At 40.7% G+C, this 115,343-nt stretch carries 107 protein-coding genes, 2 tRNA genes, 1 pseudogene and 1 riboswitch (2 of these 111 running past the window's edge); of the genes and pseudogenes, 59 read left to right on the forward strand and 51 right to left on the reverse strand.

The genetic code is table 11. The features are described 5' to 3' along the window. From DK207_RS00790 to DK207_RS00805, 4 genes are all read right to left on the reverse strand, one after another. Positions 1-711, reverse strand: partial view of an ABC1 kinase family protein gene (locus DK207_RS00790; RefSeq protein ID WP_109439558.1) — the start only. 909 nt of this gene lie to the left of the window's left edge; 711 of the gene's 1,620 nt are visible here — the first part of the coding sequence; its start codon is at positions 709-711; the stop codon falls past the left edge of the window. Between the two features lie 12 nt (positions 712-723). Further along, a complete protein-coding gene (locus DK207_RS00795; RefSeq protein WP_109439559.1) occupies positions 724-1,416 on the reverse strand; it encodes a ubiquinone biosynthesis accessory factor UbiJ in 693 nt (230 codons plus the stop codon). A gap of 10 nt (positions 1,417-1,426) precedes the next feature. Beyond that, the gene (ubiE, locus tag DK207_RS00800) at positions 1,427-2,371 is read right to left on the reverse strand and encodes a bifunctional demethylmenaquinone methyltransferase/2-methoxy-6-polyprenyl-1,4-benzoquinol methylase UbiE (protein ID WP_109439560.1); all 945 of its coding nucleotides are present in this window, start codon (positions 2,369-2,371) and stop codon (positions 1,427-1,429) included. A 191-nt stretch (positions 2,372-2,562) separates the two neighbouring features. Further along, complete coding sequence (locus DK207_RS00805; RefSeq protein ID WP_109439561.1) at positions 2,563-3,270, reverse strand: FFLEELY motif protein; 708 nt, start codon at positions 3,268-3,270, stop codon at positions 2,563-2,565. Positions 3,271-3,475: 205 nt separating this feature from the next. On the opposite strand from DK207_RS00805, the gene DK207_RS00810 reads away from it, so the two are divergent. After that, positions 3,476-4,894: a phosphate--AMP phosphotransferase gene (locus tag DK207_RS00810; protein WP_109439562.1), complete on the forward strand. Its 1,419-nt coding sequence runs from the start codon at positions 3,476-3,478 to the stop codon at positions 4,892-4,894. Positions 4,895-5,033: 139 nt separating this feature from the next. Here DK207_RS00810 and DK207_RS00815 read toward each other — a convergent pair whose 3' ends face one another. Next, positions 5,034-5,534: a hypothetical protein gene (locus DK207_RS00815; RefSeq protein WP_109439563.1), complete on the reverse strand. Its 501-nt coding sequence runs from the start codon at positions 5,532-5,534 to the stop codon at positions 5,034-5,036. 204 nt (positions 5,535-5,738) lie between these two features. On the opposite strand from DK207_RS00815, the gene DK207_RS00820 reads away from it, so the two are divergent. From DK207_RS00820 to recD, 3 genes are all read left to right on the forward strand, one after another. Continuing rightward, entirely contained in the window at positions 5,739-9,389 is a 3,651-nt protein-coding gene (locus DK207_RS00820; RefSeq protein WP_109439564.1) for an exodeoxyribonuclease V subunit gamma, read from the forward strand. Positions 9,390-9,392: 3 nt separating this feature from the next. Next, a complete protein-coding gene (locus DK207_RS00825) occupies positions 9,393-13,097 on the forward strand; it encodes a UvrD-helicase domain-containing protein (RefSeq protein ID WP_109439565.1) in 3,705 nt (1,234 codons plus the stop codon). Positions 13,098-13,238: 141 nt separating this feature from the next. Continuing rightward, positions 13,239-14,957 carry an exodeoxyribonuclease V subunit alpha gene (gene recD, locus DK207_RS00830; protein WP_416224655.1) on the forward strand — a complete coding sequence of 573 codons (1,719 nt, stop codon included), beginning with the start codon at positions 13,239-13,241 and terminating at the stop codon, positions 14,955-14,957. Between the two features lie 703 nt (positions 14,958-15,660). On the opposite strand, the gene DK207_RS00835 is transcribed toward recD, so the two are convergent. Beyond that, the gene (locus DK207_RS00835) at positions 15,661-16,959 is read right to left on the reverse strand and encodes a serine hydrolase domain-containing protein (protein WP_109439567.1); all 1,299 of its coding nucleotides are present in this window, start codon (positions 16,957-16,959) and stop codon (positions 15,661-15,663) included. Between the two features lie 239 nt (positions 16,960-17,198). Between DK207_RS00835 and rpsO the strand changes: the two genes are divergently transcribed. The 3 genes from rpsO to DK207_RS00850 all read left to right on the forward strand — a co-directional run bounded on the left by rpsO (position 17,199) and on the right by DK207_RS00850 (position 21,117). Further along, positions 17,199-17,468, forward strand: a complete 270-nt coding sequence (rpsO, locus tag DK207_RS00840) for a 30S ribosomal protein S15 (RefSeq protein ID WP_004637724.1) — start codon at positions 17,199-17,201, stop codon at positions 17,466-17,468. 253 nt (positions 17,469-17,721) lie between these two features. Next, complete coding sequence (pnp, locus tag DK207_RS00845; protein ID WP_171293606.1) at positions 17,722-19,809, forward strand: polyribonucleotide nucleotidyltransferase; 2,088 nt, start codon at positions 17,722-17,724, stop codon at positions 19,807-19,809. A gap of 84 nt (positions 19,810-19,893) precedes the next feature. Then, positions 19,894-21,117, forward strand: coding sequence for a magnesium transporter CorA family protein (locus DK207_RS00850; RefSeq protein ID WP_109439569.1), 1,224 nt, complete (start codon positions 19,894-19,896; stop codon positions 21,115-21,117). 29 nt (positions 21,118-21,146) lie between these two features. Here the strand turns inward: DK207_RS00850 and DK207_RS00855 are convergent, their stop codons facing one another. The 5 genes from DK207_RS00855 to DK207_RS00875 form a co-directional block, all read right to left on the reverse strand. Then, positions 21,147-21,473 (reverse strand): chaperone modulator CbpM, encoded by a 327-nt coding sequence (locus DK207_RS00855; RefSeq protein WP_109439570.1) that lies wholly within the window; start codon positions 21,471-21,473, stop codon positions 21,147-21,149. An 11-nt stretch (positions 21,474-21,484) separates the two neighbouring features. After that, positions 21,485-22,447 (reverse strand): DnaJ C-terminal domain-containing protein, encoded by a 963-nt coding sequence (locus tag DK207_RS00860; RefSeq protein ID WP_109439571.1) that lies wholly within the window; start codon positions 22,445-22,447, stop codon positions 21,485-21,487. 134 nt (positions 22,448-22,581) lie between these two features. Next, complete coding sequence (locus tag DK207_RS00865) at positions 22,582-23,454, reverse strand: Hsp33 family molecular chaperone HslO (RefSeq protein ID WP_109439572.1); 873 nt, start codon at positions 23,452-23,454, stop codon at positions 22,582-22,584. A 108-nt stretch (positions 23,455-23,562) separates the two neighbouring features. After that, positions 23,563-25,380, reverse strand: a complete 1,818-nt coding sequence (locus tag DK207_RS00870; protein WP_109439573.1) for a cation:proton antiporter — start codon at positions 25,378-25,380, stop codon at positions 23,563-23,565. A gap of 40 nt (positions 25,381-25,420) precedes the next feature. Further along, positions 25,421-27,646 (reverse strand): primosomal protein N', encoded by a 2,226-nt coding sequence (locus DK207_RS00875; RefSeq protein WP_109439574.1) that lies wholly within the window; start codon positions 27,644-27,646, stop codon positions 25,421-25,423. A gap of 148 nt (positions 27,647-27,794) precedes the next feature. Here DK207_RS00875 and gspF point away from each other — a divergent pair, with 148 nt between their 5' ends. From gspF to DK207_RS00890, 3 genes are all read left to right on the forward strand, one after another. After that, positions 27,795-29,000 (forward strand): type II secretion system inner membrane protein GspF, encoded by a 1,206-nt coding sequence (gene gspF / locus DK207_RS00880; protein ID WP_109439575.1) that lies wholly within the window; start codon positions 27,795-27,797, stop codon positions 28,998-29,000. Next, entirely contained in the window at positions 29,000-29,542 is a 543-nt protein-coding gene (gene gspG / locus DK207_RS00885; RefSeq protein WP_109439576.1) for a type II secretion system major pseudopilin GspG, read from the forward strand. Before gspF ends, gspG begins: the two co-directional genes overlap by 1 nt. 263 nt (positions 29,543-29,805) lie before the next feature. After that, positions 29,806-30,150 carry a hypothetical protein gene (locus tag DK207_RS00890; RefSeq protein ID WP_109439577.1) on the forward strand — a complete coding sequence of 115 codons (345 nt, stop codon included), beginning with the start codon at positions 29,806-29,808 and terminating at the stop codon, positions 30,148-30,150. 87 nt (positions 30,151-30,237) lie between these two features. Here DK207_RS00890 and lnt read toward each other — a convergent pair whose 3' ends face one another. Together lnt and DK207_RS00900 are read right to left on the reverse strand one after the other, a co-directional pair. Next, a complete protein-coding gene (lnt, locus tag DK207_RS00895) occupies positions 30,238-31,797 on the reverse strand; it encodes an apolipoprotein N-acyltransferase (protein WP_109439578.1) in 1,560 nt (519 codons plus the stop codon). Beyond that, entirely contained in the window at positions 31,794-32,633 is an 840-nt protein-coding gene (locus DK207_RS00900; protein WP_109439579.1) for an HlyC/CorC family transporter, read from the reverse strand. Before DK207_RS00900 ends, lnt begins: the two co-directional genes overlap by 4 nt. A gap of 175 nt (positions 32,634-32,808) precedes the next feature. On the opposite strand from DK207_RS00900, the gene tusA reads away from it, so the two are divergent. Next, positions 32,809-33,066 carry a sulfurtransferase TusA gene (gene tusA, locus DK207_RS00905; protein ID WP_100834091.1) on the forward strand — a complete coding sequence of 86 codons (258 nt, stop codon included), beginning with the start codon at positions 32,809-32,811 and terminating at the stop codon, positions 33,064-33,066. A gap of 122 nt (positions 33,067-33,188) precedes the next feature. Here tusA and DK207_RS00910 read toward each other — a convergent pair whose 3' ends face one another. After that, positions 33,189-34,901 (reverse strand): electron transfer flavoprotein-ubiquinone oxidoreductase, encoded by a 1,713-nt coding sequence (locus DK207_RS00910; protein WP_109439580.1) that lies wholly within the window; start codon positions 34,899-34,901, stop codon positions 33,189-33,191. Between the two features lie 187 nt (positions 34,902-35,088). Between DK207_RS00910 and DK207_RS00915 the strand changes: the two genes are divergently transcribed. From DK207_RS00915 to DK207_RS00935, 5 genes are all read left to right on the forward strand, one after another. After that, positions 35,089-35,700, forward strand: a complete 612-nt coding sequence (locus DK207_RS00915) for a DUF1285 domain-containing protein (RefSeq protein ID WP_109439581.1) — start codon at positions 35,089-35,091, stop codon at positions 35,698-35,700. Between the two features lie 41 nt (positions 35,701-35,741). Continuing rightward, complete coding sequence (gene murI / locus DK207_RS00920) at positions 35,742-36,623, forward strand: glutamate racemase (protein ID WP_109439582.1); 882 nt, start codon at positions 35,742-35,744, stop codon at positions 36,621-36,623. Positions 36,624-36,726: 103 nt separating this feature from the next. After that, the gene (locus tag DK207_RS00925) at positions 36,727-37,755 is read left to right on the forward strand and encodes a DUF4062 domain-containing protein (protein ID WP_109439583.1); all 1,029 of its coding nucleotides are present in this window, start codon (positions 36,727-36,729) and stop codon (positions 37,753-37,755) included. Between the two features lie 69 nt (positions 37,756-37,824). After that, positions 37,825-38,841 (forward strand): ferrochelatase, encoded by a 1,017-nt coding sequence (hemH, locus tag DK207_RS00930; RefSeq protein ID WP_109439584.1) that lies wholly within the window; start codon positions 37,825-37,827, stop codon positions 38,839-38,841. A gap of 23 nt (positions 38,842-38,864) precedes the next feature. Continuing rightward, positions 38,865-39,509 carry an MBL fold metallo-hydrolase gene (locus DK207_RS00935; RefSeq protein ID WP_109439585.1) on the forward strand — a complete coding sequence of 215 codons (645 nt, stop codon included), beginning with the start codon at positions 38,865-38,867 and terminating at the stop codon, positions 39,507-39,509. 51 nt (positions 39,510-39,560) lie between these two features. Here DK207_RS00935 and DK207_RS00940 read toward each other — a convergent pair whose 3' ends face one another. After that, positions 39,561-41,297 (reverse strand): hypothetical protein, encoded by a 1,737-nt coding sequence (locus DK207_RS00940; protein ID WP_109439586.1) that lies wholly within the window; start codon positions 41,295-41,297, stop codon positions 39,561-39,563. Positions 41,298-41,713: 416 nt separating this feature from the next. Between DK207_RS00940 and pqqA the strand changes: the two genes are divergently transcribed. From pqqA to DK207_RS00970, 6 genes are all read left to right on the forward strand, one after another. After that, positions 41,714-41,788 (forward strand): pyrroloquinoline quinone precursor peptide PqqA, encoded by a 75-nt coding sequence (gene pqqA, locus DK207_RS00945; protein WP_075316535.1) that lies wholly within the window; start codon positions 41,714-41,716, stop codon positions 41,786-41,788. Between the two features lie 74 nt (positions 41,789-41,862). Continuing rightward, positions 41,863-42,774 (forward strand): pyrroloquinoline quinone biosynthesis protein PqqB, encoded by a 912-nt coding sequence (gene pqqB, locus DK207_RS00950; protein WP_109439587.1) that lies wholly within the window; start codon positions 41,863-41,865, stop codon positions 42,772-42,774. An 8-nt stretch (positions 42,775-42,782) separates the two neighbouring features. Then, positions 42,783-43,541 carry a pyrroloquinoline-quinone synthase PqqC gene (gene pqqC / locus DK207_RS00955; RefSeq protein ID WP_109439588.1) on the forward strand — a complete coding sequence of 253 codons (759 nt, stop codon included), beginning with the start codon at positions 42,783-42,785 and terminating at the stop codon, positions 43,539-43,541. Continuing rightward, a complete protein-coding gene (gene pqqD / locus DK207_RS00960; protein ID WP_109439589.1) occupies positions 43,538-43,822 on the forward strand; it encodes a pyrroloquinoline quinone biosynthesis peptide chaperone PqqD in 285 nt (94 codons plus the stop codon). The genes pqqC and pqqD overlap by 4 nt, the downstream gene beginning before the upstream one ends. Further along, positions 43,819-44,973, forward strand: a complete 1,155-nt coding sequence (pqqE, locus tag DK207_RS00965) for a pyrroloquinoline quinone biosynthesis protein PqqE (RefSeq protein WP_109439590.1) — start codon at positions 43,819-43,821, stop codon at positions 44,971-44,973. The genes pqqD and pqqE overlap by 4 nt, the downstream gene beginning before the upstream one ends. Positions 44,974-44,989: 16 nt before the next feature. Beyond that, the gene (locus DK207_RS00970) at positions 44,990-46,039 is read left to right on the forward strand and encodes a dipeptidase (protein WP_109439591.1); all 1,050 of its coding nucleotides are present in this window, start codon (positions 44,990-44,992) and stop codon (positions 46,037-46,039) included. A gap of 14 nt (positions 46,040-46,053) precedes the next feature. Here DK207_RS00970 and DK207_RS00975 read toward each other — a convergent pair whose 3' ends face one another. Continuing rightward, positions 46,054-46,245: a DNA gyrase inhibitor YacG gene (locus DK207_RS00975; protein WP_109439592.1), complete on the reverse strand. Its 192-nt coding sequence runs from the start codon at positions 46,243-46,245 to the stop codon at positions 46,054-46,056. Between the two features lie 85 nt (positions 46,246-46,330). On the opposite strand from DK207_RS00975, the gene DK207_RS00980 reads away from it, so the two are divergent. The 5 genes from DK207_RS00980 to DK207_RS01000 all read left to right on the forward strand — a co-directional run bounded on the left by DK207_RS00980 (position 46,331) and on the right by DK207_RS01000 (position 50,066). Beyond that, on the forward strand, positions 46,331-46,981 hold the full coding sequence (locus DK207_RS00980) for an SAM-dependent methyltransferase (protein ID WP_171293600.1): 651 nt from the start codon (positions 46,331-46,333) through the stop codon (positions 46,979-46,981). Further along, positions 46,974-48,161 carry a TIGR03862 family flavoprotein gene (locus tag DK207_RS00985; RefSeq protein WP_109439594.1) on the forward strand — a complete coding sequence of 396 codons (1,188 nt, stop codon included), beginning with the start codon at positions 46,974-46,976 and terminating at the stop codon, positions 48,159-48,161. The genes DK207_RS00980 and DK207_RS00985 overlap by 8 nt, the downstream gene beginning before the upstream one ends. A gap of 78 nt (positions 48,162-48,239) precedes the next feature. Beyond that, the gene (locus tag DK207_RS00990) at positions 48,240-48,899 is read left to right on the forward strand and encodes a hypothetical protein (RefSeq protein WP_109439595.1); all 660 of its coding nucleotides are present in this window, start codon (positions 48,240-48,242) and stop codon (positions 48,897-48,899) included. Positions 48,900-49,029: 130 nt separating this feature from the next. Beyond that, a complete protein-coding gene (locus DK207_RS00995) occupies positions 49,030-49,443 on the forward strand; it encodes a GFA family protein (RefSeq protein WP_109439596.1) in 414 nt (137 codons plus the stop codon). Positions 49,444-49,457: 14 nt separating this feature from the next. Next, on the forward strand, positions 49,458-50,066 hold the full coding sequence (locus DK207_RS01000) for a flavin reductase family protein (protein WP_109439597.1): 609 nt from the start codon (positions 49,458-49,460) through the stop codon (positions 50,064-50,066). A 43-nt stretch (positions 50,067-50,109) separates the two neighbouring features. Here the strand turns inward: DK207_RS01000 and DK207_RS01005 are convergent, their stop codons facing one another. Next, positions 50,110-50,442, reverse strand: coding sequence for a HopJ type III effector protein (locus DK207_RS01005; RefSeq protein ID WP_109439598.1), 333 nt, complete (start codon positions 50,440-50,442; stop codon positions 50,110-50,112). Positions 50,443-50,560: 118 nt separating this feature from the next. Then, positions 50,561-50,627: riboswitch (Fluoride riboswitch) on the forward strand. Between the two features lie 133 nt (positions 50,628-50,760). Between DK207_RS01005 and crcB the strand changes: the two genes are divergently transcribed. Both crcB and DK207_RS01015 read left to right on the forward strand, forming a co-directional pair. Continuing rightward, entirely contained in the window at positions 50,761-51,141 is a 381-nt protein-coding gene (gene crcB, locus DK207_RS01010) for a fluoride efflux transporter CrcB (protein ID WP_005083724.1), read from the forward strand. Positions 51,142-51,159: 18 nt separating this feature from the next. Continuing rightward, positions 51,160-51,489 carry a DUF190 domain-containing protein gene (locus DK207_RS01015; protein ID WP_109439599.1) on the forward strand — a complete coding sequence of 110 codons (330 nt, stop codon included), beginning with the start codon at positions 51,160-51,162 and terminating at the stop codon, positions 51,487-51,489. A gap of 103 nt (positions 51,490-51,592) precedes the next feature. Here DK207_RS01015 and DK207_RS01020 read toward each other — a convergent pair whose 3' ends face one another. From DK207_RS01020 to DK207_RS01035, 4 genes are all read right to left on the reverse strand, one after another. After that, on the reverse strand, positions 51,593-51,847 hold the full coding sequence (locus tag DK207_RS01020) for a type B 50S ribosomal protein L31 (protein WP_109439600.1): 255 nt from the start codon (positions 51,845-51,847) through the stop codon (positions 51,593-51,595). Between the two features lie 91 nt (positions 51,848-51,938). Further along, positions 51,939-53,234 (reverse strand): ABC1 kinase family protein, encoded by a 1,296-nt coding sequence (locus DK207_RS01025; protein WP_109439601.1) that lies wholly within the window; start codon positions 53,232-53,234, stop codon positions 51,939-51,941. 136 nt (positions 53,235-53,370) lie between these two features. Beyond that, positions 53,371-54,720 carry an MATE family efflux transporter gene (locus tag DK207_RS01030; RefSeq protein ID WP_109439602.1) on the reverse strand — a complete coding sequence of 450 codons (1,350 nt, stop codon included), beginning with the start codon at positions 54,718-54,720 and terminating at the stop codon, positions 53,371-53,373. A 27-nt stretch (positions 54,721-54,747) separates the two neighbouring features. After that, on the reverse strand, positions 54,748-55,209 hold the full coding sequence (locus DK207_RS01035) for a DMT family transporter (RefSeq protein WP_109439603.1): 462 nt from the start codon (positions 55,207-55,209) through the stop codon (positions 54,748-54,750). A 119-nt stretch (positions 55,210-55,328) separates the two neighbouring features. Between DK207_RS01035 and hemW the strand changes: the two genes are divergently transcribed. Then, positions 55,329-56,483 (forward strand): radical SAM family heme chaperone HemW, encoded by a 1,155-nt coding sequence (hemW, locus tag DK207_RS01040; protein ID WP_109439604.1) that lies wholly within the window; start codon positions 55,329-55,331, stop codon positions 56,481-56,483. A gap of 116 nt (positions 56,484-56,599) precedes the next feature. Here the strand turns inward: hemW and DK207_RS01045 are convergent. From DK207_RS01045 to DK207_RS01060, 4 genes are all read right to left on the reverse strand, one after another. Continuing rightward, positions 56,600-56,675: transfer RNA gene (locus DK207_RS01045), tRNA-Lys, on the reverse strand. A gap of 122 nt (positions 56,676-56,797) precedes the next feature. Beyond that, a tRNA-Lys gene (locus tag DK207_RS01050) sits at positions 56,798-56,873 on the reverse strand. A gap of 232 nt (positions 56,874-57,105) precedes the next feature. Next, on the reverse strand, positions 57,106-58,947 hold the full coding sequence (locus tag DK207_RS01055) for a long-chain-acyl-CoA synthetase (RefSeq protein WP_109439605.1): 1,842 nt from the start codon (positions 58,945-58,947) through the stop codon (positions 57,106-57,108). Positions 58,948-59,136: 189 nt separating this feature from the next. After that, positions 59,137-62,508, reverse strand: coding sequence for an Rne/Rng family ribonuclease (locus DK207_RS01060; protein ID WP_162540192.1), 3,372 nt, complete (start codon positions 62,506-62,508; stop codon positions 59,137-59,139). A 427-nt stretch (positions 62,509-62,935) separates the two neighbouring features. On the opposite strand from DK207_RS01060, the gene DK207_RS01065 reads away from it, so the two are divergent. The 6 genes from DK207_RS01065 (at position 62,936) to DK207_RS01090 (ending at position 67,732) form a co-directional block, all read left to right on the forward strand. Next, positions 62,936-63,232 (forward strand): hypothetical protein, encoded by a 297-nt coding sequence (locus DK207_RS01065; RefSeq protein ID WP_109439607.1) that lies wholly within the window; start codon positions 62,936-62,938, stop codon positions 63,230-63,232. A gap of 62 nt (positions 63,233-63,294) precedes the next feature. Then, positions 63,295-64,227 carry an RluA family pseudouridine synthase gene (locus DK207_RS01070; RefSeq protein WP_109439608.1) on the forward strand — a complete coding sequence of 311 codons (933 nt, stop codon included), beginning with the start codon at positions 63,295-63,297 and terminating at the stop codon, positions 64,225-64,227. Positions 64,228-64,247: 20 nt separating this feature from the next. Then, entirely contained in the window at positions 64,248-64,922 is a 675-nt protein-coding gene (locus tag DK207_RS01075) for an HAD-IA family hydrolase (RefSeq protein ID WP_171293609.1), read from the forward strand. 75 nt (positions 64,923-64,997) lie between these two features. Next, positions 64,998-65,696, forward strand: a complete 699-nt coding sequence (locus DK207_RS01080; protein WP_109439610.1) for a helix-turn-helix transcriptional regulator — start codon at positions 64,998-65,000, stop codon at positions 65,694-65,696. 52 nt (positions 65,697-65,748) lie between these two features. Continuing rightward, positions 65,749-66,360, forward strand: coding sequence for a glutathione S-transferase family protein (locus tag DK207_RS01085; protein WP_109439611.1), 612 nt, complete (start codon positions 65,749-65,751; stop codon positions 66,358-66,360). Positions 66,361-66,679: 319 nt separating this feature from the next. Continuing rightward, the gene (locus DK207_RS01090) at positions 66,680-67,732 is read left to right on the forward strand and encodes an MBL fold metallo-hydrolase (RefSeq protein WP_109439612.1); all 1,053 of its coding nucleotides are present in this window, start codon (positions 66,680-66,682) and stop codon (positions 67,730-67,732) included. Between the two features lie 171 nt (positions 67,733-67,903). Here DK207_RS01090 and DK207_RS01095 read toward each other — a convergent pair whose 3' ends face one another. The 3 genes from DK207_RS01095 to DK207_RS01105 form a co-directional block, all read right to left on the reverse strand. Then, the gene (locus DK207_RS01095) at positions 67,904-69,424 is read right to left on the reverse strand and encodes a catalase (RefSeq protein ID WP_109439613.1); all 1,521 of its coding nucleotides are present in this window, start codon (positions 69,422-69,424) and stop codon (positions 67,904-67,906) included. Between the two features lie 612 nt (positions 69,425-70,036). Next, positions 70,037-72,331, reverse strand: coding sequence for a phosphoenolpyruvate--protein phosphotransferase (gene ptsP, locus DK207_RS01100; RefSeq protein ID WP_109439614.1), 2,295 nt, complete (start codon positions 72,329-72,331; stop codon positions 70,037-70,039). Between the two features lie 359 nt (positions 72,332-72,690). Beyond that, positions 72,691-73,167 carry an RNA pyrophosphohydrolase gene (locus tag DK207_RS01105; protein ID WP_109439615.1) on the reverse strand — a complete coding sequence of 159 codons (477 nt, stop codon included), beginning with the start codon at positions 73,165-73,167 and terminating at the stop codon, positions 72,691-72,693. Positions 73,168-73,351: 184 nt separating this feature from the next. On the opposite strand from DK207_RS01105, the gene DK207_RS01110 reads away from it, so the two are divergent. Next, positions 73,352-74,002, forward strand: coding sequence for an HAD family hydrolase (locus DK207_RS01110; RefSeq protein ID WP_109439616.1), 651 nt, complete (start codon positions 73,352-73,354; stop codon positions 74,000-74,002). On the opposite strand, the gene DK207_RS01115 is transcribed toward DK207_RS01110, so the two are convergent. Together DK207_RS01115 and DK207_RS01120 are read right to left on the reverse strand one after the other, a co-directional pair. Beyond that, complete coding sequence (locus DK207_RS01115; RefSeq protein ID WP_109439617.1) at positions 73,999-74,856, reverse strand: LysR family transcriptional regulator; 858 nt, start codon at positions 74,854-74,856, stop codon at positions 73,999-74,001. The genes DK207_RS01110 and DK207_RS01115 overlap by 4 nt on opposite strands. A gap of 122 nt (positions 74,857-74,978) precedes the next feature. Continuing rightward, positions 74,979-75,197 (reverse strand): DUF2061 domain-containing protein, encoded by a 219-nt coding sequence (locus tag DK207_RS01120; protein WP_109439618.1) that lies wholly within the window; start codon positions 75,195-75,197, stop codon positions 74,979-74,981. A 253-nt stretch (positions 75,198-75,450) separates the two neighbouring features. On the opposite strand from DK207_RS01120, the gene leuC reads away from it, so the two are divergent. From leuC to leuB, 4 genes are all read left to right on the forward strand, one after another. Beyond that, positions 75,451-76,869 (forward strand): 3-isopropylmalate dehydratase large subunit, encoded by a 1,419-nt coding sequence (leuC, locus tag DK207_RS01125; RefSeq protein WP_109439619.1) that lies wholly within the window; start codon positions 75,451-75,453, stop codon positions 76,867-76,869. An 11-nt stretch (positions 76,870-76,880) separates the two neighbouring features. Then, complete coding sequence (gene leuD, locus DK207_RS01130) at positions 76,881-77,531, forward strand: 3-isopropylmalate dehydratase small subunit (protein ID WP_109439620.1); 651 nt, start codon at positions 76,881-76,883, stop codon at positions 77,529-77,531. 114 nt (positions 77,532-77,645) lie between these two features. After that, a complete protein-coding gene (locus tag DK207_RS01135; protein ID WP_109439621.1) occupies positions 77,646-78,221 on the forward strand; it encodes a hypothetical protein in 576 nt (191 codons plus the stop codon). A gap of 43 nt (positions 78,222-78,264) precedes the next feature. Further along, positions 78,265-79,344 carry a 3-isopropylmalate dehydrogenase gene (gene leuB / locus DK207_RS01140; protein ID WP_109439622.1) on the forward strand — a complete coding sequence of 360 codons (1,080 nt, stop codon included), beginning with the start codon at positions 78,265-78,267 and terminating at the stop codon, positions 79,342-79,344. Between the two features lie 55 nt (positions 79,345-79,399). On the opposite strand, the gene DK207_RS01145 is transcribed toward leuB, so the two are convergent. Both DK207_RS01145 and infA read right to left on the reverse strand, forming a co-directional pair. Then, a complete protein-coding gene (locus DK207_RS01145; protein WP_109439623.1) occupies positions 79,400-79,807 on the reverse strand; it encodes a hypothetical protein in 408 nt (135 codons plus the stop codon). A gap of 201 nt (positions 79,808-80,008) precedes the next feature. Then, positions 80,009-80,230 carry a translation initiation factor IF-1 gene (infA, locus tag DK207_RS01150; protein ID WP_001284370.1) on the reverse strand — a complete coding sequence of 74 codons (222 nt, stop codon included), beginning with the start codon at positions 80,228-80,230 and terminating at the stop codon, positions 80,009-80,011. A 230-nt stretch (positions 80,231-80,460) separates the two neighbouring features. Here infA and DK207_RS01155 point away from each other — a divergent pair, with 230 nt between their 5' ends. Then, positions 80,461-81,468, forward strand: a complete 1,008-nt coding sequence (locus tag DK207_RS01155; protein WP_109439624.1) for an AraC family transcriptional regulator — start codon at positions 80,461-80,463, stop codon at positions 81,466-81,468. A gap of 37 nt (positions 81,469-81,505) precedes the next feature. Here DK207_RS01155 and truA read toward each other — a convergent pair whose 3' ends face one another. The 5 genes from truA to asd all read right to left on the reverse strand — a co-directional run bounded on the left by truA (position 81,506) and on the right by asd (position 87,342). After that, positions 81,506-82,303: a tRNA pseudouridine(38-40) synthase TruA gene (gene truA, locus DK207_RS01160; protein ID WP_109439625.1), complete on the reverse strand. Its 798-nt coding sequence runs from the start codon at positions 82,301-82,303 to the stop codon at positions 81,506-81,508. Between the two features lie 15 nt (positions 82,304-82,318). Next, on the reverse strand, positions 82,319-83,284 hold the full coding sequence (locus DK207_RS01165; RefSeq protein ID WP_109439626.1) for an asparaginase domain-containing protein: 966 nt from the start codon (positions 83,282-83,284) through the stop codon (positions 82,319-82,321). A 63-nt stretch (positions 83,285-83,347) separates the two neighbouring features. Beyond that, the gene (locus tag DK207_RS01170; RefSeq protein WP_109439627.1) at positions 83,348-84,556 is read right to left on the reverse strand and encodes a FimV/HubP family polar landmark protein; all 1,209 of its coding nucleotides are present in this window, start codon (positions 84,554-84,556) and stop codon (positions 83,348-83,350) included. A gap of 59 nt (positions 84,557-84,615) precedes the next feature. Further along, complete coding sequence (locus tag DK207_RS01175) at positions 84,616-86,040, reverse strand: FimV family protein (protein ID WP_109439628.1); 1,425 nt, start codon at positions 86,038-86,040, stop codon at positions 84,616-84,618. A gap of 183 nt (positions 86,041-86,223) precedes the next feature. Next, entirely contained in the window at positions 86,224-87,342 is a 1,119-nt protein-coding gene (gene asd / locus DK207_RS01180; protein ID WP_109439629.1) for an aspartate-semialdehyde dehydrogenase, read from the reverse strand. A 186-nt stretch (positions 87,343-87,528) separates the two neighbouring features. Between asd and DK207_RS01185 the strand changes: the two genes are divergently transcribed. After that, positions 87,529-88,674 (forward strand): endonuclease/exonuclease/phosphatase family protein, encoded by a 1,146-nt coding sequence (locus DK207_RS01185; RefSeq protein ID WP_109439674.1) that lies wholly within the window; start codon positions 87,529-87,531, stop codon positions 88,672-88,674. 238 nt (positions 88,675-88,912) lie between these two features. Here DK207_RS01185 and DK207_RS01190 read toward each other — a convergent pair whose 3' ends face one another. After that, entirely contained in the window at positions 88,913-89,848 is a 936-nt protein-coding gene (locus tag DK207_RS01190) for a lauroyl acyltransferase (RefSeq protein WP_109439630.1), read from the reverse strand. A gap of 208 nt (positions 89,849-90,056) precedes the next feature. Here DK207_RS01190 and DK207_RS01195 point away from each other — a divergent pair, with 208 nt between their 5' ends. After that, entirely contained in the window at positions 90,057-90,599 is a 543-nt protein-coding gene (locus DK207_RS01195; protein WP_109439631.1) for a DUF4334 domain-containing protein, read from the forward strand. Between the two features lie 130 nt (positions 90,600-90,729). Continuing rightward, entirely contained in the window at positions 90,730-91,251 is a 522-nt protein-coding gene (locus DK207_RS01200; RefSeq protein ID WP_109439632.1) for an O-acetyl-ADP-ribose deacetylase, read from the forward strand. Positions 91,252-91,317: 66 nt separating this feature from the next. On the opposite strand, the gene DK207_RS01205 is transcribed toward DK207_RS01200, so the two are convergent. Continuing rightward, complete coding sequence (locus DK207_RS01205) at positions 91,318-93,231, reverse strand: ATP-binding cassette domain-containing protein (RefSeq protein WP_109439633.1); 1,914 nt, start codon at positions 93,229-93,231, stop codon at positions 91,318-91,320. Between the two features lie 32 nt (positions 93,232-93,263). Here DK207_RS01205 and DK207_RS01210 point away from each other — a divergent pair, with 32 nt between their 5' ends. The 9 genes from DK207_RS01210 to DK207_RS01255 all read left to right on the forward strand — a co-directional run bounded on the left by DK207_RS01210 (position 93,264) and on the right by DK207_RS01255 (position 101,873). Beyond that, a complete protein-coding gene (locus DK207_RS01210; RefSeq protein ID WP_109439634.1) occupies positions 93,264-93,509 on the forward strand; it encodes a SlyX family protein in 246 nt (81 codons plus the stop codon). Between the two features lie 221 nt (positions 93,510-93,730). Continuing rightward, positions 93,731-94,180: a hypothetical protein gene (locus DK207_RS01215; RefSeq protein WP_109439635.1), complete on the forward strand. Its 450-nt coding sequence runs from the start codon at positions 93,731-93,733 to the stop codon at positions 94,178-94,180. Between the two features lie 33 nt (positions 94,181-94,213). Beyond that, entirely contained in the window at positions 94,214-96,853 is a 2,640-nt protein-coding gene (gene topA / locus DK207_RS01220) for a type I DNA topoisomerase (protein WP_109439636.1), read from the forward strand. An 88-nt stretch (positions 96,854-96,941) separates the two neighbouring features. Further along, positions 96,942-97,700, forward strand: coding sequence for a hypothetical protein (locus tag DK207_RS01225; protein ID WP_109439637.1), 759 nt, complete (start codon positions 96,942-96,944; stop codon positions 97,698-97,700). A 184-nt stretch (positions 97,701-97,884) separates the two neighbouring features. Next, a complete protein-coding gene (locus DK207_RS01235; protein ID WP_109439638.1) occupies positions 97,885-98,454 on the forward strand; it encodes an HdeD family acid-resistance protein in 570 nt (189 codons plus the stop codon). A gap of 116 nt (positions 98,455-98,570) precedes the next feature. Continuing rightward, positions 98,571-100,550, forward strand: a complete 1,980-nt coding sequence (locus DK207_RS01240; RefSeq protein ID WP_109439639.1) for an ATP-dependent helicase — start codon at positions 98,571-98,573, stop codon at positions 100,548-100,550. Between the two features lie 63 nt (positions 100,551-100,613). After that, on the forward strand, positions 100,614-100,859 hold the full coding sequence (locus DK207_RS01245; protein ID WP_109439675.1) for an RNA recognition motif domain-containing protein: 246 nt from the start codon (positions 100,614-100,616) through the stop codon (positions 100,857-100,859). A 118-nt stretch (positions 100,860-100,977) separates the two neighbouring features. After that, positions 100,978-101,481 (forward strand): DUF6586 family protein, encoded by a 504-nt coding sequence (locus DK207_RS01250; protein WP_109439640.1) that lies wholly within the window; start codon positions 100,978-100,980, stop codon positions 101,479-101,481. Positions 101,482-101,594: 113 nt separating this feature from the next. Beyond that, positions 101,595-101,873 (forward strand): hypothetical protein, encoded by a 279-nt coding sequence (locus DK207_RS01255; protein WP_109439676.1) that lies wholly within the window; start codon positions 101,595-101,597, stop codon positions 101,871-101,873. A 45-nt stretch (positions 101,874-101,918) separates the two neighbouring features. Here the strand turns inward: DK207_RS01255 and DK207_RS01260 are convergent, their stop codons facing one another. The 4 genes from DK207_RS01260 to DK207_RS01275 form a co-directional block, all read right to left on the reverse strand. Next, positions 101,919-103,634, reverse strand: a complete 1,716-nt coding sequence (locus DK207_RS01260) for a cation:proton antiporter (protein WP_109439641.1) — start codon at positions 103,632-103,634, stop codon at positions 101,919-101,921. Positions 103,635-103,880: 246 nt separating this feature from the next. Next, the gene (gene rpmG / locus DK207_RS01265; RefSeq protein ID WP_003654787.1) at positions 103,881-104,036 is read right to left on the reverse strand and encodes a 50S ribosomal protein L33; all 156 of its coding nucleotides are present in this window, start codon (positions 104,034-104,036) and stop codon (positions 103,881-103,883) included. A gap of 12 nt (positions 104,037-104,048) precedes the next feature. Further along, a complete protein-coding gene (gene rpmB / locus DK207_RS01270; protein WP_004649871.1) occupies positions 104,049-104,285 on the reverse strand; it encodes a 50S ribosomal protein L28 in 237 nt (78 codons plus the stop codon). 168 nt (positions 104,286-104,453) lie between these two features. Beyond that, positions 104,454-105,908: a coniferyl aldehyde dehydrogenase gene (locus tag DK207_RS01275; RefSeq protein ID WP_109439642.1), complete on the reverse strand. Its 1,455-nt coding sequence runs from the start codon at positions 105,906-105,908 to the stop codon at positions 104,454-104,456. Positions 105,909-106,030: 122 nt separating this feature from the next. Here DK207_RS01275 and DK207_RS01280 point away from each other — a divergent pair, with 122 nt between their 5' ends. The 5 genes from DK207_RS01280 (at position 106,031) to DK207_RS01300 (ending at position 109,748) form a co-directional block, all read left to right on the forward strand. Then, positions 106,031-106,735 carry a TetR/AcrR family transcriptional regulator gene (locus DK207_RS01280; RefSeq protein ID WP_109439643.1) on the forward strand — a complete coding sequence of 235 codons (705 nt, stop codon included), beginning with the start codon at positions 106,031-106,033 and terminating at the stop codon, positions 106,733-106,735. A gap of 83 nt (positions 106,736-106,818) precedes the next feature. Next, positions 106,819-107,685, forward strand: a complete 867-nt coding sequence (purU, locus tag DK207_RS01285) for a formyltetrahydrofolate deformylase (protein ID WP_109439644.1) — start codon at positions 106,819-106,821, stop codon at positions 107,683-107,685. A 235-nt stretch (positions 107,686-107,920) separates the two neighbouring features. Continuing rightward, positions 107,921-108,679: an energy transducer TonB gene (locus tag DK207_RS01290; protein WP_109439645.1), complete on the forward strand. Its 759-nt coding sequence runs from the start codon at positions 107,921-107,923 to the stop codon at positions 108,677-108,679. A 42-nt stretch (positions 108,680-108,721) separates the two neighbouring features. After that, positions 108,722-109,342, forward strand: coding sequence for a MotA/TolQ/ExbB proton channel family protein (locus tag DK207_RS01295; protein ID WP_109439646.1), 621 nt, complete (start codon positions 108,722-108,724; stop codon positions 109,340-109,342). 1 nt (position 109,343) lies between these two features. Then, complete coding sequence (locus DK207_RS01300) at positions 109,344-109,748, forward strand: ExbD/TolR family protein (protein WP_109439647.1); 405 nt, start codon at positions 109,344-109,346, stop codon at positions 109,746-109,748. 57 nt (positions 109,749-109,805) lie between these two features. Here the strand turns inward: DK207_RS01300 and msrA are convergent, their stop codons facing one another. The 8 genes and pseudogenes from msrA to DK207_RS01340 all read right to left on the reverse strand — a co-directional run. Continuing rightward, complete coding sequence (gene msrA / locus DK207_RS01305; RefSeq protein WP_109439648.1) at positions 109,806-110,330, reverse strand: peptide-methionine (S)-S-oxide reductase MsrA; 525 nt, start codon at positions 110,328-110,330, stop codon at positions 109,806-109,808. Between the two features lie 104 nt (positions 110,331-110,434). Beyond that, positions 110,435-110,629: pseudogene (locus DK207_RS01310) on the reverse strand (META domain-containing protein); the annotation flags it as partial. A 135-nt stretch (positions 110,630-110,764) separates the two neighbouring features. Beyond that, positions 110,765-111,820, reverse strand: a complete 1,056-nt coding sequence (locus DK207_RS01315) for a DUF4105 domain-containing protein (protein ID WP_109439650.1) — start codon at positions 111,818-111,820, stop codon at positions 110,765-110,767. A 20-nt stretch (positions 111,821-111,840) separates the two neighbouring features. Continuing rightward, positions 111,841-112,350, reverse strand: a complete 510-nt coding sequence (locus DK207_RS01320; RefSeq protein ID WP_109439651.1) for a dihydrofolate reductase — start codon at positions 112,348-112,350, stop codon at positions 111,841-111,843. Positions 112,351-112,370: 20 nt separating this feature from the next. Then, positions 112,371-113,213, reverse strand: coding sequence for a thymidylate synthase (gene thyA, locus DK207_RS01325; RefSeq protein WP_109439652.1), 843 nt, complete (start codon positions 113,211-113,213; stop codon positions 112,371-112,373). A gap of 207 nt (positions 113,214-113,420) precedes the next feature. Next, positions 113,421-113,996 (reverse strand): xanthine phosphoribosyltransferase, encoded by a 576-nt coding sequence (locus tag DK207_RS01330; RefSeq protein ID WP_109439653.1) that lies wholly within the window; start codon positions 113,994-113,996, stop codon positions 113,421-113,423. A 144-nt stretch (positions 113,997-114,140) separates the two neighbouring features. Then, a complete protein-coding gene (locus DK207_RS01335; RefSeq protein WP_109439654.1) occupies positions 114,141-114,857 on the reverse strand; it encodes a DUF3108 domain-containing protein in 717 nt (238 codons plus the stop codon). A 194-nt stretch (positions 114,858-115,051) separates the two neighbouring features. Further along, a protein-coding gene (locus DK207_RS01340; protein ID WP_109439655.1) for a hypothetical protein crosses the window boundary here: on the reverse strand, positions 115,052-115,343 show its final stretch. It continues 392 nt past the right edge of the window; the window shows 292 of its 684 coding nt (coding positions 393-684); the start codon falls outside the window, past its right edge; it ends in the stop codon at positions 115,052-115,054.

Genomic DNA, 115,343 nt, shown 5'->3' on the forward strand with positions numbered 1-115,343 from the left:
CACGTCTTTACTGTCCATATAGACTTCTGGCACATACATCATGCTGGAGCCAGTAAAGTAATGACGCATACGACGGGTATTGTCTGCTTCTAGGCTTAAATCAAGTTCATTCAGGATAATTTGGCGATAATCTTGAATGATTTCAGATAAGTGCAGCGCACGAGCAGCCTCTAAACGGTTTTCTAACCAGTCGCCCAGCCAAGCTAAGATTTCAAAATCTTGCAAAATTTGACTACGAATATCGGGACGAGTGACTTTGACAATCACTTCACGTCCATCATGTAAAGCCGCAGTATGAACTTGTGCAATCGATGCAGCAGCCAGAGGTTGCTCATCAAAACGTAAGAATAGCGTTGAAATATCGGCTTTTAACGAGTCTTGTATACGTTGTTTCGCCAATTGTGTGTCATAGGGTTTTACACGGTCTTGTAATAAAATCAATTGCGATAACACTTCAGGCGGAATCAAATCTCGGCGAGTCGAAAGCAATTGCCCAAGTTTAATGGCCAAAGGGCCCATATCCTCTAAGGCTTCTTTTAACTTGAGTGGATTTTTTTTCTCACGACTTGACCATGCAGCAGGATGCATTTTGATGACATTTAATGCATGACGTGCTTTAACTGGTAACTCTTCCGCAGGAAACAAGGTGTCAAGGCGGTAATGTGCTGCAATACGCCAGAGTTCGAGTAACCGTGTAATATGCGGAATCATATGGAATTTTACCTAGTCTTGTGTGGGATTAAACTGAGATTTTAATTGCTGGAATTTTGCTTCTAAGCGATCAATTTCTTGATTGAGCTGACGAGTTTCTCGATTCAGATCATCCATTTGCCAACGTGGGGCAAATAAACCACTATCTTCTTTAAGTGCATCTTCGACAAAGAACAAATGACTTTGCAACGAGCGTTTTATTTGCTGAGGTGCGAGTTGAATTTTCCCTAACTCATGGGCGAGTTGCGGGCCAATCCACGGAGATAAATGCGCAGCGAGATCAGGTTCAGCTTGTTGCATGATCCGTTGAATATCTTGCAATAAGTGATAATCACCTTCGAGCGGAATATTACCGATTTGATCCATATCACTCAGCAATAATTTAATTAACTCAACAACATTTTCAACATGGAGTGTTGCAGTTGCATCGGTGATTTTATTACTTTTTCCTGTACTTGCGGAGCTTGAACGCTCCTCAGGACGCTGTTCAAAAATAGAAGGGGTTTGACTTTGTCCTGTCACGGTCGGTTCGAGACGAACTTTATTTTCATCAAAAAACACATCAACTGAGAGTTGTGGACTATCGATCACCACTCTCAATAGTTGACCTTGTAGTTGATTGAGCTGAATGCGGGTAATCGCATCCAAATCAATCACATGATGAATGATACGTTCGACTGCACCGAGTGCTAAAATCGACCACATATCTTAAGCCTTACAATTTGAATCCACGGTGTACTGCAACAATACCACCTGTTAAATTATGGTAGTCACAGCTTTGGAAACCCGCATTTTCCATCATGCCTTTAAGCGTGCGTTGATCTGGGTGCATACGGATTGATTCTGCAAGGTATTTATAGCTTTCAGAATCATTTGCCACCAATTTACCCATGATCGGAAGTGCAGTGAATGAGTAAAGATCATATAGCTTCGAGAATGGTTCAAACACAGGCTTAGAAAATTCGAGAATCAATAAGCGGCCACCTGGCTTAAGTACGCGATACATCGCCTGTAAAGCAGCATCTTTGTCCGTTACGTTACGCAAGCCAAAACTGATGGTTACTAAATCAAAGCTATTATCTGCAAATGGTTCTAATGTTTCAGCATTGGCAAGGACGAAATCGACATTGGTACAGCCTGCATCGATCAGTCGATCACGACCGACATTTAACATAGATTCATTAATATCTGAAAGTACCACATGTCCTTGAGGACCTACTTCACGGCTAAAGACTTTAGCTAAGTCACCAGTACCACCCGCGATATCTAAAACTTGTTGACCGCGACGAACGCCCGACATGTTGATCGCAAAGCGTTTCCATAAACGGTGAATACCAAATGACATTAAGTCATTCATGATGTCGTATTTGCTCGCTACAGAATGGAATACTTCTGCAACTTTTTGTGCTTTTTCATCACTACTTACGGTTTGATAGCCGAAGTGTGTCGTTTCACCAACATTGCCGGTATTGGCACCACGCGGCAAGTTGTACTTTGGTACAGAACCGCCTGTTGGGGTGGATGCAAGGCCTTGTTGTAATGATTGTTGCTGACCTTGTGGTGTGCCTTGTGGCAGTGGCGAGCTTAGGAAGGGACTGACTTTGTCTGAACTTGGTTTTTGCTCAACTTCTGGGGTGGGCTGTTGATTTTCGTTAGACATTGTTTTCTCCTAAACTTTCGTTCTAGCGGCACGAATCAGCATGCATAATGACAGATTTTGTATTTTTTTACAGGCTTTGCTGCGTAATTGTTATGAATAATATACAGAAACTCATTTTCCCAAAAGTTTTTTTAAATTGAATTGGCGAGTAGTCAATCTCCCCCTACTTTGAGAGGGAGTGAAACCTTAGCTTAAGCTTGGAACGGGTGAGGATGTCCAGCATGAACTTTATCAATAATCTCACGTTCTTTTTCTGTGAAAGTTTTGATGAAGTTTGCTGCGGATTTCATAGGTTTCATTGCCGCAAAACCTTCTTGTATAAAGGCATACATACGTTCAAATTGGTATTTATTGGCGATCCCTTTACACATTTTAAACGCAGCATACATCATGGTCGAGCGCATATATTTGTCTAATGTTAGGCCTAGCTCATCCAGTAACTGTAATTGTTCATATCGAGCTTCACCTTGATCCAATTTGATTAAGGTCTGACGCATGATTTCATCTGTGAGCGGTGTGTCCAAAGGGTAATCTTGTAAGAGCTGAATCGCGACTTGTTCATCCAATTGTGTTGCGAGGACTGCAAGACTGACCGATTTGGTTCCTGTTTTGATTGCATTTTCAGGGAGCAGGCTTTCTGCTTTATGCGCATATTTCAAGAGACGTTCGATTTGCTGAGCCATGGCATCAAAATCAGGCCCGCCATATAACCGATTTAAAAAATACTGAGCCATCAGTTGATTCTCAGGCAGGGCAAAAAACGCTTGGTGTGTAGCCGCGATACGAGTCTTCATCCATGCTTGAACTTCATGCAGACGTTGTGCAATCGCTGGATCTTGGTGGTAATTTAAATTTTGATATTTTAATAAAAGATCATCAAATGCAGCGAGTTTTGACATATTTGAACTCTATGAAAATAAAACCATGAAATCATAGGCTGCATCATACCCAAGAACTATGACAGCACAAACCTTAAATGTTTAATAATGGGTCACTGTGGCTATACACTGACAATATCTACAGAAATTGTACATTTGTGTTTCTAAACACCAAAACAGTTATGACTATACTCGATGTTATTAAATCATGCACTTAGGGTGAACAATGAATGCGCAAACCCCTGTATTTGAATTGCGAGATGAAGATGAGCTGTCTTTAGATTTGATCGAAGCACAATATGCTTTAAGAGAGAGTCGGGACCAGAAAAATGCAAAAAGTGTTTTGGTCTTGGTCAGTGGGATTGAATTGGCGGGTAAAGGTGAAGCCGTTAAACAATTGCGAGAATGGCTCGATCCTCGATATTTGAAAGTAAAAGCGGATGTCCCTCTGCATCTATCAAGCGATCAGGCTTTCTGGCAGCCTTATACGCGATTTATTCCTGCAGAAGGGCAAATCGTGGTGATGTTTGGTACGTGGTATAGTGATCTACTTGCCACGGCGATGCAGGATCCGAAAGCATTCAAAGACAGTGTGTTTGATCAATATGTGCAGAAGATGCGTGATTTTGAAAATGACTTGCGACAAAATCATGTCCATGTGATCAAGGTATGGTTTGATCTATCGTGGAAAGCATTGCAAAAGCGTTTGGATCAAATCGATCCATCTGAACAGAATTGGCATAAATTGCATGGATTAGATTGGCGCAACAAAAAACAATACGACACCTTGCAAAGCTATAGCCAGAGATTTATAGAGGATTGGTCTGTTATCCATGGTGAAGATGAGCAACGACGTGATCAATGCTTTGCTCAATATATATTGCAAACCTTACAGGCCTTGCCAGAGCATCCAACCCATGTTGAGCAGACATGGCAACAAGCCGGTATTCCTTCTGAACTAGTAGCGCCAGATCAAAAAATAATTGAAAAAGAAAAATATAAGGATCAGTTAAATGAGCTCACTCGTAAAGTCGCTGAAGCGATGCGTTGCGCTGAGCGAAATGTCATCATTGCCTTTGAAGGCATGGATGCAGCGGGTAAAGGCGGTGCCATCAAACGCATTGTTAAAAAGCTTGATCCACGAGAATATGAAATTCATACCATTGCAGCACCAGAGCCTTATGAATTACGCCGCCCATACTTATGGCGTTTTTGGAATCGATTGAATGATAGTGGCAAAATTACCATTTTCGATCGAACTTGGTATGGACGTGTTTTGGTGGAACGTATCGAAGGCTTTGCTTCCACAGTGGAGTGGCAACGAGCCTATGATGAAATTAACCGATTTGAACAGAATCTGACAGATTGTCAGACGGTCATTGTCAAAATTTGGTTAGCCATTAGTAAGGATGAGCAAGAGCGTCGATTTAAAGAGCGAGAACAAACCTTACATAAACGCTTTAAAATTACTGAAGAAGACTGGCGTAATCGAGATAAATGGGATCAATATCTAGATGCAGCTGCGGATATGTTTGAGCGAACCAGTACTCCAAATGCGCCTTGGCATGTGATTGCAACGGATGATAAATACACCGCAAGAATTGAGGTTTTGAAAGCGATCCTAAAACAGCTGAACGCAGACTAAGCGTTCAGCTGTAAAAAATGAGGGCAATTTATTTATGAGAAATGAGCTCAGAATGTTGAACACCTCAATATAATTATCTCCCTATGAATATATTGCTTCACAGGGAGTAAATGAATATTTTTATAAGGTTCAAGCAGATTTAGTTCGAAGCGAGACTTTTCTGTTGAATTTTTTTCGCAAGGTTATAACAGTCTTGGATATGTAGTTCTGTGATTTTTTTCATCATAAAATAGCCCAAGCTTGCTGCAATGATTTGCCCACCTAGCGGAATAAACTTAGTTACTTGTTTGGTTGCGATCTTTGCAAAAAAACCATTAAAAGATTTTTTCATCGCCGTGCGTGCGACCAAGAAGCCTGAAAATTCAAAACCTCGTTTGCGAAGTTCATTCCAATGAATTTTTTTAGTTTCAGGGTCGTATACACTAATGTGCTCTGGGGAAAGACCAAAACTTGTATTAATTTCTGGAATAATGCGTGTGAGCATACTGAGATCAACGACCACATCAAAAAAAGGAATTGGAACAATCGCTGCCCCTGCCGAGTAATAAGCTGTTTTTTTGGTGCGTTCTAAGCAGTCTTTGCGAATTTGTTCCAAATTTAAATTTGGGTCAATAAAGTCAGGTGCTTTTTCAATTTTCATAAAGTAATACCTAAGTTTGTCCCTTGAATATTGGATTTTGAGATGTATATGACGAGTAAGCAATCCATTATTCAATCATATTTAAAATAAATTTTATATTTTCATGTTGTCTAACGTGACATAGTTCGACAAGCTTGTATAGTGATGATTATGTACGTTTTCGTGCAACAAATTGATATTTTTTTGATGAGGTTATATTAATACATGGGTATTCATGTTATTCAAAGCCAAAGCCTTGAAGTGCTGTTACAAGGCGTAATGACATCAATTGCCCAGTCCAACAGTTCGCCATTTCAAGTATTTAAAACGCAACATTTTATTGTACCGAGCCCCGCACAAGAACAATGGTTAACGCAAAAAATTGCTGAACAGCAAGGGATGGTTGCAAATTATCAGTTTCATCATCGTATTCGCGGATTTCAATGGTATGCCTATCAGCAGGTGCTTGAAAATAAAGATCAAGTCCGTAAAGCGAACATACCACGTCTGATTTTAAAATGGCGTATTCATCAAGCCTTACAGCCTTTTATCCGTGCTGAACAGATGAATGTTGAGCCTGAGCATCCGCTGTATTCAATTGTGCAGCGGATTTATGACAGTGCTGATCAACTGCAAGCGGGACGAGAAAAACAACTTAAAAAACAAAGTATGTTGTATTGGGTGGCAGAGCAAGTCTCCCAGCTTTTTAATAACTATATGATTTATAGAGGGTATTGCCAACGAGGCTGTGGTGCTACATGTACATGCCCGACCAATTGGCTGTCCACTTGGGGACAAAATAAAGCGCTCGATATCGAAAATTTAATTTCGAAAACTGATCAGCAAACCTCAGCATTTAGTTTGCAACAAACGCAACAATTAGAAGCATGGCAGCGTTGGTTGTGGCAAAACTATTTCCATGATGATTTTATGGAAATGCAAGGTATTGATGCAGCATTTTGGCAGGTTTTAGAGGATCAACAGACTCGAGCGCGAGCATTGAACGAGTTGCCTGAACAAGTGATCCTGTTTACTTTGTTGGATTTGCCACCAAGTCAATTACAGTTTTTACGTCGTTTGGGGCAATATCTAGATGTGGTGATTTTGCACTATAACCCTTCACAAGAGTATTGGGCTGATAGTGTTGACCCACTTTGGAAGCAGCGTTATGACTTGGGCGTAAAAGAGCGTTTTATTCGTAAGAATCCTCAAGCCACCGACGCTGAAATCTCAGCATTTTTTGAAAGTTTTAGTTTAGGTTTTAATGCCCTAAATCGTGAATCCAGACATCCGCTTTTGACACGTTTGGGTAAACAGGCGAGAGATCATTTCTCCTTGTTGTCACAACTGGCTACGGGAGAAGAAGGGAAATGGGTTGATGCTTTTATTGATCATTTTCCTGAAACCTTACTTGGAAAGATTCAATCTGATATTTTTTATTTAGCAGAGCCTAAAGCTGAGCAATATGAATTGGCTGCTGAAGATCGTTCGGTTCAAATTCATGTGTGTCATTCTAATTTAAGACAATTGGAAGTCTTGAAAGAGCAATTAATTCACTGGTTATCACAAACCGATGTAGGACCACGCCGTCCAAGTGATGTATTGATCCTTACGCCAAACTTGGCAGAATTAGAACCTTTGATCCGCAGTGTATTTCCTGCAGTTCCAAATGAGCATGAGGTATTTTTACCCGTCAAAATTGCAGGCGTGGCGCAACTGGATGCACTGAATGCTTGGCGTGCAGTATTGGGAAGGTTGCAACTGACGCAAGGTCGCTTCACACAAGATGATTTTGCTGACTGGCTCAATCTTGCTGCCACCCAACAACTTTATGGTTTAGATGTTTCACAGACTCAACGGATTTTAGATTTACTCAGCGATGCTGGCTTTAAACGGGGTTTGGATGAAGAACATCTCAAACAAAGTCTAAACCCAGAGGATCAAGATTATCGTTATAGCTTTAAGTTCGCTTTAGATCGTCTGGCTTTAGGTGTTGCCGTACCAGCACATGTGATGGTGCAACAAACCTTGAGTTATGCATTGGTACAGCCAAGCGATTTTGAACTAATCGGTATTTTGATCCAGATTTATCAGGATTTATGTATACGGAGAAATTGGTTAATTTCGCATGAACAAGGTCAAAATCTGCCCGTTGAGATATGGTTAAATCGTCTTAAAATGGAAGTGCAGGAGTTTGAGCAGGCGGATATTGTTGCTTTAAAATCAGTTCGTGAAATCATTCAAAAACAAGAGCGTATGCTGACTTTGGCAAGCTATTACGAGGATGCTGAGACGCAATTACGTAAAATTTCCTTGCCTTTGCCTTATATTCTTGAAGAAATTCAAAGGACTTTAGAAAGTCAATCTGCACAGGTGGAACCAACAGGACAAATCACGTTTAGCCAAATTGGACAGATCCGCCCGATTCCTTATCGCTTAATTGTGCTGTTAAATTTAGATACAGGTAAATTTCCAAATCGCGATAGCCATATTCCTTTTGATTTGATGGATGCGTTGCGTCAACAACTGGGTGATCGTTCTCGCTTAGAAGATGATCAAGGGGCGTTTCTAGATGCTGTGCTATTGGCGCAAGAGCAGTTATGGCTGTTCTATAATGGTTTCGATATTAATGATGGAGAGGTTCGAGAACCTTCCAGTGTTTTGCAAGGTTTTCGAGATCATTTGGCGTTGATTGTGAAAGACTCCCTCTCTAAATCTCTCCCAGAGGACGAGACTTACTTTAATTCTTTTGGGGAAGACTATGAAGAACTCCAGATTCCACCACAGCTCTACCCACTTTATCATCTGCATCGCTTGCAACCTTTCGATCCACTCGGCTTTTTAGCTGAGCAAAGTTATACACGCTATCAAGATCATTGGTTTAAAGTGGCATCACAAATTCAACAGGTCAAAGGTGAGCGGCAAGCCTGGGTCAATAGTCCTTATCCAATTGAGCAGAGCGAAATGGTGATCTTGGATAGCCAGCAATGGATTCAAGATGTTAGTTTCCCCGCAAGACTCTATTTAAAAACCTTGGGTGTGGAGAATCTAAGTGCCACAGCGTTGGTTGATCAAAGCGAACCTTTGTTATTGGATGGTTTAGGTAAATATGCAATTCGTCATTTTTTACAGCAACAGGATGGTCAAGCCATGCCTGCGGTTTTGCAAGATCAATTGCCTGTGGGGAAGGTGCAGCAAAGTGTTTGGCAACAAAGTTGTCTAGAGCAACAGCGTTTGTTGGAGCGGCTACAACAATATGCAGCAGCACCGACTGAAACAACTCAGCGAGTTTGGCGTGTTTCCAAACAACTTCAGATAAGTTGTACGATTCCAAAACAAAACACATCAGATTGGGTTAGCTTAGATGCATCGAGCGCGCGTGCTAAACGCTTCGCCAAAGTTTGGCTGGAATATTTACTGTGGTTGGCGATATTGAATCATGATTCAGCAGCCCCAAAGCGCCGAATCGTGGTGTTTAGCGATCAGACTGTGATTTGTGAAGGTTTAAATACTCAGCAAGCACAGCACTATTTACAGGTATGGTTACAACTCTGGCAAAGTGCTCAACAGCAACCAGTGGTGTTGCCAGCCGCTTTATTGCTTAAGCCTCTGGAAAAAGGTAAATACTATGATTGGATACAGCAGGATACCAAGCAAGTTCTAGTAGAGGATAGCCAAAAGCAGGTGTTGAAAGATTGGAATGATACCGGTGATTTTTCAGGTTTTGATATGACACAAAACGAAGCGTGTAAATTACATCGAGACTGGCAGTTTATTTTGCAAGAACAAGATGCGAGCGCGTTATTGCAATATGCTTGTGATCATTATTCTCATGCGCTATATCAACCCATTTTTGAATTTTTACGCGTGGAGTAAGGCATGAATTCAAAATTTCCTGTGTCTTATCAACCCATCTGTGATATTCAATTTGAAGGTCTACATCTGATTGAAGCATCGGCAGGAACAGGAAAAACTTATACCTTGTCGAGTTTGATGGTCCGTATTTTTTTAGAAAAATATTTACCTAATCAGGTGATTGCCACAACCTTTACCCGTGCTGCCGCTGCTGAGTTAAAATGCCGTATCCGTGCTCGATTGATTGAAGTTCAACAATATTTAGAACCTCAAAGAACGGTATTGGAAAGTGATATTTATACACTTGCCATGCAAGAATCGGATCCGTTGAAGCAACATTTACTCAAAACTTTTGCTCCACGTATTGCTTATGCCTGTGAACGCTTAAAATTGGTGATTGATCAATTAGATGAGTTATTCGTAGGCACACTCGATAGTTTTAGCCAAAAGTTATTGCGTGAGTTTGCGTTTGAAAGTGGCAAGATTGAACGTGCTCAAATCTCCGAAGATGCCAAAGCTTATACGCGTCAATTGATTCATGATGTGTTGCGAGAATGGATTCAATCACAACCACAGCATGTGATTGATGCACTTTACAGTATTGGAGCACTGAAAAGTGTAGATCATTTTGTCGGGATGGTTGAGAGCGCTCTAAATTTTAGCTCTGCACAATTTAAGTTACCTGACATGCCCGAAATTGAGCTGGCTCAACTACAACAGTGGCAGCAACAAGCACAGCAAATTGAACTCAGTTCTTTGGCTGAATATTTTAATTTAGATGGTGCATATTACTCTCATATTAATGGCTCTTCTTTTCGTAACAATGCCTTCAATAAATTGTTTTGTGAGTCTTTGCCACAACTCTTAAAAGCTTTGTTAGAAACTGAAAATGTGCAGGTTTTTGATGCTTATTTTGCTGGGGCGCGTGATGCTGCTTTTAAATTCCTAGACAAGCTCGATGGTCAGAAAATTTTTAAAAAATGCCCTGCTGAAGTGGCGGATGGTTTTTATCAGCATCCGACGATTCTACAACTTCAAAAACTTTGTCATGCTTTACAACAAACGCAACAACAATTCGAACAACTACAGGTGTATTTAAAAGCCTATTTGTGTATTGAAGTCAAAAAACGCTTACCACAACTTTTACAGCAAAGAGGCGAAACCACTTTTGCACAACAAATCAAAACCTTATCAGAAGCATTAAAAGGCGAACAAGGACAACGATTTGCGGTATTTGTACAAGCTCGCTATCCGCTGATTTTGGTAGATGAGTTTCAAGACACCAACCAAGATCAGGACGATATGCTGGCAACCATTTGGCGGCATCCACAACGTTACCAAAAAGGCTGCATGATCATGGTCGGTGACCGTAAGCAGGCGATTTATGGTTTCCGTGGTGGTGATATGTTGACTTTCTTAAATGCTCATCAAGACATTATGTCGAAGCACGGGCGTGAGTATAAGTTGATTCATAACCATCGCTCAGTGAAGGAGTTGGTTGAAGTTGTGGATGTACTGTTTCAACGACAAATAGATTTTGGTGAACAAGTACTTTATGACCCCATTCAAGCGGGTTCACGTCCGCATCCTGCATTGATTGAAAATGGGCAACTCAACCCTGCACCGTTACGCTGGTTACAACTGCAAGAAGGAAATGAACAAGCAATCCAAGTGGCTTGGAAAATTCAAAGCTTACTGAATCAGGCACATTTACAGCAATTATATTTGGAAGGAGAAAATCGCCACATTATATGTGAAGATGATATTGCGATTCTTTCACGCAGCCATCGTCAATTAGATGAAGTTCAGTATGCCATAGAGCGGTTAGGCATCCGTGTGAATCGCCCATCAAAGCGTAGCGTGTTTGATTCAAAGATTGCCCAAGATGTTGGGGCTTTACTCACTGCATTGTTGCATCCTTATGATGAAGCAAAGTTGAAGCGTGCTTTACTCAGCCGTTTATTTGGTTTTAATTTGTCACAGTTAATGGCACTTGAGCAAAGCGCGGAAGGTCTCAGTCACTATATTCAGCAGTTTGATGACATTCGAGAAATGTGGCGGACTCAAGGCTTTTTGGTGGCATGGCAACGTTGTTTAAATCAATTCGCCATTTGGCAGCAACTGGTCGCCACCCAAAGCAAAGATAATGAACGGGCGGTGGTTAATTTACGTCATCTCTCTGATATTTTGAGTCAACACAGCGAGCATGTACAAGGTATCCAAAATCTCTATCACTGGTATTTAAAACAACTCCATTCCCCAAGTGACCGAGAATGGGAGTTAGAGCATAAGCTATCTAGTGAAGCGGGTGTGCAGTTGATGACCATTCATCAATCCAAAGGGCTAGAATTTAAAATCGTGTTCTTATTGAGTGCCAATAAACCATTCACTGAAATGCAAAAAACTTTGAATTTCTCAACCACTGAAATTCAAGTGCCTGAGACGGGACAGACCCGAACTCAGCGTGTGGTGGCAATTGCGGATAAAAATTTTCTACAACAAACTGATTTGGATCAACATCAACAACGGGCTCAAGCTGAACAAAACCGTTTATGGTATGTGGCATTGACGCGTGCGAGTCATCGTGTTTACGCCGTATTTGAGCCGGAAAAGGGCGATAAAAATAAACTCTCTGGTTTGGCATTTTGGAAAAATCAAGGGGATGCTTTTCAGCATATCTATAGTCTCGAAGACAGCTTAGTACTCGAACGACCGCAAGCGCTCAAGGCTCAGCAAGTGCAACAACTGCGATTATTAGCAGCGCAACCCTTACCTGAGCAGCGGTTTTATGCGCGTGGCAAAACCAGTTTTAGTTATTTGGCGCAGCATCTTAAGCATAAAGCCAATCGCCTCGATCGTTTAGCAAATGCGGATCAAGGTTTCGAACAGGCTGAAGATGAGTTTGATCTTTTGACTATTGAAAGTATTGGGGTATCACACCCCATTGCTTGGATTAAGCAATACTTCCCAAAAGGAACCCTAGCAGGAAATTTCCTGCATGAGATTTTTGAGCAAATCGATTTCCAACGTCCAGAAACATGGATCGAGGATATTCGACGCCGTTTTAAAAACACTTATCAAAGTCTATGGTTGTTATTGTTAGAACAATATCAACAGCATTTTCCAGAGCAGGAGAATGCCGAGCAACAGCTATATCAATGGATTGCGGCATGGCTGGCAGAAGTATTACAAACCCCGCTCAATCAAGGCTTTCAATTACAGCAGTTGGCAGCGGGACAGTATTTATCAGAGTGTCCATTTTATTTAGCACTATCTGATCGTGTGTTAGCGATGCAACGCATACAACAGCTATTTGAAGAATATGACATTCAAATGCCTGAATTTATTGATGCAAAATCAGCACGTTATTTAAATGGTTCGATTGACTTAGTTTACTTTGATGGACAGCGCTACCATATTGCAGATTATAAAAGTAATTACCTTGGTGAAGATCAAGCAGATTATCAATCTGCACAGATCGCTGAAAGTATGTCTTTATCCAGTTATTGGCTTCAAGCTGCTTTATATTTGGTGGCGTTACATCGTTATTTAAGTGTTAAGTTACAAAATTATCGTATCGATCAGCACTTAGGCGGTGCGTCTTATTTGTACTTACGTGGTATGAATGGGCAAGCTGATCAAGGTTATTTCTATTGGAAACCTGAAGATGAATTTATCCTGCGTTTGGATGCCATATTGGGATACTGTACTGAGGATAAATTACAATGAGGTGTGTAGATAAAATGGGTAAATTTAAATTAAACAAAATCTTATCTTGTGGATAAGCATGTTTATAACCTTGTGGACAAGCGTGTGGGTAAGTTTGAGGATAACTCTGTGGAAAAACTAAACAATGATCAGTCAGAGCAAATGACTTGGTTGAATATGTGGAGTAATTATCTTACACAAGTTCCATTTTCTCAATCAGCTCAAACAGTTAGCGCTGCACAAGTGCTTCAGCAACTGATCGAAGCCAGTCTACAAGGCGATAGTTGTATAGATGTTGATTCACTTCAACTTGAAGCTTTGAGTGATTTAGCTATTTCAAGCGAAAACGCAATGACTCAAGTCGCCCCATGCGTCTACGATCAGCAGGGCTTGGCATTATACCGATATTGGCAGCTAGAACAACGCTTGGCACAGCAGATTTGTCGATTAAAACGACAAATGACACAAGCAATTGATGTTTCTGAATATCAAGCCTTACTAGATGATGAATTTCAACAAGCAGCGCTGAAAATGGTACTTGAACAGTGGTTGAGTATTATCACGGGTGGTCCGGGGACAGGTAAAACGTATACTTTGGCACGCATCATTGCTGCTTTGAACCAAATTATTCCTGATATTCGTATTGCTATGGCTGCACCAACGGGGAAGGCCGCGCAGCGAATGCAAGAGGCATTGCAAAACTCATTTAACGATCCAAAATTAATTGCATCGGGTTTAGTCACCGATGAATTGCGTAATCAAACCACACAGACCCTGCATCGTTTATTGGGTATGGGAAATCGACAAATTCCACGATTCAACGCAAAACAGCCACTACCTTATGATGTTATTGTCGTTGATGAGGCTTCTATGTTGGATTTAAGCCTTGCAACAGCCCTATTTGAAGCTGTGCCTGATTCTTGTCGAATCATTTTATTAGGCGATGCCAATCAATTGGCTTCCGTCGATGTCGGATCAGTTTTAGCGGATTTACAGCAAGTCACGGACTTAGCAGGGAATCGGGTACAACTTAAAAATAGTCGTCGCTTTTCAGATGAAGCTAAAATTGGTCAATTGGCACGGTTTATTCAAACACAACAAGATTCTGCAAATCATCATTCAGTCTTAACTCAACTTGAACAGGAGATTGTAAAGCCTGCTTCTTTGCAAGAAATGGTTTTGAGTAAAGAAATGTCTGATGCGATCCAGTTGGAATATTTACCTGAGCAACAGGGTATAGAGGTTGAACAATATCAGCAGAAATTGATGTATGGATTTCAAGGTTATGCTGAAATATTAAAAGTTTATTTGCAGGCAGATCAGCCAGAGCAATATATCCAAAAAGTGATAGAGACTTTTGATGATTATCGAATCTTGGCGGCAGTGAAACATGGTGTTTTAGGGATTGAACAACTCAATCGCTATGCCGAAAGATGGTTGAATCAGCAGCTTAAACAAATCGCGGTTGCAGAATGGTATGTCGGTCGTCCTGTAATGATGACTTATAATGATTATCAGCTCGGGATCTCAAATGGTGATATCGGGATCTGCTTTAAACATCGGACCCAACCACAGCAATTCGAAGTGTTTTTCCCTAGTTTAAATAAATGGATTTCTGCCCATCGATTGCCACGTAATATGCAAACCGCTTTTGCTTTAACCATTCATAAATCCCAAGGCTCTGAGTTCACCCATACCGCAATTGTGCTAGATGCAAATGCAGAAAAACTCCTTAGTCAGGAACTGATTTATACAGCAGTTACACGGGCTAAAAAAGTGGTCACATTGCTGGCGGATCGGAATGCTTTGTTACAAGCGCTTACAGTACGCACAGTTCGCCGCAGTGGTTTAGTACAAAAGATCAATTTCCAAGGATTGTGAACTTATTCTTCAAAATTCACATCTTTGTAAGAAAAAGCTTACAAGGATTCGAGATATTGTCGCTAGAGCAACAGGCTGGTTTTTGAGATTATGAACACACAAAGAGCCTAGCATGGAAAGTTAGGTAAATCGCAAAAAGAATAATAATAATGTCGTGATGACAGCGGGCTTACAGTGAGGTAAGTGATAAAAGAGGAAATTTACAGCCGCTAAGCCTTGTAGTTTTGGGAGAGACTACAGGGCTTTTTTATTTTTATCATTTTTTGATGCATTTATCTAACCTTATTTGCTTCATAAAATTTTAAAACGGAAATGGATGAGGAGGAGATAAGGGTAGGCATAAAGACGATTTTCATAAGAGGGTAAAATTTTAAAAACACAATTTATGAGGAAATCCCTTGTTAGACAGTTTTTTTTAATTATTAAGTTAATTGTTATACAGAATCGTACGTTTTTGCTTACACGCAGATAAGAAAAATGCTATTTTTCTCCACAATTGATTGTGACAGAATAGTCGGTATAAAGAGAAGTGATTTTTAAATTAAATAACAAAAATGATGTGTAAATTGCATGCAGAGGGTAAGAAAGGCAAGCGAATACAAAAAAGATAAATAATAAAAAGAAATTAAAAATGACAATAATAACAATTTCAGCGCAAAAGCCCGAGTTTAACTTGGGCTTTTTTGTATGCTTGAATTATAGATTACACCAAATCATTTTCCGTACGATCAGTTGCAAATAATGAGCGACGTTGTTCCTTTGGAATCTTTGGACAGTTGGTTGAGATTTGATAGAGAGTTTTGGCTAAGGCTGGTAAATGTGTTCCCACCACTGATTTTCCTGTCGTGAGTAATGACACACTGATGTCACGCTCAGGATCAGCCCAACATAAAATGTTAGAAAAACCGATATGACCGAATGCTTGTCCCGTCATTGGACCAAACAAGCCGATCGGGTTACTACCTAACATTGGTCCAAGCGCATAGCGCATCGGTGCGAGTAATGTTCGATCTAAGCTCACCCCAGACGTGGGTAAGGTTGAACGGAATACTGTTTTGGCACTCATAATTTGCTTGCCTTGATATTCACCACCGTTTAATAACATTTCAAAAAAACGACCAGCTTGGTCAGCACTGGTATAAATATTTCCTGCTGGACAAATGGTATCCATAAAACGACTGTCATTGGTTACATCTACAGCCAGTTGTAATCCACCTCCTAGGACATGATTTAAATATTTATCCGTTCCTAAGCTTGGATGAATACCAGTTGCGTAGTTAAGTGCGACATCAGCACGATATTCAGGTTTCAAACCATAATTGAAATAATCTAACCCCATTGGTTTTTCAATTTGTTCTGCCAAAAACTCACGCACGCTTTGTCCAGTTACGCGTTTGACGATTTCGCCCAAAATATAGCCAGCCGTTACAGCATGATAGGCGAGATGGGTTCCAGACGGTGAAACAGGTTTGGCTGCGCAAAGTAACTTTAAAATTTCTTCTTGATTAAATAAAAGTTCAGGTGTGACTTCAGTATCAATGCGAGGAATGCCGCCACGATGAGAAAGCAAATGAAAAATAGTTGCACGACGTTTGCCATTTACTCCATATTCAGGAATGTAATAGCTGATGGGATCAAGTAGATTGAGGTCGCCACGTTCATCTAGCATATGAATCAGCATGGCCGTCACCATTTTGGATGCTGAAAATAAGCATATTGGCGTATCGGGAGTTGCTATTTTTGCATCAGCAGCTAAACCTTCTGGTGAATTCCCTTGAGCATAGCCAATACTACGATTTAAAAGGACTTGCCCTTGACGGCGCAAACATAAGGTAATGAGGGGGTAATTTCCAGTTTTATACAGGTTTTCCACACTAGTCCAGATTTTCTGAACTTGTCTTTCAGTCATCCCGCCTAATTCTGCTGCGACTTCATCTTTTGAGCGAATCACTTGATTTAAGTCATGGGGTACATAACAGGTATTGGTTGATAAAATTTTCACGATTCCCTCGCACTATTTTTCGTTTTCTTTCGTCTCTGTCATAAATTGAAAACAGAATTTGGCTAGTGTGCATCTTTTAATCGGGGTTGTCAGCTGCCGAATTGCCAGTAAACATAAAACATTTTTGCAATATAAAGATAGATCACTTAAAATAGACCACTTGCTGTAGTGATGCACGGCAGTCAGTTCTCGTAACTGATCAATATCGTTTATTTTTTTAAGCATCTCGGAGAAATCGAATGGCTTTAACTAACGCAGATCGCGCAGAGATCATTGCTAAATTTGCTCGTGCTGAAAATGACACTGGTTCACCAGAAGTACAAGTTGCTTTATTGACTGCTCAAATCAATGATTTGCAAGGTCACTTTAAAGAGCACAAACACGACCACCACAGCCGTCGTGGTTTGATTCGTATGGTTAACCAACGTCGTAAATTACTTGACTACTTAAATGGTAAAGATCACGGTCGTTATGTTGCTTTGATCGGCGCATTAGGTTTACGTCGTTAATTCGATTTGGCTTTGTTTTCGGTATTTCGCATGTTGCTATGCTTTATCGCTGAAAAGAGAGTTTCATCTAATTCACATTAGATGATTTTTAGAAGGGGCGCTTGTTCGCTCCTTCTTTGCGTTTAACTTTTTTAAATTTTGGTCTAGTGTGATGGCTTCTAAGCTTTGTCATTTATCTATAATCGTTGTAGTCTGAATGCCAAACCTTAGGGGTCTCACTAGAATTAAAACTAGGAAAATACAATACATGTCTATGTTTAATATCATTCGTAAAGAATTTCAATTTGGTCAACACCAAGTTGTTTTAGAAACGGGTCGCGTTGCACGTCAAGCAAATACAGTTTTAGTCACGATGGGTGGTGTAACTGTTTTAGTCGCAGTTGTTGCGCAACCTAAAGCAAAAGCGGGTCAGGATTTCTTCCCACTTACTGTTAACTATCAAGAAAAACAATATGCTGCTGGTCGTATCCCAGGTGGTTATGGCAAACGTGAAGGTCGTGCTTCAGAAGCTGAAACCTTAATTTCACGCCTTATTGACCGTCCAATTCGTCCGTTGTTCCCAGAAGGTTACTTCAACGAAATCCAAGTGACTGCAACTGTCGTTTCTTCAGACAAGACTATGGATGCGGATATTGCAGCGATGCTCGGTACTTCAGCGGCATTGTCGATTGCTGGTACACCTTTCCGTGGACCAATCGGTGGTGCGCGTGTTGGTTTGATCAATGGCGAATATGTTTTAAACCCGAACTTCGAACAACTTGCAGAGTCTGATCTTGATCTTGTGGTTGCAGGTACGGAATCAGCAGTATTAATGGTTGAATCTGAAGCGAAAGAGCTTTCAGAAGACCAAATGTTAGGTGCTGTGCTTTTCGGTCATGACGAAATGCAAATCGCGATTCAAGCGATTAAAGAATTTGCTGCCGCTGCAGGCGCTGTTGAATCAACTTGGGTTGCTCCAACTAAAAATGAAGCATTACTTGAGCAATTAAAAACTGCTTTCGAAGCGAAAATTTCTGAAGCATATACAATTGCGGTTAAACAAGATCGCTATGCGGCACTTGATGCACTTTATGCAGAAGCTGTAGCTCAGTTCGTTCCAGAAAATGACGAAACGGGTATTGCAGATGAAGTAAACGAATTATTCGAAGATCTTAAATACCGTACCGTACGTGACAACATCCTTTCAGGTAAACCACGTATTGATGGTCGTGATACCAAAACTGTTCGTGGTATCGACGTTCAAGTGGGTGTATTAGATCGTGCACATGGTTCTGCATTATTTACCCGTGGTGAAACTCAGGCGTTGGTAACAACAACTTTGGGTAACACACGTGATGCATTGATGGTTGATACCCTTGCTGGTACTAAAACTGACAACTTCATGTTGCACTATAACTTCCCTGCATACTCTGTAGGTGAAACAGGTCGTGAATCAGGTCCTAAGCGTCGTGAAATCGGTCATGGTCGTTTAGCACGTCGTGGCGTTCAAGCTGTTCTTCCTGCGGCTGATCGTTTCCCGTATGTGATTCGTATCGTATCTGACATTACTGAATCTAATGGTTCATCTTCAATGGCTTCTGTATGTGGTGCTTCATTGTCACTTATGGATGCAGGTGTTCCACTTAAAGCACCAGTTGCAGGTATTGCAATGGGCTTAGTGAAAGAAGGTGAGCGTTTCGCAGTTCTTTCTGACATCTTGGGTGACGAAGATCACTTAGGTGATATGGACTTTAAAGTCGCAGGTTCTGCAAACGGTATTACTGCACTTCAGATGGACATCAAGATCGAAGGGATCACTGAAGAAATTATGGAAGTTGCATTAAACCAAGCATTTGCTGGTCGTATGCACATCTTGAATGAAATGAATAAAGTCATTTCACGTGCACGTGCAGAAATCAGTGCGAACGCGCCAACTTTCGAAGTGATCAACATTAACCCGGACAAGATTCGTGACGTGATTGGTAAAGGTGGTGCGACCATTCGTGCCATTACAGAAGAAACCAAGGCTGCGATTGATATCGAAGACAATGGTACAGTTCGCGTATTTGGTGAAACTAAAGCTGCTGCTCGTGCTGCGATTGCAAAAATCCAAGCACTTACTGCAGAAGTTGAACCAGGTAAGATCTACGATGGTAAAGTGATTCGTATCGTTGAATTTGGTGCGTTCGTTAATATCATGCCAGGTACTGATGGCTTACTTCACATTTCGCAAATCTCGAATGAGCGTATTGCAAACGTGACTGACGTATTGAAAGAAGGTCAGGAGTTGAAAGTACAGGTTGCTGATGTCGATAACCGTGGTCGTATCAAGTTAACGATGAAAGACATCGAACAAGCTTAATCGCTGTTTGATATACAAAAAGTCCGCTTCGTGCGGACTTTTTTATGGCATGATATTTTTAATTTAAACCTAAATACGAGCGCTATGCAGCTTTATTATTTTTACCGCCACCATAGTGAAAATACAATTTTTATGAGCGTGCAAGAACAACAACAGCATACGCTTGAATTTCTATGGGTGGATAGCTTAAGACAAGATTTAGTGAATCATGCAGAGTCTTGGCAAAACAATATTTATGAACATACTGGTCTTGTATTAAATGAATTTCATATGCGGGATTTGTTGAATATTGAGCATCCATGCGCTTTTGACACTGTCGAAGAGTATGATTTATTGGTCTTCCGTAAGCTGATCAGTGCGGATGATCAGATTTATGAAAATGATCCTGTGCAAGATGTGCATGAGAGTGTATTTGGTCTTGCAACGACGCCCATGAGTTTTATCTTGACGCCACAAGTGTTGGTGAGTGTACGTGAACAGGGAAATATGGCAGTTGAAAACTATGTTCAACGTTTACAGCTGATTATGGAACGGACAGTTTCGGAACAAAATAAAGCTCGCAAATTACCGAGTACTCCAGCAGATTTGTGTTTACGATTATTGAATAGCATGATTGATGGCTATCTAAATTTAAGAAGTCCTTTGACTCGTCGTGTTGAATATTGGCAACAACAGTTGTTACAGGGCAATCGTCGTTTTAAGCAGTGGCATCAACTATTTCATGAAGATATGGCATTTCAGCAAATCGAAAATTTATGTGAAGAACAAATCGAAACTTTGCAGGAATTTCGAGATGAGTTAGTGGATAACTATCATCATGTTGTGGGTGAACGAAAATATAAAACACAAGATATACTTTTGGTACGTCTCAATGATTTGATGAGCCATATTGAACGTGTGCAAAAACATACGCTTCGATTGCGGAATGCGATTCAATCAGCAATTGATTTACATTTTTCTGCTACGGCAAATCAGACCAATGAAAATATGCGTATCTTGGCGATTATCACGGCTGTATTCGCACCATTAACCTTATTAACGGGGATCTATGGAATGAACTTCGAGTTTATTCCTGGATTAAAATCACCTGTTGGATTCTGGATTATGTTGGGTGTGATGCTGATGACCACCATATTGCTGCTGTACTATTTCTATCAACAGCATTTAGTTGGACGAGGTGAGCGTAGTGTGATTGATTTGCTGGCGCAACAGCACAAGCAACGTAACATTAATTTGTTGTGGTTCTTGGATTATGAACCTATTAAACAAACACTCAAAGAAGTGGAGAAAATGACCAAGCTGAAATAGTTTATCTAAGCTCAGTCATTTTCTTTTGTTCAGTGAAAATGTTTGAGCTGTTTACGTAATTGTTGTACTTCATCAATCAAATCCAGCATCACAGCAACTGCTGATAGGCTCGCATCAAAATCACGTTGTAAGCGATATGCTCGACGGGCACGTGCAACATCTTCACCGATGAATTGGTAATTTTGCGGTTCAACCGTGATTTGCAAAATATCGTAATCAATCAGTTTAAGTACCCATTCAGTACTTTGACCACATGCTTCTGCAAAATGTTCAAGATCAAGTGCCAAGTGTTCATCAACGATTTCAACTTGGCAGTGACCGTCATATTGAATTTCTTTGTATTGAATAGTTGTCATGATCTTGCTCCTTATGAGGCACGAGCTTTGAATGAAGAGAAGGCCTCAGCAAATTGTTGATAGGCCTGTTGTTCTTGTTCACTCTGTGCAGCTGGTAAAACAATATTAATGATCAAATAAAGATTGCCTGCGGTTTTGCTCGGAATTCCTTTGTCTTTTAGACGAAGTTGTTGACCATTTTTGGCATTTTTCGGTAAGTTAACTTTAAGCTGACCCGCAGGGGTGTTGATTTCAATGCTTTGACCTAAGCCCGCTTCCCAAGGTGCGACATCAATGGTCTGATAGACATCAGCACCTTCGACGCGGATTCGGTCCGTATCTTTGTATTGAATCTCTATATATAGGTCGCCACTTTCACCGCCATTGATTCCACTTTGTCCTTGACCTGTCAGGCGAATTTGTTGACCTTCTTTCATTCCTTTAGGAATTTTGACTTCTAATGTTTTGCGCTGAATTTCAGGTTCGCCATAAACATTATAAGTTGGAATCTGTAAGGTGATTTGCTGTGTAGAACCCTGATAAGCAATGCTTACATCGACTTGAATTGAGGCGTGTTGATCTTCACCCCGATAACTACGTTGTTGACGCTGCGAGCGTTGTTGACCCCCGCCAAACCCAGCACCGAAGCGACCAAATAGATCTTCAAAACCGCTAAAGTCGGCACCATCGCCTGAACTTTGACGATAAAATTGTGAGCCATCAAATCCACTGGTACCTTGATTGAATCCACCCGCACCTTGCCCAAAGCCAGAAAAGCCTTGTGGATGGTCAAGCATCTGGTCATATTCAGCTTTTTTATCAGCATTGCTTAAGGTGTCATAGGCGACATTGATCGCTTGCATTTTTTCTTCTGCATCTGCTTCTTTGCTAAGATCAGGATGGTATTTGCGTGCGAGTTTGCGATAGGCTTTTTTGATTTGATCTGCTGAGGCATCGCGGGGCACGCCTAGTTCTTCGTAGTAATTTTTTGTCATTGCTTATCGTCATAATTTATTACTTTTCATTCTATTATTTGACGATTCAGGGTGAAAAAACAGAGAGGATATGTGTTGATATTGTTTCAGCAAGAACCTTTATACTTTGTTGCATAAAGGTTCTTAACGGAATGTTAACTCAAATGCTCACCGAATAAGCCTAAAGCCTCTTCAGCGGTAAACTCATAACGGGTGTTACAGCATTGGCAATCCATTTGAATTGGGTTTTGGATTTCAAGGGACTCATGTACCGCTTCTACACCAATTTGAATCAAAGCATTGGCACAACGCTCTCTAGAACAGGTGCAACCAAACTTTAATTCCTCAGCCTCCGGCAAACGCACTTCTTCCTCATTATATAAACGATAAAGAATTTCATTGGCTGACAGGTCGGTTAACTCTTCAGGTTTTAAGGTTTCAGTGAGCATAGTTAAACGTGGCCATAAATCTTCATCAACGAACTCTTGTTCTTCTTCATTACGAGGAAGTAGTTGAATCAATAAACCGCCTGTACGTTGACTATTGGTTGCTAGCACAATATGAGTTGGGATTTGTGCTGATAAATCATAGTATTGTATTAAACAACCTGCCAAAGTCGGTTGATCAAGGGGAACAATACCTTGATAGCGCTCGCCATGCTCAGGTTCAATATTAATGAATAGAACAGGATTCGTTAAAGCAGCAAGAACAGTACGACTATCAGTACCTTCGGCGAAGCGAGGATCTTCTTCATAATCAGCCAAAGCACGAACCTCACCTAAATGGTTACACTCAGCCATTGCCCATTTAAAGGTACCAGTTGCTTGAATTTGTAAGCTAATACGCCCTTGGATCTTCAAGGTGCTTGCAAGTAAAGCTGTTGCACTCAACATTTCACCTAATAAGCTTTGTACCGCAGGCATATATTCACGTTTCGCCAAAATAGTTTGCAGTGCTTCTTCCAAATGAACTATTTCACCGCGAATAGGACTATCTTCAATAAAAAAGCGTTGGCGTAAATCAGACATTTTTTTCTCCAGCTCCTCAAATGAGGAAAACAAAGCGGTGCTTTGCCTTAAAAGCTTATAAGATGGTGAACGGTTATTCATTCAATAATGGTGTCATTTTACGAAAACTCAAGTTGTTCCATGCGGTGAATTTGCATCACTTTGTTGGTTTTGTTCATTGCTCATTCGATCAGGATTTAAAGTTTTCGTATTTTCAAATAAATATTCTAACTCTGCGATCACACTCGGATAAGCTTCAATTGAGTCAAAATCATCACCTGACTGATAGCGTAAATTAAATAATTGCTGATCTTGGTTTTGAAATTGTTCGATTTGGGCTTTAGCTTCTTCACTTGAGAGACCTGTTTCAGTCAAAGCCAGTTGCGCCATACTCAAGGATGAGGCATAGGTTTCACGCCAAATATGTTGAATTCCCATGCTTTTTAATAAATGCGCATGATGACGGTCACGTGCCCGAACAAATAAAACTAAATCAGGATAGTTTAGACGGAGGTGACGTGCCAGATTCATACTGTCTTCCACATCATCAATCGCAAGAATCAGCAATTTACAATATTCGATCCCTGCGGCTCTTAAATTTTCGACCTGAGTGACATCTGCATCAAAAAAGCGATGTCCGTATTGCTCAATAAAATCAGCATCTGGTTGATTGCTATCAATCACACTCAACTGTTGACCTTGTGCATGTAAGGCACGTGCCACTACTTGACCAAACCGACCAAACCCAACAATCAAAATTGGATGCTGGGGAATATCTGGGGTTAGTACAGCAACTTTCTTATGCAATATTGGTAATCGTTTGTTGTTCACTAACCAGAAAACTAGAGGCGTCAGAAGCATCGAACCCAAGATCACCAACAGCGCAGATTCAAAAATGGGTTGAGCGAGAATCTGTTCTGCAACAGCAATACTCAACAGGATAAAACTTAATTCACCACTCTGAGCAAGGACGGTAGCAGAAAGGAGACTAAGTTGTTGGCGACGATGTTGATAATAGCTGATCGCTGCGATGACCACAGTTTTGATCAACACCAAAACAAAGATTGATCCCAAAATCAAAAGTGGTGTTTCAAATAGGGGCTGTAATGAGAGATTTAAACCAATTGCAAGAAACAAGAGTCCAAGCGCGGTATCTCGATACGGATAAACAAGACGTTCAACTTCAGTGTTGAATTCAGTGTCTGCGAGTAATAATCCTGCTAAAAATACACCAATTAAGATATGAATATTTAAAATATCCATGATGACAATAATAGAGAGGATTGCTACAAGCCCTAATACAGGAATGAGTTCAATACTGTTGCGCTTGGCTAAATAGCGGAATGCAGGTCGTATCAGAAAACGGCTGGCTAAGAACAGCCCTGAAACTGTCGCAATGATGGCTGCAAAATATGCGATACCATGTCGTGTGGTCGCCGTATCGTCCCACAGAGGGAACAAGACGATAAATAATACCGCTACAAATACTTGCAACTGTATGGCACTTAAAATGGATTGTCCTAGTGTGCTATTCGATTTTTGTTGGTGATGAAGTAGTTGTTGAGCCAAAGTTACAGCGGAAAGCGTAAGTGCCACACCAAGAACGATACTGCTGGCAAAGTCATCAAAGAGGAAAAAGCAGATACCAGTTAAAAGCAAACTGATGATCAGTAAACTTAGGCCGCTATTTTTTAAAATTGTATAGCGTTGTACCCACAGTTGTATTGGGCGAAAGGCCAAGCCAAGAAAGAACATCAGCAAGAGCATCCCTAACTGAGTGACTTGGGCAATAAATTGAGTATCAGTGACCAGTGCAAAACCACTTGAGCCGAGTAAAAACCCAGCAATCAGATAACCCAAAACAGTATTTGAGGTATAGCGTTTTGTGAGTGGGACAATAATTAAAGCCGCAGTTAGTAAAAAAATGATGGATAGCAGTAAGGACATCTATTGCCTCAAATTTTTCTGTTTTTCATAGGGAATTAGACTAACTAAACTCTTGTGGGTCAACATCAATGGATAGTCTGAGTTGATGCTGACGAGGTAAATGTACCACTTGTTGCCACCATTGACGCAAATAAAAATGCAGTTTGGCGCGATCGGCTGACAAAATCACCATATGGGCACGATAGCGTCCAGCTTTACGTTCCATCGGTGCAGGAATTGGTCCCCAAATATCAACTAAATCACCAGCCGTGGTTCTGAGTTGTTGTGCAATATCCGTCAAGAAATGCTGGCTATACTCTCGATCTTTCGATTCAACACGTACCAATACCGTATAACGATAAGGAGGGAGCATTGCAAGTTTGCGCTCAGCCAGCATTTGTTTGGCCACCGTACGATAATCATGTTTAATCAATGTAGCGAGCATTGGATGGTCAGGGCGAAGACTTTGTAAATAGACATTCCCTTTATGTTCGCCTCGTCCAGCACGTCCGGCCACTTGTACAATCAATTGTGCAGTACGTTCAGGAGCTCGGATATCGACGCTCAGTAAACCAGCATCAATATCTAAAATAGCCACTAAGGTCACATGTGGAAAATGATGCCCTTTAGCAAGCATTTGTGTACCCAATAAAATACTCGGTTTATTTTGTTGGATACGGTCATAAATTTTCTGCCAACTTCCGACGCGGCTGGTACTGTCACGATCAACTCGAATCACTTCATGGTGGGGAAATAATTCTTGTAAATGTTCTTCAAGTTTTGCTGTTCCAGCGCCAATCGTTTTTAGACTTTGTTTCTGACAAGCAGGACAATGATCGGGAAGGCGATTGATGGTGCCGCAATGATGACAATGCAAATAATGATAAGGCTGTGAATGCAAAGTGAAATGCGCATCACAATGGGGACAATTGGCTTGCCAGCCACAACTTTCACACATCAGAATTGGTGCATAACCCCGACGGTTGAGAAAGATCAGCACCTGTTCTTTGCGCTCTAAGGTGAGTTTGATCTGCTCAATTAAATTTTGGCTGATACCATGTTTTTTCTTGGCAATTTTTAAATCAATCACATGCATTTTTGGCAGGACAGCGACGCCTGCACGTTGATTGAGTTCCAGTAGATGTAGTTTGCCTGACTCGACCAGATGATAGCTATCGATACTCGGTGTTGCAGATCCAAGAATTACAGGGCAGTGTTGTAAGTATCCTCTGTAGAGCGCTACATCACGGGTATGATAACGAAAGCCTTCTTGCTGTTTATAAGACAGATCATGCTCTTCATCGAGGATAATCAGTCCGAGATGAGGAAGCGGCGTGTAGATCGCAGAACGAGTCCCGATCACAATCGAAGCTTTTCCTGTTTGTGCGTGTTGCCATGCTTGTAAGCGCTTCGAGTCATTTAAACCTGAATGTAATAAAGCAATATCACAATGAAAGCGTGATTTAAAGCGAGCGACAGTTTGAGGGGTAAGGCCGATTTCTGGAACCAGTACCAACACCTGCTTACCCTGCTTTAATACTTCATGCATCACTTGCAGATAAACTTCAGTTTTGCCACTGCCTGTTAAGCCATCTAGTAAAAATGCTTGGTAATGATGCTGCTCTTTGAGGATTTGTTGGATCGCTCTTTTTTGATCCTCGTTGGCTGTGAGTGGTACTTGCGCCAATTGTACAGGTGTGGGGCTAAAATCATGCGGTTCCAGACAACACTCAACCAACCCTTTTTTCTCTAAGGCTTTCAGTGTTGCTGTTTCAACACCACTGAGATTCAAGACGTTTTCAGTGGTGCCATGAGGATGTATTTTTAAGATTTGATATGCATCATATTGTTTTTGAGAGCGTTTTAATAATGCATTTGGATCATCATTAGGCACGATTTTCCATAGATGAAATAAAATGTTTAAAGCACGTCCTTGTCGCAGGAGTGTGGGAAGGGCGCTTTGCATCACTTCGCCAATTGGGAATTGATAGTATTGGGCTGACCATGTCATCAACCTTAAAACATGTGGATCTAAAATCGCTTCTTTATCAAGTAATTCAGTAATCGCTTTCAGTTTGAATTGACCCGTAAAAACTTCATTTGGATCAATTTTTTCAACAATAATGCCCACCAGATTTTGGCGTCCGAATGACACTGCGACACGAGCGCCAATCTGTGCCTGATGATATTGTTCGGCACTGACCGTGTAGTCAAACGTGTCATACACATAAACGGGTATCGCAACACGAATACGGTACAAGGTGGCGTTAGAATTTTCGGTAGGCATATTGGTTTAATTCACATGTAAAATGGCATGACTGTATGTCATATAATTATGCTAAAGTGCTGAGCGTTGTGTATAAATGAATATGAATGATTCCAGCATATGGATGCAACAGTAACGACAACTATTTTGGGACAATTAGAACAGAACCATGCCAGCTTATCAATTTACTGCTATTGATGCTTCTGGAAAGCAACATAAAGGTGTGCTCGAAGGAGATTCTGCACGTCAAATTCGCCAACAGTTACGCGATAAAGCATGGACGCCAATTGCAGTCGATGCGGTTGAGCAAAAAGACAAACAACAACAGCGCTCATGGTTTAGAAAAGGTTTCAGTGCTTATGATCTGGCTTTGATGACGCGGCAACTTTCTGTTTTAGTGGCGGCGGGTATTCCGTTAGAAGAGGCATTACGTGCGGTCAGTAAGCAGAGTGAGAAATCACATGTGCAAAACCTATTGATTTCGGTGCGATCAAAGGTATTAGAAGGGCATTCGCTGGCGCAAGGAATGCAGCAGTCTGGCCGTTTTCCTGAATTATATATTGCTACAGTTGCTGCAGGTGAGCGTTCAGGTCACTTGGATCTGATTTTAGACCAGCTTTCAGATTACACTGAAAATCGTTTTGCCATGCAAAAGAAAATTCAGGGTGCAATGATTTACCCGATTATCTTAATGCTTATGTCATTTGCAATTGTCATGGGACTGATGACCTATGTCGTACCAGAAATTGTGAAAACATTTGAGCAAAGTAAAGAAGCATTGCCGTGGATTACAGTTGCATTGATGAAAGCCAGTGCCTTTATTAAACAGGCATGGGTGGCGATCTTGATCATTGGTTTTATCGCCATGATTTTATTTACGCGTTTTTTGAGAACGACAGCAGGTCATTATGCATTTGACCGATTAACGCTCAGATTGCCACTATTTGGTAAACTTTCACGTGGTATAAATGCAGCACGTTTTGCCAGTACCCTGTCTATTTTGACGCGTTCTGGTGTTCCTTTGGTTGAGGCGCTACGCATTGGCGCTGAAGTCAGTAATAACTGGGTGATTCGTGATGCAATTACTGTGGCGATGGAACGAGTTACCGAAGGGGGGAATCTAGCAACACAACTGGAGCGTTGCGGCTATTTCCCGCCAATGATGGTACAAATGATTCGCAGTGGTGAAGCTTCTGGTGAGTTAGATCGAATGTTGGATCGTGCATCAACCATGCAAGATCGAGAGGTCACTACATTTATCTCTACCTTATTGGCATTGCTTGAACCTTTAATGTTGATTTTTATGGCAGCAATTGTATTGGTGATCGTGATTGCGGTAATGTTGCCAATTATTAATATGAACAATATGATCTAATGAGTGACATGAAAGAGATGAATATGAATAATTCAATGAATAAGCAAAATGTTGAACAAAGCTTGAATACTTCCACTCAAAGTATAGCTCCTCGTCTTGCGGCACGTTCGAGTGTTACTCGAATGAATCGTGCCTCAGGATTTACGCTCATCGAAGTGATGGTTGTCATCGTCATTTTAGGTGTGCTTGCTGCATTAATCGTTCCGAATGTGATGGGGCGTGGTGAAAAAGCTAAAGTGGATACCACACAAATTACTTTAAAAGGTGTGGCTGGGGCGTTAGATCAATATAAGTTGGACAATGGTCGATATCCATCCATGCAAGATGGTGGTTTAGATGCTTTGGTCAATCAGCCTGCGTCTGCAAAAAATTGGTTGCCTGGTGGTTATGTGAAAGGTGGTTATCCAAAAGACAGTTGGGAAAATGATTTACAGTATGTCATTCCAGGTCGTGATGGACGCTCATTCGATTTATATTCATTTGGTGCAGATGGTAAAGAAGGTGGAGAAGGTAACGACGCCGATATTTATTATCAACCATAATTTTTAATTAGAAATATCACTTCACTCTTAAGTTAAATTAATAAGGAGTGAAGTGATAATGTTTCTTAATAATAAAAATAATAATAAGTTATTGAAATAAATGTAATTGATAAAATATTGTAGATTTGAGATTTATAATAAGAATTATTCCCATATTTAATGGTTACAAGAAAAAAGAAATAAGCGTCAAAATAGACTTTTTCTTTAGATCAAAGCTTTGCATAATAAATTCATATCATCGAGCTGATGTGTGGAGATAACAGATGAAAGCATTTTTTGTGTTGGATGAACTGAATCAGTTTCATTGGGCAATGCTGAAATCTGTGTTGCTTATTTTAAGTTTATTACCGATTAGTCAAGGTGCTTTGGCTTTATGGCAAACAGCTGAGGGCAGCAGCCAAATCATGATCGGCTTTTTTGCATTAAGTATGTTGAGCGCTTGGTTTGTGTTGTGTTTTTTAAGTGCTTTGAAAACTAGTGTTTGGCGCCATGCAGATTTGATTTCTAAATATGAGCAATTTTTATTTAAAACATATCGCTATATTCCCATGTTATTTTTGTCTAGTTTAGTTGCGTATTTATCACTGCAATTATCGCTGGTATTTTGATTTTTATTCAGCCCGAGCTATTGGATCTAATAAAAATATTCCTGGGATCAAAAAAAGAGCGTTTTATTGTAAAACGCTCTTTTCATATCATCGACGGGATTTGAATGAAACATCGACTTTACGTGGACGATAGACCCAACCTATGATCAATAGAAGTAATGAGAAGATGAGAATTGGATAATCACTTAAACGGCTATACAGGGTTTGTCCTTGCATAGCGGGTAATTCTCCACGTAATACCGCTTCTTCATCAATAGGGGCCTGTTTGACGATATGTCCATGATGATCGATAAATGCTGTCACACCTGTATTGGTTGCACGAATAAACCAACGGCCATTTTCTTTGGCACGCATTTGAACCATTTGTAAATGTTGCCAAGGGCCTGCTGTACCTGTAAACCATGCATCATTAGAAACCGTAATGAGGAAGTCACTATTGAGTGCATTCCGACGGGTTAGATTTGGATAGGCAACTTCATAGCAAATTGCAGCTGCTAAAGCATGTCCTTTAACCATTAGGGGCTTTTGATTGGCTTCGCCACGAGAAAATCCTGCCATACTGACATCATTTTGCATGGCTGGCAGCACCCACTTCAACATTCCTGATAGTGGAATGTATTCGCCAAAAGGAACTAAACGCTGTTTCTTGTATAAGCCAGAAGAATCACTACCTGAAGCCATAATACTGTTGTAGTACATTGGCTCACCCGCTTGTTGCGATTGGGGAATATCCCAATACGGAATTCCTGTGACCCAAGCCGTGTCAGTCTTTTTGGCCTGAACACCCATGGCTTTTAGAAACTCAGGAATATCAGTTTGGAACAAAGGAATCGAGGATTCTGGCCAAACAATGAGGTCTTGTCCCCATTCTGTGCGTGATAAATTGGCATAAATCTCGAGGGTCTTAATTTGATATTCAGTCAACCATTTAAGATCTTGAGGAATATTGCCTTGAAGCAAAGAAACCTTGAGAGGTTTTTCATCTTTAGGCTGCACAAATTGAATAAGCCCTGCTCCCCATGCACCTATTAATAAGAGTGCAGACGGAATTGCCCAGAACCAACGACGATTCAAAATCTCTACGAGTGCGCAAGCAAGTACAATCACTACAAAGGAGACGGCATAGATACCAAATAAAGGGGCATAGCCATCTAGGAAGCGTTCAGTGAAGGCGTAACCTGCAAATAACCACGGAAAACCAGTAAATACCCAAGTTTTGGTCCATTCAAATAAAACCCAGAGTGGCGCAAAAGTGAGTGGTGTTTCTGGGAAGAAACGACGATATATCCATGTTTGTAAGGCAGTGAACAGTCCCATTACCAATGCCATGATAGTGATCATTAAGACACTGAGAACCGCATTGGTGTCGCCGTAGACATGTATTGAAGTATAGAGCCAAAACGCTCCTACAAACCATAAACCAAAACCATATGCCCAACCTAATATGAAGGCTTGTTTTGGATTACGCTGTCTCAAGGTGGCATATAACAATGCAGGCGATAAAATCGCAAGCCACCAGAAATAATAGGGTGCAAGTGCCAAACTAAAGATTGCACCAGAAACAAGTGCAATTAATAGGGGAATAATAAATGGTAGCTGTTTTTGATTGTTGGCAGGGCTTAACAGCTTGTCAAAGAAGTTTCTCATTGACGGACTGCTCGGATCAGGTGAATCGTACGCGCATCAGCTTCAATAATGGTAAATTGCCATGTTCCAAGTTCAATAGTTTGACCTTGTAAATCACTGACGAGACCAATTTCTTGCAGTAATAATCCGCCCATGGTTTCGACTTCATCATCAGAAAAGTCTGCATTGAGCACTGTATTAAAATGCTCAATTGGAGTTAAGGCTTGCACAATCCATGTATTCGATGTAGTTGGATCATTATCTGGAACGATAAATAATGCTTCTTCATCCGCAATGTCATGTTCGTCTTCAATTTCTCCAACAATTTCTTCGAGAATGTCTTCAAGCGTAACTAAACCAGATGTTGAGCCATACTCATCAATGACGATGGCGATATGCGTTTGCGTATTTTTAAGCATACGCAAGACCTGATCGGAACGTGCGCTCTCTGGCACAAATAAAGGTTGTCGCATTAAAGCGCGAATATCAACGTTGACATTACGATCTGTTAAAAATGGTAAAAGATCCTTGGCTAACAGAATTCCGACAACATTATCGCCTTGTTCTGATGAAAACACAGGAAAGCGTGAATGTGCTGAGTCGATAAGAACATCTAAGATATCAAGTAAATGGTCATCTTCCTGTAAGCTAATTATCGCTGTACGTGGCGTCATGACTTCTCGAATCTTTGTTGCTGGCAGATCGAGAACACCCTCAAGCATAGCAACAGTATCTGGCTCTAAAAAGCGACGGGAGTCTTGAACTAACTTGAGTAATTCATCGCGGGTTTCGGGTGCGGTTCCTAACCATTTTCTTAAGCCACGCATACCCCACGACGGACTGGATTCCTCGATCATGATCTTTCCTAAAGACTCTCTATATCAATTAGATGATTTTCATCATACCGAAGATAAAGCAGATATGCATCAATAAAACGATGCAAGAAATGTACAGTTTTTCAAAAAACTGATGATGATTTTTAGAAGCCTACTTTATGCTAAAATGTGAATGTGAAAATATTTGAGCTTTATCATGTCTGAACAAGCAAAACTTCCCACAGTACAGCTAAATACCAGAGGTCTGCGTTGTCCTGAGCCTGTGATGATGTTACATCAAGCAATCCGTCGCGCTAAGTCAGGTGATATTGTTGAGGTGTTTGCAACTGATCCTTCCACCTCATGGGATATTCCAAAATTTTGTATGCATCTTGGGCATGAATTATTACTCAAAGAAGAGAGTTTGGATGAAAACAGCAATACTGAATATCGTTATTTGGTGCAGAAAGGCTAAGTATCTCTTTTATTTTCAAAAGAATATATAAAAATCCGAGCTGTTCAGCTCGGATTTTTTATAAAGTCTTTACATATTCGGGTATGAGAAGCGACTAAAGCTTCGCAAGGACTACCTGAATATTACATATTCGGGTAGTTAGGACCACCGCCACCTTCAGGCGTTACCCAAGTGATGTTCTGTGAAGGGTCTTTGATGTCACAAGTCTTACAGTGAACACAGTTCGCTGCGTTGATTTGGAAACGCTTCGAGCCGTCATCATTTTCCATGACTTCATAAACACCCGCAGGGCAGTAACGTTGTGCAGGCTCATCCCACTTCGGTAAGTTGACCTGAATTGGCGTTTCAGGATTAGTTAACTTTAAGTGAGCTGGCTGATTCTCTTCATGTACTGTATTTGATACGAATACTGAAGACAAACGGTCAAACGTTAACTTACCATCTGGTTTTGGATAGTTTGGTTTGAAGGTTGCTGAATCTACAGTTTTAAGCACAGCAAAGTCTTGTTTCAAATCATGCAATGTAAATGGCACTTTAAAGATGTTTTGATCGATAAAGTTAAATGCACCACCAATCCACGTACCAAATTTATGCATTGCAGGACCGAAGTTACGAGCTTTATATAACTCTTCTTTTAACCAAGAATTGTTATATTTTTCTGTATAAGCAACCAACTCTTTTTCGAAGTGGTCGTCACCTTCAGTAACGCGTGCAATCGCAAGGTCACCACCTTTTGCAACACCCGCAGCGATCGCTTCAAACACAGCCTCGCCACATAGCATGCCTGACTTCATTGCGGTGTGAGAGCCTTTGATTTTTGAGAAGTTCAAGAAACCAGCATCATCACCGATCAAGCAGCCGCCTGGGAACGTGAGCTTAGGTAAAGAATTGAAACCGCCTTTCACTACCGCACGCGCGCCGTAAGAAATACGCTTACCACCCTCTAGGAATTGCTTAATCGTTGGGTGTGTTTTCCAACGTTGCATTTCCATGAATGGATACATGTGAGGGTTTTCGTAAGATAAGTCTACGATCATACCCAAAGTCACTTGGTTGTTTTCAGCGTGATATAACCACCAACCACCTGCAGAACCTGTTTCAGACAACGGCCAGCCAGCACCATGCATCACAAGACCTGGTTTGTGTTTCGATGGATCGATTTCCCAAAGTTCTTTAATCCCGATACCGTAGTGTTGTGGATCAGCATCACGGTCAAGTGCAAAACCAGCAATCAAGCGTTTACCTAGGTGTCCGCGGCAACCCTCTGCAAATAAAGTATATTTGGCATGCAATTCATAGCCTGGTGCAAAGTTATGCGTTGGTTGACCATCTTTGCCGATACCCATATCACCAGTTTGAATCCCTTTTACAGTACCATCTTCATGGTAAAGAATTTCTGATGCAGCAAAGCCAGGGAAGATCGATACTTCTAATTCTTCTGCTTTTTGACCTAACCAGCGAACCACGTTACCTAATGAGATAACATAGTTGCCTTCGTTATGCATTGATTTTGGTACCATCCAATACGGCATTTTTTGTGCTTTTGTATCAGACAATAAGAAATAAGTTTCGTCTTCAGTAACAGGTACATTGAGCGGCGCACCTTCTTCTTTCCAATTCGGAAAGAGTTCATTCATGGCACGTGGTTCAAGTACAGCACCAGATAGGATATGCGCACCTACTTCAGAGCCTTTTTCAACAACACACACAGAAAGGTCAGGTAGGTTGTTTTCAATCGCTAGTTGACGAATTTTAATCGCAGCAGATAAACCCGCAGGTCCTGCGCCTACGATCACTACGTCAAACTCCATCGCTTCACGTTCGATGTGTTCCATGTAGGACTCCTCATATTTTATAGGGTGGCAACCGTAATGATTTAATTCGGTGCTGCCATGAGTATTCTCAATTACCAAACACAAATGCGACTAGTGTGCTTGCAAGTATTTGGGATAGTATAGTTTTAAACCTTGATCCCGCCAATTGGCTGAGCGGTCATATTTTCTCGTCAGCAAGGCATAAACTATGATAAATGAAAATGATTCTTCACAGAATACAGGAAAAATCGTGTTTTCTGATGATAAAAACTTAATGAACATTGCACAATACTTAAAAGATGTACAGCAAAGTCACAAAAGGTCAATTCCGCCTTTAGAGCAGTGGCATCCAAAGCATTGTGGCAAAATGGATTTAAAGATAAAAGCCAACGGTGAGTGGTGGCACGAAGGTCAATTGATTAAGCGACAGGCATTACTCGACCTATTTAGTAAAGTTCTCTGGAAGGAAGATGGAAAATTTTATTTAAAAACACCTGTTGAACAGATTGAAATTGAAGTTGAAGACGAACCACTTTTAATTAACCAAGCTGATCAGGTCGAGATTGAAGGAAAAACTTATTTACAACTCACCACAACCAATCAAGATGTAGTGATTGTAGATGAACAGCATCCTATTTTTATGCGCGAATTTGCGGGCGAGTTGCGCCCTTATGTGCATGTACGATTTGGAATGAATGCATTAATTCAACGGCAAAGTTTTTATCACCTCGTTAACTATGGCAACTTGTCTGAAAATCAACAAGGTGACACGGTTTTAACATTAAAAAGTGGTGATTTGGTCTTGCATTTAAGCACCTGAGGTTTAAGCTTGAAAGAGCAAATAAACCAATATTCGTGTATATGACAGCAGTGCAATTTTTAGCTCAATTACTTGACCCTATGCCTCAAGCATCCGCAGATGCGCCGATTGGTATTTTTGATTCAGGGATTGGAGGATTGTCAATAGCACAAGAAATTGCTCTGCATTTACCCCATGAGCGTATTGTTTATTATGCGGATACGGCACATGTACCCTATGGTGCACGTTCAGATCAAGAAATTCGTATGCTAACAGCACAGGCGGTCGAGTGGCTTTATCGCCGAGGATGTAAGATTGCTGTGGTGGCATGTAATACGGCATCTGCATTTAGTCTTGACTATTTACGTGAACATTATGGTGAGCGCTTTCCAATTATTGGATTAGTTCCCGCCTTGAAACCGGCTGTGATTCAGACACAAACGAAGGTTGTTGCAGTATTGGCTACGCCTGCGACTTTTCGTGGGCAGTTGATTAAAGATGTTATGTTAAATTTTGCTGAACCAGCAGGAGTAAAAGTACTGACGGTCACCAGTTTGGCGTTGGTACCTTTTGTTGAAGCTGGGGAGCAAATGAGTGAGGCATGTACAGCCGTATTACGAGAGATACTTCAACCTGTCATAGATCAAGGCGCTGATTTTTTAGTTCTTGGTTGTACACATTATCCATTTCTCAAACCCGCAATTCGTCAGGTTTTTGATGAAAATTTAAAGTTAATTGATTCTGGACAAGCAGTTGCGAGACAAACAGCGTATATTTTGATTAAAAATGGGTTATTATCTGACAAAATACGTCATGATATTTCTCGTATTGAATGTTTTGTCAGTGGTAATAATGCTGCGTTACTAAAGCCTGTACTTCAGCACCTTATACCCAAACAACTAACATGGACGATTCATAATTTGGGCGATGAATTACGTGCATAAACGTAATCAATCGAACCCTATTTCATAGTTTATCGGGGTTGTCTTTTAATAAAAATCAAGATTAGAACTTGATGTTATTGATAAATAAATTGGGGCTTCGCCTATGCAAGATACTCGTTATCAAGTCTTTATTTCCACCTCTGGTAATGAAATGCAACCAGAGAGAGCGGTTTTAGCACAAACTTTGGTGGGTATGGGCTTCTTCTCGTGGGGTTTGGAACAACGTACGCCATTAAGTACATCGATTGCGCGTCGTCAGATTGATGATTGTGATTATGTTGTCATTTTATTGGGGAGTCAGTACGGCGAGCAATCTGTTTCAGGTGTCGGTTATATGCATTTGGAATATATTTATGCAATGACCAAACAAAAACCCGTAATTGTATTTATGCATGAAGACCCAGAGTCTCGTGAAGCCAAACTCCATGATCATAAAACTGAACTGAAAGAAAAATTCAAAGAGTTTAGAAAGCAGTTACAACACGAAGTTGATCAAGTTTTTTGTTATCGTAGCTTAAGAGATTTAGAACTCGCGGTTCGTTCAAGTATGCCGCAAATGTTAGAGCGTTATCCTGTAGTCGGTTGGGTACGTCCGCAAAATACCCAAGTATTACGTGATGAAATAGATAGCTTACGCGCTAAAGTTAAACAACTTGAAACAGAGTTGGGGAGTCGTGAGGCTGATCCACTCACCAGTTTGCCGAAAGTTTCAATGTATGAGCTCTATTCCTTTGAATATCGTATGCATGCTTATCAAGATGGTAATTTTAAAGAGATTAAGCCCCATCGGAAAATGACTTGGGCACAGTTACTGTATGTCCTTGGTTCAAATTTTGTGATTCCTACACCTGAAGAATATTTTTCCAAACGTATGAATGAATATTTGAATGAAACAGGTTTGGAGGATGCACGCAAGGAAATGCCAAGAGCACACGCGGTGTCACGCGCACAAGTCAATATTCGAGCTTTGCATGAGATCAAATTGCAAATGCGTCAAAATGAGTGGATCATGCCGACAGGTCGTGATGATCGTCAACGTATGCTATGGCAATTAACTGCTAAAGGTCAGAAGCTTTTAGAAAGTAATGTCTTGGATAGCCATCGAGTTTTTCAGTTTAAGACGATGCATTAATTCAATTTAAAAAAGGACGCGAAAACTGCTAAAGTAATTGAATAAATTCAGCTATAGCGGATGCGATCTATGTCAGCGACACTAAAACCGAAAGTGACTGTGGTTCTGGCAAATCTAGGTACGCCAGATGAAGCAACTGCGCCAGCAGTACGTCGCTTCCTCAAGCAGTTTTTATCTGATACGCGTGTCATTGAAATTCCCAAATTGCTTTGGTGGATCATTCTAAATTTATTTGTTTTGCCATTCCGCCCAGAACGAGTTGCAGAAGCCTATGCTTCAGTTTGGTCAAATGACTCCCCAATGCGTGAAATCGTACTTGAGCAAACGCGCTTAATCAAAAAACGTTTAGAAGATGAAAATCATCATTTTGATCTGACCGTTGTGCCTGCAATGACGTATGGGCAACCCAGCATATATGATGTTTTGTCCCAACTTGAAAAATCACCACAAGAGCATGTGATTCTATTACCTTTGTTCCCACAATATTCTGCAACCTCGACAGCGCCGCTTTATGATGTCTTTGCTAAATGGATTCCAAAGCAACGTCATTTGCCAGGCATCACCATTATGAAAGACTATCACCAACATCCGATGTTTATTCAGGCATTGGCAGATAGTGTGTTGAATTATCAATCTCAGCACGGTAAAGCTGAAAAGTTATTGATGTCTTTTCATGGGATTCCGCAGCCTTATGCAGATAAAGGTGACCCCTATGCGGATCGTTGTCGAGTGACGGCACGTTTAGTGGCAGAGGCGCTGCATTTGAATGAAGATGAGTGGGCAATTAGTTTCCAATCCCGCTTCGGTAAACAAGAATGGGTAAAACCATATACCGATGTACTGCTTGAACAATGGGGGAAAGCTGGCGTGAAATCTGTGCAGGTGTTGAGCCCTGCATTTTCAGCAGATTGTTTGGAAACGCTCGAAGAGTTGGCGATACAAAATAAAGAAATCTTTCAACATGCGGGTGGTGGTGATTATGCTTATATTCCTGCATTGAATACCGATCAAGCACATATAGATTTGCTTGCGAGTCTGGTTCAGGCTAATCTTGATGGCCTAACTCATACCTTAGCCCACCGTTAACTGCGTTTTAGCCAGAGGTTTTTATGCTGCAAGTCAAAATTGTTCCTGTTACTGCTTTCGCCCAAAATTGTTCCATCTTATGGGACAGTGAGACCAAAGAAGCAATTTTGATTGATGCGGGTGGGGATGCGGCTGTACTTAAAAAAGAAGTTGAAGATTTGGGCTTAAAGGTAAAAGCTTTGTGGCTCACGCATGGGCATCTTGACCATGCTGGTGCTGTGGGGGAGCTTGCTGAAACATGGAAAATTCCAGTGATTGGTCCGCATAAAGAAGACCAGTTCTGGTTAGATATGATTCAAGAAGTCTCAGCACGTTATGGCTTTCCGATTCCACAACCTGTCAAAGTAAATCAGTGGTTAGAAGGTGGTGAAGTACTGAAACTGGGTGAAGATGAGTTTGAAGTACGTTTTGCACCCGGACATACGCCAGGTCATGTGATGTTCTATAACAAGAAACATGGTTTACTTTGGACTGGTGATGTGTTGTTTAAAGGCTCCATCGGTCGTACTGATTTCCCAAGAGGAGATCACCAACAACTTTTAGATTCGATTCAACGTGAGTGTTTTAGCTTACCTGATGAGACTCAATTTATTTCAGGTCATGGTCCAATCAGCACCATTGGATATGAAAAACAATTCAATCCTTTTGTTGCGAGTAAAGCTGGTTAATGGGTTGAGTTATGCTTCTGTATCATCTCTATACAGAAGCATATTGTTCGATCAAATCGTTTCTAGCCATTTCTGATTGGCAAGACTTAAATCAAAATTCAAACTATTACAGATACTTTGTAAGTCAAAAGACGCTCTGTCTTCTGGAATCTCAATCAATATCGGTAAGCGTGTAATTCCATTATCACCCGTTGGGAAAGCATAGTGACGCTGTTTGTGATTGACCGAAATCAATGATTCAAATTCTAAATAAACGATCAGGGAAGGGAATCGTCGTTGCATCCGAATAATTTCCTGATGGGCATTTTTCTTAATTTGAACCGTTTTCTCTTTTAACTTAATAATATTATCTTTAATTTTTTGAGGTTTATTCAGCAATTTATGCAGAAACGAAACGCTTTGCTTTAATAAACGTTGATTTTCTTTAAGCTCAGAAAAAGCATCCTTGTATTCTTGAAGAGAACTAAGGCTAAGGTCTTTTAGGAGATTGGTGGGTTCTAATGCTTCGGCATGATGTTGTTTCCAATCCTCATAGGAAAATACGGTGAAAATATCGGTATGTCTTTTTTGTAAAAGGGTCGCGTAAGATTTTAGTCTGGCGATGAACAAATGGACTTGTTTATTGAAAATAATGGAAGGTTGAGATTGAAATTCCAAAAAGTGTCGAATTAAATCATCTAGTATTTGTTTAATATTGATATATAAATAATGGCACTCATCTATGTGATGTACTGAATGTTTTAAGGCATCTGCGATTGGTTCGAGTACATGAGTAGATAATTTTTGTTCAAAATCAATGAGCCGTTGTTCTACCAACTTTTCAATAAAAATCCCCCGCGGATTGAGTGGCGCCATAAGAAAAGGAATCAGCTCTTTGTGACAATATAACTCGATATTGCGTACGATATCGGACACATATTGGTTCACTTGTTTATCAATGGTTATGATGTGATTGATCTGCCATTCAAATTGTTGCTGATGGATAGGGTCATCTATTTGTTCAAGCACTAAGATTGCTGCATTGATATAGATATTTTCACAGGCTTCAAATTTTTCTTCTTGGAGGAATCGCCGAATTGAAAACGTATTCACCATTCCTTCAGCGCTAGGGGCAAGTGCAAAAATATATTTGGATGTTTTTACAATATCGAGCTGTCTGGTTTTTTGTTGTTTATAAAGAAAGTATTTGAGCAGGTGGTTCTTTTCCTCTCTAAGTTGTTGTGAACGTAGGATATTAAAACTGTATTTTAAAAGTTGTTGTTTTAAGAATACTTCAGTAATAAAAGTTTTGATTACATCGTTATTAATATGACGGTGATTGTTGGATAACACGATATGATCTTTTTCAAGAATGATCTGTGCTGCTGCGTAAATAAATTCTTTTAGAATCTGCTGCTTTTGTGCTTGTAAGTCGAGATCATCCTCGGTATCAATTTGATTGATTTGACTCAAAATGTTTTCTAAATAATCAGATATTTGATAGATATCATCGTAATTTTTTAATTTATCCAATGAGTCTGCAATTTGCTTGATCAGGATCTTGGTATAAGTAGAGTGCGTTTTTTCAATCAATGAATGAAAATCATGTTTGGCAATGTAGCAGAAGGTATTCTCTTTTCTATTCCAGTGGATTTTCTTTTGTTGCAGAATATGTTGGCAAATAATCTCACGTTCATGAGGCTGGATATCTGCAAACAAGCATTGCAATGTGATTTGCCAATTGTGATCTAAATTCGGATCAATCTGTGTTGCCAATAATTTTAGAGGATATGGAATCTCATTATTCATTTTAACATCCTGTTGAATCTAAATATTTTTATTAAGGCTGATCGAAAATAATAGTGATTGAATCAGCTGAATGCTTTGGTTGTTATGGGTAATCTGGAAGCATGATTACAGAAAAATTACTCAAATAAGATTTGCATAACATCATGGAAAAGTAAATTACTGTGATGTAAGTCACATATTTAAAATGTGTAAATTTTTATTAAATTGAGCGGTGATTGAGTCTATGGGTGGGGACGAAATGCATCATCGGTGCAAGATACTAAAATTTAGACAAAAATCACAATTATCGAACAATATCTTCTATAGATACGGTCTACAAAGCTGGAATTTTTATTTAGAATGAATTTTTGAATGCTTTATTTAAGTTGAATCAGGTGTTTAATCTCAGAAGATAAATGCTGATTGGAGACGATTTTATGCAATGGACGAAACCCGCTTTTACTGATGTTCGAATTGGTTTTGAAGTGACAATGTACTTTGAAGCACGTTAATTATTTATAACCCCATTTTTCATAAGCCCTAGTTATTTCTAGGGCTTATCTCTTTCTAATAAGATATTAATTTTATGTATATTTATATTTTAGGTTCAGCGGCTGGAGGCGGCTTCCCTCAGTGGAACTGTAATTGCCCAAATTGTCACGGTGTCCGTACAGGTACGATGAATGCCAAAGTACGTACTCAATCTTCAATTGCGGTTTCAGAAAACGGCATAGACTGGATTTTATTAAACGCATCACCTGATATTCGCCAGCAATTATTTGACTTTAAAGCGGCTCAACCTGCACGTAAATTACGTGATACTGGTATTACCAACGTTATTTTAATGGATAGCCAACTTGACCATACCACTGGACTTTTAACTTTACGTGAAGGCTGTCCAATGAATGTGTGGTGTACTGAAATGGTCTATCAGGATCTCACCACGGGTTTTCCGGTGTTCAATATGCTGAAACACTGGAATGGTGGTCTTCAATATCATGAGATTGATCCTAAACAAGCATTTAAAATCGATAATTTTGAAAATTTAGAATTTTTACCTTTAATTATTCAAAGCGCTGCGCCGCCATATTCTCCACATCGCCATGACCCGCATGAGGGCGACAACATTGCCTTAATCATCAAAGATCATAAAACACAAAAACAGTTGTTCTATGCACCAGGGCTTGGAAAGATTGATGATCGAATCATGCAGATTATGCAAAATTCTGACTGTGTCATGATTGATGGCACACTCTGGACAGATGATGAAATGCAACAAACTGGCGTAGGGAAAAAAACTGGCCGTGAGATGGGGCATTTATACATTAGTGGTGAAGGCGGTTCGTTATCTTATTTGAACCAACTCAATACACCGAAGAAAGTACTGATTCATATTAACAATACCAATCCAATTTTAAATGAAGACTCTGCTCAATTCGCCGAACTAAAAGCAAATCACGTAGAAGTTGCCTTTGATGGCATGCAAATTGAACTCTAAGGTGAAACATGACTCAAACACCTGAAGCTTTAACGACTGAACAATTCAAACAGGCCATTATTGATAAAGGTCAGTATTATCATATCTATCATCCATTTCATGTGATGATGTATGAAGGAAAAGCCACTCAACAACAAATTCAGGCTTGGGTTGCAAACCGCTACTACTATCAGATCAATATTCCGCTAAAAGATGCTGCGATCATGGCAAATTGCCCAGATCAACGCGTGCGTCAGGAATGGATTCAGCGCATGATTGACCAAGATGGTGAATATCCTGATGGCGGTGGACGAGAAGCATGGTTACGGTTAGCCGAGGCTGTAGGCTTGAGCCGTGAACAGGTTATTTCCGAAGAGTTGGTTTTACCTGGTGTACGATTTGCTGTAGATGCCTATGTCAATTTTGCACGCCGTGCTTCGTGGCGTGAGGCAGCGAGTAGCTCCTTAACCGAACTATTTGCACCTCAAATTCATCAGTCTCGTCTTGAGTCATGGCCACAACACTATCCTTGGATTGATGACAAGGGCTATGAATATTTCCGCTCTCGTTTAAGTCAAGCACGCCGTGATGTTGAACATGGTCTAACAATCACACTTGATTCATTTACTACGCATGAACAACAACAAAGAATGCTGGAAATATTACAGTTTAAACTGGATATTTTGTGGAGCATTTTAGATGCCTTAATACTGGCATATGTACACAATCAAGCACCATATCACAGCGTGACTCAAGAACGAGTATGGCACAAAGGACTATTCAAATGAATAAAGAACAATTTGATGTAAAGCTTGTGCCGACATGGCGACAAGGTTATCGCTTTCAGTTTGAACCTGCTCAAAATGGTTTTGTGATTTTATATCCTGAAGGCATGATTACTTTGAATGAAAGTGCAGGGGCCATTGGACAGTATATTGATGGAAAAAATAAAGTTTCCGACATTATTACCCAGCTCAAACAGCAATTTGGCGATATAGCTGAAATTGATCACGATGTTATTGATTATATGTTAGTTGCTCAGCAACAGCATTGGATTGATTTTAGATGAGCCATGGTGTTGGTTTACCTCTATGGCTATTGGCGGAGTTAACGTATCGTTGTCCGTTACAATGTCCATATTGCTCAAACCCTTTAGATTACGCACAACACAAAAATGAACTGACCACCCAAGAGTGGTTTAACGTTTTTGATCAGGCGCGTCAGATGGGTGCTGTTCAACTTGGTTTTTCTGGCGGTGAACCACTGGTACGTCAGGATTTAGAACAACTCGTTGCACATGCTCATCAACAAGGTTTTTATACCAACCTCATTACCTCTGGTATGGGACTTACCGAACAACGTATTGCCGATCTAAAGCAAGCGGGCCTAGACCACATTCAAGTGAGCTTTCAAGCGAGTGATCCCGTCGTCAATGATGCTTTGGCAGGCTCAAAGCATGCTTTTGAACAAAAGTATGAAATGTGCCGACTGGTTAAGAAATATGATTATCCAATGGTCCTTAATTTTGTGATTCATCGACATAACATTGACCAGATTGATAAAATTATCGAGCTTTGCCTAGAACTTAATGCAGATACAGTCGAGTTAGCAATTTGTCAGTTTTATGGATGGGCTTTTTTAAACCGCCAAGGTTTATTACCGACACAAGAGCAATTGATCCGTGCTGAACGTATTACCAATGAATATCGGGAAAAGTTAAAAGCGCAAAATCATCCGTGCAAACTTATTTTTGTGGTGCCTGACTATTACGAGGAAAGACCAAAAGCTTGTATGAATGGCTGGGGCAAAATTTTCTTTACAGTCGCTCCAGATGGTATGGCGCTGCCTTGCCACGCAGCAAGACAATTGCCTATTGCTTTCCCAAATGTTCGTGAGCAAAGCCTCTCAAAAATTTGGTATGAATCTACTGGTTTTAATCACTTCCGTGGCGATGCATGGATGCCAGAAGGTTGTCGTAGTTGTCCAGATAAAGATCGTGATTTTGGCGGCTGTCGTTGCCAAGCCTATATGTTAACAGGTGATGCAAGCAATGCAGACCCTGTCTGTGGCAAATCGCCCTATCATCAAGTGATTGAGCAGGCACGTGCCGAGAGTGAACTTGATTCAACGCTAGAGAAATTGGTGTTCCGTAATACTAAAAATTCAAAGCAATTTACGGTTCAGCAAAACATTCCTATTCAAAATATTGCAGATGATTAGCTACGAGAAAAACGATATGAAGCATGGCAAATTTCCTGTTTTTGATGGCCATAATGATGTGCTCACGCGTTTGTGGTTAAGCGATCATAGCAATCCTGCCCAAGCTTTTATCCACGATCGTTTAGCAGGACATCTTGATTTAACACGTTGCCAACAAGCAGGTTTTGTTGGCGGCATGTTTGCGATTTTCTTACCTCCATACAGCTATGTTCAGCAGCATCATCCCAACAAACTATTTGACCAAACTGCCTCAGACTTTACACAACAGCAAATTGAACAAATTTGTCTGGAACAACTCGATTTAGCAAAACAACTTGCTCAGTATTCTAACGATATTCAAATTTGCACAAAGGTTGAGGACATTCAACACTGCCTCACACAACAAAAGTTAGCGATTGTGTTGCATATGGAAGGTGCCGAAGCACTCCAGCTCAATCCAGATTTACTCGATGTATTTTATGATGGAGGGCTTCGTAGCATCGGTCCACTTTGGAATAGACCCAGTCGTTTTGGACATGGTTTAAATGCCAAATTTCCTCACTCACCAGATACGGGAGCTGGTCTTACACGCGAGGGTAAAGCATTTATAAAGCGCTGTGCTGATAAAAAAATGGTGATAGATGTTTCCCATATGAACGAAAAAGCCTTTTGGGATACAGAGAATATTCTTCAACAGCCAATCGTCGCGACTCATTCCAATGTCCATGCTTTGTGCCAACAAGCCAGAAACTTAACAGATTCTCAACTCAAAGCCATTCGAGATTCTAAAGGCATCGTCGGTGTAAATTTTGACGTCGCATTTTTGCGTAAAGATGGACAGCGGGATGCGAACACGCCCATTGATGTACTTTTAGAACATCTCCAATATTTAATAGATCGAATGGGGGAGGATCATGTCGGTTTCGGCTCTGACTTCGATGGCGCGCTGATTAGCACTGAAATCGAGGATGTTACAGGTTTGCACAGACTTATTGAGCGAATGCGGGAACGACATTATTCAATAGAATTGATTAACAAAATTTGTTGGCATAATTGGTTGAATGTATTGAATCGAATTTGGATGTAATCAAATGAGGACATTTAGTCCTCATAATCATCTTCACCACGTTTTAGTTCTGCTTGAGGTGCATCTTGGGTTGGCAGTTTATATTCATCACTGGCCCAAGCACCAAGATCAATTAACTTGCAGCGCTCTGAGCAAAAAGGGCGAAATTCATTGCCTTCCCAAGTGCTGCTTTCGCCACAACGTGGGCAGGGGAATGTACGAGGCATATAAAATTCCTAAAACATAAAACAAATAGATTAGGCAAAAGTAAAGTGAGTTGTTAGACTTATGCCGATTTATAGATAGTTTGATGTGAATATGTCGATTCGTCAATTTCAAGCCTACCGAATGCAAGCACCTCGAGATTTTGTTGTGATTCCCAATACGCCGATTTGCGTTGAAATCGGTGCTGGAAAAGGTAAACATGCATTGCTGTTTACAGGGCAGAATCCACAAACAACACTGTATGCAATTGAACGAACCAAAGAAAAATTTTTAGCGATGCAAAAACAGCATCAGCTCGAAGTACGTGAACACCTATATCCGATTCATGCGGATGCTTTGCCTTGGATCGTACACGCATTATTTCCTGCTCAAGTAGAACAATTTTTCATTCTTTATCCAAATCCAGAACCGCATAACCCAGCCCAGCGTTGGTTGAATATGCCGTTTTTTGAGTTTTTACTCTCGCGTCTTCGACCGAATGGTACGATTACCTTAGCGAGTAATATTCCTTCATACATTGATGAAGCGGAACAGCAGTTAATGCATGTATGGAAATTACCTTATGAGAAACAAAAAATTGCAGTAGATTCTGCAAGAACACATTTTGAAATTAAATATTTGGAACGTGGGGAACCTTGCCAACAGTTAGTCATCACCAAGCCTATTACGTATTCAACTCACTTTGATGATTTTGCACCTTTACAAGGGCAAAAAGAGCAAGAGAACAATAATGCCTAAGCGTATCGCCATTATTGGAGCTGGGCCAGCAGGTTTAATGACTGCCGAAGTCCTTGCTCAATATGGTTATGAAGTTGATATCTTTGAACAGAAACCATCAGCTGCTCGCAAGTTTTTGATGGCAGGTAAAACCGGTCTTAATATTTCCCATGCTGAGCCCATACAGACTTTTATCCAGCGTTACGATCATGCCGAATGGCTAAGTCCTTGGGTCAAACAATGGGATGCACAATGGATACAAGGCTGGATGAAGGATTTGGGGATTGAATCCTATATCGGCAGCTCAGGGCGTGTGTTCCCCATAGAAATGAAAGCTGCGCCGTTACTTCGCGCATGGTTAAAACGATTAGCTGCGGATGGGGTTAAATTTTATTATCGGCATCGATGTGTTGGCTTATCTAAAAATCAATTGACCATCGAAAACCAGAGCCAACGCTTTACTGCGACTTATGATGCCATTGTACTGGCTTGTGGTGCTGTATCGTGGTCGCAATTGGGGAGTGATGGTGCGTGGCAGCAATGGTTGCAAAATGATGAGATCACACCCTTCCAAGCAAGTAATGCCGGTGTATTGAAATCATGGTCGCCATTTATGCAGGATTGTTTGGGGCAACCCCTCAAACGAGTCGATGCTTGGGTTATGCCTGAGCACAAGACCCATGGGGATATTGTGATTACTCACTATGGTTTTGAAAGTGGTGTGATTTATAAATTAGGGCGTGATTTAAGATCTCGGCTCGCTCAAGATCAAAATATGCAGCTTCATTTAGATTTGTTGCCTGATATCAGCCTTGATCAATTAGTAAAAAAATTACAAGGAAATAAGAAGCAGTCGCTCACCAATCTTTGGCGAAAAGCAGGTTTGGATCAAGTGAAAATTAATTTAATCCGTGAGGTGGTCGCTAAAAACATATGGTCAGACGCGAAGCAAATGGCCGAGCAGATCAAAGGACTTACAATTTCCCTTAGTGGATTTCGTCCAATCGAAGAAGCGATTAGCTGTGCTGGCGGGATTAAGCAAACGGCATTGTCATCACAGTTACAATTACAATCAAATCCTTACGTATTCTGTTGTGGTGAGATGTTGGACTGGGATGCACCAACGGGGGGATATTTGTTGACTGCTTGTTTTGCAACAGGACGTGCAGCAGGTGAAGGGATACATCATTTGATCAAATGATATAAAACAGCTACTTTTTTTCAAAATATTCGATATTATGCCTGAATAAAAAAATCTAAATGAATTTTAAGAGGGTATATGAATACTGAAACAGCTGTAGACGTTTACGATAAACAAATCATTAAGCTATTCCAACCTAAGCAATTGCTGAGTTTGTTTTTTCAGCCGAAGCAATTTTTCTTACAATCTCCTCATTATCATTATAAAAGTATTCTGTTGATTGCATATCTCATTGGCGTTGTGGGAGTTATGGATCGGATTGACCAGCAATTACTGAGGGCTGAGTTTGGATCTCCTACGGCGATGGTGAGCATGATTCAAGCCTCATGGTGGAATTACTGGTTGTGGGTGCTAGGATTGGGATTTCTGGGGGCGGCACTTATTTGGTTAGTGCAAGGCTGGTGGTACAAGGTTCGTTTACAATTTTCTGGTGCGACCCATATTGATCCTCAGCTTGCTCGACAGGTATTTGTATTACAATCATTTGTTTATGTTCTACCTATCCTGATTATTACTCTCATTCAAACTAAGCTATATACAAATTATCTCGATGCTTTTAGTCATTCTTCAACTTTATCGCTAGTTCCTATTCCTTTTTTATTTTTGTCTTGTTGGGTCAGTTATCGAGGTGCAACGGTAGTTTTTAAAACAAATGGCTGGGCAAAGTTCTGGTTTTTGGGACTTCCTGTCATTTTTTATCTTTTTATCGCAGGATTATTTGCGATGATTATGGGTTGAGCCTTAAGGTTTTTTACTATTGGCTGGATAGATGATGGATTGTTGCTATAAAAACTTATCTCACATATATGCTGGATGCTAGTGCGCATTTAAAAATGTTAGATTTAAAAGATTAACAAGGAGAATTGCAATGTCTCAAACTTCACCTGTATATCATGGTAGTTGTTTATGTGATGGAATTCATTATGAGATTCATGGCGAAATAGGCGAGATCATCCAATGTCATTGTCAACGCTGCCGTAAAGCGAATGGAACAGCTTTTGCGACCAATGCGCCGATAAAAATAGCTGATTTTAAAATTACCAAAGGCGAGCATCTACTGAAGAAGTTTCAATCTACGGATACCACACAGCGTTGTTTCTGTAGTGAATGTGGCTCTCCAATCATGAGCATAAAAACTGATACACCTGAGCATTATCGGTTGAGGATCGGCACCTTAGATACACCATTACAGCAAAAACCAAGTCTGCATATTTTCACTGCATCTAAAGCAGAATGGGACTGTATTGCTGATGATTTGCCACAATACGCTGAGCGTCCTTAAAGTAGCCTTTAATTATGATTTTTGAAACAGCAAATTTACAAGCAAATGAAATCTATCGTTTGTTAAATGGGGGAGTTACACCTCGTCCAATTGCTTGGATTAGTACCTTATCTGTAGATGGTATGGCTAATCTTGCACCTTATTCTTTTTTTAATGTGGCAAGTTGTAATCCGCCTATTCTTTGGTACTCACAAGTGAATCCAAGAACAGGTCAGGATAAAGATACCTTACGAAATTTAATTGAGACCAAAGAATGCGTAGTGCATATCGTGAATACTCAGTTACTTGAGAAAATGAATTTGTCTTGTGCTGCACTGCCATCAGATCAAAGTGAATTTGATTTTGCTAAAATCGAATCTTGTCCAAGTCATCGGGTAAAGCCTTTATCGGTTAAGGATTCTATGATTCGCTATGAATGTCATTTGCGAGAGGTCATTCAACTCAGTTCATTACCGACAGGGGGAACGGTTGTCCTGTTAGATGTGAAGTCTATTTATGTGGATGATCGGTTGTGGCAAGCCGACACAGGCATGATTGATCAACAGCAATTGGATAGTGTGGGAAGAATGGGTGGGGATTTTTATAGTTTCACCACTGGATTACAAGCCCTCAAACGACCATAAAATCAGATAGAAACAATAGGAGGTAAAATACCTCCTATTTTTATTATTTTGCGACTAGCGCCTCACCTTCAAACTTCACGCCATCCCAGCCATTTTGCATAAATTGACGAATGTTTTGATGATCAGTTCCTTCTGGTGTTGCTAATACAGATGCATAATGCTCAGCAAATAAACTTAAGGTATCTTCAGCATTTAGACCTCCAATTTTAGCAAAAGAAAAAACTTTGGCACTGCCTTGATTTTCAGTTGCAGCATTAAATTGTGCACCATTTTGAAAAGCAGTTGGGGTGTGTTGATAGCGTGCTTCAATAAATGCCAACACATCTGCAAATTTTGCTGAGCCATCTTTTAATTGTGCGAGTAAGCTTTGTGCCATGAGGACTTTCCATTGTTATTTCGTCAGCGGACAATCATAACATGATGTATCTGTGGATAACTTCGCCTTTATACACAGAGTAAAAGATTCGTTGAGTTGTTTAAAAATTATGTTATTTTAGGGCAAAGGAGATGGCATTCCTCCTCTAACAAACCGCCATTGTGGCTAATGATGCCTACGTTACCCTGAACAGGGAGCGTAGGATTGTGCGCGCTCTGTTCTTAATTTTGAGGGCTCGCAGATGTATACCATCGATAAAAAAATTGATTACACCATGCCTTATTTTTCTTATTCTCCAAATCTAATTTTGGAGTAATTATGTATTATTCCTTGATTTCAATTGCTTTAGGTTCTGTGCTTGGCGCATGGCTGCGTTGGTTTATTGGTTTAAAACTCAATCCAATTTTTCCACATATCCCACTCGGGACAGTGAGTGTTAATCTGGTCGGCGGTTTTATTATTGGTTTTGCGATTTCATATTTTTCGCAAAGTGCTTTAAGTCCAAATTATAAGTTATTTGTGATTACCGGATTTTGTGGAGCGCTGACCACGTTCTCAACCTTTTCCGCTGAGATTATTGCTTTATTGCAAAGTGGTAAATTGGAATATGCGGCACTGACTATTTTGATTCATGTATTGGGATCATTGTTGTTTACGATTTTGGGTATGAGTCTACATCAATGGTTGAGTGCTGCTTAGTCTGGGAGTGTTCGATCGATGAATGGATTTTTAATTAGCTTTTATACCACGCAAAATCGTCAGTATGATGGACAATCAATCGTTGACTGGTTGTTAGCGATCGCAAAGCAAATGGATTTACGTGGTGCAACGGTGATGAACGCCAGTCAAGGGGTGGATCATCGAGGACAGTTTCATTCAGCGAGTTTCTTTGAGTTGGCGGATCAGCCTGTACAAATCCAGTTTGCAGTCACTGAACAACAGGCGATAACCTTACTGGATTATCTCAAGACTCAAGATATTTCATTATTCTATGTCAAAAGCCCTATTGAATTTGGCTTTATTGGAAATGCTTCTGCAACGGATTAAACAAATAATAAATTTCAGACATAAAAAAAGAAGTCTAAGAGGAGGAGATAAGAGCCTTAGACTTCGAATTTTTTTACTTTAATTGCTCAACCTTAAAATAAGATTAAGCCTTACGACTAAAACGACCAAAACGTTTGTTAAAGCTTGCAACACGACCTTCATTGCTCGCCTGACGTTGCTCACCTGTATAAAACGGATGTGAAGCACTTGAAATATCAAGCGTTACATATGGGTAAACTTGACCTTGATACTCTTTAGTTTGTTTGGTTTGAATGGTGCTACCAATCAAGAAATATGTATCTGCATTGGTGTCATGAAAAAGGACTTTTTGATAAGCAGGGTGGATATCTTTACGCATATTGAATACTCCTATGAATGACTGAAATGTTATAACATAACTCAAACCGCGTCAATGAGAGCTCTTTGGGCGTTGAATCATCCAGCGTCTTTTAAGAGTTTGGCACCAGTTCTTCAAAGAGATCATTCAAGTTGTCATTCACTTTAAGGTGAATGAGATTCCAATAGTGACCAGAAATGGTACGGTTGACCATTAAGGTATCTGGCGAGGGTTTAAAGACATCCCAATATTTCAATGATTTTTTAACCAGACGCATTCCATCATGATGTGAGGAGTTTTCTTCAAAGTCATAATGCGTACTTAAAGGACGGAGCAGAATTTCGATCCATTGCAGGTACAAGTCACTTGGGAATTTTTGTTTTTCTGCAATTGAATGGAGTTCGACCAGTAAATCTTCGACACGAGCAATATCTTCTTGGCGAGCAGCATTCACCAACGCTTTAAAATGCTGAATAATTTCTGGTGAAAGGGTTTTGACACTCCCGTAATCGTAAATGATCACGCTTCCATCTTCACGAAAGGCAAAATTTCCAGGGTGTGGATCGCAGTGAAAACGTTTCAGGAAAAACATTTCCTGTCCTAAAGCACGAATCAAGCGACGACCGATCTGATTGCGGATATCAACAGACCATGTACTTGCCGTTTCAATCGATTCACCTTGTTCAAGACTTAAGGTCAATACGCGCCGTGAAGAATATTCTTTATATACTATTGGTATAATGATTTGATCATCCAGTTTTTCATGGAAAGTTTTAAAAACTTCGAGGTTCTGCGCTTCGATTTCATAGTTCAATTCTGCTGATAAACTGTCTTGGATCTCTTGGAATAATTGGTCTTGCAGTTTTTTATCAATTTTGAGCACGCCCATCAGGCGTAAGGCAAGACGAACTTGTTTAAGATCACTTTCACATGCGTCATCCACACCAGGATACTGTACTTTGACCACCACGGCTTGGCCATTTGGAAGCACTGCACGGTGGACTTGTCCAATCGAGGCAGCAGCGAAGGGTTCTGCTTCAAATGAGCTAAATACTTGATTTAAAGGTTTGCCGAGTTCTTTTTCGACTTGTTGTTGAATGGCTGAAAAGGGCATTGCTGGTGCTTGGCGTTGTAACTTGGCGATGGCTTTAGCAACTTCAGGCGGGAAAATGTCTTTGTATTGTGAGGCAATTTGCCCGACTTTCATGACTGCGCCTTTCATTTCTCCTAATGTGTCCGCAATCTGTAAACCAATGTCCTGAAACAGTTGGCTACGTGCTGCATTTTTTTGCTCTTCGTCTGCCGTGAGGTTTCGAATGGAGTTTGCAACGCTTTTACTGGCAATGCTTGCGGTCATGCCAGCCAGTTTCAAAAAACGTTTACTGGGTGAGCTTGCATGTTTTGCCATTTTGCTTGACCTCGGGTGATCCAGTTTCATCGTGATACTTTGATCATAGGCGACAAAGCTTAAATTGCCTATAACAAAATGTTAAGTCCTGTAAGTATTAAACCTTGCTGCCTTCATGATCATCATGAAACGTAATTTATGTGATCTCTGCTAAACGTTTATTATTTAAGTATAAGCGCCTAATCAAGAGTACACAGGCAATGCTTAAACCAATAATCAAACCGAGCCAAACGCCTGCGACGCCCCAAATGGTATAACGTGCTAAATATAAGCCAATCGGAAAAGCAATGACCCAATAAGCCATGAGGGTAATCCACATAGGTGCTTGGGTGTCTTGCATGCCACGTAGACAACCTGCCGCACCGACTTGCCAAGCATCCATGAGCTGATAAGCCATCGCAAACCAGAGTAAATACATCGCTACAGGAATAACATGAGGGTCTGTTGTATAGATTGCAACGATATATGGACGTGCAATTGCAATCAACAGCATGGTACAGATTGCAAAGAAAGTCGCACTCATTAGTCCGATTTTCTGAACTTGACGCATGGCATGCCAGTTCTTCTCACCGTAATACATCCCAACACGAATCGTGAGTGCAATCGCGAGGGACAAAGGAATCATAAATAAAACTGAGGTCACAGAGATCGCAATTTGATGTGCCGCAATCGCATTTTCTCCCAATGGACTTAATACCAAGGCTCCTGTGCTAAAGATACTGACCTCAAAGAAAATCGCTAAACCAATGGGTAAACCTAACATTAAAATGCGCTTTGCCCATGCTGGATCAAGTTTTTCCCATGTCGTGAAGATCGGGGTTTTTTGATAGGCTTTGGCCTTAGAAATATAAATGGCTAAAGTGATAAACATTAACCATTGTAGTATGGCTGTTGCAAAACCACAGCCTGCACTTCCTAAAGCAGGAATAGGGCCAAAACCATACATGAAAATCAGGTTGAGTGGGATCAGTACCATAAGCGCCGCTATGCTAATGACGGTTACTGGACGAGGATGCCCCAATGCCTCCGAATAGCTACGTAATGCGGCATACATCATCACTGCAGGCATACCAAAACCAATTGCATGTAAGAATAGACTTGCCTTTGGCAATAAGCTTTCTGGTACACCAAACAATGGTAATAATAATGGCATCGCTTGCAAAATCAGCATCGCGAATACCCCAAGAATAACAGCAACCCATAACGATTGGCGTGCAATGGTGGGAATTTTCTCAGGTGTTTTTGCGCCTCGGGCTTCAGCAACGAGTGGTGTCGTTGCAATCATAATGCCTGCAAATAGCAGCATAATGGGCATCCACAATCCGACACCAATCGCAATCGCTGCAAGATCACCAGCGGATAAATGTCCCGCCATAATCGTATCAATCAAGCCAAAACCAGCTTGTGCAAATTGGGTGATCAAAATAGGGAGCATTAAATGAGACAGTTGTTTAAGTTCAAACCGTGTAGTTATCGTATGAGACACAAAAATTCTCTTATAAAATTAGGTCGGTTAGCGTTGTAAAGTCAGTACAACACCAACAAATATTATAATTGCGCCGAGTAAACGTTGCCAATTAATTGGCATCTTTTCTGTGCCTAACCAGCCAAAATGATCGAGTAACATTGAAATGACCATTTGGCCAAAAATGACCACTCCAGAGAAGGTTAAAAAACCGAGTTTAGGTGCAGTGTAAATACTGATTGAAATGGCATACACACCCAAAAAGCCGCCTAACCATAAAAACCATGGAATGTTTGCGAGTTCGCTCACATCTGGTTTAGCTGTATTTTGAAAATAAACCAGCAGGGCCAAGACAATGGTGCCAATAACGAAGGAGAGCAGGGCTGCCTGTAAAGGAGAGTGTAAATATTCTCTAAGTTGGGTATTGATCGCCGTTTGGAAAGCCATCGCTACACCAATTCCCAAAGTTAGAGGTAATAAAAGTAATAATTGACTCGATATCTTGATCATATTCTTCATAATTTTCGCTGTTCTTCTAAGATAACAGTCTAGCGGAATAAAATAATGAAGATAAGTTGATTGGTTAGAGTCATGTTAAAATAATAACACGTGTTTACCGAGCTTTTACTTTGCAGCATCTAGATCCCGCCACAATACCCCTTTCTCTTTATATCCATATGCCTTGGTGTGTGCGTAAATGTCCTTATTGCGATTTTAATTCGCATGCCGTTCCTGATGGGCATTTGTCGATCGATCTAGAACAGCAATATCTTGCGGCTTTGGTGGCTGATTTTGAGACGCAAATCGAAATGGCCCAAGGTCGTTCGATTCATAGTGTATTTATTGGTGGGGGAACACCATCGCTGATTTCTGCACAGGGTTATCAATGGTTATTTGAACAACTGAAAGCACGTTTGAGTTTTGAGGCAGATTGTGAGATCACCCTTGAAGCCAATCCAGGTACGGTTGAACATGATCCATTTGCGGATTACCTTGCTGTTGGTATTAATCGATTATCATTAGGCGTACAAAGTTTCGATACCGAACATTTACAGCGTTTGGGACGGATTCATACAGCCAATAATGCCCTAGATGCGATTCATCAAGCACGTCAAGCAGGTTTTGAGCGCGTGAATGTTGATCTGATGCACGGTTTACCCCAGCAAACCGAACAACAGGCTTTAGCAGACCTCCAATTAGCTGTAGAGCATGGTGCGACGCATATTAGTTGGTATCAATTGACCATTGAGCCGAATACGGTATTTTTTAGAACTCAGCCTGTGTTGCCGCAAGATGAGGTGCTAGAGCATATTCAGGAGAAAGGTGAGGCATACTTAAAAGCCAATGGCTATGTAAATTATGAAGTTTCGGCTTGGCGAAAGGAAAAACCCTCAGCACATAATCTGAATTATTGGCAATTTGGCGATTACCTCGCGATTGGAGCGGGCGCACATGGAAAGGTGACACGTACTGAAGGTGTCTACCGTTTTCAAAAAACCCGCTTGCCGAAAGATTATTTAGCTAAAGTTCCTGCTGAACATGTGCAAATGAAGCGTATTGAAGCAGATGAGTTAGCATTTGAATTTATGATGAATGCTCTACGTCTCAATGATGGTGTTGAAGCGACTTTATATGAACAACGTACTGGTTTAAGTTTGGCAGAGTTAGCGCCTATTCTGAACACGTTACGCGAAAAGAAACTTTTGGTGGCTGATGCAGATCGTATTGCCTGTACCGAACAGGGTCATATCTTCTTAAATACGGTATTAGAAGCATTTTTATAAATTATAAACTCGGGAAGGGAATCCTGAAGGTTATGACATAGCTCTTGTCATCTTTTGGAAAGATATTCCATACAAAATAAAAAACCTCATCATAAATGATGAGGTTTTTTAGAATCTGGTGGGTCGTCCGCGACTCGAACGCGGGACCAACGGATTAAAAGTCCGCTGCTCTACCAACTGAGCTAACGACCCTGAGCGAGGATAAGTAAAACAGCGTTTTACCCGAGCGCAAGAGAAAATCTATGATTTTCTATGGCATTAAACCTCTTACAGGCATTTGTAAAATACATTTTACAAACTATCAAAACTTAAAGTGGTGGGTCGTCCGCGACTCGAACGCGGGACCAACGGATTAAAAGTCCGCTGCTCTACCAACTGAGCTAACGACCCTGAGCGAGGATAAGTAAAACAACGTTTTACCCGAGCGCAAGAGAAAATTTATAATTTTCTTTAGCATTCATACTCGAACTGACTCAGAGAGAAGTAAAAACTTCTAAACACTGCATCGTTTTGATGTTGCGTATTCTAGCAACTTATTCAGCTAACACAAGAGGAAATTTAAAAACATGTGCATGATTGTTTATAAAAAGCACGATTTCCTCTTGTTTAGTTAAAAAATAAACTAGAAACGGTATTGATAACTTTGAATATTATCAAATATCTCAGTGTTTACATCACAGTAGCTTGATGCACCAGGTAATAAAACCAGTAAACGTTCAGAAGTTTTGCTTGGATCAAATGAATCTTCTTTCAGCTTATTTTTCTGGTATTTAAATGTACCTGTAGTTTCAACTTTCTCTTGTACACGTAAGAAAACTGGAATTGCATAGGATGGTAAGCATTTTTTAAATACATTGACCATTTCGCAGAGATCGGCTTCTATTAGTTCCTGTCCATCAACCAAGGTGATTGCCGCCATACCTGCACGACCATTGGTATTTGGAATTTCTACACCGTAAACAACTGCTTCTGCGATCTTTTCATATTCGCAGACCATGTTTTCAACTTCGGTGGTTGAAACGTTTTCACCTTTCCAACGGAAAGTATCGCCTAAACGATCCACAAACTGTGCATGACGGAAACCGATATCACGAACTAAATCACCTGTGTTGAAGTATGAGTCGCCTTTTGTGAAGACATCTTTCAATATAACAGATTTGTTTTTTTCAGGATCAGTGTAGCCATCAAAAGGAGAACGGCTGGTAATCTTCCCTACTAGTAAGCCAACTTCACCTGTTTTTACTTTCTTGCAATAGCCTTTGCTATCACGTACCAGTTCATTTTTCTCTTTGTCATATTCAACGATTGCATATGGTGTTGGAGAAAAGCCAACGGTGTTGTCAAAGTTAAAGATATTACTAAAACCAACGTTACCTTCACTTGATGCATAAAGTTCAAGGACTTCTTGCACACCAAAGCGTTCTTTAAACTTGCCCCAAATATTTGGACGCATACCGTTACCAATCATTTTAGTGACACGATGTGCGCGATCAAGTTCAGTAACAGGTGCATCCATGAGGTAGCGGCACAATTCACCAACGTAGCCGATTGCTGATGCATTGAACTTTTGCACGTCTTTCCAAAATGCGCTGGTTGAGTATTTACGGCGTACCGCAAGTGTTGCGCTACCTGCAATCACACCACACCAACACACCACTACACCTGTGGCGTGGTAAAGCGGTAAAGTCACATACATGACATCATCTTTACCCAAGTTAAGGATGTGACCATAGGTACCGTAAGCCAATGTCCAACGGCTATGCGTGAAAATCACCGCCTTTGGTAGACCCGTTGTACCCGATGTATAAATGTAAAATAAACCATCTTTGCCTGTCACTGTACGCGTGGTCGATGGATTAAATTTTGGAAATTGATCAATTTGTTGAGCTAGGTTGACATAGTCTTGAGGGGCAATGCCCGCATCTTTGCGTGTCTCTTGATCAGCAAACCAATGAAAACGGTCTTGCGCAACGGTCAAATCTTGGCGAATTTCATCAATTGCAGCGCGGACTTCTTCACCCGCAATTACCGCAATTGGATTAACCAGATTAATACTATGTGCAAGTACTTTACCTATTTGTGAGGTATTGACCAGTGCAATTGTTACTCCAATTTTTGCCAAAGCAACAATGGTCGCAATCAGTTCTGGACGATTCTCTATCATTACGGCAATTACATCGCCTTTTTTCGCACCGATTGAAAGATAGTAGTGCGCGATTTGGTTGGCCCACTCATTGAGTGCCTGATAGCTATAACTTTGATCTTCGAATAATAACGCTATACCTTGAGGGTTACGCTTTACTGCTTTTTCAAAAGCGATGCCTAAACCTGCTGGCGAAGTCGGTGTGCGTATATACGCCTGCTTAAGTCCATTGAGGATATGAGGTACTTTGGTGATGAAGTTAGGGAGTCGGGTTGCGACATCACTCAAGGTAATAATATCGGTTCGTGTAGTTTGGCTCATATCAATCCTATTTATTTTTTGATCAATCCAAAATGGCTATCTATTGGAACACAACCATTTACATCACTGTTGTTGATGCTGTTTTTAATGGTAAGTTCCTAGAGCAATCAACCTAATTTTGACAAAATAACAAAAAAGCCCAGTCATCGAAATGACTAGGCTTTTGTTTATTGTGCGCAATTTAGCAAATTATTCATTGCCAGGCGTACTTTTCTTCGGCGGACGTCCACGCGGGCGGCGCGGGCGACTTGATTTTTCTTTTTCAATTTTAGCAGCTTCGTCTTCCTCAGCTTCAGTTGCTTCCGTTTTTTCTACAGCTTCAGCTTTTTCAGTCACTTTTTCTGCTTTGGTTGCTTTTTCTACAACCTCTTTCGCAGGCTTAGGCGCTGGTTGTTGAGGTTCTGGTTGCGTTTCTTCAACAACGGCTGTAACTGTTTCTGTTTCAGCGGCTTCTACTGCTGTAGCTGCAAGTTCCAAAGGTTGTTGCTCTGGTACTGGTGTTGCCTCTACTGAAGGTTCTTCAAGAGGTGCGGTTTCTTTCACCTCTTCAGCAGCGACTTCAGTTTTCTCTACAACAGCAGGTGTGGCATTTGAAGCAAGATGTGCTTCTTTTGCTTGTTCTGCAGCAAGTTTTGCTAAACGGCGACGCTCACGAGGATCGTTTGCGACACGAGCAGCGGATGCTTTAGGCGGTGTTAGGTCTAACACTGGCGCAGGTTCTGCTTCTTCCATTGCCTTTTGAGTTGGAAGTTCTGCATCTCGTGTTACAGGACGCTTTTCTTCAACAACTGTATTTTCCACAACAAGTGTGCTTGCATATTGTTCAGTGAACTTTTGCAAAGCACGATTGAACGTGGTGATTAAACCAAACTGCTCAATCAAGATTTTGCAATCTTCGCCGTATACATGACGGATTAAGCTGCCTAGCGTGTATTGTCCCAATGTTGGGATTTGTGACGGCGCTATTTTTGCAGTTGTTTCTTTAGCTACAGCTTGAGCACCGCGTTGACGACGGCGTGAACGTGGATCATTGCTGGCACGTTTTGCTGGAGATTGAGATGCTTCAGCTGCAGCTTTTTGTTTCAGCACTTCAGGCTCTGCTTGAGCAGCAGGAACCGTTTCAGCTTTTTCTACAACAGCTGGTTCAGGCTCAACTTTCGTCGCTGGGATTGGTTTTTGTTGAGGATTCAGTGCAATAATTTCACTTTGTCCTTGATCAATATTCACAACCAATGCGGTATTCATTGGCTCAGTACGAGGTGTATCGATCACATCAACTTTAACCTGTTGAGGATTAACCGCAGCTTCAGTTACAGCAGGTGTTTCATTTAAAACACTTTGATCACGATGACGGTTTGGTCGATTAGGACGCTGTTGATTACGGTCACGACGTGGAACTGGAGCAGACTCATTGCCTTGAGCAGCATCTTGATGCTGTTGCTGGTTTTGAGATTCTTGAGTTTGCTGACGTTTTTGTTGACGTTTTAACTCACGTTGCTCGTGGCGCTGTTCTTGACGCGATAGTTGAACAACTTCTTCATGCACTTGGTTTTGTTGCTCATGGGTATGTGCATGTTGTTCACGTTGCTCTTTATGCTTACGCTTCTTCTGGTTTTGATTTGGACGGTGTGATTTTTCGTCTTTTTCAAACGATTCACGCGCTTCATGTTTCACAGGATTCTGTGAAATATAAGCATTGTTCGTTGTTGACGCTGGTGCTGGTGTTTCAGTGACGGCAGGTGTACTTACTTGACCAAATTGACCGCGACTAACCGCACCACCATTGACCAATTGCTCAATCGCCGCTGCCGCATTTTGTGCAGAACGTGACTGATCAATAGTCTGTGCTTGTTTTTGAACAAAGAGGTTTTCTAACCAAGCACAAGGACTTGCTGATTTTTGCGCAGGCGCTTGTGCTTGCTTCGGTTGAGCAGCCTGTGGCTGAGCAGTTTTTTTCTGCGGAGCGGCAGTTTGAGCTTGTGCTGGAGCAGCATGAACATGTTCTGCATCTTCTAAATGCCATTCAGATGACTCGTAGCCCAATTCTTTTTCACTTGAACGTGTTGCTTCGGTACGTTCATAGCTTGAAGGCGCAAAACCTGCTGGATTGTATTGGATTTGGTAATGTGGTGTTTCTAAATGCGGGTGAGGCAATACAGTGACACGTACATTTGATGTTTGTTCAAGATAAACAAGGCTATGACGTTTTTCATTTAATAAGAAGGCTGCAATTTCTACAGGAACTTCAACTTGAACTTCACCTTGGCGCTCACGTAAAGCAATTTCCTCGACCTTACGCATGATTGAAAGTGACAACGAACGTAAGTCACGAACCATACCTGTACCATGGCAACGAGGGCAAACGTAGCCAGTCGCTTCTTCTAACGAAGGACGTAAGCGTTGACGGCTCATTTCCATGAGACCAAAGCGTGACAGTTGACCGAACTGGATACGTGCGCGATCACTTTGTGTGGCTTCACGAAGTTTCGCTTCTACCATACGTTGATTGCGGTCTTTGGTCATGTCGATGAAATCGATAACAACCAATCCACCGATATCACGTAAACGAAGTTGACGTGCAATTTCTTCAGCTGCTTCTAAGTTGGTATTTAAAGCTGTTTCTTCAACATCATGACCACGTGTTGATTTCGCTGAGTTGATGTCGATTGAAACCAATGCTTCAGTTTGATCAATCACAATAGAACCACCAGACGGAAGTTTTACTTCGCGTTCATAAGCGGTTTGGATTTGGCTTTCAATACCAAAATGAGCGAATAACGGTTCATTTAAAGTATAGGTTTTTAATTTGTCGAGTTGACGTGGCATAACTGCTTTAACGAAATTATAAGCTTCGTTATAAGCTTGTTCGCTATCAATTAAAATCTCACCCACATCATCGCGTAAATAATCACGAATCGCGCGTGTAACAACACCAGCTTCTTGGTGAACGAGCATTGGTGATGGACCAGTGCTTGCAGAGCTTTGGATTTGTGCCCAAAGGTCAAGCAAGTGTTGTAGGTCGAGTTGTAATTCTTCTTGGGTACGTCCGATACCTGCAGTACGAACGATGACGCTCATGCCTCGAGGAATATTTAATGTCGCTAAAATTTCTTTTAGTTCTTCACGGACTGAACCTGAAATTTGGCGGCTAATACCACCACCTTTCGGATTGTTCGGCATGAGAACTAAATAACGACCTGCAAGTGAAATAAATGTCGAAAGGGCAGCACCTTTGTTGCCACGTTCTTCTTTTTCAACTTGAACCAATAATTCAGTGCCTTCAGTAATGAGTTCACGAATATTTGAAGTTTGACGAGGATCCGCTTTGAAATATGAATTTGCGATTTCTCGCATAGACAAAAAGCCTTGACGCTGTGCGCCGTACTCAACAAAAACCGCCTCTAAAGATGGCTCAACGCGAGTGACATGGCCTTTATAGATATTTGATTTTTTTTGTTCACGAGTACGATTTTCTAAATCGAAATCGTAAAGACGATTACCAGTGATAAGTGCAACGCGAACTTCTTCTGCGTGGGTTGCATTAATCAACATACGTTTCATGGGTGTGACACCTAATAGTGATGCACACAAACAACTGGCCCAATATTTTTGAGCAAACATCAAATTGGCGCGATCAAGACTCAGAAGCAACTGTATTTCGGATGCTCTGAAACCACTGACTGTAAATCCAGCTTGGGCTTTGATACGGTTGTTTCGATGTCAGCAATACTGCTTTAATCTTCGATCTATTGACATTTCATTCATGTCTTACATCTGTGAAATATCACTAGATCCGACATAATCAAAGTTTCCTGTACGCTTCACTGGCGGGTGAGCGGTGCATTGGATGGTGACTTTCACTGTCATTAAGCATTGAAGTCGATCCATCTGGAAGTTCTTGATACGGAATGATCATCGTATCTCTGCTTAGCAGTTCCAATGCATCAACGCTTTAGCCTGAATGCGACATCAGGGAGCAAATTGTCTGATGTGGATCAGTTTACGTTTAATAACCAACAAGAGTTGGCGACATATTTTTTCTGAACAAACTGTATGTGCAGATGCACAATTAAACGCAACAGTTTGTCATTTTGCCGATATAATAAGCCTTCGGCGTCGGCATAATTCTTTAGGACCTATCCGAGCTGTTGGTGAATATCTCTTCGATTTAAAATTTTATCTAAATAAAATTTTTGATTTGATGCTCACTTACGGTGGTATCCGTGCGCTGAATATATCAAACCTTGCGGCATCTGCCTATGGGCTAAGTTTAGGTTTCTTGTGAAATAACTTAGCTAAATGATCATTTTTTAATCATATTTAGCAAATCTTGGATAAATCGAGCGTATGAATTCTACACAACAATGGCAAAGTGTCACTTGGTTTGACGTGGATGAGCATCAAGACGGGCAGCGAATAGATAACTTTTTATTTACCCGATTAAAAGGTGTTCCAAAAAGTCGAATCTATCGTTTGATTCGTGAAGGACAAGTACGTGTCAATAAAAAAAGAATAAAGGCAGAAACACGGTTGAACATTGGTGACCAGATTCGTGTCGCACCGATTCGTTATGAGCAAAAAGATGAAACTGCTGCTCCTGTAAGTGATAGTGTTGCTCAAAGTTTATTGAGTCGTGTGGTTTATGAAGATGAAGGTTTATTGGTGGTCAATAAACCTTCAGGCATCGCAGTACATGGGGGGAGTGGTGTTGCGTATGGCTTGATTGAAGCTTTACGTGCCGCGACAGGTAAAAAATATTTAGAACTGATTCATCGTATTGACCGAGATACTTCAGGCTTGGTGATGATTAGTAAAAAGCGCAGTACCTTAAAATTGCTACAAGACTTACTTCGTGAGCATAAAATTCAGAAAACCTATGCCGCGATTGTCAAAGGACAAGTGAGTTTGGATAGACAGTTGATTGACGCACCTTTATTGCGTTATGAACTGTCCAATGGTGAACGTCGCGTGCGTGTCACTAAAGAAGGTAAGCCTAGTAAAACAGAATGGAAAGTGGCTGAGCGTTTTAAAACAGCAACTTTGGTGCATGCTTCGCCTTTATCCGGTCGTACCCATCAAATTCGCGTACATGGTTTAAGTATTGGTCATCCGCTGATTGGGGATGATAAATATGGCCACAATACATCGTATTCAGGGCCTGAGGCGAGACGTTTGTGTTTGCATGCCATGCGTTTAGAGATTCCGAATTATCCAATCATTGAAGCACCTATGCCTGAGGATATGCAGCAGTTAATTGATGAGTTGAGAAAGCAATCATGAATCAAATTGAGAACCTCATCATACGTCAAAATGTGGAATTGGTGATTTTTGATTGGGATGGCACCTTGTTTGATTCTGTTGGGCAAATTGTGGCAAGCCTGCAGTATGCTGCCCAACAATTTGAACAACCGCTTACCGATGTTGCTGCGAAAAGTATCATTGGTTTGGGTTTACCTGAGGTGATGCAAATCTTATTTCCACAGGTGCCACATTTACAGCAGGATATTTTGCAATGTTATGCCGATCATTATGTGGCGAACTCAAAGGGTGATGTCTGGTTTAATGGGGTGGCTGAACTGCTCACAGATTTAAAGCAACAAGGTCTGAAACTCGCTGTTGCGACGGGCAAAAGCCGTAAAGGCTTGGATCGTGTGTTAGGACAAACCAATAGCCATGACATTTTTGATATCACCCGTGCAGCGAGTGAAACTCGATCTAAACCTGATCCATTGATGTTGCAAGAAATCATTGCAGAAATGGGTGTGGCTGTAGAACGTGCCATTATGGTGGGAGATACCAGCTATGATCTTGAGATGGCACAAAATCTGAATATGCCAAGAATCGGCGTTAGTTATGGCGTGCATAGTATTGAAACGTTACAGCGTTATCAACCACTGACGATTGCAGGCAATGTGCAAGAATTGCATGGTTTTTTACAGGGTGTTATACAACCGCCTGCACTCATTGAAGGTTAAGTGATTTAAGAATTACACCAAGGTGGGGGAGTATACTCTCCCATCAAAAAATAATAACAAAATCATAGGAAAGCCATGAGTCGTTCAATCCGCTTGCTCAATCTTTTGCAATTATTAAGAGAATATCGATATCCCGTGACTGCCAAGGTACTGGCGGAACGTTTACGGATCAGTCAGCGTAGTGTTTATCGTGATATTGAGAGTTTGCGAGAGCAAGGTGTAAATATTGACGCTGCAGCGGGCTTAGGGTTCCAACTCAAAGAAAACTTTTTACTCCCACCGATGACTCTAAATGAAACCGAAATCGAAGCCATTTTCTTGGCATTAAATTGGTTAAGTGAGATCCCTGATCAAGCTTTAAAGTCAGCATCTACTTCAGTATTGGCAAAATTAAATGCGGTATTACCTATGCATTGCCAGCATTTATTGCAACATACAACGCTTAGATCAATCCAAACCTGGTTGCCTGTAGATGAACGGTTGGTAGAGCAGGCTCGAATCGCCATTCGGCAACAAGTCAAAATTGTGGTCGATTATGTGGATGAGCAGCAACGAGTCAGTTCAAGAGTGTTGTGGCCATTTGCATTAGGATATTTTAATGATCGTATTGTTTTAGCGGCATGGTGTGAACTACGGAATGGATTTCGACATTTCAGAATAGATCGCATACAGCAGCTGAGTTTAAGCCAAGAATTATATCCGCATTTTAAACAACAGTTATTCCAGCAATGGTGGCTACAAGAAGTGTGTCGTTCGACTACTGACAAAAACTGACAAACAAAAGTATTAAATTTAAATAAGACCAAATAAACAAGGAAATATCAAAATGGCTCTAAAACTATATACAAATTCTTTTTCACGTGGTGTTGTTGTCGATTGGTTGTTAATCGAACTGGGTGTTGAATGTGAACGTATTGAAGTTGCTTTTGATACAGAAATGAAAACACCTGAATATTTAAAAATTAATCCTTTTGGGAAAGTACCTGTTCTGGTTGATGATAATGTGGTGATTTATGAGTTGGGGGCTATTTGCGCTTATTTAACCGATAAGTTTGCAGAGAAAGGCTTAGCGCCAGCGCTAAGTGATCCGCAACGTGGCATTTATTATCGTTGGTTATTCTTTATTTCTGGACCGTGGGAAGCCGCTGCAACAGACCGCATGCTTGGCGTAGGGGTGAATCCTGAACAAAAGTCTTCAGTGGGCTATGGTGACTATGATGATGCTTACAATGCCTTTGTGATTGGCGTGAGTGAAGCTGCACCATATTTATGTGGTGAGCAGTTTACAACGGCAGATGTGTTGGTGGCAGCCATGTTATTCTGGCAGTTGAAAATGGAAGAGATACAACCCCATCCAGCAATAGAACGTTATTTAGATAATGTAAGTAAACGCCCAAGTTATGAGAAATTTGCTGAATTTTTTAGTCAGGCTGGCTAAGGATTTAGAGATATAAAAAACAGTCGCTTGATGCGGCTGTTTTTGACGTGGAGAGGAAATCGAGGGTAAAAAACAGTGCATATTATTGAGGATAAAATCAACGGTCAATCCGTATGATAACGTCGTTAAAATGGTATTGACTCAGTCAAAGAAAATCAGCATAACTAAGAGCTTATGTTAGGATCAGGGCGTCATTAAATTTTCTGAGATTGATACAATTTGTATATGAGGAAAGCTTGGATTGACTTGCCACTTAAAGCCTAAAGACTGAAATATCCCTATTATCCCATGCGATTGGATTTCACCATAGAAGACGTACATGAAAGATAAGCCGACATTAACCTATCAATTGCCGACACAATCTTGCTTGAGCCATACATGGATGAAACCTCCATTTCCGCATGAGGCATCTGAGCATAGCGGTGTAGATCGTTTCTATAATCTAGAACGTCCTTTGTCACCATTGGGTCGCAAAGGCTTGTTGAAATGGCTTGCGACGCGTAAGTCTTTCACATGGACAGTTGATCGTGCGCATGAACTAAATTTACGCAATCAAATTTTGGAATTTCCACAAAATCGTCCTCATGCGGATTTGAATGATTGGCAAATATGGTTCGTAGGCCATGCGACTGTTTTGATTCAAATCGGTCCGTACAATTTTCTAACAGATCCTGTTTGGAGTGAATATGCCAGCCCTCAGCAAGGGCGAGGTCCACAACGGGCGTGTACTGCGGGAATTGCTTTAGAGCATCTGCCTTATATTCATGGTGTGCTGCTGAGCCATAATCATTATGATCATCTGGATTTGGCGACATTAGAGTGGCTACATCAGAAGTTTGCAATGCCGATCTATACCGGTCTAGGCAATGGTTATTATATGCCAGAGCATTTGCATGTGATTGAGATGGATTGGTGGCAAGAAATTCCATTCCATGATGAATTAAAAATTGCTTATACTCCTGCACAGCATGCATCTGGACGAGGAATGAGAGATCAGAATCGTGCGTTATGGGGCGGATTTTCGTTGCTCGCAAAAACAGGACATTGTTTCTTTGCAGGTGATACAGGTTACGCTGGGCACTTTAAACAAATCCATGAGCGATATGGTGATGCAAGGGTCGCACTGTTACCCATCGGTGCATATGAACCTCGCCATTTGATGCGCTATGTCCATATGAATCCACAAGATGCTTTTCATGCCCATTTGGATTTACATGCTCATCGATCTCTGGCAATCCATTATCGAACTTTTCAGTTGACTGATGAGGGACGGGATGCGCCAGAGCAAGAGCTGATGCATGAAATGAAGACTTCCTCAAAGTTAGTGAGTCCATTTTATTGTATTCGTGAAGGGCATTTTATAAGAGCTTAAGTCTTGATTCGTCCATCAGAATCCAACTATTTACGGACTAAATTGTAGAATCTGTTAATTGATGCAAACTCATTCATGAAAGGGCAGCATGTGATAAAAATGTGCTCCTAAATGATCACCCAATTCCATAAAAAAGCCATCCGAAGATGGCTTTTGATCTGAGATTGATATTTATAGAAAGCTTGGCAAATGACGTGCTGGATCAGTCGCACGTGCAGCGAGGGCATCAGCTACGGTCATGCCTAGGGCTTTTGCAACACCTTCACCATAAGCAGGGTGGCATGCATAGCAATTTCGAATATGGCGATATTTAATAAAATCTAAAGCATCGCCCATTGCTCGTGCAGTATTCCCAAATAAAGCATCTTGTTGCTCAGGAGTCATGAGTTCAAATAAAGCGCGAGGTTGACTGAAATAGTCATTATCGTCTTCACGGAAATCCCAGAAATCTGCATCACCATTAATTTTCAATGGCGGTTCTCTAAATTGCGGTTGCTCTTGCCATTGATTGAAGCTATTTGGTTCATAATGCGGCAAACTGCCATAATTCGCATCAATACGGCCTTGGCCATCACGATGATTACTATGCACAGGGCAACGGGCTGCATTTACTGGAATTTGTTGATAATTCACGCCTAAACGGTAGCGTTGTGCATCGGCATAGTTAAATAGGCGAGCCTGCAACATACGGTCTGGCGAAGCACTGATCCCAGGTACCAGATTGCTTGGGGCAAAGGCCGATTGTTCGACATCGAGGAAGAAGTTTTCAGGATTACGGTTCAGCTCAAACTCGCCCACTTCAATCAGTGGATAATCGCCGTGTGGCCAGACTTTGGTTAAATCAAATGGATGATATGGAACTTTTTCTGCCTCTTGTTCTGGCATCACCTGAACGAAGAGCGTCCATTTTGGATAGTCTTTACGCTCAATCGCGTCAAACAAATCACGTTGATGGCTTTCACGATCTTGACCAACCAGATCACCTGCTTCAGCATCAGTCAGGTTTTTAATGCCTTGCTGGGTTCTAAAGTGGAATTTTACCCAGAAACGTTCATTGGCTGCATTGATGAAACTATAGGTATGGCTACTAAAACCATGCATGTGACGGTAGCTGGCTGGGATACCACGGTCTGACATCACGATCGTAACCTGATGCAAAGCTTCTGGCAGCAAGGTCCAGAAATCCCAGTTATTGGTTGCACTGCGTAGATTAGTTTTCGGGTCGCGTTTTACGGCTTTGTTTAGATCAGGGAATTTACGTGGATCACGTAAGAAGAATACGGGGGTATTGTTGCCCACCATATCCCAGTTGCCTTCTTCGGTATAAAACTTTAAAGCAAAACCACGAATGTCGCGTTCGGCATCGGCAGCACCACGCTCACCAGCAACCGTAGTAAAGCGAGCAAACATTTCGGTTTTCTTGCCGATTTCGCTAAAAATCTTAGCGCGGGTATATTGGGTAATATCATGGGTGACAGTGAAAGTACCAAATGCACCTGAACCTTTGGCATGCATACGTCGCTCAGGGATGACCTCACGAACAAAGTTAGCAAGTTTTTCATTCAGCCATAAATCTTGGGCAAGTAGAGGACCTCTCGCACCCGCTGTTAAACTATTTTGGTTATCGACTACTGGAGCACCGAAGTCAGTGGTTAAGTGGTTGTAAGGACATTTTTTATCGTCTTGGCTCATGATTCTTCTCCATCAAGATAACGGCTGAGTAACGTTATCCCGACTATTGGACCGTTCAAAGATATGGATGAGTAACCGTCGCATTGACAAAATCGGTATCAAAATCTCAGATGCCTAAATTGATGTGCAATGCCTAAGTCCGCATCCTTTGTATTTTTACTCTAAGTTGATGATGCTTTTTTTTCCAATGGATTAAAGTTGATATCTTAAATGCTTTATTCGATTGAAACTGTGTAACGCTTAAACATGCCCATGAAATTTGCGGATGTTTAAATTATTAAAAATAATAAAAAATACCTAAAAATAAAAGCTTAATTAATTTTTTTGTTTTTAATGAGAAAGACCTTAGGTTGATGAAAAGCCTGTCTAAGAATCGATGAGTTCAACAAAAAACGATGAATTTGACCTGTTGCAGTTATGTAAAACAGTGGGGTTTGTTATCTGAACCGAAAGTGATGATTAATAATACTCATCCATTGCTTCATGTTTACCTCAATGAGGGCAAGCAGTTAGTTTACTGTCGAGTTACAAAATAATTCCTATAAATAAAGGGGATTCCGGTCTAAGAGAATCCCCTTTGAAATGTGGTTTATATTCGTTTAGGTGGAGTGTTTAAGCACTGACTAAACGATTCGATTTAACCATGTCTGCTAAACCATGAGTTCTGAAATAGTGTTCTAACCAACTTTTAATGACCAAAGGATTATTCATTTGCAGAACGTCATCAAGTAGGCGTTTAGCATCACTCATTGGAACGTGACAAATTGCTTTACGTACCCTAAGGATATTACTCGAACTCATTGATAGGGTATCGAAACCCATCGCAATTAATAGAATTGCAGTTAATGGATCACCTGCCATCTCTCCACAAACACTGACAGGTTTTTGATGTGCCTGACAGTCGAGTGCTAAGCGTTTGAGTGCCCTGAGGACTGATGGATGGTAATGTGAGTATACGTTGGCAACATGAGGATTGTTACGATCTACTGCAAGTAGGTATTGAGTTAAGTCATTTGAACCTACTGAGAAAAAATCCACCAACTCTGCAAATTCATCAATTTGTAGCAATACACTTGGGACTTCGACCATAATCCCAATTTTTGGTTTATTGATTTTTACTTGTTCTTCTTCTTGAACCGCAATCCAGTCACGTTCCAATAAATACAGAACTTCCTCAACCTCACTGACACTGGTCACCATCGGTAATAGAATATGCAGATTGTTTAAACCAATACTTGCCTTCAGCATGGCACGAATTTGGGCTGAGAAAATTTCTGGATGATCGAGCGTAAAACGCAAGCCACGCCAACCTAGAGCTGAGTTTTCTTCTTCAATGCTAAAGTAAGGTAAGTCCTTATCCGCACCAATGTCGAGAGTTCGCATGGTGACGGGTTTATTGGCAAAATGGCTGAGCTGTTGACGATAAATTGCCCGTTGTTCTTCTTCACCAGGAAAGCGATCACGGAGCATGAAAGGGATTTCACTACGATACAAACCAACGCCCTTGGCACCACGTTGCACGCCACGGACGACATCAATCATTAAACCCGTATTAACAAATAATGGAATGGCAACACCATCAGGGGTAATTGCATCTTTGGTTTCGTATTGTTTTAAATCTTTCGCAATTTGCTCTTCTTCTTTTTGGACCTCTTTATAACGCTGACGTAAACGTCGTGGTGGATTTACAAAGATACGTCCTTGATAAGCATCGACGATCATCTCAATGTCATCAAGTGTGGTAATCGGTAGTTCAGTCACCCCGACCACGGTTGGGATACCTAGAGCACGCGCAACAATCACCATATGTGAATTGGCGGCACCTTCTGAAGTCACAATCGCGGCAATATTATCAACAGGAAGTTCAACTAATGCAGCAGTACTAATTTCCTCACCAATCAGAATACTATCGGGGCTCAATTCCCGATGACTTGTATCATTTTCTTGTAAGCATGCGAGAATGCGACGGCCTAGATCTTTTAGGTCTGATACGCGTTCACGCAAATAATCATCTTCCATTTGCGCAAACAAAGCAGTGTGCTTATCAATAACCTTGCGTACAGCACCTTGTGCCCAACTACCATCACGAATATAGTCTTTGATCTCACTTGGCAGTGCATTTTCATCTAGCATTCGTAAGAACACACTAAATAGCGCACGTTCTTCCGACATCAATGAATCTTGCATTTTTTCATCAAGTGATTGGATTTCTGCGCGAACAGCAACAATCGCTTGATCCAAGAGTTCCAATTCTTCACTGATATCATCAGCTTCACGATCTGGAATCGCGGTAAGATCTGCAGGCGGATACAATACGATAGCACGTCCTAAGGCAATTCCCCCTGCACCAGATACGCCTTGAAAGGTTTTGTAGCTAGGGCCATTACTGGGTTTGCGGAATACATCAATATTTCCTACAGCATGCGCATGGGCAATTACACCTGAGAGTTGTGCGCAAAGTGTAACGAGAAAAGATTCGGCCGCTTCACTAAAGTCTTGAGGTTCCTTCTTTTGTACAACAAGAACGCCCATTACTTTACGACGATACATAACAGGGACGCCGAGGAAGGAGTTAAATAATTCCTCGCCTGTTTCGGGTAAATAAGCAAAACGGTCATGCTTCGGTGCGTTGTCGAGGTTGACGATTTCTTCGCGTTGACCGACTAATCCAACTAGGCCTTCACCTACATTTAATGCAACTTGACCAACAGATTCTGGATTTAGACCTTTGGAGGCCATCAGAACATAACGTTTATTACGCTCATCCAGTAAATAAATCGAGCACACATCCACATCCATTGCTTCAGCCACATGGTTGACCATAATGTCCAAAGAATCATGCAAACTGACGGACGCATTAATTTCTTGGACAATGCGTCTGAGGGTGTCGAGTTGCATGTTTGACATGGATGTTTACTCCAATTTATAAATCGTTATTGCCTAGTTATAACAGCTCTCTTGCCAAAAATCATTGCCTAAAGTGATGATTTAACAAGAGAGTCTGTTGGTATTTTACAGATGCTTGCGACAGTGAACATTCTTTAGATGGTACAAGGCATGACTTACGAGATTTAGCTATTCTAAATGAGTAAGGCATAACACCGTAGCATCAAAGAATGTCCCTGTCCCGAAGGGTTATGGCTAAAATTGCCTCGAACTTCGTTATGAAACTTGACAAGGGTATCGCCATTGCCTACGTTTCATGCCTTGTCCGAGTTATTTTAGCCTATAACGCAAGGCATGGTTAAAATGTCAACAGACTCTCATTAACGCTGAGGTAATTGTAAACACAACTCCATCATGGCTTTACGGTAAACATCTCGCTTGAAGTTGACCACTTGGCCCAAAGGATACCAATAACTCACCCATTGCCATTCGTCGAATTCGGGTGGGTCAGTGAGATTTAACTGAATATGATGTGGCGATGCCGTCAGTTTCAGTAAAAACCACTTTTGCTTTTGTCCAATACATACCGGATCTGAATCTGACCGAATGTACCGATGTGGCAAACGATAACGCAGCCAACCTTTTGTTTGCGCTATAATTTGGACGTGTTCGGGCAATAAACCGACTTCTTCTCTCAGTTCACGATAAAGTGCCTGTTCAGGGGTTTCTCCAAACTGGATTCCTCCTTGTGGAAATTGCCAAGCATTGTGACCAATGCGTTTTGCCCATAAGACGTGTCCGTCATCGTTTGCCAAAATGATCCCGACGTTGGGTCGGAAACCTTCTGAGTCGATCATTTGGCTACCTAAATTTTGTCTATATCGTTGACTTTGATCTCGGGGACAGTCACGCTTGCACGTCCAACTCGTAAAAGATCAAAGTAAAATGTTTAAAATTGCTATGATCTTAACGAATTTTTAGTGACTTACGGAAATAGATTTACGTTTTTTTTCTTTAATTTGCATTTAAATGAGCATTTATATGAAATTGGCTTTGTTTGATTTAGATCACACCCTGTTAAATACCGATTCTGACCATTCGTGGGGTGAATTTTTGGTCAATGAAGGTTTGGTTGATCCAGTTCATCATCGTCAAATGAACGATAAATTTTATGAAGATTATAAGGCGGGACAACTTGACCCGATTGCTTATAATGAATTCGTTTTTGAATTTTTAACCCAACATGACAATACCTACTTAACTGATCTTCATCAGTTGTTTATGCAAAAAGTCATTCGCCCTAAAATGCGCCCTAAAGGTTTTGATGCGATTAAAAAGCATCAAGATTTGGGACACGCCATAGTGGGAATTACCGCGACTAGCGATTTTATTACAGCACCCATTTTCCGAGAGTTTGGCATTACCGAAATTATTGCAACCAGCGCTGAAGTATTCGATGGCAAATACACAGGCAAGGTGACGGGGATTCCATGTTATCAAAAAGGGAAACTTGCACGTTTGGATCAATGGTTAACAGGACGTGCAGTTAGCGAGTCATGGGCTTATTCCGACTCGATCAATGATCGTTTTTTACTTGAATATGCGACCCATGCGATTGCGGTGAATCCTGATGATCGTTTGGAAAAACTCGCCCGAGAAAAACAATGGGAGATTCAGGACTGGTCGATCTAAGTCATCATCTGAATCAGTTCTTCAGCCGCTTTTGATTGGATTCGTGCAGGGTGCCAGACCATGCCTAACTGACGGTTCATGTTTAAATTCAAATCTAAGCGAGTGAGCTCATGATTCAGTAAGGTTTTTGGTAATACCGACCACCCTAAACCGATCGAAACCAGCATTCTGATGGACTCTAAAGGATTATTGCTCATGGTAATTCTGGGCTTTAATCCTTTTTTTTCAAACTCAGCCAACGTGATTTGACTGGTATAAGTATGCGCTGCAGGTAATAAGCTTGAATAGGCAATCAAATCCTCAAGTTGAAGGTCGTGTTGTTGAGTCAAGGGATGAAATGGTGCGGAGACGAAAACCAAAGGATCTTCCCAGATTGTGACATAGTTGAGACGATCATCACCGACGGGTGGCAAAGTCAGAAATGCTAACTCTAATTCTCCAGCCAGTACTTGTTCATGAGCTTGTTCCGAATCCACGAAATGAACGTCCAAGGTGACTTTGGGAAAAAGCTGTACAAACTTTTTTAATGGTTCAGCAAGATGATGTAGACCAATATGATGGCTGGTACCGATCTTGAGGCGACCTTGAACTTGGGCTTGTTCATGGCTCAATGTATGATGAATTTCACCGAGTTCATTCAGCCATGTTTTGACTTTGGGCAATAAGGAATGGGCAGCATGTGTGGGTTGAATTCCTCGACCAGCCGATTCAAATAGTTTGACGCCAAAATATTCTTCTAAACTATGAATCCGTTTGGTCACCGCAGGTTGAGTAATGAAAAGCTGTTCAGCAGCAATCGAAATTGAACCTGTTTCCATAACTTTAACAAACGCTTCAAAGGCGGCAAGATTCATAATTTAGGCTCGAAAATCGTTAAAATTTAGTTGCTTGTTGTGAGATGGAGCATATACAGCTGACTATTTTAGGTAAAAGCGGTGAGCAAATATAGTTAAAGCTGTATATGTATAATTAAAAGTTAGGCTTTTTGTTCTGTTTTATTCCAAATTTTTTCATGGAAGAAGTATGCAAATGCTTGTACGGTAGGTTCGAGCAAACTCAAAGTCACCGCCATAATGATATTTCCCGTGACTACATAAGCAACAAGCATGGCCACTGTAATATGCATGAAGTAATAACTTAAGGTCTTTTTCAAGGTTCGCTGATTTTTAATCACAAATTGCTGAATATTAGCCATGCTGTCACCGTCTTATCAAATTAGATTTATATAAATAATAATCATTATCATTAAAAATGTAAAAAAGAAATTTCAATTGTTGATGATTGGATTTATGAATCGTGGTTGAATAGACCATTATTATAAAACTAATCATTCCAAAAAGTTTGTTAATTTATAAAAATGATAAATTAGATTTATGTGAAAGCATTGCTATAATTATTTTAAGATTTAGATACCCAGTCCTATGGCAAGCACGATGGAGAGCGACGACATGGCAGGCAAGACATTGTATGACAAATTATGGGATGACCATTTAGTAACGCAACGTGACGATGGTTCATGTTTGATTTATATTGATCGCCATTTATTACATGAAGTGACCAGCCCACAAGCATTTGAAGGCTTACAACTTGCTGGTCGTCAACCTTGGCGTTTAAGTGCCAATGTCGCAACACCTGACCATAACGTTCCAACCTCTAAGAAAGAGCGTGAACAAGGGATTGCGGGGATTGAAGATGATACATCACGTATCCAAGTGCAAACCTTAGATGATAACTGTAAGACCTTTAACATTGTTGAATTTGGGATTAATGATATTCGTCAAGGGATCGCGCATGTAGTTGGACCTGAACAAGGTTTAACTTTGCCTGGAATGACCGTCGTTTGTGGCGATTCACATACGGCAACGCATGGTGCGTTTGGTTGTTTAGCGCATGGTATTGGGACATCTGAAGTTGAGCATGTATTGGCGACGCAATGCTTGGTACAGAAAAAATCGAAGAATATGCTTGTTCGTGTTGATGGCGTATTGGGCAAAGGTGTGACATCGAAAGATGTGGTTTTGGCCATCATAGGTAAAATTGGTACAGCGGGTGGTACAGGCTATGCCATCGAATTTGGTGGACAAGTGTTCCGTGATATGTCGATTGAAGGTCGTATGACGGTTTGTAATATGGCAATCGAAGCAGGCGCACGCGTGGGTATGGTGGCTGTTGATGAAAAAACCATCGCTTATGTGAAAGATCGTAATTATGCACCTAAAGGTGAACAGTGGGATCAAGCAGTAGAATATTGGAATACTTTACATTCTGATGAAGATGCTGAGTTTGACGCGGTCGTGGTATTAAATGGCGCAGAGATTGAACCACAAGTTTCATGGGGAACTTCACCAGAAATGGTCATTCCAGTGTCTCAAGCAGTACCAACTTTAGAACAGGCCAAAGATGATGTACAACGCAATGACTGGACGCGTGCATACCAATACATGGGTTTAAATGCAGGTCAGGCGTTAGCTGATATTCAATTAGATCGCGTGTTTATTGGTTCTTGCACAAATTCACGTATCGAAGATATCCGTGCCGCTGCCGAAGTTGTCAAAGGTCGTAAAGTGGCGACTAGCATTAAACAAGCGATGATTGTTCCGGGTTCTGGTTTGGTTAAACAGCAAGCCGAACAAGAAGGTTTAGATCAGATTTTCTTAGAAGCAGGTTTTGAATGGCGTGAACCTGGTTGCTCAATGTGTTTGGCAATGAATGCAGATAAGTTACAGCCAGGTGAACATTGCGCATCAACCTCGAATCGTAACTTTGAAGGTCGCCAAGGTAATGGTGGTCGTACGCATTTGGTTAGTCCAGCAATGGCAGCAGCGGCAGCAATTGCAGGTCATTTTGTTGATGTTCGGACATTCTAAGGGAGCAAACCATGAAAAAATATACAGTTGAACAGGGTGTTGTTGCCCCTTTAGATCGTGCCAATGTCGATACAGATTTAATTATTCCAAAGCAGTTTTTAAAATCAATTAAGCGTACAGGTTTTGGCGATAACTTATTTGATGAATTGCGTTATTTGGATGAGGGTTATTTAGGGCAGGATATTAGTAAGCGTCCGAAAAACCCAGATTTCGTTTTAAATAAGCCACGTTATCAAGGTTCAACAATTTTATTGGCACGTACCAACTTCGGGTGTGGTTCAAGTCGTGAACATGCACCTTGGGCATTGAATGAATATGGTTTTCGTACTGTGATTGCACCAAGCTTTGCGGATATTTTCTTTAATAACTGTTTTAAAAACGGTATGTTACCTGTAATTTTATCTGAACAGATTGTTGATCAGTTATTTAAAGAATGTGCTGAAGCCGAAGGTTATCAACTCACGATTGATTTAGAAGCTCAAGAAGTACGCACGCCGAAAGGTGAAGCATTTAAATTTGAAATTGATCCATTCCGTAAACACTGTTTATTGAATGGTTTGGACGACATTGGTTTAACTTTGCAAGTTGCTGACGAGATACATGCTTATGAAGCTAAGGCTAAACAGGCACGTCCTTGGGTATTTGCAGAAATCAAAGCCTAATTGTTTGAATACATTTTGAACATAGTCATAGCATAGCGATACAACTCTTGCTAACATGCAAACAAAGATTATTTTGCTTGCATGTTGATATGACATGAGGACTGGGCCTGAACAATGAGAAGGATATTGGCACGCAATATTTTGTTGTGTTTATCTATTGGAACAATTTTAGCTGGATGTCAAAACACATCTAATGTGGTTGACCACGTTCGTATTGCTCAAAATTCGTTAGAGCAAAAAGCGAATAATGCAACCTTACATTGTTCAGGCGTTGAGAATTGTGAGTTTGCTCGAATTAATGATATTGAGGTCATTAATGCAACTTCACATCGTATAAGTCGAGAAGCGATGGAACGCGGCATTGTCAGACTACAAGGTTCTGTGTTTAGCCGAAAACAGCAAGTTTATCTCAGTGTTCCTGCGAAAGAATACGAAATCGTGATCCGTTTTTATCCGATTTCACTAGATCGTGCGGAAACCTTTCATGTTATTCATAAGTTTAAACCGTATCTAAACTATACCTTCAAAATGTATCGAGATCGCCCATCGCGTTCAGGAAGTTTATTAACAGTTTCTGCACCTGATCCATTATGTGTCGATTTACAGCAAGAGCAACAGACGATTCGCCGTTTTTGCCGATCTTATGATGTCAGCAAAGGCTTAGGTGAATTTATTGAAAAAAAGATTTAATTCGCTTGCAGTGAAAACTGCATATATCAAACTGGAAAAATAGATGTCTAAACATATTTTAATTTTAGCGGGTGATGGCATTGGCCCAGAGATCGTTGGCGCTGCTGAGAAAGTACTGACTAAGGTCAATGATAAATTTAATCTAGGTTTGACATGGGAGCATGGTTTACTCGGTGGCTCTGCGATAGATGCACACGGCGAACCTTATCCAGCAATCACGAGCGAACAAGCAAAGAAAGCTGATGCAATTTTATTAGGTGCAGTCGGTGGACCGAAGTGGGATACGATTGAACGTTCTATCCGTCCTGAGCGTGGGCTATTAAAAATTCGTAGTGAACTCAATCTGTTTGCAAACTTACGCCCAGCTATTTTATATCCACAATTGGCTGATGCTTCGAGTTTAAAACCAGAAATTGTTGCAGGTTTAGATATCCTGATTGTTCGTGAATTAACAGGTGGAATCTATTTCGGTCAACCACGTGGTATTCGTGAACTCGAAAATGGCGAGAAACAAGGCTATAACACTGACGTTTATTCAGAAAGTGAAATCAAGCGTATCGCCAAAGTAGCGTTTGAGCTTGCAGGATTACGTGGTGGAAAAGTCTGCTCAGTGGATAAAGCCAATGTGCTTGAAGTGACTGAGTTGTGGAAGCAAACTGTTACTGATTTACAGCAAGCACAATATCCAGATATTCAGTTATCACACATGTATGTTGACAATGCAGCGATGCAATTAGTACGTGCGCCTAAACAATTTGATGTGATTGTGACTGGTAATTTATTCGGTGATATTTTATCGGATGAAGCAGCGATGTTGACGGGTTCAATTGGTATGTTACCTTCTGCATCATTGGATGAGAATGGCAAGGGAATGTATGAGCCTTGTCATGGTTCTGCGCCAGATATCGCAGGTCAAAATGTCGCAAACCCGCTTGCAACCATTCTCTCTGTAGCGATGATGTTGCGTTATACCTTCCGTGAAGAGGCAGCAGCAAAAGCGATTGAAGATGCTGTTGGTCAAGTTCTGGATCAAGGTTTCCGTACAGCTGACATTATGTCTGAAGGTATGAGCAAAGTAGGTACAGATGCGATGGGCGAGGCGGTAGTTTCTGCACTCAACTAAATGCTTATAAATAAAAAACGCAGCTAAGGCTGCGTTTTTTATTTGGAATATAGCTTTAGCAAGCTTTGCCTTCATAGCGAATTGAGCCTGCAATTTGTTGCTGATCGAGCTCAAAAATAATATGGCAATAAAAATTGACATCATAAGACTGTTGTCGGGTAGAGGCAGAGTTTAATCGCACTGAACCTCCCATATTCGCCCCTGAACCACTTATAGACTCGGCAATTGGGATGGGGATGTTGATTGGGCGTAAGACAGTATACGTCAAAGTATTTGTCGTTATTTGAGGGTGTTTAAGCGTTTGAAAGCCTAAATCATTCAAGTTGAGATTTTGTTGAATGTTCTGTGCGGATTGTCCGATATAAGGTTGTAGATAGTCTTGTAATTGAATGGATTGCCATTTCGGCGTTGTACAGGCTTGTAGTATCAACACAAAGCTGAGAATAAAAAACTTATAATGCATGGGATATATCCTGAATTTTAATCACTGGTTAATTTTTATTTGACTATTCAATAATATAAATTGGGATAATAATCGTTATAGAAAATAGTCGATCTTTATTTGATTATACTAAACCATTCCTCTTAAGGAATCGCATAAGAGAGAATATAGAGCTTATAAAAAAAGCCACAACTCATGTGGCTTTTTTGCATTCACGAATTCTTAGCGCGCACGATAAGTAATACGACCCTTTGTTAAGTCATAAGGTGTCATTTCAACTTTTACGCTGTCGCCTGTCAAAATACGGATATAGTGTTTACGCATTTTACCAGAAATGTGAGCAATAACTTCGTGACCGTTTTCTAAACGTACACGGAACATAGTATTAGGAAGCGTTTCGGTGACAACGCCTTCGAACTCGATGAGTTCCTCTTTATTGGCCATGGCCTACCTGATGATCAAATTGGAAAGGCGCAAATTATAGTCAATTTATTTAAAATTTACAAGATTAAGTCACGATAAGGCAGCCAGATATTAGCCGAAAGAAATTGTTAGACAATTTATAAATTTTTTTTACAAAAGAAGCAGAATATTGTTGTCAGTTTGGTCAATCAACGTTAATCTAAATTTATTGTTCATTGTCACAATAATGTACTTACAGGGAAGGGCACTGCGTGGGTCAGCTAACAGATGCATCAGTTGTATTGCGCTTTGGTTATCAGGCGATTCGTAAAGCCGGATTACCGACTGAAGAGATTTTAACCAAGGCTGGAGTGGCTCTCAATCAAGTGGATACCAATGCACGAACGCCATTAAGTGCGCAAAATGCATTTTGGATTGCTGCACAAGAAGTGAGTAACGATCCAGATATTGGGCTACATCTTGGTGAGCATTTGCCTTTATATCGTGGGCAAGTGATTGAACATTTATTTATTAGTAGTGAAACTTTTGGTGAAGGCTTAAAGCGTGCTTTGGCTTACCAACGTTTAATCAGTGATGCTTTTGATGCTAAATTGATTATTGAAGATGGTCGTTGCTATCTCAGTAATGGTGAGCAATATTGGCCAGATAATCTGGTGAATCGTCATTTTTCCGAATGTGCGATGTCGGGTATTCTACGTTTCTTTAAGTTTATTACTGAAGGGCAATTTCAGCCGATTTATATTGATTTTAATTTCAATGATGGCGCTGATGATGATGAATATTTCCGTGTTTTCGGTTGTCCAGTGAGTTTAGGTCAAAAAGAGACACGTCTCTATTTTGATGCGACTGTACTGGATTATCCATTATGGCAAGCTGAACCAGAATTATTACAACTGCATGAGCAACTGGCGATTGAAAAATTACAAGAACTAGCTCGTTATGATTTAGTGGGTGAAGTGCGCCGTGCCATTGGGTCAACCCTAGAAAGTGGTGAAACAACCTTAGAGACTGTTGCCGCTCAACTGAACATCACGCCACGCCGTTTACGAACCCAATTGAGTGAAGCAAATACCAGTTTTCAGCAAATTCTTTCTGACTACCGTTGCCGCTTAGCCAAAAAGCTATTGGCAAATACCAGTGAAAGTGTAGAGCGTATCGTGTATTTAACGGGATTTTCTGAGCCAAGTACTTTCTATCGCGCATTTAAGCGCTGGACCAATGAAACTCCTGTCGAATACCGTAAAAGAAAGCAACGTTAACTGTTTCCAAAACCTTATCGAATAGATAAGGTTTTTTTTATTCAGGAAGATTTAACCAATGTGGTCCCAATGGTGGCTGAGGCAGGTCAAATTGCTCGGGGTACTCTGCTTGGATGAAGTACAGTCCATCGGCAGGTGCCGTAATACCTGCTGCTTTACGATCTTGTGCAGCGAACATGTGATCAATATGGTCGATCTCATACATCCCTTGTCCAATCTCAAGTAAGCACCCCATAATATTTCGCACCATATGATGCAAAAAACCATCCGCTTGAATGTCTAGAACCAGATAGCGACCATGTTCAAACAAACGACAATGTTTGACGTGACGTACAGGTTGATTGGATTGGCATGCTGCAGCGCGGAAGGTCTCAAAATTATGAGTACCTTCAAATTTTGTTGCCGCTGCAATCATTTTCTGGACATCGAGTGTTTGATAAAGATGAGTGACTTGCTTATACAACAATGCTGGGCGAGTCGGTGCGTTATACACGATATAGCGATAGCGTCTCGCGCTTGCTTTAAAGCGGGCATGGAAATTCTCATCCATGCGTTTGATCCACTGAAGCGAGATATCTTTAGGAAGTTGACTATTTGCCCCCATGAGCCAACCACGATCTGGTCGAATGGCAGTGGTATCAAAATGCGCAACCATATTGGTGGCGTGCACTCCAGCATCCGTACGCCCCGCACCATGCAAAATAATAGGTTGATTGGCAATGGTACTTAAGACTTTTTCAATGGTCTCTTGAACACTTGCAACGCCTGCTTGTTGTGTTTGCCATCCACGGTATTGAATACCGCAAAATTCAATACCAATTGCATAACGTTGCATGTCTTAACCTCAAGATTAGTGTTGTTGCCAATGAGTGAAGCATTGATCGTGGGTCGGGTATTTTAAATACATTTGCAGGACTTTTGCATATAAATCGGCATGGCTGTGACAATCATTGAGCAAAACTTTGGCAGAATGAATCCATGAACTGACCGCATAACGCTGATCGAGTTGTCCGAAAGTGACTTGAGTGCTAACAATGGTGAGGCATTGGCGCTGATAAAGTGCTTCAAATAACGATAGGATCTCATCATTAACCGCAATATTGCCTGTTCCAAACCCTTGCAAGATTAAAAAGTGGGGTGGATTGGAGAGAATATTTTTCAGTTGTATGGCGAGTTGTTCTTGAGTTATGGGTTGTAGCATTAAATTGAGCACGCTGAGTTGCGTGGCTTGTTCCAGTTTCTCGTCCTGGACAATAAAGTAATCAGCGACGGTATGACACTCTTGGGTTGCTGAAATACCTGCAAATGCATCTAATTCAGTCGTATGTACTTTTAATGCTGTTTGTGCATGGAAAATTTGTTGGTGAAAGGCAAGATATACGCCTGCAGGAAGCTGGCGTACTTGTTCACATGCAAGGGTTAAATTACTCAATGCATCTGTAAACTCTCGAGTGTCATTTCCATCAATATTGAGTAGAGGATATTGGCTACCTGTAATCACGACATGGCAAGAATGCCCCAAGAAACGGGCAAGAGTTGCCGCTGCATAGCTTAAAGTATCTGTACCGTGGACAATGACAAAATGCTGGAAACCGTCGAGCTGGAGTTGCTGTACTTGCTGTGCCAGTTCGAGCCAGTCAGTCGCAGTACACGCGCTACTGTCTCTGATGCTCGGGGCAGCAAAACACTCTACCAAGAAATGTGGGGGAATCACTTTTTTCAGCGCTGGTAAAAAGGTGTGTTCAGGCATTGGCATCAATGGATCGCCGATACAGCCAAAGGTGCCACCCATATAAATTAAAGCGATTGTTTTCATAATAGAAATTTTTTCATCATAAAAAAGCAGTCATGGAGACTGCTTATATTAGACCGATCTATTTCAAGACGCTATTTGATTCAGTAATTTTTGTGAGCGTTGTTGTTGTTCAGCATTAAACTGAGACTGGCTACTTTGTAGCAACACTTGAGCAGACTCATAAGCACCAAGTTCGATGTATTGCTCAGCAAGGTCTAAGTTGAGCTGAGCTTCATCTAGCTGCTGTAAATCTGGGAAAGATTGTGCAAGTGGGTCAGTTAGCGTAACCGCTTCTGGTGCACGCTGTGTAGGCGTATTGGTTTCTAACTCAGTAGTTGCTTCTGTTGCAGCAAAGTCAAGTTCAGCTTTTTCGAGTTCAACTGGACTATCTTGAACAGTCACTTGTTCAGTTGCTAGATTTGAAGTTAGATCTGTTTCAGCATGAGTTTCGGTGGCTTTATCTACGGGTTGAGTCGGCGTTAACTCTAAATTTCCAAAATTAAAATCCAGGGCTGGTTTTTCTTCGGGTTGTTTTGTCTCTTCAGTACGAGGTGTTGCATCAAGGCTTGGTGTAAATGCCAGTGCTTGCTGATCCTGAGCTTCTATAGCAGCAGTGTCAGGTTTAGCTGTTTCTTTTTGTTCGAAAGAGAAGTCAAAATCTAAAGGTTCAACGGCCGATTTAGGTTCTGCAACATGTTCTTGCTCAGCGGGTGCAATATATTCAGATTGTAGATCATCAAAACTTGGAGTTGTATCTTGTGTTAAGCCATCAAACTCAGATTTTTGCTGTGGAGCAGTATCTACTGTAGGGGCACTTGCTTGGTGATCGAACTCAATGGTGTCAAATGAGGTTGCTTTACTTAAGCCTTCCTTCTTTTTTGTTTCAGCAGCTTGAGCAATATCGACTAATTGTAATGCATGCAAATGTTTAATCAGCTGATCAATTGCAAATTCATCTTTTTGCGCTAAATGGATATCTGCCAAAAATAAATATAATTCATGTTGAGCATTATCTTGCTTTAAAGCTTGGTTAATCTGGGCCTCTGCGGTCAGATAATTACCCTGTTGAATCTCATGGCTCAGCTTTTGACGCAAACTTTCTGAGATAGGTGTGGTCACTGCAGGGGCAGGTACGTGTTCTTCCTGTACCAATGTAGTACGTGACGACGCTTTTTTTGCAGTTTTGCTTGCAGTTTTTTTCGCTGGGGTCTGCTTTTGCTGACCTTCACGTTTTTTAAGAACGATTGCCACAATCAAAACAATGACGAGCAATACAATTATTATAGTTGACATGATCTATACCCCTTAAAGCCAGAACCGCTTTATACAAATCTATAAAATATTTTCGTAACTTAGTGCGCTGAATTCTTCGCTTCCTGTTGCGCTTTCAACTGATCCTGTAGTGCAGCCAATCGAGCATTGAGCAGTTGAATCCGTTGTTCCTTTTGGCGTAAAGCCAATTCTAGCTGCGTTACGTTTTTTTGTAATGTAACGGTTTTTTCTCGTGCTGTCATAACTTTTAATGATAAGTCTGCATAGCTTTTTTGTTGTAATGTGTCTTTTTTGGCACTTCCAGTACTTGAATCTTGATTACTTTCAGCGACTAAAGTCATTTCTGCTTGCTGCAAGCGATATTTCGTTTTCTCAGCTGGGATGCGGGATTGCGCCGTTATAGCTGAGCTTGTCGGTGTTTTTTGAGCAGGAATCGAATTAAGATTGAAGTTTAGATGCGATCCTTGTCGTAAGCGATTGGCTTTCCCACCGATAAAAGCATGTTCGTTTTGTTGCTTAATTTGGTTCATCACTTGGTTTAATGGCTGTTGAGTCTGAGCCGAAATACGTTGTGCAATGCTCCAGAGTGATTCATTTCGCTGTACAACATGTTGCTGTGCAGTTTTAGAAGCCGTTGGCTGATTAGTCGATGCTTTCTGCTTGGTTGTTGGTGTTGTATCTTTGACTTGTGATTCTTGAATCTTTTCGGAGGTCTGTGCTGTTCTTGCTTCCGCTTGGGTGTTATCTAATTTATTTTCATTTACTGTAGTATTAATTTGTGTAAGTGCATCATCTACAGCAGTTTTAGTCGTTAATGTATTGGTAGGGGTTATTGAATCTTTCGCGGTAGAATTGAATTGCTCTGAAACCTGAGCTTGTTCAACAGTTGCAGTTGCAGTTGCAGTTGCAGTTGCAGTTGCAGGGTGACGTGACTCTGAAATATTTAATACTGGCGGTAGAACAAAGGGTGCGTTTAAGAGCTTTTCTTGTTTTAAGCTTGGTTGGGCGGTCGTATTAAATTGAGTGCTTTCAGGCAAGTTTAAAGCGATGTCTTTTTCACTTACGATGAACTTGGGAGTAAGTGATTTTTCATTACTACTTTTAGCAGTGTTTGCAACTTTTGCATTTTGACGAATCGGTTGTCGAATATGCTTTAAATGTGAGGCACTACCGTCTTGGATTTTTAGAATAATATTAAGCTCAGGATCAAGCATTGGGCGAGAAGAGGTGATGACGATGACCCCTTCACCACGATCATTACGACGTGTAAAAAAATTAAGATGTGCAGGGGGTTGGTGAACTGCATCTAACATGCGTAAATCTTCTGGAGTTGCTACAGAAACATCCAATCGTGTATTCGAGTCTGCTTGATGAAAACTCATTTCTGCATAAAGTAATTCACCAGGTGCAGATTGAATTTGCAGTGGGTCAAAGGTAATCGCATAAATAGGTTGCGAAGATAAAATGGCTAAAATGGCAATTTTTAATTTGTTATTAACAGTCATCTCGATCCATGAATAGTGGTGTTGTAGTCAGGTCTAGGGCCCGTTGATATTTCAGCCATGGTGAAATGCCAACACAAGCTGAGTATACATTACCGTGATGTAAATGGATTGTAAATTCCTTATCTATGGTAATAAAAAAAGCCGATCAAATGTGATCGGCTTTTGTTTTTTATCAATTTTTGCTTAAGCGTTCTTATATTCCACTAAGATACGTAGCATACGACGCAAAGGTTCAGCAGCGCCCCAAAGTAGTTGATCACCTACCGTAAAAGCACCGAGATATTCTTTACCCATGTTCATTTTACGTAAACGACCAACAGGTACAGTTAAAGTACCAGTAATTGCAACAGGCGTAAGATCGGTCATTGATGCTTCGCGTGTATTAGGAACAACTTTTGCCCATTGACTCGAATTGCGGATCATATCTTCGATTTCATCAAGCGGCACATCTTTTTTCAATTTCAAAGTGATTGCTTGAGAGTGGCAACGCATTGCGCCAATACGAACACAGTGACCATCAATTGGAACAATTTGTTGATTGCCTAAGATCTTGTTGGTTTCAACTTGACCTTTCCACTCTTCTTTTGATTGACCGCTCTCGAGCTGTTTGTCGATATATGGGATCAATGAACCTGCGAGCGGCACACCAAAGTTTGCTTTCGGGAAGCTTTCACCACGTTGTAAATCAGCAATTTGGCGATCAATATCAAGAATTGCAGATTTAGGATCATCCAGTAATTCTTTAGTATTGTTGTACAAATAGCCCATACCTGTGATCAGTTCACGCATATTTTGCGCACCTGCACCAGAAGCTGCTTGATAGGTCATCGAGGTTGCCCATTCCACCAAGTTATTTTGGAACAGTGAACCTAAGCCCATCAACATCAATGAAACTGTACAGTTACCACCCACGAAAGTCTTAGTTCCGTTGACTAAACCGTCTTTGATCACATTTAAGTTTACAGGATCAAGAACAATGATCGCATCATCTGCCATACGTAGCGTAGATGCAGCATCAATCCAGTAACCATCCCAACCTTCGGCTTTGAGTTTCGGGAAAACTTCCGAGGTATAGTCACCACCTTGACAGGTTAAAATGACATCCATCTGCTTCAGACTCGTAATGTCCGTTGCATTCATAAGTGCTGGGGCAGTCTTACCACCAAATGAAGGTGCTTCACCACCTGCATTACTGGTAGAGAAATAAAATGGCTCAATGTGAGCAAAATCATTCTCTTCAACCATACGTTGCATAAGGACAGAACCCACCATCCCACGCCAACCGACCAGACCTACTTTCATGTCATTTTGCCTCGGTATCTAAAAAACTTTAAGGGGCTTGAGTGTATCAAAAGTGAACGCAACTGCAAGCGTTACATGAATAAAACAGTTGATTTATTGTGTGGAATTATTTGTTTGTGTTAGATGGAAAACTGATAAAGCCACAACTTTATTGAAAATTTATCACCTCCCAAGAGAAAAATGAACATGATATGGATTCAGGTTGGTGCAGTACTGGTGATATGGCTGACATTTTGGTCATTAATCCCCAGAGATGAATGGTGGATTCGGGGGACTGATTTCCCCAGATTACAAATTTTAGCGTTTGGTCTTTTTATTTTCTGTGCGATGTTGTTCGTGGTCGCAGATTGGACTTTATGGAGTGAGGTGTTATTTGTTGGATTAGCTGCAGCAATTGCATATCAATTAAAAATGGTTTTGCCTTATACGCCATTGTGGAAAAAACAAGTATGTAAAGTAAAGGAAACTCAATTTAAGCCCGATCAGCAAATTTCATTATTGGTGGCCAATGTTTTGACTCCCAATAATCAATATCATTTACTGTTAAATCAGATTGAAAAATTAGAGCCAGATGTAGTGCTAACGCTTGAGTCTGATGCCGTATGGCAGCAAGCATTGAGTCCGATTGAAAAAGATTATCCATACCGCGTTCCTGTTCCTTTGGATAATTTGTATGGTATGCATTTATATAGTCGTTTGCCCCTCAGCAATACCGAAGTTAAATTTATTCTAAGTGATGAAATTCCTTCGATTCATACAACTTTAACACTGCCTTCAGGTTTGCAGATGCAGTTATATTGTTTGCATCCTAAACCACCTAGCCCGACTGAAGCGAAAGACTCAACGCTGAGGGATGCTGAATTACTCATCGTTGGCGATCAGATCAAAGATTTGGATCAATCTTGTATTGTGATGGGGGATTTAAATGATGTTGCGTGGTCGAGAACAACACGCTTATTTCAAAGAATTAGTGGTTTACTCGATCCACGAGTAGGTCGTTCTTTTATGAATACTTTTCATGCTGATTATCCTTTACTACGCTGGTCTCTCGATCATATTTTTCATAGTACTGATTTTGGTTTGGTCAAAATGAAAAGACTTGCTCATATTGGTTCTGACCATTTTCCTGTCTATGTGGTTTTGCAAACTGATCGTATGTTTGAACAGCAACAACAAGAGTTAGAACAAAGTACTGAAGATGAGCAAGAGGCCAAGGAAGCCATTCAGGATGGTATAGAAAAGGCTGAAAGAGAAGAAAAACTAGTTGTAGATGTATTAGCTCAGCCATATAAACGTGAGATGGAAAGTGAAAATAGACAAGGAGTATTGTAAGCATTATCGTACAATGATTTAGGTCTACAGCGAATAGTCGGATAAGATCAAAAGGTTTATTCTAAATACATCAGCACAAGGACATTGGAATGGATTTCCGCTTAAGGATAGCAACGCTGAGATGGAAGAGTCATCATGGATATGATGCATGCGATGGATGCAAGATAATAAAAAAGATGTGAAAGCACAACCTCATTTGCCCGAGTTTTGCAGGATGCGAAACTCGGGCTTTAATTTTTTAATAAATATCCTCATACCCTTCAGCACGGGTTTTAAAACGACGATGAAACCACATCCATTGCGTTGGCGCGATACGTAATTGTGCTTCAATAATTTTGTTCACACGAATCGCATCATCCACTTCATCGCCACTCGGCATATTTTCGACCATCGGTTCGATGAGAACTTTGTATTTGGGGTTGCGGATATCACCATAACGGTAAAAATACAGTGGAATTGCAACTGATTTAGAGATTTTTAATAAACGACGATGTGCTGTAACTGTTGCGGCTGGTACCCCAAAGAAGGGTGCCATAACACCTTGTTTTAATCCAAAGTCTTGATCTGGGCTATACCAAATGGCACCGCCATCTTTTAGGCGACGTACCAAGCCTCGCATATCATCATGATCAATTTGTTGCTGATAAATGGTTGCACGACAACGGTAAATCAACATATCGAGCATTGGATTATTTTGTGGTCGATAAACCACGTCGGGTTCGAAATATTGAGCGCAAATATAACCGCCAGCATCAAGTAGAGTGCTGTGCGTCCCAAGTAGCAGAATACCTTTACCTTGCGCCTTTGCATTGGTGATATGTTCTAACCCTTCTATCGTATGGCGATCTTTAAACCAATTCGGGCAATACCATGCATTTAAGGTTTCAAACATGCCAATCATCATATCAATAAAGACTTGTTTGGCTTTCGCTTCCACTTCTTGAGCTGACCATTCAGGGAAACACACTTCTAAATTTCGAAGCGTGGTTTGACGACGTGATTTAAGCAATTGCCAACACAATGCTGCTAATCCATGCGCCAAGCGCCATTGAATTGCCCAAGGCAGGATAGCCAAAAGCATAAGAAAAGTGATGGCGATCCAAATTTTCCAATATTTTGGAAGTAAAAATTCCCATCGAAACTCGCCAGGAATATAAGACGGTTGTTGGCTCATAGACTTAGATGCGTAAATTAATTGAATTTTTGTGAAGTGTAGCACGAAGTTGCTTGTGAAATAATTGTTCTAAGAGGTTTGTTATAGTGCTCATAAAAAGCATAAACTGGTGCTTGAATTTTAATCTATTTATATGCTGATAAAAGGAAAATATCTTAATCTAGCGATATGGTAGAAAATTTAATCACAAAAACGAAGGAAAAAACAAATGAATATCCTAGACCTGTTGCAAGGCAAGAAAATGGATTCTCAGGAGATGATAGATTTCTTTGATCATTTAGATGTGGTGGATTGCGAGTTTATGCATGGTCAATGGAAAGGTTTGGAAGTCTTTACTGATCATCCAATGAACGGTGTACTGGATCAAGCAAATTGGTATGGAAAATTATTTTTAGACAATGAAACCGTCTTTCCACTCGTTTTGTTTAATCCAAAAAGAACCGCATTATTTTCAATTGATCCGAAATGGTTGCCATTAGGGCTAGACTTTAATCTTCTAAAAAGAAATAGTCAGTATCTGGTCGGTGCTTTGAGATTACTTAAAACAGATAAAAGTAAAGCAAGACTAAGAATGACTGAATTTAGAGGTAAATCTTCTGCCACCATGATTTATGATGAAAAGCCGATTCATGATGTATTTAGACGCATTGATCAGAATACAGTGCTTGGTTGGATGGATTTAAAAGATCAATCTCAACCTTATTTTTTTGTTCTGATGCGAGATGATCAGTCTGCGTTGAGTTTTGAATGATCCAATTCCCTACTTAGATTTACTTGTTGAGCATTGAATGTTAAAGCAAGATGAGCGTACATTTTTAAATTTAGAAAAAAGATGTATTTCTTTTCTATAGTTTAATCATTATATCGCTCAGGAGATCAGGTTGAAAAATATAAAAATAATCAAAGGAGATATTACTCAGATAACTGTAGATGCCATAGTGAATGCTGCAAACACATCATTACTCGGTGGAGGAGGTGTAGATGGCGCAATTCATCGAAAAGGTGGTGCTGAAATTTTGGCCGAATGTCAAAAAATAAGAGCGAAACAAGGCGGCTGTGCAATAGGTGAAGCGGTTGTTACGACTGCTGGAAAGCTCGCTACTCAATATGTCATTCATACTGTTGGACCTACTTGGGTGGGCGGTCAAAACAATGAAGCTCAATTATTAGAGAATGCTTATCGTAATAGCTTCAGACTTGCTGAAAGTTTAAAGCTTAAATCTATCGCTTTTCCAAATATTTCAACAGGAATATATCGGTTTCCTAAACAGCTTGCTGCGCAAATTGCACTGAAAATAATTAGTGAGGAACTTATTCAAAGTCAATTTGTTGAGGAAGTGACTTTTGTTTGTTTTGATGATGAAAACTTTAATATTTATCAGTCATTAAATGATGATTTTTAAAATCTAATCTTTAATTTGAAGTAAATAGAGCATCTATCATCAACATAATAGATGCTCGTATAAGGTTTAATTACCTTTGCTGAGATTTTCTAATACATCCCAACGTTCTAATTTTTCGAGCAACAACTCATCAATTTCAGCTAAGCGTTGGCTGGCAAGAGTCGCTGCATTGGCATCACTCACAAACCATGAGCCATCCGCGAGTTTCTCTGAAAGTTCAGTTTGTTCTGCTTCTAATTTTTCAATCTCAGCAGGAAGTTGCTCAAGCTCACGTTGATCTTTGTAACTTAACTTCACTTTTTTCGGCGATGGGGTTGCGGCAGCTAATGCAGCGGCTTCGGCTTTGGCCTGCGCTTTTTTTACATCACTTTTTTGATCAACCACTTTCTGATCTGGACGTTGTTCCAAGTAGTCTTGATAACCACCAATGTATTCATCAATGTTGCCTTTACCATCAAACACCCAAGTTGAGGTCACAACATTGTCCATAAAAGCACGGTCATGTGAGATTAATAACAGGGTGCCTTTATACTCAGACAACATTTCTTCAAGCAACTCAAGTGTCACCATATCCAAGTCATTGGTTGGTTCATCCATCACAATCAAGTTTGATGGTTTGAGGAGAAGTTTTGCCAATAAGATACGATTACGTTCACCCCCAGAAAGTGCTTTTACAGGTGTGCGTGCGCGTTCTGGTGAGAATAAGAAGTCCTGTAAGTAACTATAGATATGTCGACGGTTTCCATTCACATCGACAAAGTCAGAACCTTCTGACACGTTGGCCATAACGGTTTTCTCAAGGTCGAGTGCATTACGTAATTGATCAAAATAAGCGACTTCGAGCTGTGTCCCCGTTTTAACGGAACCACCGTGTTGGATTTGGCCTAAAATTGCTTTAATAAGTGTGGTTTTTCCGACACCATTATCACCGACCAAGCCAATACGATCTCCACGTAACACGATTGCAGAGAAATCTTTAATCAGTGGTTTGCTGTCATAGCTGACACTTAAATGCTCAATCTCAAATACCAGCTTACCTGAACGGTTGGCTTCTTGGGTCGCCATGCTGACTTTGCCTTGTTGGGAGCGGCGTGCTTTGGACTCTTCACGTAATGCTTTTAAGGCACGAACACGACCTTCGTTACGGGTACGACGGGCTTTGATGCCTTGACGAATCCACGCTTCTTCTTCAGCAAGCTTTTTGTCAAATAACGCATTTTGCTTTTCTTCAGCTTCCATTTGTTGTGCTTTGAGATCAAGGTAGCGTGAATAGTTACCTTCGTAACTGCGGAGAACCCCTCGATCAAGTTCCACAATGCGGGTCGCAATACTGTCTACAAATGAACGGTCATGGGAGATGAATAGCAGGGTTAAATTATTTTGATCGAGTAAAAATTTTTCTAACCATTCAATACTTTCCACATCCAAATGGTTGGTTGGTTCGTCGAGTAATAATACATCTGGTTGAGTCAGCAGCGCACGCGCGAGTAGCACACGACGTTTACGTCCACCTGACAAATCAGCTAAATCTGCGTTTGGGTCGAGTCCCATTTTACCTAAAATGGTATTTACTTTATTTTCTAAAGCCCAGCCATCTAACTGATCGAGTTTATGCTGGAGCATGCCCATACGGTCACAAGCATCCATATCACCCAGTACACAGGCATCACTTGCCTCATGGTATTCTTTTAATACAGTGGCTGCTTCACCTGCACCATCGGCAACGATGTCAGCCACTTTACCTGAATCCATGGGTACATCTTGGGCTAACATTGAAACAGTTAAGCCATTTTGGATCGAAACTTCGCCCCCATCAGGCAATAAACTTCCCTCAATGAGTTTAAGTAAAGTAGACTTACCTTCACCATTACGACCGATTAGACAGACACGCTCACCCCGTTCTAGGTTAAAGTTCGCGCCGTCGAGTAGGGCTGGTCCGCCAAATGCGAGATGGACATCCCTTAAAGTAATATAGGCCATAATGTTTCCTAAAAGCTCAGATGAGGTCTGAAATGACTAAACAACAAAATTTTGATGATCACGCGTCATTGTCCGCACCCATTGAAGATTTGCAAGTCCGAATTGCATTTTTAGACGAATTAGTTGAACAACTCAATCAACAGCTCGCAATTCAGACACAAGAAATTGCAGTTTTAAAGAAACAGATGCAAATTCTGTATCAACGTGTGGAGGCATCTGATTTGTCTGAAGGTATCGCACCTTTTGATCCGATGAGTAATAAACCACCGCATTATTAATACCTTTGCAAATCAAAATTTAATGTTCAAGATAAGTAAAAGAGTGATTGTATATCTTAGATATAAATAATGTTTTAAACTTTAGAATAGTAATCTTAGCGCATGGCTTTAGATTAGGTTTTGAATTTTAAATTAATATTCTAAATGTTAGCAGTACGGAAAACTTGCGTTTTTGATTCAACTTATGTAACGCTAATAAAAGAAAGTTTTGGGCATCTTAAATGAGTAATGTTGGAATTTGGATCACAGTCGCGATTGTACTCTTTGTACTTGGCTCTATTTTTGGTTTACGTGTGAGCCCGCGAGAAAAAGCGTTGGGATCAATGCGTGATCAAGCTCGAAAAATGGGATTGCATCCTCGTATTATTGTTGCTCCAGAGTGGACAAAAATTCCAATGGCAACCGAAAAACGTGCCAGCATGGTGGCCTATTATAGTGTATTGATTCCAGATGCACGTTTAGCACTTATGCGAGCAAGAGTTGTTGATGGCAAGCTTCAGGTGGTGCAAGGTGATCAGAAATTTAATGATTTAACCATTGCATTAAAAGGAGTTTATGCTATTGATATGCAGGCAAACTGTGTCGGGTTGTATTGGAATGAAGAAATTGATTTAAAAGCCACACAGCTTGATGAAATGAAAGCTTATTTATACCAATTAGCTCAACGCTAATTATCTGATTAATGACAGGAAAAACGATTTATTATGGCGAATACTCCACGCTCTGCTTCAGAAAGCACAGCAGCTTCAGCATCTGCTGCAAAGAAACGTGCCTTAGTGATTGTGGAGTCGCCTGCAAAAGCGAAAACAATTAATAAATATTTAGGCTCACAATATGTGGTGAAGTCGTCCGTAGGTCATGTGCGTGATTTACCGACAGGAGGTGGGGCAAAATCCACCGAAAAGAAGCCTGCAACGCGTGTTAAATTAACCGAAGAACAAAAAGCGGAGAAAGCACAGTCTGCATTAATCAATCGTATGGGTGTCGATCCAGAACATGATTGGGTGGCGCACTATGAAGTGCTTCCAGGCAAAGAACATGTCGTTGCCGAACTTAAAAAACTTGCTAAAGATGCTGATGCAATCTATCTCGCAACGGATTTGGATAGAGAAGGAGAAGCGATTGCTTGGCATTTAAGAGAAGTGATTGGCGGTGATGATAGTCGTTATCATCGTGTGGTTTTTAACGAAATTACCAAAAATGCAATTCAAGAAGCATTTAAACAGCCAACTCGTCTTGATTTAAATCGTGTCAATGCCCAGCAAGCTCGTCGATTCCTTGACCGTGTTGTTGGTTTTATGGTCTCGCCGTTGCTGTGGGAAAAGATTGCCCGTGGTTTATCAGCAGGTCGAGTTCAATCTGTTGCGGTAAAATTAGTGGTAGAGCGTGAACGCGAAATTCGTGCTTTTATTCCAGAAGAATATTGGCAAGTTTTTGCAGATACGCTGTCTAAAAAAGACGACATTCGTTTAGAAGCAGTTAGGCAAGCGGGTAAAACGCTTAAACTCAAGAATAAAGCTGAAACAGATGCACTGTTAAGTGTATTAAAAGATGCTGAGTATAAAGTCGCATTACGCGAAGATAAACCGACCAAGGTTAATCCAAGCGCGCCATATATCACCTCAACCTTACAACAAGCAGCAAGTACACGTTTAGGTTTCTCGGTAAAGAAAACCATGATGCTGGCGCAACGTTTGTATGAAGGTGGTTTTATTACCTATATGCGTACCGATTCAACGTTCTTGAGCGATGACGCCGTGAATATGGTACGTAATCATATTCAACAAAACTTTGGTGAAAAATATGTGCCTGCTAAGCCAAATCGTTATGGCAACAAAGCAGGTGCACAAGAAGCCCATGAAGCAATCCGTCCATCTGATGTTGGTTTGACAGGAGACAAGCTTGCAGGGGTCGAACGTGACGCACAGCGTTTATATGATTTAATCTGGCGTCAATTTGTGGCTTGTCAGATGACGCCAGCAGAGTATTTATCTTCGACCTTAACGGTTCAGGCGGCTGATGTTGAACTCAAAGCCAAAGGCCGTACGTTAGTATTTGATGGATTTACCAAAGTTCGTGGTGCAAACAAATCAGACGATGACGTACTACTGCCAGCAGTTAAAGTGGGTGAAGTACTTAAACTAGAAAAGCTTGATCCAAGCCAGCACTTTACCAAGCCACCTGCACGCTTTACTGAAGCATCACTGGTTAAAGAATTAGAGAAAAAAGGTATTGGTCGTCCATCAACCTATGCTGCGATCATTTCAACCATTCAAGATCGTGGTTATGTGAAGCTAGAAAATCGTCGTCTCTTTGCTGAAAAGATGGGTGAGATCGTTACTGATCGTCTTGACGAAAGCTTTAATAACCTGATGAATTATGCATTTACCGCTGATTTGGAAGGCCAGCTAGACCGTGTTGCAGTAGGTGAGCGGAATTGGAAGGAACTACTAGATACATTCTATGGTGACTTTAAAAAGCGTTTGACCAATGCGCAAGGCGAAAACGGTATGCGCCGTAATCAGCCAGTTGAAGTTGCTGATGTTGCTTGCCCTGAATGTTCTCGTCCAATGCAAGTTCGTACAGGAACAACGGGTGTATTCTTAGGATGTTCGGGTTATAACTTGCCGCCAAAAGAGCGTTGTAAGGGAACATTGAATTTAACCCCTGTTGAGTCTTTAGCAGCGCTGTCAGATGATGATGCTGCGGAAACAGCGGATCTCATGTCTAAACATCGTTGTCCGAAATGTGGCACAGCGATGGACAGCTATGTGATTGATGGTGGACGTAAGCTTCATGTCTGTGGTAATAACCCGGATTGTGATGGCTATGAGCTGGAAGAAGGTCAATTTAAGATCAAGGGCTATGATGGTCCAACCATTCCTTGTGATAAATGTGATGGCGAAATGCAGCTTAAAACAGGGCGTTTTGGTCCTTATTTCGCATGTACAAGTTGTGACAACACTCGTAAGGTGCTGAAGAGCGGACAACCTGCGCCACCGCGTGTAGATCCGATCAAAATGGAGCATTTACGCTCAACCAAACATGATGACTTCTTCGTGCTACGTGATGGTGCTGCAGGTCTATTCTTGGCAGCAAGTAAATTTCCGAAAATTCGTGAGACGCGTGCACCAAAAGTTGCAGAATTACGAAGCGTTGCAGATCAATTGGATGCTAAATATCAATTCTTATTACAAGCACCAGATGTAGATCCTGAAGGAAATCCGACCGTCGTGAAGTTTAGTCGTAAGAATCAAGTACAATATGTCGGTTCTGAAACTTTGGAAGGTAAGCAGACCAAGTGGAGTCTGGTGTTCCAAGATGGAAAGTGGGTTGAGGGTTAAAAGCCGAGATCATCAAAATGCTAGCAATCGCTAGCATTTTTTATAGCAAAAATAAAAACAGTTAAGATTTAATTGGGGAGGGAAGGATATGTGGAAAAATATTCGAGTCGCTTGTTTACTCATAGTGTTGTTGATAGTAGCGGTTAATGCTTACCGCGATCAAAATCAAGACTGGAATCAGCCAATCATACTTCTTTTTCATCCGATTAATGCGGATGGGATGGTCACTACGCAGCAATATATTGAACAATTGCAGATGCATGATTTTGCTGAGGTGAAGGAGTATTTGGAACGAAATAGTCAAAATTATCGGGGGCAAAGTAGTTATTTTATCCTTCAGATCGGTCGTCAATTGAGTCAAAAGCCACCTCAAATGCCAGCACAACCAAGCCTTCTCAATAATATTTTATGGAGTTTGAAATTTCGTTTTTATGCATGGAAACAGCATCAAACCATTGATGGCTCACCCGCTTTAACGTTGTATTTAAATTTTCACGATCCTAAACAATACAATGAATTGAAATATTCAACTGCATTAGAACGGGGACGGATTGGTTCGGTAAACTTATTTGCCTCGGATAGACAAGTCGCACAAAATAACGTGGTCATTATGCACGAATTACTTCATGGATTTGGCGCAACTGATAAATACAATCTAGCGACTGGAGAGCCACTTTTCCCAATCGGGTATGCCCAACCAGAGCAACAGCCATTGTATCCACAAATACAAGCCGAAATTATGGGCGGTCGAATCCCGCTGTCACAACATAAAAGTAAAATGCCTAATGGCTTGGAGCAAACGATCATCAGTGCGCTTACTGCACAAGAAATTGGTTGGACCAAATAAATTGTGGATAAGTTCCGACTTATCCATACGTTTTGCGTCATCTTTACCTAAAGAAAAATGATGCAATAAAAGCCCGCTTTTTTCTGACATTCCGTCATTAATTATCAACATGCCTTATACAGAGTTTGATGAAAAACTTGCTCAATATAAAGATATAACATTGATGATAAAAGAGTAAATAAATATGAAAACAGTGGGTAATGATTTGGTCCGTAATCAGCTGCACGCTGATCGTAAATGGTATTTATTGTTGGGTGTTTTACTGGTTGTTTTTGGCTTAATTCTTTTAGCTGCTTTACCTTTTGCAACTCTTTCTGCTGTACTTTTATTCGGTATCTTGATGATGTTGAGCGGTGTCATGCATTTGGGTGCTGCATTTATAGCATTTAAGGGTGGAACCCGATGGTTATGGGCATTATTTGGCATATTGTATTTAATCGCGGGTTATTTTGCTTTTACGACGCCCGTCATTACAGCGGTTGTGTTAACAAGTTTGTTGGCGATTGCTTTAATTATTGCTGGGATGATTCGTTTAATTAATGCATTTATCCTCAAACCGCTTTCAGGTTGGGGGTGGATCTTATTTTCTGGTTTGTTAACGTTATTGACTGGTATTTTGATTTTATCCTTGCCAGGATCACCTTTTTGGGTATTAGGTATGTTTCTTGCGATTGATATCCTATTCCAAGGAATTAATTATCTCACTTTTGCAAATGCGATTAAACAATTACCACATAGTTCAACTACTGTTTAATCTCAGTGATCATTCTCAAATTAGGAGCATGCGCTTTGCTTTTTTGTTATGCCGTAACAAGGATTGAAGCATTTTAGTCTGCTAAAATAGTGATTCATTTTTAATTGACCATTTTTATGACGCTTGCCAAGCTAATTGATGAATTAAATCCGCAACAGCAACATGCTGCAACAACAGTTGCCCAAAATTGTTTGGTCTTGGCTGGCGCAGGTTGTGGCAAGACTAAAACTATCGTGGCAAGAGCAGCGTATCTAATTGATCAAGGTTTACCTGCCCAACAGATTCAGATTCTTACCTTTACGCGTCGTGCTGCAAGTGAAATTGTGACGCGTGTTGAACAACATATGGGGGCACAAGCCAAAGGCTTACGGGCTTCGACATTCCATACTTTTTGTATGTATTTGTTGCGCCGTAATCCGCGCGCATTTGGTTTAACGCAATTTAGTATTATTGATCGCGATGATCAATTGCTGATGTTTCGCTTATTGCGTGGTAAAGATAAAGGGAATGTGTTACCCAAAGCGGCTGAACTATGTGATTTGTACTCATATGCACGAAATACGAAAACCAAATTGTCTGATGCTTTGCTCGAGCAGTTACCACAAGCCGTCGAATATAAATCACAAATTACTGAACTCATGAAAGCCTATGAGCAACGTAAACAAGAGCGAAATTTTCTCGATTATGATGATATTTTGGCGATTGTGGCGGTCCATTTGCAGCACTCGCCTGAATTGGTGAAGTGGGTAACAGGTTTCTGCTCAGCACTCTTGGTCGATGAGATGCAAGACACCAACCCTTTGCAATGGGCTTTATTAGAGCCTTTAGTAGGTAAAGTAAAATTATTTTGTGTAGGGGATGATGCACAATCTATTTATGGTTTTCGTGGTGCGGACTTTGAAAATATTCATCACTTTAAAGAGCGTGTGCCTGATGCTGAAGTGCTGACTTTGCAAATGAATTATCGTTCGACGCAAGGTATTTTAGATTTATCTAATTGGTTACTTGATCAAAGTCAGATCGAATACGATAAACATTTGAAAGCTTATCGGGGGCAAGGCTTAAAACCACAACTTCATATTTTGAGTAATGAATTTGAAGAGGCAAACTGGATTATTCAAGATTTAAATCAACGTCATCTACAAGGCGCTGCATGGGCAGAACATATGGTTTTATTGCGCTCAGGATTTAGCGGGCGTTATTTAGAAGGGGCATTGATTGCGGCGAATATTCCTTATCGTTTTATTGGTGGGGTTAAACTACTTGAATCTGCACACGTTAAAGATGTGCTGAGCCTGCTTCGGGTCAGTGTCAATCCGCAGGATGATTTGGCTTGGATGCGCTTTTTGACTTTATGGGATGGGGTTGGGGATGTGGGAGCGAGTAAATTAGCCCAAGAGTTGATTCAGTTTCCTGATATTGAGTCTCGCTGTCAGCGTTTAGAACGCCATGGAAAAGTTCCACAACAAGCGATTTTGATCTTGATGCAATTGGATGTGTTACAGCAACATGTCGAAGCATGTATTGGTTTGGCGCTTGATGCGCTCAATGAACAATTGGAGAATAACTACAAAACTAAAGATTGGTCACGTCGTGTCAAAGATTTTGATTTAGTGAAGCAATTAGCACGCAAACATAGCTCTCTCGGGGAGTTTTTAGAAGAGTATGTACTTGATCCAATTTCGGTTTCGGAAATAGATAAGACACCCGATCAAGATCTGGTGACACTGATTACAATCCACTCGGCGAAAGGAACTGAGCAAAAAGTCTGTTACGTTCCACATGTGTCGCCTAATCAATATCCACATGCCAGAGCACAAGGTGATTTTGACGATGTTGAAGAAGAACGACGTGTATTGTATGTGGCCTTGACGCGTGCGGAAAATGAATTGATTTTGACCAAACAGAATCTAAATCTGTGGTCACAGGATCAATATGATGAGTTAGGGCGAAAGATAGAAAGCTACTTTCTAAATGATTTACCTCAACATTTAGTGGATGTGCAGATTCATCGTCAAGTTCCATCTTCATTTAATAAAACTAATTGGCAGCGTAACTCAGCAATAAGTTTAGGTTTTGGTATTGATCTCGATTAAACTAGAGTCATTCATTTCTTTTGATTCATTGAATTAACGATGAATCGTCTTTTAGGTTTTAGCATGAAAATTTTAGTACGTAATTTAGATCGTTCTGTCACGGATGTAGAACTCCTTGATTTATTCAAAGCTTATGGAAAAGTTGAGTCTTGTGTCGTTGTCAAAGATGCTGAAACTGGAAAATCAAAAGGTTTTGGTTTTGTGGAAATGCCAAATCCACGTGAAGCAATCAAAGCGATTAAAGGGTTGAATACTTTACGCTTGAAAGGCGTTGGTATTCGCGTTAAAGCAGCGGATGATCAAGCTTAAACTGTGTGCAAGGAATCACCTCGTCGCATTTATTTGATGTAATCTTGGCTATTTGTTTCTCACTTATTTCGTTTTACAATCGGTCATGCTTTAAATTATTTGAAATAGGGATTTATCTATGTCTCGTGTTGCGCGTTACCATGCTGATCGCACCAATCAAAAACTGTATTTTGCTCGACTCGCATGTCAACAAGCAGAACAAACCGAGCATATTCAACAAGTGCAAGCGTATCGTGAAGCTGCCGTATTTCACTTACACGGTGCGATTTTAGCATTTTTACAAGAATTGGTACGTTATTATCGTCTCAATGATTTACAACCCACCTTCAAATCGATTGAAGAGCATATGGCGGATAAGGGGCAAGTCTCACCTGAAGTTGTTGTTTTACAACAATTAGCAAAGGATGGTTTTATTGCTGAGTTAAAGCGAGCTTACCGTATGTGCCAATATGCACCTGAGCCGACTGCACCTGAACCTGAAAATGAGACCTCATCAAATCTAATTATTAAAGTCACGCAAAGCCCTCAAGCATGGTTGCCTGACGTAAAAATCTTACGTGAATGGCATCGTGAACTTAGTCATTTAATTGATGGTTTTCGTAATGAAATGGTTGAGTTTTAAGTCCTAGCAGTGAGATACTTGAAATCTATGCACATCGTACTTATATAAATAAGACGTGAGATAGGAAAGCACAGATGTGTTTTGCCACCATGGTTGAAGCATGGAGAACTTATATGTCAATGCAGCAGTTAAAAGAATTATTTGGTAATCAAGAAGCCGTTCTCGAATTAGTTCAACTCGAAGGTGGTGTACTTGCTTTGCGTAATGCGGGTTCTGAGAGTGAACCTTTAGTAAAAATTCAATTTAGCGAAGAAGTGAAACAAATTCTCGGTGATCAAACGCCTACCGTCGCACAACATATGATACAAGCGGCGCTATTTGGTCTGTTGGAAAAACAGATGAATCAATGGCAAGCTGAAGTAATGGATGAACAACCACAGCATTTCAGCTAATTAAAGCAAAAGCGTACTTCAAGTACGCTTTTGCTGTTTTAAGGGTTAGTGTCCAATAGGATGATGGGCAAGTTCGATTTGATTGAGAATATGATGGCTCATATTCTTAGCCATTTCTTCTTTGGCATAAAATACTTCGCCGATATTTTCTTCTCGAATCACGGCAGCTTCCTCTTTGCTCTCTGCACAGATGAGCACTTGAATCTTCGGATTAAGCTTTTTAGAAATATCAACGATACGATGAATATCTAAAATATCCATCGGTGAGATCACCAATAAACGAGCATGGTGGATATGTGCTTGAATCAAAACATTTGGCTCGGTTGCTTCACCGCTAACCGCAGCAACGCCCTCAGCCCTTAGCTTTTCTACAATTTCTCGGTTTTCTTCTGCAATCACAACCTTGATGTCTTGTGCGATTAGATTTTCAGTAATACGGCGACCAACACCACCATAGCCGATAATCACGACCTGATCACGTAAATACTCTTGATCTACTTCATCTGGAAGCATGGCAAGAGGATCACCGCTGCGCTCTAACATGCGTGCTAAATGCGAACGCTGACGAATCCAACGTTGCGTCGGTTCGATCGCAGAAAACACAAAAGAGTTTAATGTAATCGAGAACAATGCTCCCGCTAGAATAAGATTTTGTGCTTCTAACGTGAGTAATCCTAGAGCCACCCCCATGGTGGCTAAAATAAATGAAAATTCGCCAATTTGGGCAAGACTGGCACCGACGGTTAACGCAGTATTGAGGGGATAGCGGAAAAACAAAACCAGAGCAATCGCTGCAAGCGTTTTACCAATCATAATGATCGCAACAATTGCGAGAATATGATGAGGTTCTTTAAGTAAGATGCTTGGGTCGAATAACATGCCGACCGAAACGAAGAATAAAATGGCAAAGATTTCACGGAGAGGAAGCGTTTCCTCTTCAGCACGATGGCTAAAGTCAGACTCTTTGACCACCATACCCGCAAAGAAAGCACCCAGTGCCATTGAGACGCCAAATACCGCGTATGAGCCATATGCAATCGAAACTGCGGCAGCCACAACCGTTAGGGTAAATAACTCACGTGAGCCAAGACGAGCAACGAATTGCATGATCATTGGTACAACGCGCTTACCAACGATCAACATAAAGGCAATAAAGCCTGTTACTTTTAAAAGCGTCAAGCCAATCGTGACCCAAATACTTTGTTCAGGATCTGTACCATGCAGTGCTTGCCCACCAAGTAATACAGCAATAGCTGGTAGAAGTACCAAGGCTAAAACCATAACCAGATCTTCGACCAATAGCCAACCCACGGCAATTTTACCGTTGACCGAGTCGAGTAACCCTCGATCTCCTAAGGCTTTAAGTAGAACGACGGTACTTGCACAGGATAAACTGAGGCCAAAAATGAGTGCAGCCCCAAAGTCCCAACCCCAGTACATGGAAACACCCATACCAAGTAGGGTGGCTACAGTGATCTGTAAGATAGCACCAGGTAAGGCAATGCGGCGAACTTGTAATAAATCATTGATTGAAAAATGCATTCCCACGCCGAACATGAGAAACATCACCCCGAGTTCGGCGAGTTGATTTGCGAGTTTCATATCGCCAACAAAGCCAGGGGTGTTCGGGCTAATAATAATCCCGGCAATAAGATAACCAATTAAAGGAGGTAAGCGTAAACGTGCTGCGATAAAGCCAAAAACCAGCGCCAAACCAAAACCAGCAGCAAGTAATATAATTAAACCAACGTCATGTGGCATTGTTGCTCCTTAATCATTGCGGTTAAGGTATAAATAAATGAGCATAAAACATGCCAAGAAAATTCTGAATAAATTGTAACAAGTAAAATCGGATTTGTTGATGTTGATTTCTTTAATTATCAAAAATAATTATGTAAATCTTCGCTCACTTTGGGCAGTATTCAAAGTCTCATAATAATAAAAACAGAGATACTCAGGCAAAAAAAAACGACTTCAATAGAAGTCGTCTTTTTTTAAGAACTAAAATTATTTAATTTTAGCTTCTTTGAAGATTACGTGTTGACGGATTTTTGGATCAAATTTTTTGATTTCCATTTTTTCCGGCATAGTACGTTTGTTTTTAGTAGTGGTATAGAAATAACCTGTACCAGCTGTAGAAACGAGGCGAATCTTATCACGCATTGTTCAGACTCCTTAGATCTTTTGACCTTGAGCACGGAGATCAGCAACAACTTTCTCGATACCCAATTTATCAATAATACGCATACCTTTAGTGGTTAAACGAAGACGTACAAAACGCTTTTCGCTTTCTAACCAAAAACGGTGGTGGTGCAGGTTCGGCTCGAACCGGCGTTTGGTTTTGTTGTTTGCGTGCGATACGTTGTTACCAACGATAGGACGCTTGCCGGTAACTTGGCAAACCTTAGACATGGTGAACTCCATTGCTAGTTTATACAGCACAATTTCGTGCAACTAGCCATTCAAGTAAACGGATGAAATCATTCAAGGGGCGTTTTATACCAAAAATACGATTAAAAGACAAGCGAATTTGGTAAAAACACAGCATGATCTAGTGTGATAGATCATGCCTTGATCATCTTAACGGAATAGTGTTTTCAAAAGCAGTTTGTGTGCTGCTTTATTGTACGGCGGTAAAATAAATTTCAGACTATAAAGTTTAGGGCTGACTGGATTTGACATCATTGAGCGTTCATGAGAGAAGCTAAAGAAGCCTTCTTTACCATGATATTTACCCATACCTGAAGCGCCAACACCACCAAATGGTAGATCATCCTGAGCCACATGAGTTAAGACTTGATTAATCCCGAAATGCCCAGAATGAGTACGTCCTGCAATATATTCAGCACGAGCGCTATCGACATCAAAATAGTAGAATGCGAGTGGACGAGGGCGGCTATTAATGAATTGAAGTGCTTCTTCAATTTTCTCATATTCTAAAATCGGAAGAATTGGACCGAAGATCTCATTCTTCATGATTTCCATGTCGTTTGTTACGCCTGTGACTAATGTCGGTGCAATTTTACGTGCCTCAGTTAGAGATTCATTGTGACTATTTAATTCAACAATGGTGGCACCTTGCTTCTGGGCATCCTCAAGATAACCTTGTAATCGATTGTATTGTTTATCATTCACAATCGAGGTGAAGTCTTTGTTCTCAGCAAGGGTGGGATACATGCTATTCACAAAGTCTTGGTAATGCTTCGTGAACTCTTGAGTTTTTCCTTTAGGAAGGAACATGTAATCAGGTGCTACACATGTTTGTCCTGCATTCCAAAGTTTACCCACAGCGACACGTTGTGCCACATCGCGAATATTCATCGAAGAATGCACAAGTGCAGGTGATTTACCACCGAGTTCTAAAATCACGGGTACGAGATTTTGAGAAGCAGCAGCCATCACTGTTTTACCTACAGAGGTTGAACCAGTGAAAATCATTTTGTCGAATGGTAAATGGCTAAATGCGTCAGAAATTTTACCACCGCCGTTCACAACTGCGACCAGTTCTTGAGGGAAAGCTTCTGAAAGCGCATTTTCAAGCACATATCCAAAACGAGATGATGCACTAGAGATCTTGATCATGGCATGGTTGCCCGCAGCCAGAGCACAGATTAATGGCCCAACCGAAAGCAATAGTGGGTAGTTCCATGGTGCAATGATCCCAATGACGCCGAGTGGTTGATATTGTACCCAACCTTTTGCAGGTTGATGTAACATGCTGATATGGCGTTTAGAGGGCTTCATCCACTCGGTTAAGTTCTTGCTATAGTATTTAATATGTTCTAAACACGTTAGTACTTCACCAATTTTGGTTTCCATAATGGCACGATTGCCATAATCTTGACTAATTGCATCAGCAAATTGATCTTGATATTTTACCAAGATGTTTTTTAATCGAGCCAAGCGTTCAATTCGTTCTTTTGCGCTTGGAACAGGATGGCGTTGGTAAGCTACTTTTTGTTGCTCAAGCAGATCATGTAATCGTTGTACGTCAACATGAGGTGTCATTGCGGTTGTTTTTGTTTGACTGTTCATAGGAGTAGACCAAAGGAAATCTTATTACTTTTTAATTTTTAGAGTAAATACTCTAAAGTGTCAAGTCGCTTTTGTGGGCTTGTTTTATAACCTATTGATAATGTTATAGATGGTTGAATTGAATGTCGCATGCTAAACCAAACAAAACCAAAGACAGAATTTTGCAAATTAGTTTGCAATTATTTAATGAGCGTGGTGAGCGTTCAGTCACAACCAATCACATTGCAGCTGAACTCGGCATTAGCCCAGGCAACTTGTATTATCATTTTCGTAACAAACAGGAAATTATCAAAGAATTAGCATTGCAATATCAGGCTGAAACTTTGGAAATGTTGGCGTTACCCGATGATCGTCCACTCAATGCGAATGACAAAATTAGCTATTTTCAGGTATTAAGTAATCAGCTTTGGGCTTATCGTTTTATTCATCGTGATGTTTATCATCTTGTTGAAAATAATGAAGACTTTAGAAGAATTTATCCTCGCTTTGCAGGGCAGGTCATGCAGCAAGGGCAAAAAATTTATCGTGCCTTTGTGGATGCAGGGTTAATGAAAATGACCGACTCAGAAATTGAGGCGTTGATCATTAACTTATGGATTGTACTGACCAACTGGACCAACTTCTTATATATGTCGGGTCATATCAGTGACAACAATCGCTTGGAAGAAAAGTGGGTTTGGCAAGCATTGCGACAAATGGTGTTCTTGGAAGGTCCGTATTTAATGGGCGAAAGTCGTCAAACTTATGAGCAACTATTACAGTCGCTTGGACCTTCAGAACTATTTGCTAGCTTATCGAATCTTAAAAATGATGAGGATCATCTGTGACTAGCTATTTAGTCATACGCAAAAAAGCGTTAGAATGCTCGGCTTGATTTTTTTAATTTGATTCGAATAAGTGAATTAACAACATGAACACGACTACTGCCCATACAGCACGATTACTGATTACTTGTGAAGACAAGCCAGGGATTGTGCAAGCTGTATCGAGCTTTTTGTATCATCAGGGAGCAAACATCACCGCACTTGATCAGTACGCAACAGAAGCTCAAGGCGGACGTTATTTTATGCGTGTTGAGTTTGAGTTGGACCATTTACAATCTCGTAAAGAAGCATTGATGCAAACCTTTGCTGCAAATGTTGCTGAACGTTATGACATGCAGTGGAAACTAAATTTTGTTGGCGAGTTAAAGAAAGTCGGCATTTTGGTTTCTAAGGTAGATCACGCTTTGCTAGAGCTCCTATGGCGTCATGCGCGTGGCTCATTACCGTGTGAAATTACTCAGGTGATTTCAAACCATCCTGACTTACGTGAAGCAGTTGAAAACTTCGGGATTCCATTCCATATTGTGCCTGTGAATAAAGACAATAAAGCTGAAGCTTATGCACAGATTAATGACATGATGCAAGGCAATGATTTATTGATCTTGGCGCGTTATATGCAAATTCTGAGTGAAGACTTTGTTTCGCAATGGGAAATGAAGATCATCAATATCCATCATTCATTCCTACCTGCTTTCGTTGGTGCAAACCCTTATAAGCAAGCTTATGAGAAAGGGGTAAAGTTGATTGGTGCTACGGCGCATTATGTCACTGCTGATCTTGATCAAGGTCCAATCATTGAACAGGATGTTGAACGTGTTAGCCATGACTACAATGTTGAGCAGTTACGTGAGCTGGGTGAAGATGTTGAACGCAATGTCTTGGCACGTGCAGTTAAATGGCACCTGGAAGACCGCGTAATTGTCGATGGCAACAAAACGGTCGTGTTTCAATAAGTCATAGAAAGTTGAAAAGGTATGCTTTTTAAGCATACTTTTTTTTATGTCAAGATTAAGTTATATTATAACATTTCTTTTTTGTGTGGCTTATCAGTAATTTGAAGAATATTCACAAAAAAACAGTTGCAAATGAAAACACTTCTCATTTATTATTACGGCACTTTAATTGTTCTATCCGATGTGTGTAATCGTTTTTTAGACTGACGCCATCTATATAGGTACTTAGATTCTTATGAGTCCATCTCCTGCTTCATTTAATACACCAAACCCGATGAAAAAGAAAATCATCACTGCTCTAGCCGCAGTTGTGATTGGACATGTGGGAGTCTTGTGGGCAGTTAGCCACATCAAAACGATTGAGTTAAAACCTATCGAAAAAGAGCCGCTTAAAGTCAAATTCGTTAAGATTAAAGAACCACCGAAAGCTGAGCTTCCTAAGCCAAAAGAGACACCTAAACCTGAACCGAAAAAAGAGGTGAAAGAAGTTAAGGTTGTCGAAAAACCTGTGGCACCTCCACCTAAGAAAATCGAGAAAGTGCAACAAGTTAAGGCTGAAGCACCAAAGCAAGTGATTCAAAAAACTGAACCTAAAGTTGAAACTAAGGTTGAAACGACTGTGGTGAGCACCACCGTGAAAGAAAAGGTCGTTGAGAAACCGCAACCCGTTCAGGAAGTGGCTAAACCTCAACCAGCAGCAGATCCGTCTCCTAAAACCGTATCGATTGGTGGTTCAGGTGTACAATGGAGTCGATCTCCAAGAATTAGTGTTACACCTAAAGAGTTAGATAACCAAGCACGCACTATTGTAGTTATGATTGAAGCGGATGAAAAAGGCCGTGTAACCAATGTGCGTGTGACACGCAGTTCGGGCATACCTGCTTTGGATGAAAAAGTAGTCCGTGCTGTGAAAAGTGCAAAGTTTAAACCGTATATGGAGAATGGTGTTGCTTACCCAATTCGAGCAGAGCAACCGTTAGATCTTAATCCTTAATCATTTTGAGTCCTTGTGACAGATTAAATCAGGAGTTCGTATATGAACTTTTCAGTTTATTGGCAACATGCAGATGCAGTAAGTAAAACACTGTATTTTGTCCTTCTCGCAATGTCGATTGCAACGTGGACGATTTTTATTCTACGTATTTTAGGAACACGCCAATTAAAACAACAAGCTTATGCTCAGCTTGCTCAGGCTTTGGCGACGCTTAAAGCGAAGTTACAACCACTCACCTTTGAACAGCGTAAAGCGGTTGCTGAACAAGCTTTGCTTCGTCAGATTTCTGCTGAAAAGTCACAAGCTGAAAAAGGTGTTTCAGTCTTGGGTACGATTGCTTCACTTGCACCGTTTGTGGGTTTGTTCGGTACGGTGTGGGGGATTTTCCATGCCCTTGTCGCTGTGGGTAAAAGTGGTCAGGCAGGTTTAGCGCAGGTTGCGATTCCTGTAGGTGAAGCATTGATCATGACGGGTCTTGGTCTTGCTGTTGCGATTCCTGCGGTATTGGCTTACAACATTTGTATGCGTTTTAACCGTGGTTTGGCACATGAACTTCAAGATCAAGCACATCTGTTGCTCATTGATACGATGTTACAACAAGAGACAACCGTGCAAACTGAAACTAAAGCAACACAACAAAGTTTAGTTGGAGGTCAAGCTTAAAATGGGCTTTCAATTGGGTGAAGACCACGACAGTGGCATGAATGAGATGAATCTCATTCCTCTGATCGATATTATGTTGGTATTGATGATTATCTTTTTAGTCACAGCAACGGTTGCAAACCCATCAATTCCATTAAGTTTACCAAAAACAACTGCTGAAATTATCGATCCACCACCACAAGCAATTACGATTAGTATTAATGCTAAAGGTGAGGTGGCTTGGGATACTCAGATCATTAGCTTAGATGAGCTAGAAACACGCTTTACAGAAGCGGGTCAGGCTGCAACAAAACCAACAGTGCAGTTACGTGCAGATAAAGAATCAAAATATGACACGGTTGCACAAGTCATGTCACGTGCTAGTGAAGCTGGCTTGAGCGATATTGCTTTCGTTAGTGAAAACTAATACCTGAGCTGATCAGAAAAAATTAAAGCAACTCGAAAGAGTTGCTTTTTTTTATCGCTATTCCGTTTTAAGTAAATCTAGGAACTTAGAGCGTAGTTTCGATAATTTGGGTGGAATGCTAAAGTTACAATAACCCTGAGAGGGATTACGAGCATAGAAATTCTGATGATATTCTTCGGCAGGATAAAAGGTCGGTTCTGAACTCAGTTCAGTCACAATGTTGAGTCCTTCATTTTCCAGACTTTGGATGACTTGCTCGGCCTGTTGTTTCTGCTCTTCATTGAAATAATAAATTACAGAACGGTATTGCGTGCCAATGTCATTGCCTTGACGGTTTAGTGTCGTTGGATCATGGGTAGTAAAAAATACGTTTAAAAGTTGTGTATAGCTGATCTGTTGTTCATCAAAATCGATAAGTACAACTTCAGCGTGCTGAGTATTACCTTGGCAAACCTGCTCATAGCTTGGGTCCTGCACAATACCGCCAGCATAGCCACTGACAACTTTTTCAACGCCTTTCAGCTGTAAAAAAACTGCTTCTACACACCAGAAACATCCACCACCAAATAGTGCCTGTTGCATTTAATTCCCCAATTTCTAGTTTTATGAATGCCTTTAAAGTAAACGATGTTAATAAAAAGTAAAAGCCTGCCTTTGCAACGGGCTGTGACTTTGTTTACTGTTAATTACAGTAAGGTTTGCATCATCGTAACGAAGCTTACAAGAGCTTGACCAGAAGCATCGCGGAATTTTAGTTCATGTCCTTTCTGTTCATAGTTTGTAGTTGCAGCTAATGCATTGGCATATGGACGTGATAGGTCACTATTGTCTTGGCCGATACATGCCATCTTGGTTGATGCCATAGGTCCTAAGCTAAAAATGGCTTTAACATAAAATCTTAAGTCCGAATCGGTATGTTTCTATGTTTGGTATTGAAATAAAACAACCTGGGGTAGAGCAGGATATTGCGTATTCTTTTATAAATATTGAGATAGGTTGGATAAAGGAGTGAAAAATCACTCAGTTTTGGGGAGTCCAGCGCGAATGACTTCGGAAAAATATTCACTACTTTGGTTTGCTTGCTTGTCATATTGTTCAGCGCGTGGATTAATATGTGCCAGTTGATACCATTCTTTAATACTATAATTCTGATTCAGTGCTTTGAGATCATGTAAATAATTAGGCAAATAACCTGATGCCAACAAACGATAATCTCTCGGTAATGCTTGCTGGCTAATCGCTTGCGCCATATCAAAGATCAAAGTAGTGCAGTTACTCGTTAGCGTGTTATACCATTTTGCTTCCGCACGCAGTTCATCTGATTTTTTAAGATATTCGATAAATAATGCTTTTCGTTCTGCAGCAGGAATTTTAATCGGAAATAAATAAACCTGCTCATGACGAATATTGCTGCGTGTATAGACAATATCTTTTTCATCAGAAGCAATCAGGCTTAACTCATATTTACGAAAGAACCCTCCAATCGCTGAAAAGGATTCACCTTTTTCTTTGCGAATTTCGATCGAAAATACCAGTGGTTTTTGATCCGAAAAGTCAAAACTGACAAGTGTATGGGCAATTTGAGGGCCCATCCAATAGGAGGCAATGACGTTTATTCCCGTTATTTTATTTAAATCAATTGTTCGGTCTTCCCAGTGAATGTCATAACTGCCATCGGGGTACCAATTAAAGTTCCGCACTTTGTGTAAAGTAACAAGATCGCCTTGTTTCTCATAACTGAACTGCTCGGATACTTCGGGATCCCAAACACGGTCTTGGCGTGCATCTAAAGAAAAATACCATAACAAAGAACAAGCAAATGCAAAGCAATACAGCAGAATATCAGTACGTCGACTAAAAATATGTCCACTGACATAAAAGCCAAGCAAACTGAGGGCGAATAGACCCCAAAAAATGATGATAAGACGACTAAAAATAGGACCAAGGGGTTGTTGAATCCATAAAGCAAAACATAACCAAATACTGGAAAGGATCACGAAAAGAGTAAAGGTACTATGTAAGAACCATATCCCTAATCCAATGAAGAACTCACGTGATCCAATCTCATGCATAACAATTCGCAGTCCATTTTTTATTTTTGGTAAGTGGCGAACTCAAAGGCTATATTTGATTTTTCATCAGTATGCAGTTCTGAGTTCACTTTTTGAAAATTCTCAGGGATTTTTGGGTAATGTGCATCGCCTTGAACATCTAAATCTATATGGGTCAGTTCTAGACGGTCAGCAATCGCAAGTGTTTGATTAAAAATCTCTCCTCCACCAATAATAAATAAGGATGCTTTTTCAGAGTGTTGTACGTCTGTAAGTGCTGCATCTAAAGCTTCCTCAATACTATGCGCGACTTTAACACCTTCAAACTGCCAAGATTGATCCCGTGTAATCACCCAATTCACGCGATTAGGTAATGCTCTTCCCATCGATTCAAGGGTTTTACGACCCATGATGATCACGCCACCTTGCGTGATGGTTTTAAAATGTTTGAGATCCGCAGAAATATGCCACGGTAGGGCATTTCCTTTTCCAATACAGTTATTTCTATCCATTGCCACTACGTGGACAACCTCAGTGCCTTGCCATGCCATAAGTGAATTCTCTTATCGTTTTAAACTGCAACAGGTGCTTTAATTGCTGGGTGTGATTCATAACCCACGATTTCAATATCTTCAAATTTAAAATCAAAAATATCGGTAATTTCTGGATTTAATTTAAGCTGGCACAATGGCAGGGGATCACGGCTCAGTTGCAGTTTCGCTTGTTCAAAATGGTTCGCATAGAGATGCGTATCGCCACCTGTCCACACAAAATCTCCCACGCCTAAACCACATACCTGTGCAATCATATGTGTCAGCAGCGCATAGCTGGCAATATTAAATGGCACCCCTAAAAACACATCAGCACTGCGTTGATAGAGCTGGCATGACAACTTATTATCGTGTACGAAAAATTGGAATAGAGTATGACAAGGCGGTAAAGCAACTTTTCCAGCCTCGTTCGGATTCCAGCCAGATACGATTAAACGACGTGAATTCGGATTGGTTTTGATTTCATTGATCAGCCATTGGATTTGATCAAAGCCATTTTGTTGATAACTGCCATCATCATTTTGAGTTGCACCAAAATTTCGCCACTGATGTCCATACACTGGACCTAATTCACCTTCTGGACGACCAAAGCGAGCGGTTTGTTCGGCAGTTGCCCATTCATCCCAAATAGTAACTTTATTGTCTTTAAGATATTGAACATTGGTATCACCTTTGAGAAACCACAATAGTTCAATCACGATTGAACGAAAATGGACTTTCTTGGTGGTAAGCAATGGAAAACCTTTGGAAAGATCGAAGCGCATTTGATGACCAAATACTGAACGTGTACCCGTACCTGTACGATCACCTTTGTCGCCGCCATTGTCGAGAATATGTTGTAAAAGGTCTAAGTATGTGCGCATAGCTTTCTCTAAAATTTTGTGTGAACTTTCAGTTTGAGTGGCATAGATGTGGGTTCAACCAACTGGGAGCTAATTCCATTGACTGGGTATAGAATGATACTTGATTATTCTGATTAAGGCACTGATCTCTGTTAATCCGATGATGAAATCCTACAAAAGAAAAGAGCGCTTTATATTGAAAGCGCTCTTTCGAATCCAGAATGTCGTTTATTCAGTCACGAAGGTCACTTTGCCATCAGTTAAGGATTTAACGCGTGCCAAAGATTCTACACGATAGCCTTTTTCAAGTAAGACATCACGACCAGGTTGGAATGATTTTTCAATCACGATTCCAACACCGACCACTTCAGCATTAGCTTGGTGAATAAGGTCAATCAGGCCCAATGCTGCTTGACCATTTGCCAAGAAGTCATCAATCACCAGTGCTTTATCACTTGCACTAATATGCTTGTTAGAAATGGCAATCGTACTTTCAGTTTGTTTGGTAAATGAAAACACTTTAGAACGATAAAGATCATCTTTTAAGGTTAATGACTGATATTTACGAGCAAAAATCACAGGCACACCAAGCTCTAAACCCGCCATGATCGCAGGTGCAATACCTGACGCTTCAATGGTAATAATTTTGGTAATACCAGCATCTTTAAAACGGGCAGCAAATTCTTTACCAATCTGCTGCATGAGTACAGGGTCGATTTGGTGATTTAAGAAAGCATCAACTTTCAAGACTTGATCAGATAGAACGATACCTTCATTTAAGATTTTCTGTTCTAGAGCGTACACGGGAGAATCCTCTAAACGGATGCTTTTTCAAGCAAAGGCATATTTTAAAAAGCATCAAAAAAATTGCAAGCCATAAATTAAAGCTTTGTTGATATTTCACAGAACTTTACGATGTTTGGTATATGGCTGCAATTTTGAGGTTAATTAACTGGTTTTACCTGTATAACCTGTTAATAAAAGCCCGTAAGAGGATTTTCCATCATTATGTGTTACCTTCACAGGAAGATAATCAAGTTTTGGCGCTAGCCAAAACACGGTATTTCGCTCTGGTTTTTCATGCTGAAGTATGACTTTAATCGTGTTAAATGTCCCATAATTGGTCTTGATGGTTTCAGTACCTTGGCGAATAAAACGGCGTTCATCTACTGCTTTACTGTCCGCAATATAGTAGCGTGTTTGTAAAGTATTACCATTTTTGAGATCTTCACGAACTTGTAATTCCGCATTCAGTTCATCTAAGACACCATCTTTCCAAGCAAAAGAGCGTTTTTTGTCATCTTTCTGGGTGTTGATCACTTTCGCGCTAGGATTGAAGTTAATGTTCATGGTGTTGTTGTGTACCAAGATCTTACTGGTACGACTAAACTTTTGCGAAGTAATCTTATTGTCAGCAAAGCTAAATTGACTGGTTTCAGATGCAGAGGCAATACCACCCGCACGTGCTTTAAAAGAATATATCCAGTTATTACCCTGTTGAGAGAGTACGCGTGTCGCAGAACCTAAGTTTTTGTTGTTGTAACTAAATTGATAGTTTGCTTGGAATGGGGTCATTGCCAATGCATGACTAGATAAACTGCCACATATAATCGCTGCAGACGTTACCGTTGCAATACCAAGCACTTTTGATAATTTCTGTGTCATAACATAGTGTCCTTAGAGTGAATACGAGGTATTTGCACTCATTTATCAGGAGAATTTAGAGTTATTATGCCTGTAGATTGTGAAGAAAAGTTCAGCTTTTTTACTAAGCGCTTGTTAATTTTCGTATAAATCGTAAAGGGGGAAGCTCAATGGGTTAAGTGTTAAATAAGAAGTAAACCCACTGAGCAGTTTCGCTATTTTCTTTTCACTTTCTTCTGTTGAATTGGCGTCACAGTACTATCTTCTAACTCGTCTTCATCAAAAACATCATCATTCGGTGGATATAGAATCGCAGTGAGATTGACATTGCCCCATACGATGAGCTCAGCAGGACGGACTCTTGCACGATTGACATGTACTTTACCCAAGGTTTCAATAATGCTAGGTTTTTTCCCAAACCAGCGATTTAGATCGAGATAAAGTAAATCATCTTTAACCGTTACAATTTCAAAATGCTCTAATATTTTACCTAAAGGATCTTCTTCC

Origin of the sequence: Acinetobacter haemolyticus, assembly GCF_900406815.1 — a bacterium.
GTDB lineage: Bacteria > Pseudomonadota > Gammaproteobacteria > Pseudomonadales > Moraxellaceae > Acinetobacter > Acinetobacter haemolyticus_A.

Excerpts from the sequence above, each read along its gene's own strand:
- DK207_RS00795 (WP_109439559.1), bottom strand. The coding sequence starts at position 1,416 with ATGTGGTCGATTTTAGCACTCGGTGCAGTCGAACGTATCATTCATCAT.
- ubiE (WP_109439560.1), bottom strand. The coding sequence starts at position 2,371 with ATGTCTAACGAAAATCAACAGCCCACCCCAGAAGTTGAGCAAAAACCA.
- DK207_RS00805 (WP_109439561.1), bottom strand. The coding sequence starts at position 3,270 with ATGTCAAAACTCGCTGCATTTGATGATCTTTTATTAAAATATCAAAAT.
- DK207_RS00810 (WP_109439562.1), top strand. The coding sequence starts at position 3,476 with ATGAATGCGCAAACCCCTGTATTTGAATTGCGAGATGAAGATGAGCTG.
- DK207_RS00815 (WP_109439563.1), bottom strand. The coding sequence starts at position 5,534 with ATGAAAATTGAAAAAGCACCTGACTTTATTGACCCAAATTTAAATTTG.
- DK207_RS00820 (WP_109439564.1), top strand. The coding sequence starts at position 5,739 with ATGGGTATTCATGTTATTCAAAGCCAAAGCCTTGAAGTGCTGTTACAA.
- DK207_RS00825 (WP_109439565.1), top strand. The coding sequence starts at position 9,393 with ATGAATTCAAAATTTCCTGTGTCTTATCAACCCATCTGTGATATTCAA.
- recD (WP_416224655.1), top strand. The coding sequence starts at position 13,239 with ATGACTTGGTTGAATATGTGGAGTAATTATCTTACACAAGTTCCATTT.
- rpsO (WP_004637724.1), top strand. The coding sequence starts at position 17,199 with ATGGCTTTAACTAACGCAGATCGCGCAGAGATCATTGCTAAATTTGCT.
- pnp (WP_171293606.1), top strand. The coding sequence starts at position 17,722 with ATGTTTAATATCATTCGTAAAGAATTTCAATTTGGTCAACACCAAGTT.
- DK207_RS00850 (WP_109439569.1), top strand. The coding sequence starts at position 19,894 with ATGCAGCTTTATTATTTTTACCGCCACCATAGTGAAAATACAATTTTT.
- DK207_RS00855 (WP_109439570.1), bottom strand. The coding sequence starts at position 21,473 with ATGACAACTATTCAATACAAAGAAATTCAATATGACGGTCACTGCCAA.
- DK207_RS00860 (WP_109439571.1), bottom strand. The coding sequence starts at position 22,447 with ATGACAAAAAATTACTACGAAGAACTAGGCGTGCCCCGCGATGCCTCA.
- DK207_RS00865 (WP_109439572.1), bottom strand. The coding sequence starts at position 23,454 with ATGTCTGATTTACGCCAACGCTTTTTTATTGAAGATAGTCCTATTCGC.
- DK207_RS00870 (WP_109439573.1), bottom strand. The coding sequence starts at position 25,380 with ATGTCCTTACTGCTATCCATCATTTTTTTACTAACTGCGGCTTTAATT.
- DK207_RS00875 (WP_109439574.1), bottom strand. The coding sequence starts at position 27,646 with ATGCCTACCGAAAATTCTAACGCCACCTTGTACCGTATTCGTGTTGCG.
- gspF (WP_109439575.1), top strand. The coding sequence starts at position 27,795 with ATGCCAGCTTATCAATTTACTGCTATTGATGCTTCTGGAAAGCAACAT.
- gspG (WP_109439576.1), top strand. The coding sequence starts at position 29,000 with ATGAGTGACATGAAAGAGATGAATATGAATAATTCAATGAATAAGCAA.
- DK207_RS00890 (WP_109439577.1), top strand. The coding sequence starts at position 29,806 with ATGAAAGCATTTTTTGTGTTGGATGAACTGAATCAGTTTCATTGGGCA.
- lnt (WP_109439578.1), bottom strand. The coding sequence starts at position 31,797 with ATGAGAAACTTCTTTGACAAGCTGTTAAGCCCTGCCAACAATCAAAAA.
- DK207_RS00900 (WP_109439579.1), bottom strand. The coding sequence starts at position 32,633 with ATGATCGAGGAATCCAGTCCGTCGTGGGGTATGCGTGGCTTAAGAAAA.
- tusA (WP_100834091.1), top strand. The coding sequence starts at position 32,809 with ATGTCTGAACAAGCAAAACTTCCCACAGTACAGCTAAATACCAGAGGT.
- DK207_RS00910 (WP_109439580.1), bottom strand. The coding sequence starts at position 34,901 with ATGGAACACATCGAACGTGAAGCGATGGAGTTTGACGTAGTGATCGTA.
- DK207_RS00915 (WP_109439581.1), top strand. The coding sequence starts at position 35,089 with ATGATAAATGAAAATGATTCTTCACAGAATACAGGAAAAATCGTGTTT.
- murI (WP_109439582.1), top strand. The coding sequence starts at position 35,742 with ATGACAGCAGTGCAATTTTTAGCTCAATTACTTGACCCTATGCCTCAA.
- DK207_RS00925 (WP_109439583.1), top strand. The coding sequence starts at position 36,727 with ATGCAAGATACTCGTTATCAAGTCTTTATTTCCACCTCTGGTAATGAA.
- hemH (WP_109439584.1), top strand. The coding sequence starts at position 37,825 with ATGTCAGCGACACTAAAACCGAAAGTGACTGTGGTTCTGGCAAATCTA.
- DK207_RS00935 (WP_109439585.1), top strand. The coding sequence starts at position 38,865 with ATGCTGCAAGTCAAAATTGTTCCTGTTACTGCTTTCGCCCAAAATTGT.
- DK207_RS00940 (WP_109439586.1), bottom strand. The coding sequence starts at position 41,297 with ATGAATAATGAGATTCCATATCCTCTAAAATTATTGGCAACACAGATT.
- pqqB (WP_109439587.1), top strand. The coding sequence starts at position 41,863 with ATGTATATTTATATTTTAGGTTCAGCGGCTGGAGGCGGCTTCCCTCAG.
- pqqC (WP_109439588.1), top strand. The coding sequence starts at position 42,783 with ATGACTCAAACACCTGAAGCTTTAACGACTGAACAATTCAAACAGGCC.
- pqqD (WP_109439589.1), top strand. The coding sequence starts at position 43,538 with ATGAATAAAGAACAATTTGATGTAAAGCTTGTGCCGACATGGCGACAA.
- pqqE (WP_109439590.1), top strand. The coding sequence starts at position 43,819 with ATGAGCCATGGTGTTGGTTTACCTCTATGGCTATTGGCGGAGTTAACG.
- DK207_RS00970 (WP_109439591.1), top strand. The coding sequence starts at position 44,990 with ATGAAGCATGGCAAATTTCCTGTTTTTGATGGCCATAATGATGTGCTC.
- DK207_RS00975 (WP_109439592.1), bottom strand. The coding sequence starts at position 46,245 with ATGCCTCGTACATTCCCCTGCCCACGTTGTGGCGAAAGCAGCACTTGG.
- DK207_RS00985 (WP_109439594.1), top strand. The coding sequence starts at position 46,974 with ATGCCTAAGCGTATCGCCATTATTGGAGCTGGGCCAGCAGGTTTAATG.
- DK207_RS00990 (WP_109439595.1), top strand. The coding sequence starts at position 48,240 with ATGAATACTGAAACAGCTGTAGACGTTTACGATAAACAAATCATTAAG.
- DK207_RS00995 (WP_109439596.1), top strand. The coding sequence starts at position 49,030 with ATGTCTCAAACTTCACCTGTATATCATGGTAGTTGTTTATGTGATGGA.
- DK207_RS01000 (WP_109439597.1), top strand. The coding sequence starts at position 49,458 with ATGATTTTTGAAACAGCAAATTTACAAGCAAATGAAATCTATCGTTTG.
- DK207_RS01005 (WP_109439598.1), bottom strand. The coding sequence starts at position 50,442 with ATGGCACAAAGCTTACTCGCACAATTAAAAGATGGCTCAGCAAAATTT.
- crcB (WP_005083724.1), top strand. The coding sequence starts at position 50,761 with ATGTATTATTCCTTGATTTCAATTGCTTTAGGTTCTGTGCTTGGCGCA.
- DK207_RS01015 (WP_109439599.1), top strand. The coding sequence starts at position 51,160 with ATGAATGGATTTTTAATTAGCTTTTATACCACGCAAAATCGTCAGTAT.
- DK207_RS01020 (WP_109439600.1), bottom strand. The coding sequence starts at position 51,847 with ATGCGTAAAGATATCCACCCTGCTTATCAAAAAGTCCTTTTTCATGAC.
- DK207_RS01025 (WP_109439601.1), bottom strand. The coding sequence starts at position 53,234 with ATGGCAAAACATGCAAGCTCACCCAGTAAACGTTTTTTGAAACTGGCT.
- DK207_RS01035 (WP_109439603.1), bottom strand. The coding sequence starts at position 55,209 with ATGATCAAGATATCGAGTCAATTATTACTTTTATTACCTCTAACTTTG.
- DK207_RS01055 (WP_109439605.1), bottom strand. The coding sequence starts at position 58,947 with ATGAGCCAAACTACACGAACCGATATTATTACCTTGAGTGATGTCGCA.
- DK207_RS01060 (WP_162540192.1), bottom strand. The coding sequence starts at position 62,508 with ATGAAACGTATGTTGATTAATGCAACCCACGCAGAAGAAGTTCGCGTT.
- DK207_RS01065 (WP_109439607.1), top strand. The coding sequence starts at position 62,936 with ATGTGGATCAGTTTACGTTTAATAACCAACAAGAGTTGGCGACATATT.
- DK207_RS01070 (WP_109439608.1), top strand. The coding sequence starts at position 63,295 with ATGAATTCTACACAACAATGGCAAAGTGTCACTTGGTTTGACGTGGAT.
- DK207_RS01080 (WP_109439610.1), top strand. The coding sequence starts at position 64,998 with ATGAGTCGTTCAATCCGCTTGCTCAATCTTTTGCAATTATTAAGAGAA.
- DK207_RS01085 (WP_109439611.1), top strand. The coding sequence starts at position 65,749 with ATGGCTCTAAAACTATATACAAATTCTTTTTCACGTGGTGTTGTTGTC.
- DK207_RS01090 (WP_109439612.1), top strand. The coding sequence starts at position 66,680 with ATGAAAGATAAGCCGACATTAACCTATCAATTGCCGACACAATCTTGC.
- DK207_RS01095 (WP_109439613.1), bottom strand. The coding sequence starts at position 69,424 with ATGAGCCAAGACGATAAAAAATGTCCTTACAACCACTTAACCACTGAC.
- ptsP (WP_109439614.1), bottom strand. The coding sequence starts at position 72,331 with ATGTCAAACATGCAACTCGACACCCTCAGACGCATTGTCCAAGAAATT.
- DK207_RS01105 (WP_109439615.1), bottom strand. The coding sequence starts at position 73,167 with ATGATCGACTCAGAAGGTTTCCGACCCAACGTCGGGATCATTTTGGCA.
- DK207_RS01110 (WP_109439616.1), top strand. The coding sequence starts at position 73,352 with ATGAAATTGGCTTTGTTTGATTTAGATCACACCCTGTTAAATACCGAT.
- DK207_RS01115 (WP_109439617.1), bottom strand. The coding sequence starts at position 74,856 with ATGAATCTTGCCGCCTTTGAAGCGTTTGTTAAAGTTATGGAAACAGGT.
- DK207_RS01120 (WP_109439618.1), bottom strand. The coding sequence starts at position 75,197 with ATGGCTAATATTCAGCAATTTGTGATTAAAAATCAGCGAACCTTGAAA.
- leuC (WP_109439619.1), top strand. The coding sequence starts at position 75,451 with ATGGCAGGCAAGACATTGTATGACAAATTATGGGATGACCATTTAGTA.
- leuD (WP_109439620.1), top strand. The coding sequence starts at position 76,881 with ATGAAAAAATATACAGTTGAACAGGGTGTTGTTGCCCCTTTAGATCGT.
- DK207_RS01135 (WP_109439621.1), top strand. The coding sequence starts at position 77,646 with ATGAGAAGGATATTGGCACGCAATATTTTGTTGTGTTTATCTATTGGA.
- leuB (WP_109439622.1), top strand. The coding sequence starts at position 78,265 with ATGTCTAAACATATTTTAATTTTAGCGGGTGATGGCATTGGCCCAGAG.
- DK207_RS01145 (WP_109439623.1), bottom strand. The coding sequence starts at position 79,807 with ATGCATTATAAGTTTTTTATTCTCAGCTTTGTGTTGATACTACAAGCC.
- infA (WP_001284370.1), bottom strand. The coding sequence starts at position 80,230 with ATGGCCAATAAAGAGGAACTCATCGAGTTCGAAGGCGTTGTCACCGAA.
- truA (WP_109439625.1), bottom strand. The coding sequence starts at position 82,303 with ATGCAACGTTATGCAATTGGTATTGAATTTTGCGGTATTCAATACCGT.
- DK207_RS01165 (WP_109439626.1), bottom strand. The coding sequence starts at position 83,284 with ATGAAAACAATCGCTTTAATTTATATGGGTGGCACCTTTGGCTGTATC.
- DK207_RS01170 (WP_109439627.1), bottom strand. The coding sequence starts at position 84,556 with ATGTCAACTATAATAATTGTATTGCTCGTCATTGTTTTGATTGTGGCA.
- DK207_RS01175 (WP_109439628.1), bottom strand. The coding sequence starts at position 86,040 with ATGACTGTTAATAACAAATTAAAAATTGCCATTTTAGCCATTTTATCT.
- asd (WP_109439629.1), bottom strand. The coding sequence starts at position 87,342 with ATGAAAGTAGGTCTGGTCGGTTGGCGTGGGATGGTGGGTTCTGTCCTT.
- DK207_RS01185 (WP_109439674.1), top strand. The coding sequence starts at position 87,529 with ATGATATGGATTCAGGTTGGTGCAGTACTGGTGATATGGCTGACATTT.
- DK207_RS01190 (WP_109439630.1), bottom strand. The coding sequence starts at position 89,848 with ATGAGCCAACAACCGTCTTATATTCCTGGCGAGTTTCGATGGGAATTT.
- DK207_RS01195 (WP_109439631.1), top strand. The coding sequence starts at position 90,057 with ATGAATATCCTAGACCTGTTGCAAGGCAAGAAAATGGATTCTCAGGAG.
- DK207_RS01205 (WP_109439633.1), bottom strand. The coding sequence starts at position 93,231 with ATGGCCTATATTACTTTAAGGGATGTCCATCTCGCATTTGGCGGACCA.
- DK207_RS01210 (WP_109439634.1), top strand. The coding sequence starts at position 93,264 with ATGACTAAACAACAAAATTTTGATGATCACGCGTCATTGTCCGCACCC.
- DK207_RS01215 (WP_109439635.1), top strand. The coding sequence starts at position 93,731 with ATGAGTAATGTTGGAATTTGGATCACAGTCGCGATTGTACTCTTTGTA.
- topA (WP_109439636.1), top strand. The coding sequence starts at position 94,214 with ATGGCGAATACTCCACGCTCTGCTTCAGAAAGCACAGCAGCTTCAGCA.
- DK207_RS01225 (WP_109439637.1), top strand. The coding sequence starts at position 96,942 with ATGTGGAAAAATATTCGAGTCGCTTGTTTACTCATAGTGTTGTTGATA.
- DK207_RS01235 (WP_109439638.1), top strand. The coding sequence starts at position 97,885 with ATGAAAACAGTGGGTAATGATTTGGTCCGTAATCAGCTGCACGCTGAT.
- DK207_RS01240 (WP_109439639.1), top strand. The coding sequence starts at position 98,571 with ATGACGCTTGCCAAGCTAATTGATGAATTAAATCCGCAACAGCAACAT.
- DK207_RS01245 (WP_109439675.1), top strand. The coding sequence starts at position 100,614 with ATGAAAATTTTAGTACGTAATTTAGATCGTTCTGTCACGGATGTAGAA.
- DK207_RS01250 (WP_109439640.1), top strand. The coding sequence starts at position 100,978 with ATGTCTCGTGTTGCGCGTTACCATGCTGATCGCACCAATCAAAAACTG.
- DK207_RS01255 (WP_109439676.1), top strand. The coding sequence starts at position 101,595 with ATGTCAATGCAGCAGTTAAAAGAATTATTTGGTAATCAAGAAGCCGTT.
- DK207_RS01260 (WP_109439641.1), bottom strand. The coding sequence starts at position 103,634 with ATGCCACATGACGTTGGTTTAATTATATTACTTGCTGCTGGTTTTGGT.
- rpmG (WP_003654787.1), bottom strand. The coding sequence starts at position 104,036 with ATGCGTGATAAGATTCGCCTCGTTTCTACAGCTGGTACAGGTTATTTC.
- rpmB (WP_004649871.1), bottom strand. The coding sequence starts at position 104,285 with ATGTCTAAGGTTTGCCAAGTTACCGGCAAGCGTCCTATCGTTGGTAAC.
- DK207_RS01275 (WP_109439642.1), bottom strand. The coding sequence starts at position 105,908 with ATGAACAGTCAAACAAAAACAACCGCAATGACACCTCATGTTGACGTA.
- DK207_RS01280 (WP_109439643.1), top strand. The coding sequence starts at position 106,031 with ATGTCGCATGCTAAACCAAACAAAACCAAAGACAGAATTTTGCAAATT.
- purU (WP_109439644.1), top strand. The coding sequence starts at position 106,819 with ATGAACACGACTACTGCCCATACAGCACGATTACTGATTACTTGTGAA.
- DK207_RS01290 (WP_109439645.1), top strand. The coding sequence starts at position 107,921 with ATGAGTCCATCTCCTGCTTCATTTAATACACCAAACCCGATGAAAAAG.
- DK207_RS01295 (WP_109439646.1), top strand. The coding sequence starts at position 108,722 with ATGAACTTTTCAGTTTATTGGCAACATGCAGATGCAGTAAGTAAAACA.
- DK207_RS01300 (WP_109439647.1), top strand. The coding sequence starts at position 109,344 with ATGGGCTTTCAATTGGGTGAAGACCACGACAGTGGCATGAATGAGATG.
- msrA (WP_109439648.1), bottom strand. The coding sequence starts at position 110,330 with ATGCAACAGGCACTATTTGGTGGTGGATGTTTCTGGTGTGTAGAAGCA.
- DK207_RS01315 (WP_109439650.1), bottom strand. The coding sequence starts at position 111,820 with ATGCATGAGATTGGATCACGTGAGTTCTTCATTGGATTAGGGATATGG.
- DK207_RS01320 (WP_109439651.1), bottom strand. The coding sequence starts at position 112,350 with ATGGCATGGCAAGGCACTGAGGTTGTCCACGTAGTGGCAATGGATAGA.
- thyA (WP_109439652.1), bottom strand. The coding sequence starts at position 113,213 with ATGCGCACATACTTAGACCTTTTACAACATATTCTCGACAATGGCGGC.
- DK207_RS01335 (WP_109439654.1), bottom strand. The coding sequence starts at position 114,857 with ATGACACAGAAATTATCAAAAGTGCTTGGTATTGCAACGGTAACGTCT.